We start from the raw sequence: 113,684 nt of genomic DNA on the forward strand, positions 1-113,684 counted from the left end.
TCGTCGAGGCCACGGGGGTCGACGCGCTCGCCGTCGCGGTCGGCTCATCGCACGCGATGACCAGCCAGACCGCCGAGCTCGACATCGCGCTGATCGAGCGCCTCGCCGCCGCCGTGCCGGTGCCGCTCGTGATGCACGGATCCTCCGGGGTCGGGGCCGCGGGTATTCGGGCGGCAGTCGCCGCCGGCATCCGCAAGGTCAACGTCGGCACCCAGCTGTCCGCGGCGTACACCGACGCGCTGCGGGGCGAGCTCGGCGATCGTGTCGACCCCCGCCGCGCGCTGGCCGCGGCGCGCGAGCGCATCGCGACCGAGGTCGCACAGCTGCTCGACGTGATCTCACGACCCGCATCCGCCGCATCACCCGCATCCGCCGACCCGACCGATCAGGAGAGATAGCACCATGTCCGCAACCGTCCAGGGGCCGTCGTCGCACGACGGCGAGCCGAGCGCCGCAGCCCTGCTCGACGCCGGCGACATCGTCGGCCTCATGCGCGCCTGTCACGACCGTCGCCTCGAGCGGGAGGGCATCCCCATGGTGCTCGGCCTCGCCGACGAGCGCCGTCCGATTCCCGCCGCTGGGTCGACGTCTCAGCGCGCCGAGGGCGAGGCGTTCCTCGCCGTGCTCGACCGCTACCGCGAGGCTCTCGTGCCCTTCGCGCGTGTCGACGACGAGGGAGCCGTCATCACGGCGATGCAGGTTCTCGCCTACACGCATTTCGCGCCGGGCGCAGAGCCGCTCCAGGACATGCCCGTCGTGACGGACGAGCAGTCGGCCTCCGACCCGGTCGCGCCCGCGGCATCCGATCCGATCGATCCCGTCCTCACCGGGGAAGGAACACTCGCATGACCAAGCCCTCGTTCGACGTGCAGCGGGAACAGCTGGCGAACGGACATTTCATCCGCGTCGTCAACTACCACTCCACCCCGCGAGGCGCACGCGCCGAGCTCGAGAAGGAGCTCGCCGGTTTCGCCAGGGACTATGCGCCGGTGACGCTCGACGACCTCGATCGGCTGTTCGACACGGGGACCTGGCACAAGGACAAGCCGGGGCTCATCCCGGTGTTCTACGAGGGGTATCGCAACTCGATCTCGGTCGCCGCCCCGCTCTGCGACGAGTACGGCCTGACCGGATGGTTCCCGATCGCGACCTCGTTCGTCGACTGCGACCCCGAGCACCAGGAGGCCTTCGCGCGCGCGCACTGGATCTCGCTCGTCGAGGAGGACACGAAGGGCGGCCGCATCGCGATGAGCTGGGACGAGGTCGCCGAAGTGTCGCGGCGCCACGTGGTGTTCCCGCACACCGCGCACCACGAGGGGTTCGACACGGTGCTGTCGGACGAGGACATCCGGCGCGAGGTCGTCGAGTCGAAGGCGGCGCTCGAAGCGGTCACGGGGCAGGAGGCTCCCGCCTTCGTGTGGCTGCACGGGTCGTCGTACGGGCAGAACCCGCGGCACGACCAGGCCGTGAAGGATGCCGGATACCGCTACCAGTTCGCGAACACGATGATCCACCGCGTGAACTGAGCCCGACCCACCCCTCTGCCGCCGCCCCGCAGCGCTCTCGTCCCGGCGTAGGGCGTGGGGCGGCGGCGTCGGCGTGGAGAGGGCAGGGGAGGGACTGGTCAGTCGGGGATGCCGAGGTGGCGGATGATGCCGTCGGCGCCGCGCCAGGTGAGTTCGGTCGTGCCGCCGTCGCGGGTGGATCGGGCGGAGCGAGCGGTGCGAGGCTCGGCGTGGAGGATGCCGTGGGCGGCCAGCATCGCGAGTGCGGTGTCGTCGTCGAGCGTCGGCGACCCCTCGCTCTCGTGCCAGTACCGGTCGGGGTATCCGACGGTCGGCGAAGACACCGTCGCGGACGCGCCGTCGGTGCGCTGCACCGCGACGCGCAGCTCGCCCGCGTCGTGCGCCAGGCGGAACCGAGCCACCCCCAGTGCCGCGTCGACCGGGCGCCGCCGAAATCCGGGACCGGGCGACCAGTACCAGCTCTGCAGCACGTGGTCGGCGGTGAGCGCGAGCACCTCGAGGTGATCCGGCCCCAGCGCGGACTGCGCGATCTGCGCGTCGAGATAGCGGATGCCGGGGGCGAAGCCGAGCCCGGCACTCCAGGTTCCCGGCGGTACATCGGGAGTGGTCACCGCGTCATCGGGGTCGTCGGCGTTGAACCAGAAGACCCAGAGTCCCTCCTCGGCGCCGCACGCCACGAGTTCCAGGTTTCCGCGGGCCCCGTACACGCCCTGGGCAAGTCCGACCGGCCCTGCGGTGGCCACGTCCGGCCCCACGTCGATGATGTTCCGTGAATGCATTTGCTTATTCTTGCTCATTTGTGGAGGTTTGTGACAGCATGTGTCCGAGAGTTCGTTTCGAAGGAGAACCATGAGAATCGCCAGAGTCCTCGTCGACGGTCAGCCGCGCATCGCCGCGATCGAGGCCGACGTCGCCCGCCTCGCTCCCGACACCCACGCCGATGACGCCCTGGCGGTCATCGAGTCCGCGGGATCGGGCGAGAGCTCGTCGTGGCCGCCGGTCGACCTCGCCGACCACCACCTCCTCGCGCCGGTCTCGGGCGCGGGCAAGATCATCGCCGTCGGTCTCAACTACGTCGACCACACGGCGGAGACCGGGTTCGCGCAGCCCGAGCGCCCGCTCACGTTCGCGAAGTACAGCACGTCGCTCACCGGCCCGTTCGACGACGTGATCGTTCCGGACCACCTCACGCAGGGCGTCGACTTCGAGGCGGAACTCGCGCTCGTCATCGGGCGCCGATGCGGCGGCGACACCCCCGCGACGCTCGACGACGTGGCCGCGTACACGGTCGCCAACGACGTCTCCGCGCGCGACGTGCAGTTCGGAGACGTGCAGTGGACGCGCGGCAAGTCGTTCGACACGTTCACGCCGCTCGGACCCTGGCTCGTCACGCCGGACGAGTTCGGCAGCCCGGCCGGTCACCGCATCTACGCCGACGTCGACGGCGAGCGCCTGCAGGATGACGACACCGCCGAGATGATCTTCGACGTGCCGACGATCCTCGCGTTCGTCAGCGACGGGGTCACGCTCGAACCCGGCGACCTCGTGCTGACCGGGACCCCCGCGGGCGCCGGCGGCTTCCGCACCCCGCCGCGCTACCTGCAGCACGGCGAGACCGTGGTCGCGGGCGTCGAGGGCATCGGCGAGCTCCGCAACCGCTTCGTCCACCGTTCGCGCATCACCGCCTGACCCGGGAGATTCCATGACCACCGCCGACCGTCGCGTGCTCGTCCTCATCGGAGCGGGTTCCGCCGTCTTCACCCGCGGCCTGCTCGCCGACCTCATCAGCGCCGAGGACCTCGGCGCCTGGGAGATCCGCCTCGTCGACGTCGACGAGGTCGCGCTCAGCGTCGCCGCCGACCTCGCCGAGGCGATGGTCGCCGCGCGCGGCGTGGGCGTCGGCATCCGCATCGTCCGCTCCACCGACCGCAGGGCCGTGCTGCCCGGCGCTGACTTCATCGTCACCTGCGTCGGTGTCGGCGGCCGTCCGGCCTGGCAGCTCGACCACGAGATCGTGCAGAAGCACGGCGTGTTCCAGCCGGTGGGCGACTCGATCATGCCCGGCGGCATCTCGCGGCTGCTGCGCACCACCCCGGTGCTCGTCGAGATCGCACAGGACATCGCCGACCTCGCGCCCGATGCGTTCTTCTTCAACTACTCCAACCCGATGACCGCGAACGTGCAGGCCATCCACCAGCAGACCGGCCTCGACGTCGTCGGCCTCTGCCATGGCATGCACCACATCCAGCGCGAGCTCGCGCAGCTCATCGACGCCCCGTTCGACGAGACCTCCACGCTGTATGCCGGCATCAATCACCTAACGTTCATCTACGACTTCCGGTGGAAGGGGCAGGACGCGTGGCCGCTGATCCGCGACCGCGTGCACCGCGAGCTCGCCGAGGCCCCGGACCCCGCCGACATCGGCAACATCTTCTACGAGAAGCCGACGGCGTGGCACAACCCGTTCGCCTGGGAGCTGTTCGATCGGTACGGCGCCTTCGCGGCGGCGGGAGACCGGCACGTGGTGGAGTTCTTCCCGGAGCGCTTCCAGAACGGCGACTACTACGGCAAGAAGCTCGGCATAGACGCGTTCAGCCTCCCCGAGATCCTGGAATGGGGCGAGAACCGCTACCAGGGCATGAGGCGTCAGGCGCTCGGCGAGGAGCCGCTCGACCAGTCGATCTTCGAGCGCTCCGGCGGCGAGCAGGAGCAGCTGATCGCGATCATCCGCTCGATCACCTTCGATTCGCGCGAGATGTTCAGCTGCAACGTGGTGAACAACGGCTCCGTGCCCGGCCTGCCGGAGTGGTCGGCCGTCGAGATCCCCGGGGTGGCCACGGCCCGCGGCATCCGTCCGATCTCGGTTCCCGACCTGGGCAAGCCGCTGACGGCCATCCTCGCGCGGCGACTCACCTCGGTCGACCTGGCGGTGGATGCCGCGCTCACCGGCGACCGCGACCTCGTCGTCGAGGCGATGATCGCCGACGGCGCGATCTTCGACGCCGACCGGGCGACAGCCCTCGCCGACGACCTCATCGCCGCTCAGGCGCAGCACCTGCCGAGGTTCGCATGAGCGCCGAGAACATCGGTTCGACGCACGAGCCGTTCGAGCCCGGTGACACCCGGGCGGTATCGAGCCCGCGCATCCCGCACGCGCCGTTCGACGACTTCGCCCCCGAGGGCGAGCACGAGTGGGGCACGGGCCTCCGCAGCCAGAAGTGGTTCGGCGCCGAGGGCAAGACCGGGTTCATGCACCGCTCGTGGTTGCGCAGCGAGGGTCTTCCGGACGACTCGTTCCGCGGCCGACCGATCATCGGCATCGCGAACTCGTGGAGCGAGCTGACGAGCTGCAACATCCACCTGCGCGCCCTCGCCGAGCACGTCAAGCGCGGCATCTGGCAGGCGGGAGGCGTGCCGTTCGAGTTCCCGACCACCTCCGCCGGCGAGCCGATCGTGCGCCCGACCGCGATGCTGCTCCGCAACCTCATGGCGATGGACCTCGAAGAGACCCTGCGCTCGAACCCGCTCGACGGCGTCGTGCTGCTCGCCGGCTGCGACAAGACCACGCCGGCGTACCTCATGGGTGCGGCATCCGTCGATCTCCCCGCCCTGCTGATCACGGGCGGGCCGATGCTCAACGGCAAGCACCGCGGCACCGACATCGGCTCGGGGACCTCGGTGTGGAAGTTCACCGAGGCGTACCGCGCCGGACTCATCGACGACACGGCGATCACCGAGGCCGAGGGCTGCATGGCGCGCAGTCAGGGACACTGCCAGACCATGGGCACCGCGTCGACGCTCGCCTGCATCTCGGAGTACATGGGCATGCAGCTGCCGGGCACGGCATCCCTCCCGGCGAACGACTCGCGTCGCGCGACCGCCGCGCACCTCGCCGGGCGCCGCATCGTCGAGATGGTCGCCGAAGACCTGCGCCCCTCGAAGATCCTCACCCGCGAGGCGTTCGAGAACGGCGTGCGTGCCAATGCCGCGCTCGGCGGATCGACGAACGCCGTCATCCACCTGCTGGCCCTCGCCCGCCGCGTCGGCGTCGAGCTCTCGATCGATGACATCGACACACTCGTCCGAGACGTGCCGGTGCTCGCCGACCTCATGCCGAGTGGTCGCTTCCTCATGGAGGACTTCGAGTACGCGGGCGGCACTGCCGGTTTCGCCGAGACCCTCGGCGACCTGCTGCACCGCGACGCCCTCACCGTGACCGGTGGGACGCTTGGCGAGAACTACGCCGGGGCCGAGGTGTTCGACCATGAGGTCATCCGTCCGCTCGACAACCCGCTCAAGCCGGTCGGGTCGGGCATCGCGGTCCTGAAGGGCAACCTCGCGCCGCGTGGCGCCGTCATCAAGCAGTCGGCCGCGGCGCCCGAACTCATGCAGCACACCGGACGGGCGCTCGTGTGGGACTCACTGCAGGCCTACCTCCTCGACGCCGAGGACCCGGATCTCGACGTGACCCCCGACGACATCCTGGTCGTGCGCAACGTGGGCCCGAAGGGATACCCGGGGATGCCGGAGGTCGGCAATCTCGCGCTGCCGCGGAAGATCCTCGAGGCCGGGGTCACCGACATGGTCCGCATCTCGGATGCCCGGATGAGCGGCACCTCCTATGGCACGGTCGTGCTTCACGTGGTGCCCGAAGCCGCGGCGGGAGGACCGCTCGCGCTCGTGCGGACCGGCGACACCGTGACGCTGGACGTCGCCGGCCGGTCGCTGCACATGCACGTCTCGGATGACGAGCTCGACGCGCGCCGCGCCGACTGGGTCGCACCGGCGGTACCGAACAGCGAGCGCGGCTGGACCCGCCTGTACATCGACCACGTGACCCAGGCCGATGAAGGCTGCGACCTCGACTTCCTCCAGGGCAGGTCGGGGGCGTCGGTCGGCCCGCAGGCGTTCTAGGTTGGAGCGCATGAGCTCGGTCCTCGTCGTCGGCGCCTCCGGCATCCTCGCCCCCGCGGCATCCGCTCTGATGGCACGCGGAGCAGCGGTGACCGGGCTCAGCCGACGTGGCCATGCGCCCGCGGGCGTCGACGCCCTGCATCTCGACGCCAGGGATCTCTCCGCGCTCGACGCCGGCCTCAGCGCGGAGCGGTGGTCGGAGGCGATCGTCTACGAGCCCGCGGTCAGTGCGCAGACGCTGCGGCGGATCGCGGCTGCCGTCGATGGGCGTCTCGTGCTCGTGCGCACCAGCGCGTCGGCGGATCCGGCGCACGGCGACGACCCCGCGCGTGAACCGGACGTCCTCGTGCTGGGGTGGGCCGACGACGGCGCGTCCACGAGGTGGCACACTCCGCAGGAGGTGTCGGATGCCGCGCTCGAGGTGCTCGCCGACGGCGCGCCGCGCATCCTCGGCGCCGTCCGCCCCTGGGAGCGTCGGCCATGATCTCGATGCTGGCGCTGTCGCCCGCGGTCGACGTCACGTACGAGCTGGACGCCCTCGCCGCCGGTGGCATCAATCGACCGTCGCGGACGACGAAGGTCGCCGGCGGCAAGGCTCTGAACGCAGCCAGGGTCGCACGGGCGCTGGGCGCAGACGTACGGGCGACGGTGGCGCTCGGCGGCGCGACCGGGGAGTGGATCCGTCGGAGACTCGAGGTCGACGACGTGCCGGCGACGGTGATCGCCCTCGCCGCCGAGACCCGTACCTGCCTGGCGCTGGTCGAGGCCGACGGAGGGGCATCGAGCACAGATGTCTACGAGCACGCGACAGACCTGTCGTCGGAGGAATGGGGGCTGTTCGCCGAGGCCGTCGGTGCGGCACCCGTGGCGCGCTGGACGGCGGTGTCGGGCAGCATCCCGCCAGGTGTGCCTCCCGCCGAGTTGGCCGCTCTTTTGTCCGCTCTGCGCGCGGGGGGTTCTCGCGTCGCCGTCGACACCTCTGGTGCGGCGCTCGCGCATCTCGCCGCTCACAGCGACCTCGTCAAAGTGAACCGGGCCGAGGCGTCGGAGCTGCTCGACCGCGAGATGCCCGACGCGGCGTCGGCCTGCAGGGGTCTGCACGAGCAGTTCGGGGTCGACGCAGTGGTGACCGACGGAATCCGCGGCGGCGCTGCCCTGTACGCCGGCGAGCTCCACCCGCTGGCACCGCCCCGCGCCATCGGACGCTTCCCCGCGGGCAGCGGCGACGCGTTCTTCGGTGGGCTGCTCGCCGGGCTCGACGGCGGCGCGCCCTTCACCGCCGCGCTCGCGGGCGCGCGTGACGCCGCGGAGCGCAACGCGCAGGTCCCCGGTCAGGGCGTGCTGGCGCCGTTCTCACACTTTCGAATCGCTTGAATGGTGCGAAATCGGGCCCGATGACGTCCAATCGCGCGATTCGAAACGACTAGCCGAGGAACTCCCGAGCCGCAGACGACAGAGCGGTCACGCCGACCTCGATGGTCGGGTGGATCTCCGGCGCGAAGAACGGCGAGTGGTTGGTCGGGATCTCCTCGTTCAGACGGCCGGCCTCGACGGCTGCGGCGAAACGCGCCGGGTCGACCCCGCCCCAGAACCAGAAGACGAGGGGCGCTCCGGCATCGCGGGCGAACCACGAGACGTCCTCGCTGCCGGTGAACATGCCGGGGTCGATGACGGCGGTCTCGCCGAGAGCACGCTGGATCGCCGAGGCCGCACGCGCCGTGGCATCCTCATCGTTGATCGTCGCGGGCAGCGTGTGCAGCGTGCGGATCTCGGGCTCGCGCTCGGCGCCCGACGCCTGCGCCTCGGCGCGGACGATGCGCTCCACGCTCGCCATGACCTTCTCGCGGGCGGCCTCGTTCGGGTAGCGCAGGCTCAGCTCGAGCGTCGCCTCTGCGGGGATGATGTTGTTCTTCAGTCCGGCGTGGATCGAGCCGACGGTCACGACGCCGACGCCCTGCGGGTCGATCTCGCGAGAGGCGATGGTCTGCAGGCGCATGACGGTGGCCGCGGCCATCACGATCGGGTCGATCGTCGAGTGGGGACGAGAGCCGTGGCCCCCGCGGCCGTGCAGGATCACGGTGAGGCCGTCGGATGCCGCCATCTGGGTGCCGCTCCGCACCCCGATGATGCCGGCGGGCAGCGGGGTGACATGCTGGCCGAGCACGACGTCGGGCTTCGGATAGCGATCGAGGATGCCGTCGTCGAGCATCGCGCGGGCGCCGGCGCCGTACTCCTCGGCGGGCTGGATCAGCACGATGAGCGTGCCGGACCAGTCGGCGCGCTCGGCGACGAGCTTCTCGACGGCTCCGATCATCGCGGTGACGTGCATGTCGTGCCCGCACGCGTGCATCACCGGCACGGTGTTGCCCGAGGGGTCGACTCCCTTGGCGGTGCTCGCGTAGGACAGTCCGGTCTGCTCCTCGACGGGGAGGGCGTCCATGTCGGCGCGCACCCAGACGACCGGTCCGTCGCCGTTCTCGAGGACCCCGACGACCCCGGTGACCCCGACGTTCTCCTCGACCTCGAGGCCCAGGTCGCGCAGGTGCGCGGCGGCGATGCCGGCGGTGCGGGTCTCCTGGAACGAGAGCTCGGGATGCTGGTGCAGGTCGATGTAGAGCGCTTCGAGGTCGATCGTCATGGCCCCGAGCCTACTCGCGGCGTCTCGGTGCCGAGACCCACCGCGCGCGCCCAGGGCACCCGTGTTCCTCACCGCCGAGACCCACCGCGCGCGCCCAGACCCATCTCGCGCGACGTGTGCACTGGTGGGTCTCGACGCGCGAGATGGGTCTCGGCGCAGTGGTGGCTCAGTGAGAGTACGAGGACAGCTCGGGGCCGGGCCGCAGCACCCCGTTCACGATCGAGCGGATCGCGAACTCGCTCGCCTCGCCGAGGTCGAACACCTCACGGTGCAGCAGCCACTGCAGCTGCAGGCCGTCCATGACGGCGAGGATGCTGGCCGCCGCCGTCGCGACGGTGTCGGGTTCGGTCACGCCCTCCTGGGCGCACAGCTCGTGGAACGCCTCGGTCACCTCGCGCCGCAGGGTCGTGTACCGCTCTTCGAAGTACTCGCGCCCCGGATGGTTGTCGGTGACCGACTCGGAAGAGAGCACGGTGTACGCCTGCACGATGCCCGGGCGCGACTCGTTGGCGATGGCCGTGCGGACGAGGTGCAGGAACAGCTCCGGACCGCCCGGGATGTGCTGTTCGGCGAGATCCTCGACGTCGGCCTGGTCGCGATAGGCCAGAACCTCGAGCAGCAGCTTCTGCTTGGAGCCGAAATGGTGCAGCACGCCGGCGTGGGTGATGCCGACCTGCTCGGCGACGTCGGCGAGCGTGCCGTTCGTCGAGCCCTTGTTGCCGAAGATCTCCACGGCGGCCTTGAGGATCTGCTCGCGCTTCTCCCGCGTGGCAGGGCGGACGGGCGCCTTCGCGACGGCTTGCTTCGGCATGGCTCCTCCTCTCGGTGTAGAGGCTACTTGCCAACTTTACTTACTAACGAGTAACCTCGCACCAGCTTACTTTCTCGCCAGTAAGCAGATTGGTGGGGGATGCCGAGCATCCACCGCCCCACAGCACAACGACCCGTGCCCAAGGAGAAGCAATGAAGCTCAGGAAATCCCTCATCGCCGCGCTCGCGGTCGGCGCCCTCGGCGCCACGGTCCTCGCCGGATGCTCGTCGGACGGAGGTTCCGGCAACGGCTCCGACGGCGGCACCGCCCTCACGATCGCCAAGCCCGACGGCGCGATCACGACCGAGTCGAACAACCCCTTCGTCGGCGACTCGTCGGCATCGAAGTACGGCTACGGCAAGGTCATCTTCGAGACCCTCGGCCTCGTCAACCAGACCGGCGACCGGGGCGTCACCCCGTGGCTCGCCGAGAGCATCGAGTGGAACGACGACTACACCGCCCTCACCGTCGTCCCCCGCAAGGACGTCACCTGGAGCGACGGCGAGCCGTTCACCGCCGACGACATCGTCTACACCTACGAGCTCGTCTCGACCCCGGCGCTCGACACCGCCGGGCTGAAGTTCGAGGGCGCCACCGTCGACGGCGACGCCGTGACCCTCACCTTCGGCGAGTCCAAGTTCGTGAACCAGGCCCGCGTCCTGCACGTCCCGATCGTGCCGAAGCACATCTGGGAGAACCTCGACGAGCCGGCCACCGACCCGGTGAAGGGCGACGACCTCGTGGGCACCGGACCGTACGCGCTGTCGAACTGGTCGACCGAGTCCGTCACCCTCGAGGCGCGCGACGACTACTGGGGCGGCGACCTCGCCGTGCCCGAGCTGCACTACGTCTCGTACGGCGACAACACCGCCCTGACCACGGCGCTCTCACAGGGCGAGGCCGACTGGGCGCAGGCCTTCATCCCGCAGGTCAAGGAGCAGTTCCTCGACTCCGACCCGGAGCACAACAAGTTCTGGGCCGCCCCGACGACCGGCTCGGCGACCCTGTTCATGAACCTGCAGCAGAAGCCCTTCGACGACGTCGTCTTCCGCCAGGCGCTCGCCTGGGTCATCGATCGCGACGCCTACGTCGACATCGCCCGCGAGGGCGCGAGCGAGCCCGTCTGGTCGGTGACCGGCCTGTCGTCGATCCTCGACGACGAGATCCAGCCCGAGTTCGAGGGCCAGGAGTACTCGGTCGATGCCGAGAAGGCGCGCGACCTGCTCGAATCCGCCGGCTACACGTGGAAGGACGACGCGCTCATCGACCCCGACGGCACGCCCGTCTCGTTCACGCTCTCCGTGCCGTCCGGCTGGAGCGACTGGAACACCGCCCAGGAGCTCATCGCCGAGGACGTCAAGGAGGGCATCGGCGCCGAGGTCAAGATCGACATGCCCGACTGGGGCGGCTGGGCCGACCCCCGCGACAACGGCACGTTCTCGGCCATCATCCACTGGCTGGAGGACAGCGGCACGGCCTACGGCCTCTACACCTCGACGATGGACCCGCGGTGGATCTCGCCGGAGGGCGTCGCCGGCTTCAACTTCGGCCGCTTCGACGACCCGGTGGCGACCGAGGCGCTCAACGCGTACGCCAACGCATCGTCCGACGAGGAGCGCACCACGGCTCTCGACACCCTGCAGAAGACGTTCGTCGCGCAGGTGCCAGCGATCCCGCTCGGCGCCCACCCGCTGCTCGGCGAGTTCAACACCCGCAACTACGTGGGCTGGCCGTCGGAGGAGGACCCGTACGCGTCCGCCGACCCGACGCAGCAGAACATCGTGCAGATCCTCACGAAGCTGAAGCCGGCCGAGTAGGACGCCTCATCCGGTCGTTGAGCGAGGACCGAAGGACCGAGACGAAACGCGCCGCCCCCGGTGCGACGCGTCGAACGCCGCCGCAGCGCGTTTCGTCTCGCTCCGCTCGCTCGACGACCGGATGGTCACGGCCCGACGGCATCCACCAAGGAGCACCATGTCAGAACCCCTGCTCAGCGTGCGCGACTTCTCGGTCGTGTACGACGTCGATCCGCCCGTCGAGGCGGTGAAGAACGTGACGCTCGAACTGCATCGAGGAGAGATCCTCGGCCTCGCAGGAGAGAGCGGATGCGGCAAGACCACCCTCGCCTACGGTGTGCAGCGCCTGCTGCGGGCGCCGGCGGTGATCGCCGGGGGCGGTGTGACGTTCCACGACGCGTCCGGTGTCGACGTCGACATCAATGCGCTCGACGTCGAGGCGATGCAGCGCTTCCGGTGGAACAAGATCTCGATGGTGTTCCAGGGGGCGATGAACGCACTCAACCCCGTCGCGACGATCGGCTCGCAGCTCGAGGACGTCTTCGAGATCCACCGCCCGGACATGAACCGCCGACAGCGCCGCGCCGAGGTGGAGGAGCTGCTCGAGATCGTCAAGGTCGGGCGTCAGCGCATCGCATCCTTCCCCCACGAGCTCTCCGGCGGCATGCGCCAGCGCGTCATGATCGCGATGGCGCTCGCGCTGCGCCCGCAGCTCATGGTCATGGACGAGCCGACCACCGCGCTCGACGTGCTCGTGCAGCGGGAGATCCTCAAGCAGATCTCGCAGCTGCGGCACGAGTTCGGGTTCTCGGTCATCTTCATCACCCACGACCTGCCGCTGCTGCTGGAGATCAGCGACCGCATCGCGATCATGCGCGAGGGCGAGATCGTCGAGCTGGCCACGGCCGAGCAGATCTGGACCGACCCGCAGCACGAGTACACGAAGACCCTGCTGTCGTCGTTCCCCCGACTGACCGGCGAGCGAGGAGTGCTGACGCGATGACCACCCTCGAATTCGCGAACGTCACGAAGGTCTACAACGTCCGGGGCGCCGGCCAGCTCAAGGCCCTCGACGACGTGAGCTTCACCCTCACCTCGGGTCGGACGATCGGCCTCGTCGGGCAGTCGGGCAGCGGCAAGTCCACGATCGCGAAGATCCTCACCCAGCTCGAGACCCCGACGAGCGGAGAGGTGCGCCTCGACGGCAAGCCGATCCCCCGGCGGGGCAAGGGGCTCCGCGCCTACCGCCAGCAGCTGCGCATGGTCTTCCAGGACCCGTTCGCCTCGCTCAACCCCTATCACTCGATCCGCTACCACCTCGAGCGTCCGATCCGCCTCGACGGCGTCGTGCCGAAGAACGAGACGGAGGCCGAGGTGCGGCGCCTGCTCGAACGCGTCCGCCTCGACGCTGATGCCGTGATCGACCGCCGCCCCCACGAGCTCTCCGGCGGGCAGCGCCAGCGCGTCGCGATCGCCCGCGCCCTGGCGTCCCGCCCGAGCCTGCTCGTGGCCGACGAGCCCGTGTCGATGCTCGACGTGTCGATCCGTCTCGGGGTGCTGACCCTGCTCGCCGACCTGCAGCGCGAGGAGGGCCTCGGGGTGCTGTACATCACGCACGACCTCGCGACCGCCCGGCACTTCAGCGACGAGATCATGGTGCTGAACCAGGGACGCGTCGTCGAGCACGGAGGCGCCGACGACGTCATCCTCGACCCGCAGGACCCGTACACCCGCGAGCTGCGGGCGGCATCGCCCGACCCCGAGGCGTTCTTCGCGTCTGCCGGACCCCGCGGCCTCGGCAGCATAGGAGGAGCCCAGTGACCACCGCATCCCCCGAGCTCGGCCAGACCGGGCTGAACCCTGAAGACGGCAGGCCGGACGCCCTCGAGGTCGGCACCACGGCGACCGCCGTGCAGAACGGTCGCAAGATCGTGCCGTGGCGCTTCTTCGTCGGGCGTGCCGGCTTCTACCTGTTCACGCTGTGGGCGGCCATCACGATCAACTTCTTCCTCCCTCGGTTCATGAAGGGCGACGCGGTCAGCTCCTACCTCGCCCGCAACCGCAACATCAGCCCTGAGGCGGCTGACTCCCTCCGCATCCTGCTCGGGATCGACTCCGACAAGTCGCTGTGGCAGCAGTACATCGAGTACTGGGGCACGCTGCTGCGCGGCGACCTCGGCATCTCGACGCTGCACGGTCTGCGCCCCGTCGCCGAGGTGCTGAGCGCCGCGCTGCCGTGGACGCTGGGCCTCGTCGGACTCGCGACGATCATCTCGTTCCTGCTCGGCACCGTCGGCGGTGCGATCGTCGGCTGGAAGCGGGGGAGCAGGCTCGACGCCCTCATCCCGATCACGACGTTCTTCAACACGATCCCGTACTTCTGGCTCGGACTCATCGCCATCGCGATCTTCTCGTCGACGCTCAAGTGGTTCCCCTCGTCGCACGCCTACGACAAGGGGCAGTCACCCGAGTGGAGCCTCGACTTCATCGGCCAGGTGATCGCGCACGGCACGCTGCCGGCCGTGACCATCATCATCGCCTCGCTGGGCGGATGGATGCTGGGCATGCGCAACATGATGCTGACAGTGCTCGACGAGGACTACATCACGGTCGCGCAAGCCAAGGGCATGCCGAACCGTCGGGTGCTCTGGGCCTACGCCGCCCGCAACGCGGTGCTGCCGCAGATCCAGAGCTTCGCGCTGTCGATCGGCTTCATCGTCGGCGGCACCATCGTCATGGAGATGGTGTTCAGCTACCCCGGCGTCGGAAAGCTGCTGCTCGACGCCACCAACGCGAAGGACTTCGCCCTCATGCAGGGCGTCTTCCTCGTGATCACCCTGTCGGTACTGATCGCCAACATCCTCGCCGACATCGTCTACGCATACCTCGACCCGCGCACGCGCCAGACGGAGGCCTGACATGAGCGTCCCCACCCAGTCGGACACCACCGCCCCCGACGGCAGCGCCCTCGCCACCGGGATGCCGGAGACCGCGACCTTCCGCACGACCGGCCCCGGCGTCGACCAGCCGCCGCGCAAGACGTTCTGGTCGCAGACGGCGCAGGCGTTCGCGATGTTCCGCAACCGCAAGTCGATCGCCGGTCTGATCATCCTCGGGGTGTTCGTGCTCGTGGCGATCTTCGCGCCGCTCATCGCCCCCTACGGCCCGACGCAGAAGGACCGTTCGGCGCTCCGTCAGCCGCCATCGCTCGAGCACTGGCTCGGCACGACGCACATGGGCGAGGACGTCCTGAGCCAGATCATCTTCGGCACCCGCGGTGTGGTGGTGGTCGGCTTCCTGTCGGCGATCATCGCAACGCTCATCGCCATCACGATCGGAGTCATCGCGGGCTACGTGCGGGGGTGGAAGAGCGAGTCCCTGTCGGCGCTCACCAACGTGTTCCTCGTGATCCCCGGCATCCCGCTGATCATCATCGTCGCCTCGCAGTTCGAGAACCCGCCGCTCATCGTGATCGCCGCAGTGCTCGGACTCACCGGCTGGGCGTGGGGCGCGCGCGTGCTCCGCGCGCAGACGATGTCGCTGCGCAACCGCGACTTCATCCAGGCCGCCCGCGCCAACGGCGAACCGCTGCGCCGCATCATCACGGTCGAAATGCTGCCGAACCTCATGGCGCTCATCGCGTCGAGCTTCGTCGGCACCGTGACCGCCGCGATCCTCGGGCTCACCACGCTCGCCTTCATCGGCGTGATCCCGGTGAGCAACCTCAACTGGGGCACGATCCTCTTCTGGGCGCAGCAGAACGGCGCCTTCCCGCGGCTGTGGTGGTGGTACGTGCCCGCCGGGCTCTGCATCGCGATCATCGGTGTCGCGCTCTCGCTCATCAACTTCGGCATCGACGAGTACGTCAACCCCCGGCTGCGCTCAGCGGGCGAGCGGGCCCGCGCGATGAAGAAGAAGGGGCTGAACGTGAACGACCCCGTGACGGCCGTGCGCAGCATCCCGACGACGGCCGCCTCGACGGCCGACACGAACGACGAGAACTCCGAGAACACGAAGCGATGACCTCTCCCACCCTGACCGAAGCCCTGCCCTACCTCGACCCCGAACTGCCGATCGCCGCCCGCGTCGCCGACCTGCTCGACCGCATGACCGTGGAGGAGAAGGTCGGTCAGATGCTGCAGCTCGACGCCCGCGACGACCTCGACGACCACGTCCTGCGCCACCACGTCGGATCGATCCTGCACACGTCGCCCGAGCGGCTCATCCGCGCGAACGAGCTCACCGCGCAGACGCGTCTGCGCATCCCGCTGCTCGTCGGCGAGGACTGCATCCACGGGCACTCGTTCTGGCCCGGGGCGACGATCTACCCGACGCAGCTCGGCATGGCGGCGTCGTGGGACGCCGAGCTCGTCGAGAGGGTGGCCCGGGCCACCGCGGTCGAGGTCGCCGCGACCGGCATCCACTGGACATTCTCGCCGGTGCTGTGCATCGCCCGCGACCTGCGCTGGGGGCGCGTCGATGAGACGTTCGGGGAAGACCCGTTCCTCATCGGCGAGCTCGCCTCGGCCATGGTGCGCGGCTATCAGGGCGACGGTCTCGACGACCCGACCGCGATCCTCGCCACCGCCAAGCACTTCGCCGGATACTCCGAGACCCAGGGCGGACGCGACGCGAGCGAGGCCGACATCTCGCGCCGCAAGCTGCGGTCGTGGTTCCTGCCGCCGTTCGAGCGGGTCGCGCGCGAGGGATGCCGCACCTTCATGCTCGGCTACCAGACCACCGACGGCGTGCCGATCACGGTCAACGACTGGCTGCTCAGCGACGTGCTGCGCGGCGAATGGGGCTACACCGGCACCCTCATCACCGACTGGGACAACGTCGGCCGCATGGTGTGGGAACAGCAGGTACAGCCCGATTACACGCACGCCGCCGCGGCGGCCGTGAAGGCCGGCAACGACATGGTCATGACGACCCCCGGTTTCTTCGAGGGGGCGCTGGATGCGGTCGAGCGCGGGATGCTGTCGTCCTCCGACTTCGACGCGGCGGTCACCCGCATCCTCACCCTCAAGTTCGAGCTCGGACTGTTCGAGGATCCGCGGCTCCCGCAGGACGCACTGGATGCCGTGGTCGGCAGCCCCGCGCACGCCGACCTGAACCTGGAGGTCGCGCGACGATCGCTCGTGCTGCTCGAGAACGACGGCACGCTGCCGCTCCCCGCGGCGGCATCGCTGTCGGTGGCCGTGGTCGGGCCGCTCGCCGACGACGCGCAGACGCAGCTCGGCGACTGGGCCGGCGGGTCCGGCCAGGCCGGGTGGCTCGACGGTCAGCCGCGCGACATGATCACGACCGTGCTCGACGGCCTTTCCGGGGTAGACGGCTGGACCGTGACGCACGCGCGCGGCGCCGACATCCTCACGCTCGAGGAGGACCCCCGCGGGGCGACGTTCCCCGACGGGCAGCCGCGCCCTCCGGTCGTCGTGCCGGCCGTCGCCGATGAGGCGCTGATCGCCGACGCGGTCGCTGCGGCCGCGGCATCCGATGTCGTCGTCGCCGTGGTCGGAGACCGCATCGAGCTCGTCGGAGAGGGCCGCTCGACCGCGACCCTCGAACTCATCGGCGGGCAGAACGCCCTGCTCGACGCGCTCATCGCGACGGGGAAGCCGGTCGTCGTGGTGCTGCTCGCGTCGAAGCCGCTCGTGCTTCCGGCATCCGTCTCGCAGGCCGCGGCCGTGATCTGGGCCGCCAACCCCGGCATGCAGGGCGGCCGCGCGCTCGCCGAGGTCATCACCGGCGCCGTCGAGCCCTCGGGGCGACTGCCGATCTCGTTCGCGCGTCACGTCGGACAGCAGCCGACCTACTACAACCAGATCCGCGGGCAGCACGGCGATCGGTACGCCGACCTCACGCAGTCGCCTGCCTGGGCGTTCGGCGAGGGACTGTCGTACTCGACCGTGTCGTATGCGGATCTCGCGGTGTCGTCGGGGCCGCTCGCGGTGGGCGACACCGTCGCGGCGGAGGTCACCGTGACGAACACCGGATCGCGTCCGGTGCGCGAGACCGTGCAGGTGTATGTGCGCGACGTCGTGACGAGCGTGAGCTGGACGGACCGCGAGCTCAAGGCCTACCGGCAGATCGATCTCGCTCCGGGGGAGAGCCGCGTGGTGCGGGTCGAGGTGCCGGTGGCGGAGTGCTCGATCGTCGACGCGGCCGGCGTGCGGAAGGTCGAGCCGGGCGAGTTCGCCCTTCTCGTCGGCCCGAGCTCGCGCGAGGAATCCCTGCTCTCCGCCTCGTTCACGGTCGCGTAGCGCCTTCCGCCCCCGCCTCGCCCTCACCCGCCGACGCCCCTGCTGGATGCCGAGGCCCCTGCTCGGCGACGTGATTCAGCAGGGGCCTCGGCGCTCAGCCGGGGCATCGGTGGGAGAGGGAGGGCTAGGACGCATACGGGGCGGGACGGGGCTCAGTCCTGCAGGCGCTGCGGGCCCGCGCCCTGGCTGCCGAGCGCGTCGTCGGGGTTGAGCAGGCTGCACGCCTTCATCGACAGGCATCCGCAGCCGATGCATCCGGTCAGTTCGCGCTCGAGGCGCTCGAGGCCCTCGCGGCGCTTCTCGAGTTCACGCTTCCACCGGCGCGCGGCGCGCGCCCATTCGTCGTGGCTCGGAGTCTGCGTCAGGGGCACGTCGGCGAAGGCCTCCTGCACGTCGGACAGCGGGATGCCGAGGCGCTTCGCCACCGTGATGAGCGACACCCGGCGCAGCATGTGTCTGGCGTAACGGCGCTGATTCCCCGGCGTGCGGGTCGAGGCGATGAGGCCGAGGTCTTCGTAGAAGTGCAGGGCGGACGCGGCCACGCCGGTGCGTCGACTCATCTCGCCGATCGTGAGCGGCTCGTCGGGGGCGTGGGGCGCGCGGTCGTGATCGGTGTGCACTGTCAAGGGGTCTCCATGATTTGACCTCAAGTGTACTTGAGGTCTTACGGTGGATACCGTGACCCGACGGAAGCTCATCCCATGACCTATGTGATCGCGCTGCCGTGCGTCGACGTCAAAGACCGCGCGTGCATCGACGAGTGCCCCGTCGACTGCATCTACGAGGGTGAGCGCTCGCTGTACATCCACCCCGACGAGTGCGTCGACTGCGGCGCGTGCGAACCGGTCTGCCCGGTCGAGGCGATCTACTACGAAGACGATCTGCCGTCAGAATGGCAGGACTACTACAAGGCCAACGTCGAATTCTTCGACGACATCGGGTCGCCCGGTGGGGCTGCCAAGGTCGGTGTCATCGAGCACGATCATCCGCTCATCGCCGCACTCCCGCCGCAGGAGGCACACGAATGACCACCACACCACCCCCCGCGCCGACGCCGTCTCCTGTCGGCGAGGGGTTGAAGGCCGCGTTCCGGCAGCACCCGGCCGGCGTCGCCATCATCACGGCGACGACCCCCGACGGACCGGTCGGGCTCACGGCATCCAGCGTCGCGTCCGTCGCGGTCGACCCGGCCGCGATCGTGTTCTCGGTCACCCGTGCCACCGGCAGCGCGGGGGCGATCCTCTCGTCCGATAGCTTCGTCGTGCACCTCATCGACGACGAGCACTCCGACCTCGCGCAGAGCTTCGCGATCAGCGGCGCCGAGCGCTTCACCGATGCCCAGGGCTGGAGCGCGCTGCCCACCGGAGAGCCCTACCTGCGCGAGGCGCGCGTCGCGATGCGCTGCCATCCCATGACGACCGTCGCCGTCGGATCCTCGACCGTGGTCATCGCCGAGGTCGACGAGGTGCTGCTCGGTCAGCAGGGCCGGCCCCTCGTCTACCTCGACCGCCGCTTCCACGCGCTGCCCGGCGACCAGGTCTGACGCGCGCCCTTCCCGACCAATCGAAGGAAGGAATCATCATGTCCACTCCGCACACCCTCCCCGAGCTCCAGTACGACTACTCGGCGCTCGCCCCGAACATCTCCGGCAAGATCATGGAGCTGCACCACTCGAAGCACCACCAGGCCTACGTCACCGGCGCGAACAGCGCGATCTAGCAGCTGGCGGCCGCGCGCGATGCGGGCGACCTCGCCGCCGTGAACAAGCTCGAGAAAGACCTCGCGTTCAACCTCGGCGGTCACATCAACCACTCGGTGTTCTGGCAGAACCTCTCGGCGGGGGCGGCGGCAACCCCGAAGGCGAGCTGTCCGCGGCGCTCGACGACGCGTTCGGATCGATCGACAAGTTCCGCGCGCACTTCACCGCCACCGCGCTTGGCGTCCAGGGATCCGGCTGGGCCGTGCTCGCCTGGGACTAGGTCGGCGCCCGTCCCGGTGAGCTTCTAGATGTTCGACCAGCAGGTCAGATAGTCGGCGTCGCTGTACCGCCGCACACCGGCGCCATGGCGCAGAGACCCGATGTCGAACATTTGACGCACACGGAACACGGTGTCCAGTCGCGCCCGAATGGAAGCCCTGTGTGCGGCGGCGCCTCCGAACTGTGTCGCCGTCGGGGTGTAGAGGGAGCTCAGATCACGCAACCACGACCGTGCCGCCGCGCCCATCACGCGCCCGTCGTATTATCCAGGCGCAGCACCCCTCGGGCGCTGTCGGTGAGATCGACTGGTTCACCGACTGGGATGTCGATTACTCCCGTGAACACCTCGTTGTGGTCGCGTGCTGTGAGCTGCCATGTGCCGTGGATCATTGTCATCGACGCGTCGGCGACGACAAGCACGAACTCATCGTCCTCCGATTCGTACGTCCCGCGGGGGCGGAGCTCCCCCACGTCGAGATCCAGATCCACCGATCCCCCGTTCTTGAAGCTCACCGACGGCGGAATGTAGGTGCCGGAGAACGACTGAGGGACGTAGCCGGCGTTCGCGAGGTGGGAGTACCCGAGGTCACGCTGCCGTGGCCCCCACACGCGCGGCGGGACCGGCAACTCCAAGCTCGACAGGTCCTCAGCCCACTGCGGGTCGATGTAGTCATACGCGAATACGTCACCGTCCAGGTGCACCTTCACCTCGACATCATGAAAGAACGTCGTCGTCCGATTCACTATCCTCACCACCACCGGCTGCAGACTACTTGCCGCGATACGCGGCGACGCCGCCCCCCACGCGGTCCGGAATCGGGTCTCCCACAGATCGATCGCCGCGCGATACGCTTCCTCGGTGCGCCCTTCCGGAACCGTCGACGCGTCCACCATCAACGCCGCACTCCGCGCCACCGACGACATGGCCGCGATCCTCTGCACCCCGGCGGCCAGCTCCGCGAGACTCCCCGCACCGACCGCTCCTGTGTCGACCGTGTCGGCCGTGTCGTTGACGAGCGGTTCGACGGCGGGGAGAGCGCCGAGCAGCCGACGCCGCTGCCCCGCGACATAAGCCTCGAGCGTGCGCGCGTCATCGATCGCGACATGCGCGACCCCACCGGAAACCTCCACGCCGAAATCGACCTCAACTTTCTGCGAGGCCGCCCCGCGCGCCAGCAGCAGATCGAACTCGTCCGCGTTAGCCTCGCGCGTCTCCCCATCGGCGCGAATGTAGATCCGCCCGCTTGTCAACGATTCCCCGTTGCTACGGCACGGGAACGGCCTCTGACCGGGTTCGGGCGGATCCACCACGATGATGAGGACCTGGTTGGCGGAACCCTCGATCGGCACCCACACGACGTCCCACCGGGGGCCCGCAGCTCCCACATACTGCTGGACGACCTTCGCGATCTCCATCATCTCGACCGGCGCGATCCCAACGACCTGACCGGCACCCACGCCGATCACCATCGCCGCGTATCCCTCGAACGCCGTTGCTGCCGTATCAGGCATCCGATTGGAGGCGCCGAGGATGAACTTCGCGATCTTCTCCTTGTCCTTTTTCGTGGACAAGTCCAGCGTGCTCTTCAGCTCCAGATAGTGACGTTCTGCCAGATCCCCTCGCTCCGCCACCGCCTCCACGAGACGCTGCGCGGCAAGAACGCCCCTCGGCGCCCGCGACGTATCCAGATCGCTCATTAGACCGACTCCCCTGATAATTCGGCACGCACACACTGAGTGCCCATCGACCTGCCCCACGCAAGCCCCTGCACCGAGAGTACCGACCACCGCCGACACCCGCGCCCACCCCGGCGAGCAGCCACGAAAGTGCGGGAACATCGAGGGTCGCACCGAGGTAGCTCTGCGTGCCGTCCGGGCTATTTTCCCCTGAAGGAACTGTAACGGATACGATTCGTTACATGCTCGATGTCGGTACGCTATCCATGGCGGAGCTCTTGGCGCTGCGGGTCAGCGTTCACCGAGAGATTCGGCGCCGGAGCGCCCCGCAGCGCAGGTGTGCGCGCTGCGGGACGAGGTTCGTCGGCCGATCTGATGCGCGGTACTGTTCACCGAGATGCCGCACCGCTGCACACCGTTCGTACCTCACAAAGGAGACCCGGCAGATGAGCAGCATTCTTGGCATCGGCTATGAGGGCCAGACTCTGGACGCATTCGTCTCGAAGCTGCGCCTTCGCGGTGTAGAGACGCTGGTGGACGTTCGATTGAACGCGATCTCACGCAAGCGCGGGTTCTCGAAGACGGCGCTCTCAGAGGCTCTGCGGGCGGCCGGTGTCGAGTATGTGCACATGCCGGCGCTGGGCAATCATCGCGACAATCGCGACGGCTACGCAGGGATCCACACCACCGAAGCCCTCGAGGCGCGCGACCGGTTCCGCGACGTGCTGACATCCGACCGAGCTGCGGTCGCGCTGGAGGAACTAGCATCACTCGCGAGGAACCGCACGATCGCCCTGTTCTGTTTCGAAGCTGACGAAGATCATTGCCACCGTCAGCAGGTGCGTGAAGCACTGACGGCCCGAATGGCCCGCGATCTCGTCACGGCCTAGAACAGGGTGGGAACGACGTCCGTCTGGGTGGGGGCATACACGCCAAGGACGCTGAAGCTTCCGCGCTTCGTCTTGTCCCCGAAGTTGCCGACGAAGAACGACGTCTGGCGGTTTGCGGCGAACTTCTGGGTGAGGAACTTCTTCTCAATCTCGCGTTTCGCATCGTCGTCGGTGAGCTCTTTGAGGTGACGACGCTGCAGTTCACCGAGCTCCCAATCTAAGAGTCGCCCGCCGTGGGACGGGCAACCGCTGGCAGAGCACCGGTACCGGTACCGAACGGTGAATCGGGGCGCCTGCAGCTCGGGCGGCGTGTCTATTCCGTGCCCGAACAGGTCTAGCGGAGCGAGGTTCTCGGCGTCGGCGATGCGCTTGAGCTGTGCATCGCTCCAGCCTGCGAACGGTACGATCTCCAGTCTCTCCACGGAATTGACCGGAACGAGCCCGAGAGACGCTGCCTTGCTGTCGCTGAGCGCCGCGCGGTGCAGTTCGCACGTGGACGTGGAGGTCACCTTCCCAACGATCTCGTGCCGATGCTTCCACTTGTTGAGATGGCTGATGATTTCGATCGACTGAATGTCGGGGCGGTAGCTTTCGCGACGGTCATCCCTGGCACTGCGGTGCACGTCGACTTCAATGACGTCGTACTTCTTGAATCGGACCCACTCCGGCATCCAGCGGAACGGGAAAGGATAGAGGCGGATCCATTCGGCGCGAGAACCGTCGATACGAATCCCCGCCACGCACACCGTGTCTCCATATGTGGAGGAAGGCTCGGGCGCAGCTTTCACCGTGATCAGAACTTGCGCGCGCTCTACCCCCGGTGCCATGCCCGTCAGAATAGCGTTCTCGTTGGGATAGCGCGGTTCGAACCGGCCGAGAGGAGGTCGCGGGTCTTCACATCGATGTCGTCGCCGTCGGCGCGGGCGGGGAGCTTGTCGAACAGGGTGGTGTTGCTGACCCGGTTGGGTAGTGCGCTCTGCCTGCAGATCTGCCAGAACGCGTCGGTGTCGACGATGCTGTTCGCGCTCCAGGGGCCGTCGGCCGTGGCCGCGGACAGCTTCCCGATGAGGAGCCTGCCCCCGGTGTTGATGCTGACCGTTGCGCGGGCCTGTGCGATGGTCGTCCGGGCGCGGCTCGGTCAGGGTTGCAGACATCGCCGAAGCCCCCCGTTACCGCCGAAACCCCCAGTGCGTGCGCGCGTATCGGGGGGTTTCGGCGCAAAGGGGGGCTCGGCGAAAGGAAGAGAGGGGCGTCAGGCGAGCAGCTCGGTCACGAGGGCGTCGATCCGGCGACGGATGTCGTCACGGATCGGCCGCACGGCCTCGATGCCCTGGCCCGCCGGGTCGTCGAGCTCCCAGTCCTCGTAGCGCTTCCCCGGGAAGATCGGGCAGGCGTCGCCGCATCCCATCGTGATGACGACGTCCGACGCCTGCACGGCATCCGTCGTCAGCACCTTCGGGGACTCGGCGGTGATGTCGATCCCGAGCTCGGCCATCGCCTCGACGGCGACGGGGTTGATCTGCGCGGCGGGCATCGATCCGGCCGAGCGCACCTCGATGCGATCGCCCGCCGCGGCGCGCAGGAGACCTGCGGCCATCTGCGAGCGACCTGCGTTGTGGACGCAGACGAACAGCACGGAGGGGATGCCGGGGGTCATGCCTCCAGCATCCCACGTCCGCGCGCGGCGCCGCCGGGTCAGGCCGTCGTGTACCAGACGGCCGTGTCGACCGGCAGGGCGTCGCCGTCGAACGGCTGGCTCGCGACGAGCACCGTGGCGCCGGCCGGCAGGTCGAGCGGCTCCGTGCCGAGGTTCGCGACGACGTGCACCGCTCCGCGGCGGAAGGCCACGGCGTCCGCGCCGGCGTCCTCCCAGACGAGAGAGCCCGATCCGAAGCCGCGCTCTCTGCGAACCGCGAGCAGCTGCGTGTAGAGCGCGAGGGTCGACGTCTCGTCCGCCTGCTCCACGTCGCGGGCGTAGGTCGCCCACTCCGCCGGCTGCGGCAGCCAGGATGCGCCCGACTCGTTGAAGCCGAACGCCGGGGCATCGGCCTCCCACGGGATCGGCACGCGGCATCCGTCCCGTCCGTAGCGCTCGCCGTTGGTGCGGAACCAGGTCGGGTCCTGACGGAAGGCGTCGGGGATCTCCATGGCCTCGGGCAGTCCGAGCTCCTCGCCCTGGTAGATGTACGCCGAGCCGGGCAGCGCGAGCATGAGAGTCGTGGCGGCACGTCCGCGGGCCAGCCCGATGGCGGTGTCGGGCTTGTTCGGGGTGTTCGGACCGATGCCGTCGCCCTGCGGGTTCTCCTCGGTGAGCGCGAGGCGCGAGGCATGCCGCACGACGTCGTGGTTCGACAGCACCCAGGTGCTCGGGGCGCCGACCGCGCCGAACTCCTCGAGCGATTCGCGGATGACCTCGCCCAGCTTCTCGGCATCCCATTCCGTCATGAGGTACGGGAAGTTGAACGTCTGGTGCATCTCGTCGGGGCGCACCCACAGCGCGGTCTGCTTCAGCGTCGGCATCCATGCCTCGCCGCACAGGGCACGGTCGCCGTCGTACTCGGCCAGCACGCGATGCCAGTCGCGGTAGATGTCGTGCACGCCGTCCTGTCCCCAGTAGGGGACGTCGGCTTCGCCGCCGCCCATCGAGTCGGCGTCGGCCGGCGGGGTGTAGTCGGGCAGGCCGTCGGCCTTGATCATGCCGTGCGCCACGTCGACGCGGAAGCCGTCGACCCCGCGGTCGAGCCAGAAACGCAGGATCGAGCGGAACTCCTCGCGGACCTCTTCGTTCGTCCAGTCGAAGTCGGGCTGCGTGGGGTCGAAGATGTGCAGGTACCACTGGCCGGGCGTGCCGTCGGCCTCGGTCACGCGCTCCCACATGCCGCCGCCGAACACCGATTCCCAGTTGTTCGGCGGGAGTTCGCCGTTCTCACCCTTGCCGTCGCGGAAGATGTACCGCGCGCGCTCCGGGCTGCCCGGCGCCGCCCGCAGCGCGGCCTGGAACCACGCGTGCTGCGCGGAGGAGTGGTTCGGCACGAGGTCGACGACGACGCGGATGCCGCGGCGATGCGCCTCGTTCAGCATGGTGTCGAAGTCGTCGAGGGTGCCGAACAGCGGGTCGACGTCGCGGTAGTCGGCGACGTCGTAGCCGGCGTCGCGCTGCGGGCTCGTCATGAAGGGGCTCAGCCAGATGGCGTCGACGCCGAGCTCTTTCAGCGAGTCGAGGCGGCTGGTGATGCCGGGCAGGTCGCCGATGCCGTCGCCCGATGCGTCGGCGAAGGAACGGGGGTAGATCTGGTAGATGACCGCGCTGCGCCACCACTCGGAACCGGGGGCTGCGATCTGCTCAAGCTGTGCCATGCGATCAGGCTATTGCACATGCGGAGGCCTTGACGACGCGGGGATCGAATCGTTTCGGTACCGATGCGGGGCCGTCGCGTGTCGAAGCCCTCGTCGCCGCCGAGACCCACCACCCGCGCCGAGACCCACCACGGCAGACGTTGGCGACGGTGGGTCTCGACGGGCGAGATGGGTCTCGACGGGCGAGGTGGGTCTCGGCGCCGCACGCACCATCGACGAACGGATGCAGAGGCATAGACCTTCGCCACTACTGCGCCACCGCCCGGAATGCCAAGATTCTGCCGTGACCTGCAGGTCGCCCGCGCTGTCGCATCGCGCGGTTCCGACCGAGGGGGTCATGATGTCCGGTACTGCGCGCCGTCCTGTGAGACGGATGGTCGCTGCCATGGTCGTCGCCACGACCGTGATCGCCGGTGCCGCCACCCTCGTCTCGACCGCCGTCGCCTCCGCCGACGACCCCACGCCCGACGGCTCGGCACCCGACCCGAGCCTGTCGGTCGCGCACGCCTACGAGTTCCTCGACGGGCGGGTCGACGAGTTCTGCGACGGCGACGGCATGTGCCTCCCCCGCAGCTACCAGGGTGGTTTCTTCACCGATCTCCCGACCTGGGACTTCACTCCGTCGTTCGTCTACGACGACGCCCTCGTCATCATCGCGTACACCGCACGCGGTCTGCCCGACGACCTCCGCCGAGCACAGAAGGTCGGCGACTCGCTCCTCTTCGTGCAGGAGAACGACCCCATCGGCGACGGACGTGTGCGCACCTCGTACGAGCCGCACGGCATCCGGCAGGGTCGAATGGAGATCACCGGCCCCGGCACGTTCACCGGCAACCAGGCCTGGGTCGGCATGGCGCTCGCGCGCCTGTTCCACGCGACCGGCGAGCAGAAGTACCTCGACGGCGCCCTCGACATCGCGCAGTGGATCCACGCGAACACGGCCGACATGGCTCGCGCTCCCTACGGCTACACCGGCGGCCAGCTCGAAGACGGCACCTCGCTCGTGTGGAAGTCCACGGAGCACAACAGCGACATCGCCGGCTTCTTCGGACAGCTCGCACAGCTCACGGGGGACCCGGTGTGGGCGGAGCGCTCGACCGTCGCGGCCGACTTCGTCGTGGCCATGCAGAGCGCAGACGGACACGTCGACACCGGCACGCTGCTCGACGGCAGCACGACGAACGTGTACCCCGTGCCGCTCGATGCGCAGACCTGGAGCTACCTCGGCACGGGCGACGCCCGATTCGGCGCGGCGCTCGACTGGACGCTCGGCAGCCTGATCGCCACGGACGGACCGTACAGCGGCCCCTCCATCAGCCATGTCGACGTCTCGAAGGTGTGGTTCGAGGGCAGCGGGCACCTCGCGCTGGCGTTGCGGCTGCGCGACGGGGTCGGCGATGCGGATGCCGCGGAGTCGCTGCTCAGCAGCATCCGTCTCGCGCAGCGCGATGCGCCGAACGGCGACGGCAAGGGCATCGTCGCCACATCGACCGACGGCCTCGATTCCGGATTCGGCGACCTGTACTACGCGAGCCTGCACACCGGCACCACCGCCTGGTACCTGCTGGCCGCCGCCGCCGACAACCCGTTCGCGCTGCCTACCCCCTGATCCGCGGGGTGCCGGCCCCGCCCACACCCGGCCGCGTCCCGGGCAGGGCCCGGGCCCAGCCCGAGCCACCCCATGCGCGCCGAGCCACCCCCCGACGCGCCGAGCCACCCCCGTGTGTACCGCACGGACGGGGGTGGCTCGCCTCGAAAGGGGTGGCTCGGCGCCAGCGGCGCCCAAGGCGGCAAGCGGGGAACAGCGCCGGATGCCGCGGCGCGGCGCTCAGCCGATGTTGGCGGTGATGCGGGCGAGGTGCGCCGCGGCCTCCTCGACCGAGCGGGTACGCCCGCTCACGCCCGGCCGCTCCTGCCACGGACGCGGACCGTCGGCGTGCCGGTACTCGACCCCCGCGGCATCCAGTCGTGCGAGATGCTCGGCGAGTCGCGGCGCGAACTCCTCGTACTCGCGATCGCCCGTCGTCCACAGGGCCTCGGCGACGGCCGCCAGGCGCGGGAATGCCCGGTAGTCGAGGCCGCGCATCGAGTCGATGTGCTCGGTCCACAGGTTGGCCTGCCCTCCGAGGACGTGCGTCGCCTGCTCGGCGTCGAGCTCGGCGGGCACCGGGTCGAACGAGTACGCCTTCTCGACCGTCGTGACGGTGCCGGTCGGGATCGGCTCCGACGGCAGATCCGACTCGCGGTAGTCGAGGTACACCGTGTCTTCGGGGCAGGCGACGACGTCGTTGCCCGATCGGGCAGCGGTCAGCGCGCCCACCCGCCCGCGCCACGAGAGCACGGTCGCGCCATCGGCGAGGCCGCCCTCGAGGATCTCGTCCCACCCGAGCAGCTTGCGCCCGCGCGAGGCGAGGTGCTGGCCGATGCGGCTGACGAACCAGCTCTGCAGCTCCTCCTCGTCGTGCAGGCCGAGCTCCCGCATCCGCTCCTGGGTGCGCTCGTCCTCCACCCACTGGATCTTCGGGCACTCGTCGCCGCCGATGCAGATGTACTCGGAGGGGAACAGCTCGATGATCTCGTCGAGCACGTCGCTGAGGAAGGCGATCGTCGACTCCTCCACGTTGAAGATCACCGGGTTGATGCCCCACAGGGTCCACGGGGTGGTCGGGGCGCTGTCGCCGACGCCCAGCTCGGGGTACGCGGCGACCGCGGCCTGCGCGTGCCCCGGCAGCTCGATCTCGGGCACCACGGTGATGCCGCGGTCGGCCGCGTAGGCGACGATCTCGCGGATGTCGTCCTGCGTGTAGAAGCCGCCATGCGGACGGCCGTCGGCGGCGGAGCCGTGAGCGGCGCCGAGCTGGGTCTCGGGGCGCCACCCGCCCACCTCCGTGAGGCGCGGATAGCGGGCGATCTCGACGCGCCAGCCCTGGTCGTCGCTGAGGTGCAGGTGCAGGGTGTTGAGGCGGTGCATCGCCAGCAGGTCGATGAACCGCAGCACGTCGCGGGTCGGCGCGAAGTGGCGCACGACGTCGAGCATCGCGCCGCGCCACGGGAACTTCGGCGCATCGGTGAAACGGGTCGCGGGTGCGGCCCAGCGGACGCCGGCGGCGGGTGACCGACGGTAGACGGCGGCGGGGAACAGCTGCAGCAGCGCCTGCACGGCCCACTGCGCGCCGCGGCCGGTCGACGCGGCGATGCGCACGGCCCCGGGGGCGGTCTCGAGCGCGAAGCCCTCGGCCGCGAGCGAGCGGTCGAGATCGAGCCGGATGCCGACGGAGTCGGGTGCCGTCGTCGAGACGTCGAGCGGGAGCACGAAGCCGGTCGCGGCTCGGAGGCGTTCCTGGAGTCGCTGCGCGGGCTGCACGAGGTCGGGGTGGGCGGACAGTGCGGTGTCGCGGGTGAGGTCGAACTCTCCGTCGGAGAATTCCTGAGCGGTGGGGCGGGGTAGAAGGGTGGGCATTTCTCGGCGACTCCCTGGTGATTTCGCGGTGGCATGAATTAGTTGGTTACATGCCCTAATAGTTAGTAAATAAAGTGACCTAATTCGCCGACCGACGATCCTGCCGAGAGGCGAAACATCCCCGTCATATTGCGGAAACGTCACGGTTCAACTGATACCAACATAATGATTGACAAAGGATATGCAACAGATGTGTACTAACTGTCACCGCTCGACACATCGACGTATCCGAATGCGGTATCCCACCTACCAAGGAGATTCACGTGGCAATCAAGAAAATGACGGCGGTCGGTGCACTGGGCATCGTGACCGTCCTCGCGCTCAGCGCGTGCTCGGGTTCCGCCGGCACCGGCAATGCCGGCGCCCCCAGCGACGGCAAGGTGCCCGAGGTCGACGGCGACGGCCAGACGCTGAACGTCTGGGTCATGCAGAACGACTACACCGAGGAGACGCTCGCCGCGATCAACGAGGAGTTCACGAAGCAGACCGGTGCCGAGGTCACGATCCAGTCGCAGACCTGGGACGGCATCACCACCAAGCTGACCACCGCCCTCGCCACCGATACGCCGCCCGACGTGGTCGACGTGGGTAACACGCAGATCGCCAGCTACGCCGCGACCGGTGGTCTTCTCGACCTGACCCCGTACAAGGACGACCTGGCCCAGGGGCAGACCTGGCTCGACGGACTCGTCGACCCCGCGACGGTCGACGGAGACCTCTACGGCGTTCCCGGGTTCGCCGGCGCCCGTGCCGTGATCTACAACAAGAAGATGTGGGCCGAGGCCGGGGTCACCGCGGCGCCGACGACGTTCGACGAGCTCACGGCCGCGCTCGACAAGGTCAAGGCCGCCAACGCGCAGACCGCCGACTTCTCGGCGTTCTACCTGCCCGGTCAGTACTTCTACGCCGGCATGCAGTTCGTGTGGGACGCCGGCGGCGACATCGCGAGCAACGACGGCGGCGAGTGGAAGTCGGGCTTCTCGTCCCCCGAGGCGATCGAGGGCCTCACCGCCTTCAAGGAGTTCCAGAACGAGTACTCGACCGCGGCGTCCGCGACGCTCGACACGTTCGAGCCGAACCAGGGCCAGCTCTTCGCCGACGGTAAGACCTCGGCCATCCTCAACACGAACACCGGCGCGATCCTCAAGATCAACCCGGACATGGAGGCCGATCTGGGCACCTTCCCGATGCCAGGCATCTCGGGAGACGCGCAGCCGGTCATGCTCGGCGGCTCCGACTGGGCCCTGCCGGTGAAGTCGAAGAACTCCGACCTGGCCCTGAACTGGGTGAAGATCGCGACGAGCCCCGACATCCAGAAGGACTACGTCTACGGCGTCGACGGCTGGATCCCGAACAGCGTCGAGGGCATCGAGTTCGCTCAGGAGTCGGTCGCCGAGCTGCGTTCCAGCTTCTTCACGGCGGCGCTGAACTCGAAGGCCACCCCGGCCAACGCGAACTGGACGACGATCGAGAGCAACAAGGCGATCAACAACCTGTTCTCCGCCATCGCCTCCGGTTCGAAGAGCGTCGAGGACGCGGCGAAGGACTTCGACGCCGACGCCGACAAGACGCTCAACATCGAGTGACGACAGAGGATGCCGCGCGCTCACGCCGAGCGCGCGGCATCCTCCTCCTCGATCCCCTCCGGCCGCCGCCATGCGGCCCGACCGCTCCGACGAAAGGGCGAGTCCTTGGTCACCACCTCAGTCGAGTCCCCGCCGGCTCCCGCTCCCTCCTCGCGGAGCGGCCGCCCGGCACCCGCGCGTCGCCGCGGCGGCACCACCCGATCGTCCGCACCCTTCTGGCTGCTGACCCCCGCGGGGCTCATGATCGTCTTCGTGACGCTGCTGCCGATCGGCTTCCTCGTCTTCACGTCGTTCACGAACTACAACCAGCGCACGCTGTTCACCGGCGCCTTCGACGTCGTCGGTTTCGACCAGTACGCGGCCGTGCTGGCGGACGAGGGCTTCTGGCTCTCGCTGATCCGCACCATCGTCTTCACCCTCGCGCTCGTCGTCGGCAGCATCGCGATCGGCGCAGGCATGTCGCACCTGATGACGCGGCTGCCCGCATCGCTCCGCCACGTCACCACGGTCGTGCTGATCCTCGCGTGGGCGATGCCGAACGTCGCCTCGTCGATCGTCTGGTCCTGGCTGTTCCAGCCGCAGTACGGCGTCATCAACTGGATGCTGACGCAGCTGCGCGTCTTCGGCGACATGACCAGCCGCGACTGGGCCTCCGACCCCGTGCTCGCCTGGATCTGCATCTGGCTGCTCGTCGTCTGGGGCGCCGTGCCCTTCATCGCCCTCACGCTGTACGCGGCCGAGACCCAGGTCGCGATCGAGCTGAAGGAGGCCGCCCGCCTCGACGGCGCCTCGGAGCTGACCGTCTACCGGGTGGTCGTGCTGCCGTCGATCGCCCCGACGCTGCTGCTCGTCACGATGCTCTCGATCATCTGGGACTTCAACGTCTTCAACCAGATCTGGCTCATCTCCGAGGGCGGTCCGAACGGCGCCACCTCGACCCTCGGCGTCTTCACCTACACGACGGCGTTCTCGGGCAACCTGCAGATCGGCACCGGCTCGGCGATCGCGGTCGCATCGACGATCATCCTCGCGGGCCTCAGCGCCCTGTACATCCGGAATCTCGTGCGCACGGGAGAGGACCTCTGATGACCACCCGCACCCGCCGCCTGCGTCGGCGCCCCTGGATCAGCAGCACGATCGCGATCGTCTTCTGCATCGTGTGGGCGTTCCCCGTCTACTGGATGGTGAACACGGCCTTCAAGCCGCGCTCGGAGATGCTGAGCACGACGCCGCACTTCCTCCCCGAGACCCCCACCCTCGAGAACTTCTTCACGGCGATCGGTCGGGGGCAGTTCGTCGTCTACCTGCAGAACTCGGTGATCGTCGTCGCCGGGGCGGTGATCTTCGCCATCGTCCTGGGGATCTTCGCGGCCGCGGCTCTGTCGCGATTCCGATTCCGCGGGCGTCGCCCGATCCTCGTGCTCATCCTCATCGTGCAGATGCTCCCCGGCACGGCGCTGCTCATCCCGCAGTTCCTCATCTTCAACTCGATGGGGCTGCTCGGCACCTACTGGGGTCTGATCTTCGCGTACGTCGCGAGCGTGCTGCCCTTCTCCATCTGGGTGATGCGCGGCTTCTTCCTCGCCATCCCGATCGAGATCGACGAGGCGGCGCGCATCGACGGCGCATCCACCTGGCAGGTGCTCACCCGGGTGCTCTTCCCGCTCGTCATGCCCGGCATCGTGTCGAGCAGCGTGTTCGCGTTCATCGCCGCGTGGAACGACTACATCGTGGCGTTCACGTTCATGAAGGACCAGGCGAGCTACACGCTGCCGGTGTGGCTGAACTCCTTCACCGTGTCGGTCGGCGGTGAGATGGGCACCGACTACGGAGGGCAGATGGCCGCGGCCACGCTGTTCTCGCTCCCGGTCGTGGTGTTCTTCATGATCATCCAGCGCAACCTCGTCACCGGCATGTCCGCCGGCGCGGTGAAGGGTTGATCATGCGCGCTCACAGCATCCTGACCCGGAAGGGCGCCCGGATGGCGACGGCGGCCGTCGCCGTCGCGACGGTGCTCGGTCTCGGCATCGCTCCGGCATCCGCCGCTCCGGCATCCGCCGCTCCGGCATCCGCCGCTCCGGCGGCGATGGGCTCGGAGTGGTACGTCGACCCGGCCGGCGAGGTGGACTACGAACGGTCGGCCGCCCTCGCCTACGAGTTCCTCGACGACCGCGTCGACGAATACTGCAGCGCCGACGCGATGTGTCTGCCCCGCAGCTACCAGGGCGGCTTCTTCACGACGCCCGACTGGGACTACACCTCGTCGTTCCTCTACGACGACGCGCTGATCGTCATGGCCTACGCCGCGCGGGGTCTGCCCGACGACGTCCGCCGGGCGCAGTCGATCGGCGACGCGCTGCTGTTCGTGCAGGCGAACGACCCGATGTTCTCCGATGGGCGCACGCGTGCCTCGTACCAGCCGGCCAGCCTGAGCGTGGGTGCCGTGGAGATCGGCTCCGCCGCCTCGAACACCGGTAACCAAGCCTGGGTGGGCATGGCCCTCGCCCGCCTCTTCGACCTCACCGGAGAACAGCGCTACCTCGACGGGGCCCTGCGTCTCGCCGACTGGATCGTGACGAACACCGTCGACACCGACCGGCAGCCGTTCGGCTACATCGGCGGGCAGGATGCCGAGGGCAACCCGCTCACGTTCAAATCGACCGAGCACAACATCGACGTCACGGCGTTCTTCACGCAGCTGTCGACCCTCACGGGCGACACCGTGTGGACCGAGCGTGCCGCGCTCGCCGCAGGCTTCGTCGCGGCCATGCAGACGGATGACGGGTTCCTCTGGACCGGCACGCACACCGATGGCGTCTCGACCAACTACTTCCCGATCCCGCTGGATCCGCAGACCTGGAGCTTCATCGCGACCCTCGACGAACGCTACGGGTCGGCTCTGGCCTGGACGGTCGAGAACCTGCACGCCGTCGACGCCCCGTACGAGGGACCGGCGTTCAGCAACGCCGACGTGTCGAAGGTGTGGTTCGAGGGAACCGGCCAGCTCGCTCTCGCTCTGCGGCTCCGCGATGCGCCGGAGGACGCGGGGTACACCCGCTCGATCCTCGCGGCCGCCGAGCTCGCGCAGCGTCAGGCAGAGAACGGAGACGGCCGCGGGATCGTCGCGGCATCCAGCGACGGCCTCGACACCGGGTTCGGCGATCTGTACTACTCGAGCCTGCACACCGGCGCGACCTCGTGGTACCTGCTCGCGCTCGCGGGATACAACCCGTTCCGTCTCGCGGACGAGGACGCGACACCGCCGGGCACCGAGGTCCCGCCCGTCGTCCCCGGGGAGCCGTCGGTCCCGGGGGAGCCTGTTCCGGGGGAGCCGGTTCCGGTTCCGGGCGAGCCGGTTCCCGGCGATCCGTCGGTTCCGGGGGAGGACCCGGTTGCTTCCGAGCCGCCTTCCGCTCCGCCGGTCGCTCCGGGAGCAGACGAGCCGTCCGGCGCCGGCGCCTCGCCGAGTGACTCATCCGGAGCCCTGCTGGCTCAGACCGGAGCCGACCGGCCACTGGCCGCGGTGCTGCTCGCCGGGGGCGCCATGCTCACCGGCGGCGCGCTGCTCGCCGGCGTCGCACTGCTCCGTCGGCGCCGCGCCGCCCGGCGATGACGTCGGACCCGAGACCGGGCTGGACGGATCGGCGCGTCGGGAGACAATGGGCTGTGGCCGATCTCCGCATCACGACCAAGGCGCTCCCCGAGCACAACCGCCTGCGCAACCGTGCCATGCTGCTGCAGACCCTCTTCCACGACGGGCCGCGCAGTCGGGCCGACATCGCGCGCGGATCCGGGTTGAACAAGGTCACGGTGTCGGCCATCGTCGCCGACCTCATCGAGCAGGGCATCCTCGCCGAGCTCGGGCATTCCACCGACGTGCGAGTCGGCAAGCCGGCCACCCTGGTGGCGATCGACGACGACTCGCGCTCGATCGTCAGCCTCGACCTCTCCGACACCCGGTCGTTCCGCGGCGCCATCATGAACCTCCGCGGTCGGGTCGTGCACCAGAAACGCGTCGACATCGCCGCTGAGCGAGGATCCGACGCCGTGGCCAAGGCGATCGCACTCGCCGAGGAGCTCCTCGCCCTGGCGCCCGCCCCGGTGCTCGGCATCGGAGTCGGCAGCCCCGGTGTCGTCGACCGCGAGGGCGTCGTGCGCTTCGCTCCGCACCTCGGACTCTTCGACGCCGACGTGCGCGGAGCCCTGAGCACGCGATTCGACCTTCCCGTGCACGTCGTCAACGACGCGAACGGCATCGCGTTGGCCGTGCACACGTTCCGCGAGAACGATGGGCGCAGCATCCTCATCGTCACGATCCAGCGCGGAGCGGGCGCCGGGCTGATCGTGGGCGAGAACCTCATCGACGGCATGGACTTCACCGCCGGCGAGATCGGCCATGTCGTCGTCGATCCCCGCCGTGAGACCGAGTGCCTCTGCGGACGTTCGGGCTGCCTCGACGCGATCGTCGCGGTGCCGGCCCTGCGGCGTCGGCTCGACGAGGGCGAGGAGCGGGCGGTCGTCATCGACGACGCAGCCGACGCCCTCGCCGCGGCCGTCGCACCCATCATCTCGTTGCTCGGCGCCACCCACGTCGTGATCGTCGGACCGGAAGACGTCTACGACGAGGACTTCGCCCAGCGCACCCGCGTACATCTCGCGGAGCGCACCCTGCCGTCGACGACCAGCTCGATCGGGGTCGACATCGCCGCAGAGGGCGCGCTGCTCGCGCTGCAGGGTCCGCTCGTCGCCGTGCTTTCGGCGGAACTGGGCATCTCGTGAGGGCAGGAGGCGAGAAGGCGCTCCCCGAGCACACGCGCCAGGCGAACCGCTCGCTCATCCTCCGCACCCTGTTCCGCAGCGACGCGATGAGCCGCGCCGACCTCGCGCGAGCGACCGACCTCACCCGGGTCAGCGTCTCGCGCATCGTCGACGACCTCGCCGCCGAGGGCATCGTGCGCGAGAGCGGACCCAGCCCCGAGGGGCGCGTCGGCAAACCGAGCACGCTCATCGCGCTCAACCCCGACGCGTACCACGTCGTCTCACTCGACCTCTCGGCGTATGCGGAGCTGACGGGCGCGATCATGAACCTCGTCGGCGACGTCGTGCACACCATGAGCGTGCCGACGGACGGTGCACGGGGCGACGCCCTGCTCGAGAAGGTGTGCGCGCTGGCATCCGCCCTCGTGAAGCGGTCGACCGTGCGCGTCCTCGGCGTCGGCGTCGGATCTCCCGGTGTCGTGAACGCCGACGGTGTCGTGCGCGAAGCCGTCGCCTTCGGCTGGCGCGACCTCGACGTCGGCGCTGCCGTGTCGGCGGTGGTGCCCGTTCCCGTGCACGTCGCGAACGATGCGAACGCCGCTGCGCTCGCTGCACGCACCTACGGGCACCCGGTCGTCGACAATCTCGCCCTCGTGCGCATCGGCCAGGGCATCGGCAGCGGCGTGATCGTCGCGGGGGCGCTCGTCACAGGCGACCGCTTCACCGCGGGAGAGATCGGGCACGTGCTCGTCGACGAGGACGGCGAGGTGTGCCGCTGCGGTCGGCGGGGATGCCTCGAGGTCGTGGCCGCCACCCCGTATATGCGACGCCGGTTGGCGGATGCGGGTGACGGCACCGATGCGGTGCTCGCCGCAGCGGGTCAGGCGCTCGGGCGGGTTCTCACACCGGTGGTCGCCGCGCTCGGCCTCGAGCAGGTCGTGCTCTCGGGCCCGCCGGATGTGGTCGGCGACGTCTTCCTCGAGGCGACGAGAACGGCGATCGAGCACGAGGCGCTGGCGATCGTCACCGACGACTTCGAGATCCGCGTGGCCGTGCGCGGAGACGACATCGTGCTGCTCGGCGGCACCGCTCTGGTGGTCGCCGAAGAGCTCGGCATCCGCTGACGCGTCGCCCCGCTCGCGTGAGGCGCCGCGCGCGGCGTCAGGCGGCGGCGCGGGCGACCGCGGAGACCGCGCTCGTGAAGAAGTCGAGCCCGTCGACGCCGCTGCGCATCGCCGCCGTCGTATCGGGGCCGAAGCCTGGCTCGGTGGCGTGCTCGGGGTGGGGCATGAGCCCCACGACATTGCCCGCTTCGTTCGTCAGACCCGCGATGTCGCGGAGCGACCCGTTCGGGTTCACGCCCGCGTAGCGGAAGGCCACGAGGCCCTCGCCCTCGATGCGGTCGAGCGTCTCGTCATCCGCGATGTAACCGCCGTCGGCGTTCTTGAGGGGGATGACGATCTCCTGGCCGGTGCGGAACCGGTTGGTCCAGGCGGTGTCGGAGTTCTCCACGACGAGCTTCTGGTCGCGGCGGACGAAATGCTGGTGGTCGTTGCGGATCAGGCCGCCGGGCAGCAGGTGCGCCTCGACGAGCATCTGGAAGCCGTTGCAGATGCCGAGCACAGGCATTCCCTTGGCCGCTGCATCCTTCACTTCGGCCATGATCGGCGAGAGAGCGGCGATCGCGCCGGCGCGCAGGTAGTCGCCGTAGCTGAAGCCGCCGGGGAGGACGAGCGCATCGACGCCCTCGAGGTCGTGCGATCCGTGCCACAGGGCGACGGGCTCGGCGCCGGCCATCCGGACGGCGCGCTGCGCGTCGCGGTCGTCGAGCGAACCCGGGAAGGTGATGACCCCGATGCGCGTGGTCATTCGGCGACCTCGATGCCGACGACGTCTTCGATCACGGAGTTCGACAGCACCTCGTCGGCGATGCGGCGGGCCTCGGCGAGCACCTCGTCGGTGACCTCGCCCTCAACCGTGAGCTCGAAGCGCTTGCCGATGCGGACGTCGGTGAAGCCCTCGACACCGAGGCGGGCGAACGCGCCGGAGACGGCCTTCCCCTGGGGGTCGAGCAGTTCGGGCTTGGGCATGACGTCGACGACGATGGTGGGCATGACGGCTCCAAGAGTCGCGGGCGGACGGGCGCCCCCAGTCTACCGGCTCCGGCGCGGCACCCCGCCCTGCGCGACGCCCCGCCCTGCGCGACGCCCTGCGCGCCGCCCTGCGCGCCGCCCCGCTCACCGGGCTGCGCGCCGCCCTGCTCGCCGAGACCCCGGGTTGTCGTCGAGACCCCGTCCTGTGGGCGGCCGTGGCCCGGGGTCTCGACGCGTATCCGGGGTCTCGGCGAATCACGCCAGGCTCGGCGAATCACGCCAGGCTCGGCGAATCACGCCAGGCTCGGTGAATCACGCGCGGCTCGGCGAGTCACGCGAGGCTCGGTGAATCACGCGAGGCTCGGGGAATCACGCGAGGCTCGGACAGGCGGGATGCAGGCCGCGCGGGTCAGGCGTGGAAGACCGTGTGCAGGTCGCCGATCGCGTCGCGGCCGCCGAGGCCGTCGATCTCGAACAGTACCGAGATGCCGACGACGTGGCTGCCGAGGCGCTCGACGAGCTGGCGTCCCGCGGCGAGTGTGCCTCCGGTGGCGAGCACGTCGTCGATCAACAGCACGCGGGATCCGGCGGGGAGGTCGTCGTGCATCTCGATCGTCGCCGTGCCGTACTCGAGGGCGTAGTCGACGGATGCCGCAGGGCGCGGCAGCTTGCCCGCTTTGCGGATCGGGATGAGGCCCACGCCTGCGGCGATGGCCGCGGCCCCGGCCAGGATGAAGCCTCGTGCCTCGATTCCTGCCACGACGTCGAACTGCCCGGCGAACGGCTCGACGATGGCCTCGGTCGTCACGCGGAGCGCTTCGGCGTCGGCGAGGAGCGGTGTGATGTCGCGGAAGACGATGCCCGGCTGCGGGTAATCCGGCACGTTGCGGATCAGCGTCTGGGCGCGGACGAGGGCGGGGGAGAGGGCGGCTTCGGGCACTGCCCCAGGGTACCGCCGGTGCAGGATTCCTCAGAAACAAGGGCCACAGCGCGGGTGCGGGCTGCGAGCGCGGGGCGATGGTGCGAGTCGGAGCGGATCTCTGAGGAGTGCGCACGGACCTCGCGTCGCATATGGGTGGTTGACGTTGTGGGAGCGCTCCCATAGAGTGACTGATCAACCGTGGGAGCGCTCCCACGGCATCCACATGCACCACATGCACCACCCCGCACGACCCACCACAAAGGAGTGATCAGTGAACACACGTGCCCGCACCCGGATCCTCACGGCGACAGCCGCGGCATCCGTCTCCGTCCTCGCCCTCGCCGGCTGCGCAGCCACCGGATCCGGCGACGCTGAGGGAGGCGACGGCGACATCACGCTGACCGTCACCACGTTCGGCACCTTCGGCTACGACGACCTCTACGACGAATACGAGAAGGCCCACCCGAACGTCACGATCGAGGCGACCAACATCGACACCGGCGGCAACGCCCGCACCGATGCGTTCACGAAGATCGCCGCCGGCTCCGGCCTCAGCGACATCGTCGCGATCGAAGAGGGCTGGCTCGGCGCGGTCATGGACGTCTCCGACACGTTCGTCGACCTCCGCGACTACGGCATCGAAGACCGCAAGAGCGACTGGGTCGACTGGAAGTACGGACAGGCGACGGATGCCGAGGGCCGCGTCATCGGATACGGCACCGACATCGGGCCCAGCGGCATCTGCTACAACGGCGCCGCGTTCGAAGCGGCCGGGCTGCCGAGCGACCGCGAGTCGGTCGCCCAGCTTCTCGACGGCGACTGGGAGAACTACTTCTCCGTCGGCGCCGACTACACGGCCAAGACCGGCAAGGCCTGGTACGACCACTCCGGCTTCGTCTGGAACGCCATGGTCAACCAGCTCGACGAGGGGTACTACACCGCCGACGGCGAGCTGAACGTCGAGGGCAACGCCGAACTGCAGGACCGTTTCGAGCTGTTGGGAGCCGCGACCGAGGGCGGCCAGTCCGCCGCGCAGACCGCGTGGGACTGGAACGGCGGCAAGTCGTTCGTCGACGGCACCTTCGCCACGTTCGTCTGCCCCGGCTGGATGCTGGGCGTAGTGCAGGGTCAGGTCGAGGCGGGCGGCGGCGATGCCACGACCGGCTGGGACTTCGCCGACGTCTTCCCCGGGGGCGCGGCCAACTGGGGCGGCGCCTTCCTGTCGATCCCCGAGACCTCGCAGCACAAGGAGGCGGCGGCCGAGCTCGCCGACTGGCTGACCCAGCCCGAGCAGCAGGTCAAGCAGTCGGCGGAGGCCGGCAACTTCCCGTCGACGGTCAAGGCGCAGGAGACCCTGGCATCGGATGCCACGCCGAACGCGTTCTTCAACGACGCGCCGACCGGTGCGATCCTCGCCGAGCGCGCCAAGGGGGTCGTCGCGCAGTTCAAGGGCGCCGACGATTCGGTCATCCAGGAAAACGTCTTCGGCCCCGCGCTCAGCGCGCTCGACCGCGGGGAGACCGACACCCAGGGCGCCTGGGAGCAGGCCGTCGGCCTGCTGAACGAGCTGGTCGGCTGACCGCGTCCCGGCATCGCGCCGCGTGTCGTCTCGCTCCGCTCGCTCAACGACCCGGGTGAGGGGTACCGCGTGTCGTCTCGCTCCGCTCGCTCAACGACCCGCAGGTTCCCGATACCGCGGGTCGTTGAGCGAGGACGACGGAGTCGACCGAGACGACACGCGGTGATCCGCCCAGACCTCCGCACCCGCATCCGACCACCGACAAGGAACCCTCATGACTCTCACCGACGAGCGTCCGGCGACGGCATCCGCCACATCGAAGGCGGATGCCGCGCCGCTGCGCCCCTGGCGGCACCGCCTCTCGCGGTTCGACCAGAATGCGTCGCCCTACTTCTACATCTCGCCGTTCTTCCTGCTGTTCGGACTCGTGGGACTCTTCCCGCTGCTGTACACGGTGTGGGTGGCGGTGCATGAATGGGACCTGCTCAAGGGGCAGGGCGAGTTCGTCGGCGTCGGCAACTTCGCCGAGATCCTCGCCGACGGGATGTTCTGGAACTCCGTCGGCAACACCCTGAGCATCTTCGTGCTCTCGGCCATCCCGCAGCTCGCCGTCGCCCTGCTCATCGCGTACCTTCTCGACCGCGGTCTGCGGGCGCCGACTTTCTGGCGCATGAGTGTGCTCATCCCGTTCGTGGTGACCCCGGTGGCGGTGGCGATCATCTTCTCGAGCATCTTCAACGAGGCCGACGGTCTCGCGAACAACCTGCTCAATCTGGTCGGCATCGCCGACCAGCAGTGGAAGCACGACACCCTCCTGTCGCACATCGCGATCGCGGTGATGGTGAACTTCCGCTGGACGGGGTACAACGCCCTGATCCTCCTTGCGGCGATGCAGGCCGTGCCGCGCGACCTGTACGAATCCGCGGCGCTCGACGGAGCGGGCGCCGCCCGACGCTTCTTCTCGATCACGATCCCGACGATCCGCCCCACGCTGATCTTCGTGATCATCACCGCCACGATCGGCGGCCTGCAGATCTTCGCCGAACCACGACTTTTCGACGTCTCGACGGCGGGCGGCATCGGCGGCAGCGACCGACAGTTCCAGACGACCGTGCTCTTCCTGTGGGAGATGGCGTTCTTCCGCCGCGACCTCGGCGAGGCGTCGGCCGTCGCCATCCTGCTGTTCCTGCTCATCGTCGGCATCGGGGTCATCAACTTCCTGATCTCGCGACGGATCTCGACGGGCGACGGCCCCCGCACCCGCGCGGCTCGGCGACGCGCCCGCACCACGACCTCGGAGGATGCCCGATGACCGCGACGCAGGCGCTCAGCGTGCCCGAGAAGATCCGCAGGCGCCGGGCAGTCGGGGGCAACGCCGGCATCGGCAGCCGCCCGGGCTTCCTGACGTACGGGCTGCTCGCGGCCTTCATCATCGGCAGCGTGTATCCGCTGTGGTGGTCGATCGTCGTGGCCGGCGGCACCAATGCGACGCGCGGCGAGACGCTGCCGCTGATCCCGGGCGGCAACTTCTTCACCAACGCCGCGAAGGTGCTCGACGCGATCCCGTTCTGGCTCGCGCTCGGCAACTCGTTCCTCATCTCGGGGATCATCACGCTCTCGGTCGTGACGTTCTCGACCCTCGCGGGGTACGCCTTCGCGAAGCTCCGCTTCCGCGGACGCGATGGACTCATGGTCTTCGTGATCGCGACCATGGCCATCCCCACGCAGCTCGGGATCATCCCCCTCTTCATGCTGATGCGGGAGTTCGGCTGGACCGGTTCGATCGGCGCGGTGATCGTGCCGACCCTCGTCACCGCGTTCGGGGTGTTCTTCATGCGGCAGTACCTGGTCGACGTGATCCCCGACGAGCTGATCGAGGCGGCGCGCGTCGACGGCGCCAACCAGTTCCGCACCTTCCTCACGGTGGGCGTGCCGGCGGCCCGCCCGGCCATGGCGATCCTCGGGCTGTTCACGTTCATGACCGCGTGGACCGACTACCTGTGGCCGCTGATCGTGCTGTCGCCGCAGAACCCGACCCTGCAGACGGCGCTCAGCCAGCTGCAGTCGGGCTACTACATCGACTACTCCATCGTGCTCGCCGGTGCCGTGCTGGCGACCCTTCCGCTGCTCGTGCTCTTCGTCGTGGCGGGGCGCCAGCTCGTGAGTGGCATCATGGCCGGCGCGGTGAAAGGATGACGTCCATGACCCGCGCGTTCCCCGAGGACTTCCTGTTCGGAGCCGCCACGGCGGCCTATCAGATCGAGGGGGCGGCGTTCGACGACGGACGCACGGCGTCGATCTGGGATGCGTTCAGTCGCGAGCCGGGTGCCGTGGTGCGGGGCGACAACGGCGACGTGGCCTGCGACCACTACCACCGCTACCCGCAGGACGTCGCTCTCATGAAGGACCTGGGTCTGCAGACGTACCGCTTCTCGACCTCGTGGTCGCGCGTGCGCCCCGATGGAGGCGCGGTGAACCCGCAGGGCGTCGACTTCTACGAGCGTCTCGTCGACGAGCTGCTCGGCGCCGGCATCCTGCCCTGGCTGACGCTGTACCACTGGGACATGCCCCAGGCGCTGCAGGAGTCGGGCGGCTGGACGAACCGCGACACCGTGGGGCGGTTCCTCGAGTACGCGGGCACCATGCACGACGCGCTCGGCGACCGCGTGAACGTGTGGACGACGCTGAACGAGCCGTGGTGCTCGTCGTTCCTGTCGTACACGGGCGGCGAGCACGCGCCGGGGCACACGAGCATCGCCGAGGGGCTGCTCGCCTCGCACCACCTTCTGCTCGCCCACGGTGAGACGGTGCGCGAGCTGCGCGGACGCGACGCGAGCCTCAACCTCGGGATCACGCTCAATCACACGGTCGCCGATCCGGCCGACCCCGAGAACGCGGCCGACGTCGATGCGGCCCGGCGGGTCGACGGGCAATTCAACCGCTGGTTCCTCGACCCGATCTATCGCGCGCAGTACCCGGCCGACATCATCGAGGACATCCGTGCGGTCGATGCCGAGGCGGTGGCCCGCTTCGAGGATGCCGTGCACGACGGCGACCTCGACACCATCGCGCAGCACATCGACACCCAGGGCGTGAACTACTACCACGGCGACCTCGTCGCGGGGGAGGAGCCGGAGGCCGCTCCGCAGGCGAGCGTGCCGGAGGCCGCCCGTCCGGTGCGCAGCCCGTATCCGTCGAGTGCCGGCATCCACCCGGTCGAGCGCGGTCTGCCCCGCACCGCGCAGGGCTGGGAGGTGCAGCCCGAAGGTCTCACCCGACTGCTGCAGCGGGTGTGGGCCGAGTACGCGCAGCCGGCCGGCACCGTGCTGTACATGACGGAGAACGGCGCCGCGTACGACGACGTGTCCGTGGTCGAAGACGGCGAGACGCGGGTGCACGACGACGACCGCGCCGACTTCCTCCGCCGGCATCTCGCGGCCGTGCTCGACGCGGCGGATGCCGGTGTCGACGTGCGGGGTTACTTCTACTGGTCCCTGTTCGACAACTTCGAATGGGCCTGGGGCTACGACAAGCGCTTCGGCATCGTCCGGGTCGACTATGAAACCCAGCAGCGCAGTGTGAAGGACTCGGGCCGGGAGTACGCTCGGATCATCGCCGCACGAGCTCTGTGACGCCGGGCCGGCGGAGCTGGCACGACCCGGACGACGTGGGCCGGGCGGAGGGGAGAGCCGTGGCGACTCGCGCGACCATCGAAGAGGTGGCTTCGACGGCCGGGGTGTCGCGGTCGACGGTGTCCCGTGTCGTGAACGGCTCGACCGCGGTGAGCCCCGAGGCGCTCGACGCGGTGCAGCGCGCGATCGCCGAGCTCAACTACGTGCCCAATCGCGCAGCGAGGTCGCTCGCCTCGCGTCAGACTCATGCGATCGCGCTGATCGTGCCGGAGGATACGACGACGTTCTTCGGCGATCCGTTCTTCGCGGCGATCGTCGCGGGTATCACGGGCGCTCTCCGCGGCTCCGACTACCTCCTCAACCTGCTCATCGCCACCGACGATCCCGGTGACAAGATGGCGAGCTTCGTGCGAAACGGCGGCGTCGACGGCGCCCTGATCGTCTCGCATCACACGAGCGACGCGTTCGTCGAGCGGGTGGCCGACGCGGTGCCGGTGGTGTGGGGCGGTCGCCCGATGCGCCCTCGAGACGGCGACTTCGTGGTCGACGTCGACAACGTCGCAGGTGCGCGCACCGCGACTCAGCATCTGCTGAGCACGGGCCGCCGCCGCATCGCGACGATCACCGGCCCGCTCAGCATGGTGTCCTCCGGCGACCGACTGCAGGGTTTCCGCGATGCGCTGACGGATGCCGGGCTCGCGCCCTTCGCCGAAGAGGCGGGCGACTACAGCGAGGCGAGCGGAGCGGATGCGGCGCGCCGCATCCTCGCGACGGGCGCCCCCGATGCCATCTTCGTGGCGAGCGACCTCATGGCGAGAGGGGCGCTCACCGCGCTCCGCGCCACCGGCATCCGTGTTCCGGACGACGTGGCGATCGTCGGGTACGACGACTCCTCCGTCGCCCTCACGACCGATCCGCAGCTGACGACCGTGCGGCAGCCGATGTACGCACAGGGCGAAGCGATGGCCGGCGTGCTCCTGTCGAGCCTCGCCGGTGAGGCGCCGGAGTCGACGACCATCCTGCCGACCGAGCTGGTGGTCCGCGGTTCCGCCTGATCCGAGGAAGTACACGGGTGCGGACCCGACGCCCCTCCGAGGGGGCCCGCACCCGTGTCGTTGATGACGGTCGGTGCCCGATATATGACCGTCCGCGAAACATTGAATGTTCGTTCAAAGGATAGTCTAGTGGATTGGCATCGGTTTCGGTGCCGTCCGATCCTGGGGAAGTGGACACCATGGCCCGTTCCGACGAGCAGAACAGGCAGGCCCGCGAGCGCGCACGCGAGAACATCCTCCTCGCGGCGATCGAGCTGTTCGGCGAGAAGGGCGTCGCCGGAGCGAGCATCGCAGACATCACCCGGCGCGCCGGAGTCGCCCAGGGTCTCGCGAACTACCACTTCGGCGGCAAGGATCAGCTGATCTCGGCGGTCATCGACCGGTGGTTCGAGATGCTGTTCGCGATCCCGCAGGTGCCGGGCACCCCCGACGAGAGGCTCGCTGGCATCATCGACGGCGTCTTCCTCGCCACCGGATTCGCGATGCCCGTGCAGAGGGCTGTGCTGTCGATGCAGCAGCAGCCCGTCACGCATCGGCTCTTCGCGGAGTCGGAGGAGCGCTTCGGCCCGCAGGCCACCGAGTCCGAGAATATCGTGCGTGCGCTCTTCCGCGAGCGGGGCGCCGAGGATCCGGCCCTCGAGGAGATCATGCTGCGCAGCACCCTCGAAGGCGCGATCATCAAGTACGCCGTGTACGGCGAGTCCTTCCCCCTCGAAGACGCACGTCGCTGGATGCACCGCCTCTACGGATTGCCCGAGCCCACGGCGCCCCTCGCCCTCGACCTCCCGCCGCGCGACGACGACCTGCGCATCCGCGCGATCCGCGCCGTCCGCAGCAGCTGAGAGCACGGCCGTCGAGCCGTGAAGCAGGCGCCCGTCGCGGCCCCGTCGTCGAATGCGGAACGGCCCGATCAGCGGATGCCGTTGCGCACAGCATCCGCGGACCGAGCCGCCCGTCGGATCTCGCGAGTGTCAGGCGGGGTCGCCGCCAAGCGGACCGACCGCCTCGAGCGGCTTCGGGTCGTCGGCGCCCGTCTTGCGTGCGCGGGCGATGAGGTTGCCCAGGTGATAGATCAGCAGCGCGGCGACCGTGCCGAGCACGATGCCGCCGAAGGCGAAGTCGCCGAGGTTCATCGAGAAGCCGGCGATCCCGATCACGAGCGACACCGCGGCCGTGTACTGGTTGACGGGCCGTGAGAAGTCGACCCTGCTGTCGACCCAGATCTTGATGCCGATGATGCCGATCAGGCCGTAGAGGGCCGTGGTCGCTCCGCCGAGCACCCCGGCGGGGATCGAGTTGAAGACCTCGCCGACCTTCGGAGAGAAGGCCAGCAGGATCGCGAAGAGACCGGCTACCCAGTAGACCGCCGTCGAGTAGACGCGGGTCGCGGCCATGACGCCGATGTTCTCGCCGTAGGTCGTGGTGCCCGATCCGCCGAAACCACCGGCGATGGTCGTGGCGACGCCGTCGGCGATGAGCGCGCGTCCGGTGTGCTTGTTGATCGAGGCGTCCTCGGTCATGGTGGCGACACCGCGCACGTGTCCGACGTTCTCGGCGACGAGCACGAGCACGACGGGCAGGAACATGGCGATGGTCGACCAGGTGCCCGGTTCGACGAAGTCGGGCAGCTGGAACTGCGGAAGCCCGATCCACGGGGCGTCGGCGATGAGCTCGGCGGGCGTCTTGCCGCCGCGGAGCGCGTTCGGCACGTCGAACGATCCGTTGAACGCGGCCCAGATGAAGCCGACCGCGACGCCGAGGAAGATCGAGATGCGGCCGAGGAACCCACGGAACAGCACCGCGAAGAGGATGATCGCGACGAGCGTGATCGTCGCGGTGATCGGGTCGAGCTGGAAGTTGTTCCAGGCGGTCGGGGCGAGATTGAAGCCGATCAGCGCGACGATCGCACCGGCGACGACCGGGGGCATCAGCGCATCGACCCAGCGCAGACCCGCGAACTGCACGACGAGACCGACGACGGTGAGCAGGATGCCGACGGCGACCACACCCGCGAGCGCCGAACCGGTGCCGCCGGCGGCGACCGCGGCGGTGATCGGCGCGATGAACGCGAACGATGAGCCGAGGTAGCTGGGCAGCTGGTTCTTCGTGATCAGCAGGAAGATGAGCGTGCCGAGACCGCTGAAGAGCAGCGTCGTCGAGACGGGGAAGCCGGTGAGGGTCGGCACGAGGAACGTGGCGCCGAACATGGCCACGACGTGCTGGGCGCCGATCGCGATCGTGGCCGGCCAGTTCAGGCGCTCGCCGGGGGTGACGACGGCGCCTGGTTCGACCGTGCGGCCGTTTCCGTGGGTCTTCCACAGGGGCATGCGGGCTCCTCGGTTATCGGGGGAGGGAGGGGAGTGCTGGAGCAACACTACCGATTCCTGAGTGTTCCCTGGGTGAGGAGTGTTCCCTGGGTGAGGTCTCCCGCGTGACCGCGCACACGTGTGAAGGAGATGTCCCGCAACGAAGGACAGAAACCGCGGATAGGTCCTTCCCTGCGGAAGATCTCCTTCGCAGCGGGCGGCGGTCAGGAGCGGGTCAGGCCCCGAGCCGCTCGATCAGCTCCCGGTACCGGTCGGCGGTGCGCTCCACGATGTCGTCGGGGAGGACCGGCGGCTCGCCCTGCTTGTCCCAGTTCGCGGCGAGCCAGTCGCGCACGATCTGCTTGTCGAAGCTCGCCATACGCTCGCTCGGCGTGGTGCCGGTGCGCCAGGCCTCGGCATCCCAGTACCGCGACGAGTCGCTGGTGAGCACCTCGTCGGCCAGGCGGAGCACGCCCTCGACGTCGGTGCCGAACTCGAACTTGGTGTCGGCGAGGATCAGGCCGTGCTCCTCGGCGATCGCCGCGGCGCGGGCGTAGATCGCCAGCGAGGCCTCGCGCAGCTCGGCGGCGCGCTCGGGACCCACGAGCTCCTCGACCTTCTCGAACGTGATGTTCTCATCGTGCTCGCCCATCGGCGCCTTGTAGGCCGGGGTGAAGAGGGGCTCGGGCAGCCGGTCGCCGTTCTGCAGACCCTCGGGCAGCGGGATGCCGCAGACGGTGCCGCTCTCGGTGTACTCCGCCCATCCCGAGCCGGTGATGTAGCCGCGCACGACGCACTCGATCGGCAGCATCTCCAGCGACTGGGCGAGCATGGCCCGGTCGGCGACCGATGCGGGAACGTCGCCGTCGGTGAGGTGGTTCGGCACATCGAGGCGATCGAACCACCAGCGGCTCAGCCGCGTCAGCAGTGCGCCCTTCTGTGGGATGCCGGGCGACAGGACGAAGTCGAACGCGCTGACCCGGTCGGACGCGATGACGAGGATGCGGGTGTCACCGGGATCCTCGGATGCGTACAGGTCGCGCACCTTTCCCGAGTAGAGGTGGCGCCAGCCGGGGATCGTCTGCGCGGTGCTGTCGGAGGCCGTGCTGTCGGAAGGAGTGCTCACCCGGCCATTATCGCGGGTCGGGGAAGTGGCGGTGCGCCCCGTGTCAAGGGCTGGCGTCGGCATCCGCCCTCAGCGACGCTCGAAGGGACGAGCGAAGTGACGAGTGAAGCGCAGAGTGGAGGACTCATGTCGAAGGATCTGTCCAAGGGTGATCGGGTGAGCTGGAACACCTCGCAGGGACGCACCCGCGGAACCGTGCAGCAGAAGAAGACCGCGGACTTCGAGTTCGCGGGGCAGCACTTCACGGCATCCGATGATGAACCGGCGTTCATCGTGAAGTCGGAGAAGAGCGGAGACGAGGCGGCGCACAAGGGGTCGGCGCTGCGCAAGCTGAAGAGCTGACAACGACTTGTCGTCGACGCTCCATCAGGCGTATAGTCCACGTGGACTAGTCGAGATGGAGGATGGTCGTGAAGAGCCCGGTCGACACACTCACGCCCATGGGGGTCATGGTGCTCGCGCTGCTGCGCGAGAGCGACATGCACCCCTATGAAATGGTGCGACTGCTGCGCGCCCGTCACGACGACCGCCTGCTGACCATCACCAACGGCACGCTCTATCACACGGTCTCGCGACTGCAGAAGAACGGGCTGATCGACGAGATCGGCATCGATCGCGACGGCAACCGTCCGGAGCGCACCACCTACACGCTGACGGATGCCGGACGCGACGCCGTCATCGCGTGGGTGCGCCGCGAGCTGCCGCGCGTCGACCGGGAGACCGACTTCCGCATCGCGCTCGCCGAAGCCCACAACCTCGAACGTGACGACACGCGCACACTGCTGCAGCAGCGTCGCGCCGCGCTCGTCGACGCCCACGACATGCACCGGCACGGCCTCGACAAGGCCAGAGCCAAGGGCGTCCCCGCCCAGGTGCTCGTCGAGATCGAGAGGGAAGAGGTCCTGCTCGGCGCCGAACTGCGCTGGCTCGACTCTCTTCTGACCCGACTCGACGGCGACGACCTCCCCTGGGGGCCGACCGCCTTCACCGATACAGATCGCTACCTCGCTCAGCGAAAGGCTGCACAGCAATGACCGAATCCCGCCAGGCGACCGGACCCGACACGGGCACCTTCGCCGCCGGACAGCGCCCCGCGAGCCCCTGGCCAGCCCTGTGGGCGCTCGTCATCGGCTTCTTCATGATCCTCGTCGACACGACGATCGTCTCGGTCGCGAACCCGGCGATCAAGGCCGCGCTCGACCCGAACACCAACAACCTCGACAACGTCGTATGGGTCACGAGCGCCTACCTGCTCACCTACGCGGTGCCGCTGCTCATCACCGGACGCCTCGGCGACCGCTTCGGTCCGAAGAACATCTACCTCATCGGTCTCGCGATCTTCACGCTCGCGTCGCTCTGGTGCGGTCTGTCCACCTCGCTCGAGGGACTGATCGTCGCGCGCGCCGCGCAGGGTCTCGGCGCCGCATTCATGACGCCGCAGACGATGGCCGTCATCACCCGCACGTTCCCGCCGAACCGGCGTGGTGCCGCCATGGGTCTCTGGGGTGCGACCGCCGGTGTCGCGACGCTCGTCGGCCCGCTGCTCGGCGGTGTGCTCGTCGACGGCTTCGGCTGGGAGTGGATCTTCTTCGTCAACCTCCCCGTCGGCGTGATCGCCTTCGTCGCGGCATGGATCCTCGTGCCGAAGCTGCAGACCCACCACCACCGCTTCGACATCCTCGGCGTGCTGCTCAGCGCCGTCGCGATCTTCCTCGTCGTGTTCGGCCTGCAGGAGGGCGAGAAGTACGACTGGGGCGTCATCTGGGGCCCGATCTCGGTGTGGGGCATGATCATCGCCGGCATCGTGGTGATGGGGCTGTTCATCCTGCAGCAGTGGAATACGAAGAGCGAGGCGCTCGTGCCGCTCGAGCTCTTCCGCGACCGCAACTTCTCGGGCGCGAACATCGCCATCGCGACCGTCGGCTTCGCGGTGACGAGCATGTCGCTGCCGCTTATGTTCTTCCTGCAGATCGCCCGCGGCCTCGCCCCCACGCAGGCGGCGCTGCTGATGATCCCGATGGCCGTGTTCTCGGGCGTGCTCGCCCCGCTGGCGGGGAAGATCCTCGACCGCACCGACCCGCGGTTCATCCTCATCCCCGGGCTCGTCATCTTCGCCTCGGCGCTCGCCTGGTACTCGTCGCTCGTGCGCATGGACACCGAGATCTGGATGTTCCTGTTCCCGTCGGCGCTGCTCGGCATCGGCAGCGCCGGCATGTGGGGTCCGCTCGCGACCACCGCCACCCGCCGCCTGCCGATGCGGCAGGCCGGTGCCGGCGCCGGCATCTACAACACGACCCGCACCATCGGATCGGTCATCGGATCCGCCGCGATCGCGACCTTCATGCAGGCGCGGCTCGAGGCGAACCTGCCCGGGATGGGCGACTCCGCCGGATCGATCAGCGCTGGTGGCACCCTGCCTCCGCAGGTGGCCGACGGGTTCGCTGCGGCCATGTCGCAGGCGATCCTGCTGCCGGCGAGCGTGATCGTGATCGGACTGATCGCGGCGTTCTTCCTGCGCGGAGCGCCCGCGTCGACGGATGCCGGTGCGCCCGCCGCATCCGCTCCCGCCACCGACCCCGCGCCCACCGCCTGATACCGGAGCGGCCTGCAGCGCGTCATCTCCCGTCACCTCTTGCGGAGAGCCGCCTCGCGCCACAAATCCGGGTAGGCATCCGCTACTTCGTCGGAGTCGATCGACGTGATCATCCACGGCAGTTTGTCGTAGGGTTCAGCCTCCAGCAGTCTCGCGAGCTCACTCTTCAATCTTCGTGTTATCTCGGAATCTGCGAGGAGCCCGATTCGAAACTCCACGACATGGGCTTCAGATGCGTTTGCCATGATGCGCCTCTTCTCAGAATCGACGTCCGCCAGGACGACCACTGCGTGAAGACACATCGACTTGGCAATGGCGCTTGTACTGCCCAGTCTCAATTCGAGCATCGACGTCCTTCAGTGCGGCCGAACGGGCGTTCAGTTCGCTGTTACCCTCACCGTAGCCTTCGACGTAGCCCTAGACACTATGAGGCTTGATCTGAACCACCTGACATTTCGCGGTTGCCATATACACGGCAGCTTTCGCAGCCGTGGGAAGGCTTGACCCGAGAAAGGCGATCAGCGCGAGGCTAAGAAGAGCTGTGCGCCGCTTCGTTCTTGGGGACATGTTGAACTCCTTGTCGTCTGAATTACGCGAGCCGCAGTTGCTCGCGTCAACAGTGAAATGGAGAGCAAAGGTCCCGAAAAGAGGATGAGACCGCTTTATACCGAGATAGCGACATCCTCCGCACCTTTCGACCTCGAAACAGGAGTCGCCCATCCCGTCCTACCTGCGCGCCGCGTCTGATCGGATGACAAGGCTGCTCGGCGCGTTTCGTCTCGCTTCGCTCGCTCAACGACCGGGGGATGCTGCTTAGCCGCCGCCAGCCGACGCGGCCTGCGGTTTGGCGGTCGCGACGGGGTGTGATTGCATCGGTCGATGACCGTCGTACTCGTCCGTCCCACGTCCGCTCTCTTCGACTCCTGGGCCTCGGCCGTCGCCGAGTTCGGAGCGGGCCACGTCGACGGATCCGGTCTCGAGGCGCCGGTCACTCCCGACCGGGCGACACTCGACGCTCTCATCGCGAAGTCCGAGCTGCTCGCCGACACCTCCACGCCCGCCCCCGAGGGCGCTGTGCACAACGATCTCTACTGGATCGTCGACGGTGACGAGGTCGTCGGTTTCGTGTCCTTCCGGCACGAGCTCAACGAATTCCTCCGCGAGGCCGGCGGCCACATCGGCTACGCGGTGCGCGCCTCGCGGCGCCGCCAGGGGTACGCCTCGGCCGGCCTCGCGCTCGCCCTGGACCGCGCCCGCGAACTCGGCCTCGACCGGGTGCTCGTCACCTGCGATGACGACAACGTCGGGTCGTACCGCACGATCGAGCGGGCCGGCGGTCTGCTGCAGGACGTGAGCGATCAGAGCGCTCGCGGCCACTCGATGCTGCGCCGGTACTGGATCGACGTCGCGGGGCCGCAGGCGCGCGCCAAGTAGGGTGGAATCTCGGCGGCTGTCCGGTCGCAACATCCGATCCGAGGAGCATCCGTCGTGATCCCGAATCCCTCCACCGCGACCGCGCGCTTGCGCCGTCTCGGCCGCACCGTCGGCGCGATGGCGCTGACGGTGTTCGTCGCCGCGGGCGCCCTGCTCGGCGGTGCCACCGCCGCCACCGCCGACACCAGCGGCGAGACCTACGTCATCGGCACCGACACCACGTTCGCGCCGTTCGAGTTCACCGACCCGAACGGCGACCTCGTCGGCATCGACATGGACCTGCTCCGCGCGATCGCGGAAGACCAGGGCTTCGAGGTCGAGATCCGCCAGCTCGGCTTCGATGCCGCGGTCCAGGCTCTGCAGGCCAACCAGGTCGACGCGGTCATGGCCGGCATGTCGATCACCGACGAGCGCAGGCAGACCTTCGACTTCAGCGACCCGTACTTCACCAGCGGCATCCAGCTCGGCGTGCTCGACTCCAGCGACATCCAGTCGCTCGACGACCTCGACGGCAAGGCCGTGGCGGTCAAGACCGGAACGCAGGGGCAGACCTTCGCCGAGGAGAACCAGGACGAGTACGGCTTCCGCATCACGCCGTACCAGGACACGACCGACATGGTGGATGCCGTGAAGGCCGGCCAGGCCGTCGGCTACTTCGAGGACTTCCCGGTGCTCGCCTACGGCATCCAGCAGGGATCCGGCTTCCGCCTGATCGGTGAACCCGAGCTCGGCGGCGAGTACGGCTTCGCGGTGAACAAGGGGATGAACCCCGAGCTCATTGAGATGTTCAACGCGGGCCTTGCGAACCTGCAGGACTCCGGCGAGTACGACGAGATCGTCGACCGCTATCTCGCCGACGGCGACGGCGAAGGCGGGCAGGCGCAGGCGACCGACATCATCTCGGTCGCCGTGAAGTACTGGCCTGCGCTGATGCAGGGCCTGTGGCTCACGATCCTCGCGACCCTCGTCGCGATCGTGGCGGCGTTCATCCTCGGCCTCGTCTTCGGATTCGGTCGCATCTCGCGCATCGCCCCGTTCCGCTGGGTCGCCACCGCCTACGTGTTCGTCTTCCGCGGCACACCGATCCTCGTGCAGGCGTTCTTCGTGTTCTTCGCCATCCCGCAGCTGATCCCCGGCCTCACCTTCGACCCGTTCGTCGCCGGTGCCATCACGCTCTCGCTGAACACCGGCGCGTACATGACCGAGATCATCCGCGGCGGCATCCAGGCCGTCGACCCCGGCCAGAACGAGGCGTCTCGCTCGCTGGGGCTCAGCCACTGGAAGACCATGCGCAAGGTCGTGCTGCCGCAGGCGTTCCGCATCATGATCCCGTCGTTCGTGAACCAGGGGATCATCACGCTCAAGGACACCTCGCTCATCAGCGTCATCGGCCTCGCGGAGCTCACGTTCCAGTCGCGGCAGATCATCGCCTCGACGTACCTGTCGGCCCAGGTGCTGACGATCGTCGCCATCATCTACTTCGTCGTGATCACGCTGCTGACGCTGCTCGCGAACCGCCTGGAGAGGACGTTCAACTCATGAGCAAGATCGAGGTCAAGGACCTGCACAAGTCCTTCGGCGACAACGAGGTGCTCAAGGGCATCGACCTGACCGTCGCAGACGGCGAGGTCGTCGCGGTGATCGGCCCGTCCGGGTCGGGCAAGTCGACGCTGCTGCGCTGCCTGAACAAGCTCGAGGAGCCGACGTCGGGTCACGTCGTCATCGACGGCGTCGACCTCACCGACAAGAGCGTCAAGCTCGACGAGGTGCGCCAGCGCATCGGGATGGTGTTCCAGCACTTCAACCTCTTCCCACACATGACGGTGCTCGAGAACATCACGCTCGCGCCCGTCGAGACGGGGCAGATGACGAAGGCGCAGGCGCGCGAGCGCGGCCTCGCGCTGCTCGACCGGGTCGGCCTCTCGGAGAAGGCCGGTGCCAAGCCGGCATCCCTCTCCGGTGGCCAGAAGCAGCGCGTGGCGATCGCCCGCGCGCTCGCGATGGACCCCGAGATCATGCTCTTCGACGAGGCCACCAGCGCGCTCGACCCCGAGATGGTCGGAGAGGTGCTGCAGGTCATCCGCGACCTCGCATCCGGAGGCATGACGATGGTGCTCGTGACGCACGAGATGGGCTTCGCCCGCGAGGTCTCGGGCCGCACGGTCTTCATGGACGGCGGAGTCGTCGTCGAGGAGGCGCCGCCTGCCGAGCTGTTCGGCGCCCCGAAGAACGAGCGTCTGCAGGACTTCCTCTCGAAGGTGCTCTGACCCGCCCGCTCACCCCCCTATTTCTGCCGAGCCACCCCTCTCGCGTCGAACCACTCCCGTGCGCACCGTCGTCACGGGGGTAGGCCGGCGAAAGGGGGGTGGCTCGGCGCGCGGGAGGGCGCCAGAAAGGGCGAGCGGGTGCGCGAGGGCGAGCGGGCGCGGGAGCGCGAGACGGGAGCGAATGCGCGAGCGGGCGCGGGAGCGCGCGTCAGGGGAGCGGGGCCGGGGCGGGATGCCTGCGGATCGTCGCGCTGACCAGCGCCGCGACCGCGCACAGCCCGGCGGCGGCGAACCACGCGATCGTGTACTGGCCGGTGTGATCGCGCACGATGCCCGCGAGCACCGAGGCGATGCCGGCGCCGATCTGGTGCGCCGCGAAGACCCACCCGAACACGAGCGGTCCGCGGTCGCCGAACACCTCGCGGCAGAGGGCGATCGTCGGTGGCACGGTCGCCACCCAGTCGAGGCCGTAGATGACGATGAACACGATGATGCTCGGCTGCACCTCGGCTGAGAGCAGGCTCGGCAGGAACAGCAGGCTCACCCCGCGCAGGGCGTAGTACGCCGCGAGCAGGATGCGGGGGTTCACCCGGTCGGTGAGCCAGCCCGAGAACACGGTGCCGACGATGTCGAAGATCCCCACGACGGCGAGAAGGCCCGCGGCCGTCGTCGTCGGCATCCCGTGATCGTGGGCGCTGGGGATGAAATGGGTGCCGATCAGTCCGTTGGTCGAGGCGCCGCAGATCGCGAAGCCGATCGCGAGGGCCCAGAACGTCCTCGTGCGCGCTGCGTCGCGCAGCGTCGACACTGCGAGGCGGGCCGCACCCCAGGCGTTGCCGCGCGGTCGCGGTGCCGGTGCCGCCGTCGGGGCGGGCTCGCCGTAGCGTCCGACGCCGAGGTCGCTCGGGCGGTTGCGCAGGAAGATCCAGACGAGCGGCACGACCGCGAGCGCGCCGCCGGCGATGATGAGGGATGCTCCTCGCCAGCCGATCTGTTCGGCCGACGTCGCGATGACGGGCAGGAAGATCAGCTGACCCGTCGCGCTGCCTGCCGTGAGCACACCGGAGACGAAGCCCCGCCGGGTCGCGAACCACGTGTCGGTGATGGTCGCGGCGAACACGAGGGCCATCGATCCTGTGCCGAGCCCGATCAGCACGCCCCAGGTGAGGATCAGCTGGGCGGGGGTCGCGACGAACACGCTCAGTGCCGCGCCGGCGCCGATCACGAACAGGGCGGTCACGGTCACCGCGCGAATGCCGAAGCGCTGCATCAGAGCGGCGGCGAACGGTGCGGTGAGCCCGAACAGCAGCAGGTTGACGGTCACGGCGAGCGAGAGCTCGGCGGTGGTCCAGCCAAACTCGTCCTGCAGCGGCAGCATCAGCACGCCGGGCGCGGCGCGGAAGCCCGCGGCGCCGATCAGGGCGATGAGCGCGACGAGCGCGACGATCCACGCCGGATGCACACGGCGGGCGCGCGATGTCGAGGTGCCGGCGGGCTCTTCGACGGATTCGGCGGTCACGCGGGGGCTCCCGAGGCGAGGGCGAACGGCTCGCCGCCCATGCTGCGACGCGCCCAGCGGGTCGAGTTTGCGTCGAGCGGGGCGTCGCAGCGGGTGCACCAGTCGACGGATGCTGCGGCCTGACCGCACCGGTCGCATGAGACATCCAGCCCCCAGGAGCCGTCGGGGTCGGTCACACGGGAGAATCGCGCGAACGCGTGCAGGATCGGAAGCGTCTCGCGGCCGGCATCCGTCACCGCGTAGCCGCGGTCGGCGTGGCGGGCGACGAGTCCGGCATCCGTCATCGCGCCGAGGCGCCGCGAGAGCACCGAATCCGCTGCGCCGGTGGCGTCGCGCAGCTCGTCGAAGCGGGAGCGACCCGAGAACAGCTCACGCAGGATCAGCAGGACCCAGGGGTCGGCGAGCACATCGGCGGAGCGGGCGATCGGACACGTGGCGGTCGACCAGTCGGAGCGGAGCGGCATCCTCTGACTTTCTTGAAGAAAGTAGTGGGTGTCAAGGGCGCAGGTGCAGAACGGCAGGAATCACGCACGATCCGGCGGGATCCGTGCGGCATTCCTGCCGTTCTTCGCGCGTTCTATGCCCGCGCCACTTCCCCGGATCGCCCCTCTCTGCGCGAGCCACCGCGTGAACGGGTCGCCGAGGGGTGGTTCGACCGCAGCGGGGTGGTTCGGGGGTCAGCGGGAGAGGCGGGTGCTACTCCGCGACGCGGGCGGCGATGTCGGTGCGGTGGTGCGAGCCCTCGAGGCGGATGCGTCCGATCGCCTCGTATGCGCGGTCGCGGGCCGTGCGGAAGTCGGATGCCGTCGCCACGACGTTCAGCACGCGGCCGCCCGTCGCGACGAGCGATCCGCCGGGGGCGTCGGGGCTCGCGGTGGCAGCGTGCACGAGGCGCACACCCTCGACCTGCGCGGCCTCGGCGAGACCCTCGATCGGGCGACCGGTCTGCGGTGCCTCGGGGTAGCCCTCGCTGGCGACGACGACCGTGATGGCGACGTCGTCGCGGAACTCCGGCTCGGGCTGGTCCTCGAGGGTGCCGGATGCCGCCGCGAGCAGCAGCTCCGACAGCGGCGTCACGAGGCGCGGCAGCACGACCTGCGTCTCGGGGTCGCCGAACCGCGCGTTGAACTCGATCACGCGCACGCCGGCGGGCGTGAGGATGAGTCCGGCGTACAGCAGGCCGATGAACGGGGTGCCTTCCCCGTCGAGCTGGCGGACGACGGGCAGAGCCACGTCGCGTGTGACCTCGGCGACGAATGCCTGCTCGCTGCCGAACTGCTCGGCGAGCCAGGGGAGGGGCGAGTACGCGCCCATGCCGCCCGTGTTGGGACCCTCGTCGCCGTCGAGCGCGCGCTTGAAATCCTGCGCCGGGCTGAGTGCGCGCACCGTGTCGCCGTCGCTGAGGAAGAAGAGCGAGACCTCGGGGCCTGACAGGAACTCCTCGACGAGCACCGGACCCGACGGCAGATACTGCTCGGCATGGGCGAGTGCCTCTGCGCGGTCGGAGGTCACGATGACGCCCTTGCCCGCCGCGAGGCCGTCGGCCTTCACCACGTGCGGGGCGCCGAGCTCGTCGAACGCGGCCTCGACCTCGGCGGTCGTCGCGGCGCGGACGGCGCGGCCGGTGGGGACGCCCGCGGCATCCATGATCCGCTTCGCGAACGACTTGGATCCCTCGAGCTGTGCGGCCGCCTTGCCAGGGCCGAACACCGGGATGCCGCGCTCGCGCAGCACGTCGGCGACACCCGCGACGAGCGGCGCCTCCGGCCCCACGACCACGAGGTCGACGGCGTTCTGATTGGCGAACTCGGTGATCGCCGCGCCGTCGAGCGGGTCGAGGCTGACCGGGGTGGCATCCTGCGCGATGCCCGCGTTGCCCGGGGCGACGAAGATCTCGTGCTCCGTCTGCTCCGCCCGCAGGCCGAGGATGATGGCGTGCTCACGGGCACCGGAACCGAGGACGAGGATCTTCACCCGACCAGCCTACCGACGCACACGGCGGGGTTTCCGACCTGGGCGTGGTGCCGGTGCCGGCGGCACGAATTGACGGGAACGGCGGGGTCCAGGCCGCCGACGGCACGAGGTGCGACGGGAGCGAGGGCGCGAGGTCGCGAGAACCGCGAGCGGGGTCAGAGGTCGATCGGCCGCTCGACGGAGCGGTCCCATTCCTCCGTCCACCCGGTCGCATCGAACAGCGCGTCGAGCACCATCGCGGTGAAGCCCCACACGATGGTCCCGCCGACATCGAATGCGGGTCCGCGCCACGTGCGACCCGCCCGGTGGATCGTCGAGGTGAATCGGATGCTCGGATCGAGAAGCTGCGCGACGGGCACTCGGAACACCTCGACCGTCTCGGCATGGTCGACCGCGGCGACGCGAGACGGCGACCGCCACCAGGCCAGCACGGGAGTCACGACGTGGTTGCTCGCGGCGAGGGGCAGTTCGCCGAGCGTCGCGAGCACTTCGACGCCCGCGGGGTCGAGGCCGGTCTCCTCCTGCGCCTCGCGCAGCGCGGTGGCGACGGCGTCGGCATCCTGCTCCTCCCGGCGGCCACCGGGGAACGACACCTGGCCGGGGTGCGACGACAGGGTCGCGGCGCGGCGCTGGAGCAGCACGTCGAGGTCGGCGGCGACCGTGGCCTCGTCGGTCTGCGCGGGGGTGCTGTCGAGGCGTCCGAACAGGACGAGCACCGAGGCCGGATGCGCGTCGCCGACCAGCGGCGGGAACGGCCGCGCCCACCCCTCTGCGCGCTGCGCCGCGGCGAGCAGCTCGGCCCGCGCACCGTGCAGGGTCTCGGGATTCTCGGTCATCGCTCCGAGCCTATGCCCGCGGTGAGGCCGTGCGGCGTGCGCTGTGGGCGCACTTGTGCACTCGCGTCGGACGAATTCGCCGGATTCGTCCGACGCAGGCGCGATTCTGCGACGCAAGCGCGACGGAGGCGGATGCCGAGGCGCGGCGTACCATGGATCCCATGCCTCCCCGCAAGATCGACATCATCGACGGACGCACCGCTCTCGATGCTGTGCGCGCCGCGGAATCCGCGGGGGAGAAGCCGACCAGGAACGACCTCGCGACCGCCGTGCGGTACCTGCTGCAGCTGCTCGACGAGAAGGCCCCCGGCAACAGCGTCGAGGTGCGCGTGCCGCCGTTCGGGGCGGTGCAGGTCATCCAGGGTCCGCGCCACACCCGCGGCACACCGCCGAACGTCGTCGAGATGGATGCCGCGACCTGGATCTCCGTCGCCACGGGCGTCGAGCACTGGACGGATGCCGAGGCGGCCGGCCGGATCCATGCCTCCGGCACGCGGGCGGACCTGCTCGACGTGCTGCCGCTTCGGCCCTGACCCGCTCGCAGGCCGTTGCAGAATGAACGCATGAGCTATGTCGTCGACGACTCCCCCGACCGCATCGACACCGACGCGGTGTGGGCCGCGCTCCGCGAGGTCTACTGGGGCAAGTGGCGCAGCCGTGAAGACATCGAGGCGCAGATCCGCGGTGCGTGGCGGGTCATCGGCGTCTATCACGAGCAGACTGGCGCGCAGGTGGGCTTCGCCCGTGCGGTGTCGGACGGTGCGGGTTTCGCCTACCTCGCCGACGTCATCGTGCTGGAGGCCCATCGGGGCCGCGGCCTCGGCACACGGATCGTGCAGGCCATGATCGACGACGGACCTGGCGCCCACTTCCGCTGGACCCTCTTCACCAGCGATGCGCACGGCCTCTACGAGAAGTTCGGTTTCGCAGAGCCTGACCGTACCGCCCTCGTGCGCCCTGCGGCGGCGCGCCCCGTGCACCCGACGCAGGCGCCCTAGCGCCCGCCACCCGGTCCGGCATATCCGGTGCCGCCGCACAGCCGACGGTGGGACAATGGATCCATGGCATCCCAGGAATCCCCCGAGACCGTCGAGGCGACCGTCCGTCGCGTGCCTCGCTACGGCGTCTTCATGGGGATCGGCGTCGTCGTCGGCATCGTCATCGCCGGCATCCTCACGCTCATCGGCAGCTACGAGCCGTCCGACGCGGTCAACGTCGTCTATCCGCCAGGACAGGTGTTCGGCTTCCTGCTGCTGTGGACCGCCCCGATCGGGCTGGCCCTCGGCGGAGTCGTCGGTCTGATCTTCGAGCGGGCGTCACGGCGCCACGACCGGATCGTGCGCGTCGAGCACGAGACCATCGTCACGAACGACTGACGTACGGTCGGTCTCGCCTCAGGCGAGCTCGGCGATGATCGGCCTGATCGCCGAGTCGAACGATACGACGTCGCGGCGGAGCCCATCCGTCACCGCCACGGTGAGCGCTCCGATCCACCAGATGCCGCGCTGCGAGAACGGCAGCACCTGCACGTTCAACTCGAACGAGTGCGCCCGCCGCCCGATGTCGCGTTCGAACTCCGCGATCGCGCTGGCATACGCCCGGTACGACTCGCCGTTCGTGGTGCCCGTCGCGGTGCGGGTGCCCATGGAGCTGCGGATCGACGACAGGTAGCGGTCGTGCGCCGCGCTCGCGAATCGCATCGCCGATTCCGCGTGGGGGGTGATCGCGCTCGCCAGCTTCTCGGCCCCCGTGGCCGGGAGTGCGACGAGCGTGTCGAAACCGTCGACCAGCTCGAGCGGGACGCCGGACGGGTGAGCGCGGGGTTCGACGGTCATGTCCCAGTACTCGCGCCACTGCTTCTCGAGGTCGGGATCCACGTCGCTGGCGTCCGGGGCGCGCACCGGCAGTTCGCGGAGGCTCGGCAGATCGTCGGGCGCGCGGATTCCGAGGGCCTGCCGCAGCGCGAGCGCGACCAGCACGGAGACGCTCGCGTCCTCGCGGATCAGCCACTGCGGCTTGTCGGCCATGGCCCCATCGTAGGCGGCGCTCGCCGCCCCGCGGCAGTCCCGAGTCGAGTCAGGTGTGTATGAGCTGACGCCAGTTCGCCGGCACCCGCCCGGCGGGCCCGGGGGAGGGCTGGTCCTGCGGCCGGCTGGTCGGGGCCGCGAGCTCCGGTCCGTCGAGGACCGATTCGTCGGTGTAGTCCCAGAACCAGTCCTCGCCCGGCTCGAAGCTCTGGATGAGCGGATGGCCGGTCTCCTGGAAATGCGCGGTCGCGTGCTGACCGGGAGAGGTGTCGCAGCATCCGATGTGCCCGCATGCCGCACAGCGGCGCAGATGCACCCAGAAGCCTTCCTGCCGGTCGCACTCGACGCATCCGGTGCCGGACGGTGCGACGTTCACATCGATGTCGGTACTCATCTCTCTCCTCGGTCCTCTCTTCTCTGCCGGCGGATGTGTCCCGGCCGGAGCCTCAATACGCGAGAGCCCGGTGCACGGATGCCACCGCGCTCGAACCCTCGCCGACCGCCGCGGCGACCCGCTTCATCGACCCGCGGCGCACGTCGCCCGCCGCGAAGACGCGCGGCGCCGAGGTCTCGAAGGGCAGCGGCTCGCGGCCGAGACCCTGCCACTGCGCGAGCGTCTGCACGGCCACGTCGGTGCCGGTGCGGATGAAGCCCTCCGCGTCGCGGTCGAGCGTCGGCAGCCACGAGGTCGCCGGCGTCGCGCCGATGAAGCAGAAGAGACCGCGGGCGTCGACGTCGCCGACGGAATCGATTCGCACCGACTCCAGGGTGCCGTCGCCGTCGAGTCCGACCACGTTCGACGACGTGTGCACGCGCACGCGCGGATCGTCGGCCAAGCGGTCGGCGAGGTAGCTCGACATGCGGGTGCCGAGCCGATCACCTCGCACGACGAGGTGCACGGGCGAGCCGTGCGCGGAGAGGTAGAGTGCCGCCTGCCCAGCCGAGTTCGCGCCGCCGACCACCACCACGGGCTTGCCCTGCACTTGACGCAGCTCCAGCGGCGTCGCCGCGTAGTAGACGCCGGAGCGCTCGAAGTCCTGCCAGCGGTCGAGGTCGAGGCGGCGATAGGCGGCGCCCGACGTCACGACGACGCTCCGCGCACGGATCAGACGACCGTCGGAGAGGGTGACGTCCAGCAGGTCGGGGGCGATCCGTGTGAGCCCGGTGGCCTCGCACGGCGCATACACGCGAACGCCGAACTTCAGCGCCTGCAGGATCGCCTGGCCGATGAGGTCGCCGCCGCTCACACCGAACGGGAAACCGAGAAAGTTCTCGATCCGCGAGGTCGCCGCCGCCTGGCCGCCAGGGGCGACTGCGTCGAGCAGTACGGTGCTCAGTCCCTCCGACGCGCCGTAGATGGCGGCGGCGAGTCCGGCGGGGCCACCGCCGACCACCACGAGGTCGACGATCTCGTCGGCCTGTGCCTGATAGCTCAGCCCGAGCCGTTCGGCGACGAGGCCGGGAGTTGCCCGCAGCAGGGGCTCGCCCTGGACGAACGCCACCGGGAGATCGTTGACTGTGATGTCGTGGGGGTCGAGCGTCCCGAGATCGCCGGCGGGCAGGGCGACGGCCTTGTGCACGAGGTCGAGGCGCTCGGCGAAGCGGCGCAGGGCGAGGAAGTCGTTCGACGATCCGGTGCCGACGAACTTCAGCGTCATGGCCGCGGGTCCGGTTCGCAGCGACTCGCGCCGCGCCCACAGCGCGTGCAGGATCAGATCGCACAGCTCGTCGTCCTCGTTCATGAGGGTGCGCAACCCGGTCCGCGTCACCCGATGCACACGGCCCGCCTCCGTCACCCGTGCCGAGAGGAATGCGCCCTGACCGTTGAGCAGACCGAGCTCGCCGGCGAAGCTCCGGGGACCCATGGTCGTGATGACGACCTCGCCCACCCAGTGCAGCGCGTCGCGGACCACTTCGATCTCGCCGCTCTCGATGACGATGAGGTCGTACCCCGACTCCCCGGTGCGGAACACGTAGTCCCCGACCGCCACGTCCTCCGGCGTCCCGGCGGCGACGAGCCGCGCCCACTGGTCGTCGCTCAGCGTCGGCGCCATGACGGCATCCATCTCCACGGGCCCGACCTGCTCGTCAGCTGCTCCCACCCGGGCTCCCTCCGGCCGCATCGGATGCCAGTCTCGCCCGTCGCGGGTCATCTGTCCATGGATGATCCGGCGTCGTCGCGGATGCTCGGGGAGCAGCCGCGTCGACCGGCGATCCGCCGCCCCGGCGGGCGGTAGTCTTGACGGGTGGCTGCCTCCCCCACCAACCCCTATTCCGAAGCCGGCGTCGACACCGCTGCCGGTGATCTCGCGGTCGAACTCATGAAGTCTTCGGTGCGTGCGACGCACGGGCCCGAAGTGCTCGGCGGTGTCGGCGGATTCGCCGGCCTGTTCGATGCGAGCGTGCTGCGCGACTTCCGGCGTCCGCTGCTCGCGACCAGTACCGACGGCGTCGGCACCAAGGTCGCGATCGCGCAGGCGATCGACAAGCACGACACGATCGGCCAGGACCTGGTCGGCATGGTCGTCGACGACATCGTGGTGATGGGCGCGAAGCCGCTCTTCATGACCGACTACATCGCCTGCGGCAAGGTCTTCCCCGAGCGCATCGCCGACATCGTCCGCGGCATCGCCGAGGCGTGCTCCGCGACCGGCACCGCCCTCGTCGGCGGCGAGACCGCCGAGCACCCCGGGCTCCTGGGTCCGCGTGACTACGACGTCGCGGGCGCCGCCACCGGGGTCGTCGAGGCGGATGAGATCCTCGGCGCCGAGCGTGTGCAGGACGGCGATGCCGTGCTCGCGATCGCCTCCAGCGGCCTGCACTCCAACGGCTACTCGCTCGTGCGGCACATCGTCACGAACGCCGGCATCGGCTACGGCGACAACGCGGCCGACTTCGGCTCGACCTGGGGCGAGGCCCTCCTCGAGCCGACCCGCCTCTACACCCTGCCGCTGCTTCGCCTCATCGCGGCGCTCGACGGCGGTGTCCACTCCCTGAGCCATGTCACCGGCGGCGGCATCGCGGCGAACCTCGCTCGCGTCCTCCCGCAGGGCAGCTGGGCAGAGGTCGACCGCGGCACCTGGTCTCCGAGTCCCGTCTTCCGTGTGCTCAGCGATATCGCGGGCACGACGCTGGAGTCTGCTGAGGGCACCTGGAACCTGGGTATCGGATTCCTCGCGGTGGTCGCCGCGGAGAAGAAGGATGCCGCGATCGCCGCCCTCGACGGCGAGGGCATGCCCGCATGGCAGGTCGGCACGGTCGGCTTCGGGCAGCGCCCGAACGGCGAATTCGAACAGGGCGCCAAGGGCGTCGACGGCGGAGCGGTGCGCCTCGTGGGCGCGTACGCGGACGGAGCGAAGTAACCACACATGTGCGGCATCGTCGGAATGGTCGGGACGGCCCCGGTCAATCAGGACATCTACGACGCTCTCCTCCTGCTGCAGCACCGCGGGCAGGACGCGACGGGCATCGCCACCGCCGAGGCGAACGGCGTCATGCACAACGCCAAAGCGCAGGGCATGGTCCGCGAGGCGTTCCGCACCCGCGACATGCGCGGGCTGCTCGGCAACGTCGGCCTCGGCCACGTGCGCTACGCGACCAAGGGCACCGCGTCGAGCGAGGAGGAGATGCAGCCGTTCTACGTGAACGCACCGTACGGCATCATCCTCATCCACAACGGCAATCTCACGAACACGCGTGAACTCACCGCCGACATGGCCAAGCGCGACCGACGGCACCTGAACTCGTCCAGCGACACCGAGCTGCTGCTGAACGTGCTCGCGGGCGAGCTGCAGAACACCACCTCGACCGTCGACCTCGACCCCGAGCGCGTGTTCGAGGCGGTCGCCCGCACTCACGAGCGCATCGAGGGCGCCTACGCGGTCATCGCGGTGATCGCCGGATACGGTCTGCTCGCGTTCCGCGACCCGTTCGGCATCCGCCCGCTCATCCTCGGGCGCCGCCCTTCGACGGTCGCTGGTGCAGAGGGCAAGGACGAATGGGTCGTGGCGAGCGAGTCGCTCGTGCTCGAGAACGGCGACTACGACATCGTCCGAGAGGTCGAGCCCGGCGAGGCCGTGTTCATCACGAACGACGGCGAACTGCACACGAAGCAGTGCGCGACGGACGCCACCCTCGCCCCGTGCGCCTTCGAGTACGTCTACCTCGCGCGTCCTGACTCCGTCATGAACGGCATCTCGGTGTACGAGTCGCGTCTACGCATGGGCGACCGGCTCGCCGACACCATCGCGAAGCACGTGCCGATGGACAAGATCGACGTCGTCATGCCGATCCCGGACTCCGCGCGCCCCGCTGCCATGGAGGTCGCCCGAAAGCTCGGCATCGAGTACCGCGAAGGCTTCTACAAGAACCGCTACGTCGGACGGACGTTCATCATGCCGGGCCAGGCGGTGCGCAAGAAGAGCGTGCGGCAGAAGCTCAACGCCATGTCGACCGAGTTCCAGGGCAAGAACGTGCTGCTGATCGACGACTCCATCGTGCGCGGCACGACGTCGAAGCAGATCATCCAGATGGCTCGGGATGCCGGTGCCACCTCCGTCACGTTCGCCTCCGCGGCGCCGCCGGTGCGGCATCCGCACGTCTACGGAATCAACATGCCCTCCCGGCACGAGCTCATCGCGCACGGCCGCACGATCCCCGAGATCGCCGAGGAGCTGGGCTGCGACCACCTCGTGTACCAGGAGGTCGACGACCTCAAGGCCGCGATCACCGAGGGGTCAGTGCTCACCGATCTCGACATGAGCTGCTTCGACGGTCGGTATGTGACGGGCACGGTCTCCGACGAGTACCTCGCGTGGGTGGAGGGGTCGCAGACCTCGTGACCACGGCCGCGCAGCCGCTCTGGCGGGGGCGGGCGCTTGCACTGATCGGCATCGTGCTGGTCGCGTTCTCGCTGCGGTCGGCGGTGGCCTCGTTGTCGCCGGTGATCGACCATGTCGCCGAGGACTTCGCCGTGTCGTCGGTGGTCGCCGGTCTCATCGGCGCCGCTCCGCCCGTGTGCTTCGCGGTGTTCGGTCTGCTGACCCCGCTCGTCGAGCGTCGGTTCGGCATCGAACGCGTCGCGGTCGCTGCGATCGCCCTCATCGCGGCCGGTCTGCTGCTTCGCGGATTCGCCGTCGACGCCACCACTCTGCTCGGGTCGACGGTCGTGGTGTTCGCGGGAGTCGGCTCGGGCAACGTCCTTCTGCCTCCGCTCGTGAAGAAGTACTTCCCGGATCGGCTCGGCGTCATGATGACCGTCTACTCAACGACGATGGCGGTGTCGACCTTCGTGCCGCCGCTCGTCGCCGTGCCGGTGGCGGACTCGGCCGGATGGCGCGTCTCGCTGGGCATGTGGGGTGTGTTCGCCGCTGTCGCGCTCGTGCCGTGGATCGTCATGATCGTGACGAACCGCACCGAGGGGCCGACACTGACGCCCCCGATCGTGAAGCCGTCGATCGAGCAGCTCGAGAACCCCGACCCGGCCTCCGTGTCGACCGGACCGATCGTGACTCGGCCCGCCAATCCCCGAGTGTTCGGCCGCCTGTGGCGGCTGCCGATGGCGTGGTCGGTGGCGCTGGTCTTCGGCACATCGTCGACGCTCGCCTACGTCTCCTTCGCCTGGCTGCCGGCGATCCTCATCGAGGTCGGCGGAGTCAGCGCCGCGGACGCCGGCCTGCTCCTCTCGCTGTTCGGCCTCATGGGTCTGCCCTGCTCGCTGATCGTGCCGCTGCTCATCGTGCGGTTCCATGCGACGCGGCCGGTGTTCTTCGTCGGCATCGCCGCCGGACTGGCCGGTCTCGCCGGTCTGCTGTTCGCCCCGACGGTGGCGCTGCCGCTCTGGGTGGTGCTCTTCGGTCTCGGACCGATCCTGTTCCCGCTCAGCCTCGTGCTGCTCAGCATCCGCGCCCGCTCACCCGAGAGCGCCGTGGCCCTCAGCGGCTTCGCGCAGAGCATCGGTTACGCGGTCGCCGCCGTCTTCCCCCTGCTCGTCGGCCTGCTCCACGAGATAACGGGTGGCTGGCAGGTGCCGCTCTGGGTGCTCGTCGGAGTGCTCGTCGCGGCGATCCCCGCCGGATGGGTTGCCGGCCGACGCCGCACGATCGAAGAGGACTGGGAACGCCGCTACGGCCGGTGGTGACCTGCCCTCGCGGGACGATCTGCGGACGCGGACGCGGTCACGATCAGCGGATCATCCGCGCGGATCCGTCAGCGGATCGGGACCGGATCAGCGGATCGGGATCAAATCGAGCAGGCGCCGGGCACGACGAAACCCCCGTGCAGCGCACGGGGGAGACGACGAACAGGAGGGCGGTCAGGCCTTCTCTAGTTCATCCTCGTCTTCGTCGGCGTACTCGTCAGCCCACTTGTCGACGTACTCGTTCTCCGAGTCGCTCGGGTGACCGAGTTCGCGCTCGAGCGCCGAGTAGTTGACAGACGGACTGAATGACTTCAGTTCGCGGGCGATTTTGGTGTGCTTCGCCTTTTGACGGCCACGGCCCATGCCTGAGACCCCCTCACGAGTTGAGCTGCGGGCAAGTTGGGGCCCGATGCATTCACGACACCGGCTCGCGGCCGGTAAGAGTAGCATTCAGAATAGCACGCGGGTAGACCGATCTGCCCGATAGCCAGGCTGGCGAAGGGAGCGATCTCGATGACCGACAACACCTCCATTCCCTCCGACGAGGCCGCCCAGAACGCGACACTGCAGAAAGCGGTGATCGTCGGCATCCAGCCGGGGCAGAGCCCACGCGTCATCCAGGAGGCATCCCGTTTCGCGCGGCTGCTGCGCGTGCCGCTCGTGGTCGTCCACGTCGATGTCACGCGCTTCGTCACCTACGAGGACCCCGACGGGTACGTGCATTCGGCGCCCATCGACATCAACTTCGACGCAGGGACGGCGGAGTTCGAGGCCGTGCAGTCCGAGGCCGCGCAGGCCCTGCAGGGCAGCGGGCTCACGTGGACGGCCCGGCAGCTCGTCGGTGACCCCGCGCTCGCGATCAAGGCGCTCGCAGGCAAGCTCGACGCCCAGCTGATCGTCGTCGGAACGCGCAAGCGCGGCATCGGCGAATCGATCCGTGAGTTCTTCACCGGGTCGGTGGCCGCACGCCTCGCGCACCGACAGCACCGTTCGGTGCTCGTCGTGCCGCTGGAGGAGCCGGTGCCGGATTCGCAGCCGGAGATCTGGACGGAATAGGGTCCACCCTCGCCACGGATGGCTGACGATCCCCCGACTGGCCGGCCGGATGGACCGGGTCAGCCAGCCGAGCGGGGGATCGCCCGCCGGCCGGACGACAGAAGCCCCTCCGTCGGCGGACGAGAGGGGCTTCGGTGTCGGCGGTCAGCGCGTCAGCGCGGCGAGAGCGGTCGTGATGCTGCGGGCGGCGGCATCCAGTCCGTCCTCCAGCTCGGAGACGACGGATGCCGGCAGCGCGCCGCCCCTCGCGACGTGCGTGCGCAGGTCGGTGCGGACTCGGGCGCGGAACGCGTTGATCACGGCATCCGCGCGGTGGAGCTCTTCTCGGCTGACGATGCGCTCGTCGTCTCCCGCGGTCCGCGGGCGGGACTTGGATGCCGCGCGGTCGTCCTTCTCCGCGGTGGCGAAGTCGGCCCGCAGGCTCTTCATCGCCTCTTTGACGCTCTGGCGCACCTCGTTCGCGATCAGGCGGACCGAATCGGTGAGCCCCGCCTCGATGCCGGCGAGGTCGCCCTCGCGCGAGGCCAGCTCGGCGCGTCCGGCATCCGTGATCGCGTAGATCGTGGTGCGGCCGTCGACGGTCTTCGAGACCAGGCCCTCTTCCTCGAGCTTCGCGAGTCGCGGGTAGATCGTGCCGGCGCTGGGCGTGTAGGTGCCGCCGGTGCGGTCGGTCAAGGCCTGGATGATGCCGTACCCGTGCTGCGGAGACTCGGCGAGGAGTGACAGCAGGTAGAGGCGCAGGTCTCCGTGCGAGAAGACGGCGGGACTCATGCTTCCTCCCATTCGGCGTCGTTCTCGATCGATGCGGGGGTGCGGCGCAGCACGGTCACTCCGCCCGAGACGGAGTTGGCGCGCAGATCGACGAAGCGACCGGCGAGCTCTCCCGTCGAGCCGGTGTAGTTGTTGATGCCGGACGATCCGCGCTCGACGCCGTCGATCAAGAGGCGGCCGCTGAGCGAGCGGATGACGTAGTTCGCCGCGAGGGACTCGTCGAGGCGCACGGTGGTGCCGCCCGAGACGGAGTTGACGGTGATGGTGTTGACGTCGCCGGCGGCGTCGACCAGCGTCGACCCCGAGACGATGTCGACGGTCGCCTTGCGGACCGTCCCGGTGACGGCGACATCGCCCGAGACGCTGTTCGCGGTGATCGAGCCGGTGAGCCCTCGGACCTGCACGTCGCCCGACACCGAATTGACGGTGAGGTCTCCGATGAGGGTGTCGACGATGATGTCGCCCGACACCGTGTTCAGCCGGGCGTCGTTGCGGATGCCGGAGACCAGTGCGCCGGCACTGACGACACCGAGGTTCAAGGCGATCGCGCGGGGGACGGCGATGCTCACCTCGGCCTTGGGGCCGCCGGAGCCGAAGTTGCGGAACACCTCGAGGAAGTTGTCCCAGCCCAGCTGCGGGTGGTCGATCTCAACCTCGCCGTCGCGCGATTCGATGCGGAGGTCCTTCGTCGTGACGCCGTGCACCTCGATGCGGATGCCCGGTTCGTCGTGGGCGATCACATCGACCTGTCCGCCGACCAGACCGACCTTCAGCCGGCTGACGTTCTCGATGTCGACGACGCGTTCCTCGCCCGGGGCGATGAGCCACTTCTCGGTCATGTCTGCTTCTCCTGTGTGTAGGGCCGTGGTGAGACGGATCACGATATATCGTGTTGCGACAGGGTAACACGATATATCTCGAACTTGTCAAGGGTTGTTATCTTGACCTTGACGCGACGTCAACTTCTATCGTGAGAACTCGAACGAAGAACAGCGGACGGCGAACACCGAACAGGAGAAGCATGGACGGGAGGGACTGGTCGATTCAGGAGATCGCGCGCCTCGCGGGTACCACCAGTAGGACGCTGCGCCACTACGACGACATCGGCTTGCTCACGCCCACGCGCATCGCGCACAACGGCTACCGGCACTACGACGAGGCCGCGCTCGTGCGACTGCAGCGGATTCTTCTGCTGCGAGAACTCGGACTCGGGCTGCCGCAGATCGAAAAGGTGCTGCGGTCGACCACCGACGCGACGACCGAGGCGTCGGCGCTCGAGACCCACCTCGCGCTCCTCCGCGAGGAGCAGAACCGGCTGGCGCGTCAGGTCGCGTCGGTCGAGCACACCATCGCGTCACTGAGAGGAGGTGAAGAACTGATGGCAGAGAACATGTTCGACGGCTTCGACCACACGCGGTACAAGGGCGAGGTCGAGCAGCGCTGGGGCCGCAAGGCCTACGCCGACGGAGATCGCTGGTGGCGCGGGATGACGGATGCCGAGCGCGCCGAGTGGCAACAGCGTGTGGCCGACCTGGGTCGGGACTGGATCGCCGCCGCGGAGAGCAGCGTCGACCCGGCATCCGCGAAGGCGCAGGACGTCGCCCGGCGTCACTTGGACTGGCTCGCCGGCGTGCCCGGAACTCCGGCGTCCGTGCCGGGCGGAGACATCAAGGCATACGTGATCGGCCTCGGCGAGATGTACGTGACCGATCCGCGCTTCGGTGCGAACTACGCGACGTCCTCCGGCGGCACGCACGGCGCAGAGTTCGTGCGCGACGCCCTCCGCGTGTACGCGGACGCGCACCTGTAGCGCGGCGCGTTTCGTCTCGCTGCGCTCGCTCAACGACCGGGGCCCTGGTCGTTGAGCGAGGAGCGCAGCGACGAGACGAGACGAGCCGCCTTCCGCAGGCCGCGTATCGAACACGGGCACGCGACGCAAGAGCACGAACGGATGCCGGTGGCGGGGCGTAGGGTCGAGCCATGGCCCACCGTCGGAAGCGCACGAATGCGGCTCCGCTGTTCATCGCCGCCCCCGCCGCCTACGCCGCCAACGTCGCGCTGGGCAGCGCCGTCGCCGCACGAGTCATCGACACCCGCGGGTTCCGCTGGGTCCACCACGCCATCTACATCGCGACGTGCGTTGCGACCGTGGCCGCCGTCAGCGCCGCATGGTGGGGCAGGCCGAAGGCCGAGAGCCGCCGAGCCGCGGCATCCCTCGCTCCCGCCCTCGTGCCCCTCGCGGCGATCCCGTATCTCGGGACGCACACGCGACGGCATCCGTTGGTCGCGCTCGCCGCCGCCCCCTTCCTCGTCGCGGGCCTGGTGTGCTCGCGCATCCCCTTCTACCGGAAGTGAACGCATGGAACTGCTCGATGTCATCCGCCGCCGCAAGACCACGAACGGGCCGTTCCTGCCCGATCCCGTCTCGGAGGAGCATCAGCGGCTGCTGCTCGAGGCGGCTGGTCGCGCTCCGTCGCAGCTGAACAGTCAGCCGTGGCGGTTCGTCGTGATCGAGAACCGCGAGACGATCGACAGCATCGCCCGTATCTCGGGCGAGAGCATGACCGAGGCGATGTCGAACGGCACGTTCTTCGAGCGCTACAAGCCGTACTTCCGGTTCAGCCAGGCCGAGATGGAGCAGAAGCGCAGCGGGATGCTGTTCGACAAGCTCCCCGCGGCCCTGCGACCGTTCACGAGCCAGGTGTTCACGAAGCGCGGGCAGAAGCTCATGAACACGTTCGGAGTGCCGAAGACTCTCGGCGAGGAGAACCAGAAGCTCGTCGCCGGGTCTCCGCTGCTGCTCGGCGTCATGCTCGACCGCAGCGAGTACCGACCGGGACAGCTGTCATCGTTCTACTCGGTGTTCAGCATGGGCGCAGCGATGGAGAACGTCTGGCTCACGACGGTCGAGCTCGGCATGGGCATCCAGTTCATCTCGTTCCCCATGGAGGTGCCGGGCAAGTGGGAGGAGATCATCGATCTGCTGCACGTGCCCGACGATCTCGAGCTCATGGCCGTGTACCGGTTGGGGTACCTGCCGCACGACCAGCGCCGTCCGGCGATCGACTGGTCGAGCCACCAGCGCAAGCTCGCGTCGCAGTACGTGTTCCGCGAGACCTGCGATGCGCCGCAGCAGGGATGGGACACTCCTCCCGCCGAGGCGGCGACCCGGGACTGACGGATCAGCCCCTCGGCGTCCGGGGCAGCTCCTTCAGGTCGCTGAGCGCGGGGCCCTCGATGCGGGTTCCGTCGGCGGTGAAACGCGAGGCGTGCAGGGGGCAGTCCCACGTGCAGTCCGCGTCATTCCAGTCGAGCACGCCACCGAGGTGCGGGCACACGGCGTCGACCGCCCTGGTGACGCCGTCGACGGTGGAGATGCCGACGGGAAGCCCACTCCGATTCGCGACGACGCCCTCGCCCTCGGCGGGCCGAGGTACGGGGACGGACGTCTTCTCGGCGTCGATCCACCCCTTGGCGGCCTCGGTCGCGACCTTCGCACCCTCGACGGCGCCGCGGGCGAGGTCGGCGGGCACGGTCAGTCGGGTGCCGATCTTCACCATCCAGCCCGGCCGGTCGTGCCAGCTCGCACCGAGGATCTCGGTGGTGAGCCGCAGCGCCGCGGCGGGGGCGTTGGAGAGCCCCCACTTCGCGTAGCCGGTCGCGAACCGGATGCGGCCGAGACCCCGCGGCATCGCTCCGACGAACGGGATCTGGTTGTGCGATTCGTAGTCCTGCGCCGACCAGCGATGCGTCTCCTCCGCGCCGGGGAAGAACTTCTGCGTCCATTCGACGAGCTCGTCCACCGCGGCGCGCTCGCCGTCGGACCGCCCGACCGGGTGCCCGTTGCCGCCGACGACCAGCTGCGCCGTGCCGCCTGGCCCGTCTGCCTCGGACACGGGGCGGATGGACCGGGTCGGCTGGTCGGTCGAGATGAACGTGGAATCGGGGATGCCGCCTGGCACCCGGAACGACACGCAGTACGACCGGAACGCCCGCATCTTCGAGAAGTAAAGACCGCGGTCGAGGATCGGGTACCCGGTGGCGATGACGATGTGCTGCGCGAACAGCGGGCCGACCGGGGTCTCGACGCGGGGCTCCGGCAGCGCATGCGTCGCGGTGACCCGCACCCCGGTGTGCAGGGTGCCCCCGGCCGCGAGGAACTCGGACGCGAGCGCCTCGGTCACGCGCATCGGATCGATCGTCACCTGGTCGTCGAGGGCGACGGCGCCCGCCGCCGGGAAGTCGACGTTCAGCTCGCCGGCGGTGAGCATGCGGGTGGGGAGCCCGGCCTCCTGTGCTGCCGCATGCTGGGCCCGCACCGATTCGAGTCCGTCGGGCGACTGGGCGTACGTGTGGTCGGTGCGTCGCTCGTACGGCACGCCGGCCTGGTCGGCGAACGCGATGAGCCAGTCCATGCCCGCGCGGTTGCCGTCGACGTACGCCTGCAGCAGCGGTGCATTGTGGTGGCGTCGGATCTCGGCGAGGCGCTGGGCCTGCAGCAGCGACAGCTTGCCGGTGTTGCCGCCCGAAGCGAGCTCGCCGACCGATCCGGACTCCAAGACCGCGACGTCGAGACCCGCCCGCGTGAGCATCACGGCGGTCGAGAGCCCGGTGAGACCGGCTCCGACGATGATGACGTCGTGTCGTGCGCCGGGGTCGAACGGGGTGCCTGTGGGCGGGGTGCGGTCGAGCTTCCACAGCGGCTTCATGGCACCAGTGTTCGCCTCGGGGCGGCCGGCTGCACAGCGGGTTGACTTTCCCCGGTGGGCCTGCGACGGGCCGCCGGGGAGCGCCGACGCCGGGGCTAGAGTTGCCGGGTGACTCCCCGCCGCGCGCTCCTCGTCTTCCTCGGGGGCACAGTCGGGACCGCGGCTCGACTCGCCCTGGGGCTGTGGATCCCGGATGCCGCCGGCTTCCCCGTGGCGACATTCGCCGTCAACATCGTCGGGGCGTTCCTCATCGGATTCCTCGCCGCCCGGATGCCGCGGACCACCGACCTGCGGGTGCTCCTCGGCACGGGCGTCCTCGGCGGGTTCACGACCTACAGCGCCTTCATGGTCGGCGCCGTCGAGCTCTGGGGCAGCGCGCCGGCGCTCGCCGCGGCCTACGCGGTCGGCAGCCTCGTGCTCGGACTCGCCGCGGCCGCACTGGGGCTGCGCCTCGGACGACCGCGAACCGCGGCATCCCCGCCGGAGGCGACCGCGTGACTCCGCTGCTGTTCGTCGGCGCGGCGCTCGCCGGGGGAGCGGGCGCGGTGCTCCGCTACGTGCTCGACCTCGCCGTCGGCGCGGTCGTCGGCCGGCGGTTCCCGTGGGGGATCCTCGTCGTCAACCTGTCCGGCTCGTTCGCGCTGGGGGTCGTGACGACGGCTCTGCCCGACGCCGCCTTCCTGATCGGAGCCGGTCTGCTCGGCGGATTCACGACGTTCAGCACGGCGATGCTCGACGCGGTCGCCCTGTGGCGCGACGGCGAGCGCGCGGCATCCCTCTTCGTCGCCGTCGGGATGCTCGTGCTCGGTCTCGCGGCGGCGGCGCTCGGGCTGCTGCTCGGCGCGCAGTTCTGACAGGGGTTGCCGCGCCTCCGCTCTCGCTCCAGGGCAAACGCTCAGACTCGACGGGCAAGATGTACAAACGTACATGTACAGGCGTACAGGAGGCCCGATGAGCGAGACGATCCGGCGTCGCCGCGACCCAGAGGCCCGACGCCGCGAGATCGTGACGGCCGCCGCCGAACTCATCATCGAGGTCGGCGTCGACGCGCTCACGCACCGCAAGGTCGCGACGAGGGCGGGTGTGCCGCTCGGCGCCACGACGCAGTACTTCGCCACCCTCGACGACCTGCGCGAGGCGGCTCTCGGCGCCCTCGCCGCCGAGATCCAGGAGCGCATCGACGAGACCAGGCAGGCGGTGGTCGCCGAAGGCGTGACGCCCGCCGGCATCGCCCGTCTCGTGCGGCAGGCGCTCGACGACGCGCGAGCCGTGCACGCCGACCGCGCGGTGGTCACCGCCGCCGTGCACGACCCCCGGGTACGCGCCTTCGCGCGACAGTGGTCCGACGAGATCGTCGGCTTCATGTCGCCCGTGCACGGCCTCGATCGCGCCAGGGCCGCCGCCGTCTTCATCGACGGCGTACTCTGGCACGCACAGATCCACGACGAGCCGCTCGACGAAGAGCTGATCCGAGACGCCCTCGCCGGGATCCTCTGTCCCGCACCGGCGTCCGCACCATCATCCGCCGCATCCGCCGCCGCATCCGCCTGACCGACAGAGAGAGAATCCCGTGTCGAAACTCGCCGTCCTGAGTCTGAAGAACCGCGCTCTGATCGCCCTCATCACGATCGTCGCCGCGGTGTTCGGCGGACTCGCCCTGACGAACCTGAAGCAGGAGCTCATCCCGTCGCTCGAGCTGCCGAACCTCGTCGTCACGGCGACCTACCCCGGCGCCTCGCCCGAGGTCGTCGAGAATGACGTGTCGACGCCCATCGAAGCGGCGATCCAGGGCGTGCCCGGCCTCGAGAGCACCACCGCGACGAGCACCACGAACGCGTCGGTCGTGCAGGCGACGTTCGCCTACGGCACCGACCTCGCGACCGCCGAGCAGAAGATGCAGCAGGCGATCAACCGCATCTCGGCGCAGCTGCCCGAGGGCATCAGCCCACAGGTGCTCGCGGTGTCGGTCGACGACTTCCCCGTCATCCAGGTCGCGGTGACCGGCTTCGAGAACGCGCAGGACGCGCAGACCCAGCTCGAGAACGTCGCGATCCCCGACCTCGAAGACGTCGACGGCGTCAATGCGGCGCAGATCATCGGCGGCGTCGGACAGCGCATCACCATCACGCCCGACGTCGCCGCGCTCGCCGCGCAGGGCGAGAGCACCCAGGCGATCAGCGATGCGCTCGAGCAGAACGGCACCCTCTTCCCGGGCGGCGACATCACCGAGAACGGCCAGACGCTCACCGTGCAGACGGGTGCGAAGATTACCTCGGTCGACGAGATCGCCGCACTGCCCATCGTCGGCACCGACGTCACGATCGGCGACGTCGCGACCGTCGTGCAGGAGACCGATCCTGTCTCGTCGCTCTCGCGGGTCGACGGCGAGGACGCCCTGTCGATCTCGATCACCAAGCTCCCCGCCGCAAACACCGTCGAGGTGTCGGAGGGCATCATCGCCGCGCTCGACGAGATCGGCGAGGCGCTGCCGGATGCCGAGTTCACGATCATCTTCGACCAGGCGCCGTTCATCGAGCAGTCCATCGAGACCCTCGCCACCGAGGGCCTCCTGGGTCTGGCGTTCGCCGTGATCGTCATCCTCGTGTTCCTGCTGTCGATCCGTTCGACGCTCGTGACCGCGATCTCGATCCCCACGAGCGTGCTCATCACCTTCATCGGTCTGCAGGCGTTCGGCTACTCGCTGAACGTTCTCACCCTCGGCGCTCTCACGATCGCGATCGGACGCGTCGTCGACGACTCGATCGTCGTCATCGAGAACATCAAGAGGCACTACGTCGGCGATGCCGACAAGGGCGATGCGATCCGGCTCGCGGTGCGCGAGGTGGCGATGGCGGTGACCTCGTCGACGATCACCACGGTCGCCGTCTTCCTGCCGCTCGTGTTCGTCGGAGACGCGGTGGGCGAGCTGTTCCGGCCCTTCGCCATGACCGTGTCGATCGCGATGGTCGCCTCGCTGCTGGTGTCGCTGACCATCGTGCCGGTTCTCGCCTACTGGTTCCTGCGACCGGGCAAGCCGCTGCTCGACGAGAGCGGCGTGCAGATCGATCCGGAGCATCCGGATGCTCCGCCGACGCGACTGCAGCGCGGCTACCGTCCGATCCTCGGCTGGACGCTCAAGCACTCGTTCATCACCGTGCTCCTCGCCGTCGTCGTGCTCGGCGGGACGATCGCCGCTGTCCCGCTGATGAAGATCAACTTCCTCAGCGACTCCGGCCAGAACACGATGACGGTCACGCAGGACCTCGGTCCGACGGCCAGCCTCGAGACGAAGTCGCAGGCGGCGATCGCCGTCGAGGACGCCCTGCTCGACATCGACGGCGTCGAGCACGTGCAGGCATCCATCGGGTCCAGCGGCTCCGCGCTGCGAGACGCCTTCTCGGGCGGCGCCGGGGTCACCTACTCGGTGCTCACCGACGGCGACGCCGACCAGGAGGCGCTCCGCGCCGAGGTGCAGGACGCGATCGAGAAGCTCACCGATGTCGGCGAGGTGTCGGTCGCGGCATCCACCGGCTTCGGATCCAGCGACATCGAGATCACCGTCACCGCGTCGAACAGCGACGACCTCGACGCCGCGACCTCGGCCGTGGTCGACGAGCTGAAGGGCCGAGACGGCGTCGGACAGGTCACCGACAATCTCGCCGCCGCGCTGCCGTACCTGGCCGTGGTCGTCGACCGCGACGGCGCCGCCGCGCGGGGGCTCTCCGAGGTCGCCGTCGGCGCGATCGTGTCGAACGCCATGCGTCCGCAACAGGTGGGATCGGTCGAGATCGACGACTCCTCGCTGACGGTCTACCTCGCGAACGCCACCCCGCCCACGACCGCTCAGGCGCTGCGCGAGCTCGCGATACCCACCCCCACGGGCGTCGCGCAGCTGCAGGACCTCGCGACCGTCGAGGAGCGCAACGGCCCCACCTCGATCACCACCGAGCAGGGTCGACGCACCGCGACGATCACGGTGCCCCCGGCATCCGACAACCTCGCCACCGCGACGGCGTCGGTGTCTGAGGCGCTCGCCGCGGTCGATCTGCCCGACGGGGCGTCGGCCGAGGTCGGCGGTGTCGCGTCGCAGCAGTCCGACTCGTTCTCGCAGCTCGGACTCGCGATGCTCGCGGCCATCCTCATCGTGTACGTCGTCATGGTCGCCACGTTCAAGTCGCTGCGCCAGCCGCTGCTGCTGCTGATCTCGGTGCCGTTCGCGGCGACGGGCGCGATCCTGCTGCAGGTCGTGACCGGCGTGCCCCTGGGTGTGGCGTCGCTGATCGGGGTGCTGATGCTCATCGGCATCGTGGTGACGAACGCCATCGTGCTCATCGACCTCGTGAACCAGTACCGGGAGAAGGGTCTGTCGACCGCCGAGGCGGTGATGGCCGGTGGAGAGAAGCGACTGCGGCCGATCCTCATGACCGCACTCGCCACGATCCTCGCGCTCACCCCGATGGCACTCGGCATCACCGGTCACGGCGGCTTCATCTCGCAGCCGCTCGCGATCGTGGTGATCGGCGGACTGCTGTCGTCGACGGTGCTCACGCTGATCGTGCTCCCGACGCTGTACAACCTCGTCGAGGGCGCGAAGGAACGGCGCCGGGCGCGCAACCGTCCGTCGTGGTTCCGCCGGCTCTTCTCCCGCAGGCGCATGGTGTCTGCGACGACGGATGCCGCGGGCGACGGCCCTGGCGGCTCGGGTGGCCCCGTGCCGGTCGGCGCTGCCGCCGCGTCATCCGGCGCGCCCGCCGCGGCATCCGGGGCGTCGTCGGCTCCGGCATCCGGCCTCCCGCACGCCCCGCAGCTCACGCGTCGCGAGCTGCGGGAGCGCGGCGACTAGCGCTGCTCGTCCTTCCGCCGAGACCCCGCTCTCTCGCCGAGACCCCGCCCTGCTGACGTCAGCGGGGCGGGGTCTCGGCGCGAACCCGGGGTCTCGGCGACGGGAGTGGGGGCGCGGGCGGGGCGAGGGCGAGGGTGAGGACGAGGGTGAGGGGGCGGGGGCGGGGGCGGGGGGATGCGGGGGGAGCTGCGTCGCTCAGTCGAGCGTGATGCCCCAGTGCAGGGTCCAGGTCTCGCCGGGGGCGAGGCGCCGCAGTCCGGTACCGCTGTTGAACGCGTCGGCCGGAGCGGTCATCGGCTCCATCGCGACGGCCAGCGGACGCCCGGGGTACTTGTCTGTCGTGAAGACCTGCACGACCTCGTAGCCCTCGCCCTGCCAGAGGGTCAGGCGACGGCCGTCCGGTGCGGTGAGGGAGTGGCGCGCCACGCCGTCGGCATCCCGCTCCAGTTCGGTGAATCCGGTGTCGAGAGAGACGTCGCCGAGGCGTACGCCGTCACGCACGGCGGAGTCGATCGGGCGCGTGCCGACGGGCAGCATCCGCTCGTCCGTCTCGATCGCCGTGCCGGCCGAGACGCGCAGCACGAGGTCCGCTTCGGCGACGTCGCCGATCGTCAGGAACGGATGCGATCCGACCGCTACGGGCGCCGCAGTCGCCGACTGATTGGTGACGACGTGCTCGACGTCGATGCCGTCGGCACGCAGCGTGTACGTCACGCTCGTCTCGAGCAGGTACGGGTAGCCCGTCTGCGGCACGACCGAGGTGCGCAGGGTGGCCGACGACGCGCCCTCGGTGATCTCGTACGCGGTGAATCGCAGCAGCCCGTGGCTGGCGTTCCCGAACTTCGGTTCGGTGATGGCGAGCTGCCGCTCTGTGCCCTCGTCGTGCCATCGCCCGTCGCGCACGCGGTTCGGCCACGGCACCAGCACCACGCCGGAGCAGGAGGGCGTCGGCGCGTCGAGCGGATACGGGGCGATCAGGTCGACCGCTCCGATGCGCAGAGAGCGCAGAGACGCGCCCACCTGCGCGATCTGCGCCGACACCTCGCCCAATTGGAGGTGGACCTGGGTGCCGGTGGGGGATGCGGTGCTCATGCCGCCATCGTAGGGCGGCAGGCGTCCTCTCAGGTGTGACCGGTACACTGGTGCGGTCGGCTTCGGGCACCCGCGTATGGACGCGGACGTTTTTGTGCAAGAAGTGTGAGCCCAGGGGCCGATGGTGAGCGTCGATCGACGTAAATCAACCATCACATGAATGGCCCCGGCCGCTGACAGTCCGGACCCGCAGCACGATCGCTCGATCGGATGCCGGGTGCTCGCGCGTGTGCGCAGCGCTGTTCTCGTGCGAGAACCCAGAAGGACACACTCATGCCCAAGAACAAGAAGCCCCGCGGCGGCCGCCCCGCCGCCAACTTCGAGCCGCGCTACGGCGCGAAGAAGACCTCGTTCCACGACCGTCACGCCGGCGGCCGTGACGGAGCGCGTGACACCCGCGACGGGCGTGACACCCGCGATGCCCGTGGCGGACGGACGGATGCCGGCGAGCGGCGCCCCGCTGCCGCCGGCTACGACCGTCGTCCGGGCAGCCGCAGCCCCGGTCACCGCGGCTACCGCGCGGCCGAAGAGGGCGGTGCGCCCAAGCAGCGGTGGGGTGCGCAGGAGCGTGCCGGACGAGACGAGGCTCGCAGCATCCGCAACCGCGCCGAGTCCGGCCGCCGCGAGGCACCGCTCCGCCGCGACGAGAACCCGCGTTTCGGCGAGCGTTCCGAGCGCCCCCGGTACGGCAACGACCGACCGGCCGGCACCCGCCGATTCGACGACCGTCCCCGCCGGGACGACCGGCCCGAGCGTCCGCGCTTCGACCGTGACGACCGCGGCGGACAGCGCCCGACCGGCCCTGGGACCTACCGTGACGACCGCGGCGGAGAGCGCTTCGATCGCGATGCGCGCCCGCGGCGCGAGGACCGCGGCAGCCAGCGCCAGGGCTTCCGCGACAACGATCACCGCGACGGCGGCCGCACGGAGCGTCCGCGGTTCGACCGCGACGATCGGTCGCGCCGTGACGACCGCGGCTTCGGCGACCGCTCGAACCGCGGCGGCGAGCGTCCGCGCTTCGGCGACCGTGCCGAGCGTCCGCGCTTCGGCGACCGTGCCGAGCGTCCGCGCTTCGGCGACCGGGCCGAGCGTCCGCGCTTCGACCGCGACGACCGCCCGCGCCGTGATGACCGCGACAACCGTGGAGGCGCCGACCGCCCTGCACGCTCGTACGACGCCGACCGTGCCCGCCGTGCGTTCGATCGAGATCGCACGCAGCGCGCGATCGAGGGCGGCCGTGACGAGCGTTCGCGTCCGTCGACCGGTGGCGCGTACCGCACCGACCGTCCCCGCCGCGATGACCGTGCCGGCCGTGAGGCGCGTCCCAGCCGCAACGACTGGAACGCCACACCCAAGGCCGCGTTCGAGCCGACCGAGGATGTCGTGCACGAGCGCCTCGAGGCGAAGGCCGTGCAGGCGGTCGAGGTGAACGACGTGACGTTCGCCGACCTCGGTCTGGGCTCGAACATCGTCGAGACTCTCGCGAACATGGGGGCGGCCAACCCGTTCCCGATCCAGGCCGCCAGCATTCCGGCCGTGCTCGAGGGCCGCGACGTGCTCGCCCGCGGGCGCACCGGCTCAGGCAAGACCATCGCGTTCGGCGCGCCGCTCGTCGAGCGGGTGCTGCAGTCGCAGGCGGGCAAGCGCCGTGAGTTCGGACGTTCGCCGCGCGCGATCATCCTCGCTCCGACGCGGGAGCTCGCCCTGCAGATCGACCGCACGATCCAGCCCATCGCCCGCAGCGTCGGCCTGTTCACCACCCAGATCTACGGCGGCGTGCCGCAGGGGCGCCAGGTCGGAGCCCTGAAGAAGGGCGTCGACATCGTGATCGGCACGCCTGGGCGCGTCGAAGACCTCATCAACCAGGGCAAGCTCGACCTCTCCGACTGCCGCATCGCGGTGCTCGACGAGGCCGACCACATGTGCGAGCTCGGATTCGTCGAACCCGTGCAGCGCATCCTGCGTCACACGGCCGACGGCAGCCAGAAGCTGCTGTTCTCGGCGACGCTCGACCGCGAGGTCGCCGCGCTCGTCGACGAGTTCCTCGTCGACCCGGCCGTCTACGAGGTCGCCGGCGAAGACCAGGACTCCAGCACCATCGAGCACCGCGTCCTCGTGATCGAGCACCGCGACAAGGCCGACATCCTCACGTCGCTCGTCGACCGTGACGGCAAGACCCTCGTCTTCGCCCGCACACGCGCCTACGCCGACATGCTCGCCGAGCAGTTCGACGACGCCGGCATCCCGGCCGTCTCGCTGCATGGCGACCTGAATCAGGCCAAGCGCACCCGCAACCTCGAGCGCCTCACCTCGGGACGGGTGAACGTGCTCGTCGCGACGGACGTCGCGGCCCGCGGCATCCACGTCGACGACATCGACCTGGTCGTCCAGGCCGACGCACCGGACGAGTACAAGACGTACCTGCACCGCTCCGGCCGCACCGGCCGCGCCGGTCGTTCGGGTCGCGTCGTCACGCTCATCACGCGTCAGCGACAGCGTCGCATGACGGAGCTGTTGAGCCGGGCCGAGATCGAGGCGCCGTTCGAGAACGCGCGTGCCGACGACGACCTGATCGAGGAGATCGCCGGGCGGATGCCGTCGGCCGCCGACCTCACCGACTGACCGCTGCATCAGGAAGGCCCCGTCTCGCGTTCGCGCGGGCGGGGCCTTCTCGTGCGCGTGGCGCGTGTCGTCTCGCTGCGCTCGCCCGCGGCGGATTCTCTGTCACCGGTCACCGGTCACCGGTCACCGGTCGCCGGTCGCCGGTCGCTGGTTGCTGGCCGCTGGTCACTGGTCGTTGAGCGAGGAGCGCAGCGACGAGACGAAACGGGGTGACGTCTCCGCGGGGCCGTCGAGCGAGGACCCTCAGCCGATCGCGTGCTCGTGCACCGCTGTGGTCAGGCTCGTGCCATTGAGAGTCAGGTACAGAGTCTGCTCGGTGACGGTCATCGTCACCGCGTTGCGGCGTTCGAGCAGCGGCGCGGCCGACTCGATGAACCCGGGATCGAAGCTGTACACGCGCACATCGTCGGCGCGGTGGATGCGCTTGTCGGCCCAGGGCGCCATGACCTTGGCCGGGTCGCGGTGCGTGTAGACGACGACGCGATCGGCGAGGCGGGTCGCGTGGTGGAGCCGCTCGGCATCGGGGGCTCCGACCTCGATCCAGACGGTGATGCGTCCGGTGAGGTCGCGCACGACGACCGCGGGCTCCTCGGTGTCCGACACGCTGCCGCCGAAGGCGATGCCCTCTGCGTACTCGAAGCCGAGGGCGAGCAGGCGGGTGAGCAGGTAGGCGTCGGTCTCGGACGGATGCCGCGCGGCGCGGAGGGAGTAATCCTCGTACACGCCGCGATCCGTGTCTGCCAGTTGCACGTCGAACGTGTGGATTGTCGAGCCGATCGCCATAGTCATCGAGCCTACGGGCTGCGAACCGGAGGGTGAGACGAGCGGATGCCGTCGACCGCCGTCAGAACAGCATCGGCTGCGCGGGCGCCTCTGTGCTCGGTCCGGTGGTCCGGAACCCGACGGAGGTCGTCGCCAGAGCGCCGCCCTGCGACTCGTTCTGGCTCCAGATCGAGTCGACGTGACCCTGTCCGGGGCGGGTACCCCGGCGGGGATAGTCGTTCTCGTCGCGACCGTCGAGACCATGCATGCGGATCAGCGGACGTGCACGCTTCGCGAGCCACTGACGGTAGCCCTTCGGCGCCTCGGCGGACACCCCCGGGTACAGTCCGAGGTACGACGACACGAGGTCCGGTCGCGCCTCGCCCAGCCACTGCATGAACCAGGGCTTGACGCCCGGACGCAGGTGCAGTGCGCCGTAGATCACGCGCCGCGCTCCGGCATCCTTGATCCGTCTCAGCGCGGTGTCGATCGCCTCCACCGAGTCGGTCATGTGCGGCATGATCGGCATCAGGAACACGGTGACGGGGAACCCGGCGTCTCTGAGCGCCTTCACCGTGTCGAGTCGCGCCTGGGTGGACGGCGCGCCAGGCTCGATCGCCTTCTGCAGCTCGTCGTCGTACATCGCGATCGACATCTGCACGTCGACGGGCACGCGCTGCGCCGCCTTCACGAGCAGCGGGATGTCGCGCCGGATCAACGTTCCCTTGGTGAGGATCGAGATCGGCGTGCCCGATGCCGCGAGAGCGTCGATGATGCCCGGCATGAGCTTGTAGCGCCCCTCGGCGCGCTGGTACGGGTCGGTGTTCGTGCCGAGCGCGACGGTCTCGTGCTGCCAGCTGCCCTTGCGCAGTTCCCGTTGCAGCACCTCGACGACGTTGGTCTTCACGACGATCTGCGAGTCGAAGTCCGCCCCGCCGTCGAGGTCGAGGTATTCGTGCGTCCCGCGGGCGAAACAGTTGTGGCTGATCACACCGTTCGCGATGAAGTCACCGGTCCCTGTCGTGATGTCGAGAAGATCGTGATCGCCGGGGAGTGGTTCGATGCTTACTACGCGTAGATCGGCGACGCTCTTGACGGCCGTGCCTTCGAGACGCAGCTTGCGGCTGATAGCCGGCGCGGCCACTGTGAAGAAACGCTGACGGCTCGGCAGCCCGCCGGTGATGCGCACGGTCGAAACGCCGTTCTGCTGAGGGGGCTCGGCCACGTGGGGGATGCCGAACACCGACAGCGCGTGCCGGATGCAGGCGATCAGTTCGGCATCCTTGTTGGAGATTCGCAGGATTCCGCGCGAGCAGCTGCCCTCCGCGTCGAAGATGCCGCCAAGGAATCCCGCGTGCCAGTCGTGATCTTTGTCTTCCGGTGGGACGATGAGCGACTCGATCGTCTCGACGGAACCACGGGCGGCAGTGTGGATCGCGTCGGCGGCACTGCGCGTCTCCGTCGCGACGGCGAAGGGACGTGTCCGAGTGGGAACTCCTTCCTGCTCGAGGAAGGTGCGAGTACGCGAGAGCGCCTCGTCGTCGATCAATGCGAGCCGAAACATGTGGATCTCGCGGGTGCGCTTCGCGCTGGGATACGCGCCATGGAAGATCATTCCGTCTCCACGGATCATCCCGGAGAGATAGCCGCGACGGTACGATTCCGACGACTCGTCGGTGGTCGCACGGGCGCCGCCCATGCCGAATCCCATCAGTCGGTTGTTGGTGGTGAGATGTGGGCGTTGCCCGCCTTCCGCATCGATCACGTGTTTCCATCCGCGTTCGGTGAGGAAGCGATGATCGCCGCTGGCGACGATCGTCGTTCCGTCGGCGAGCGTCACGCGGTAGGCCTTCTTTCGCGTGGTCCACTTCGCCTGAATGGTGGTGCGGACATAGCGACGGTAATCGCCCCGCCGCTCAGTGCCGATGATCGCCGTTCCGACCTCCAGGTCGCGCAGCGGGCGCTGTCTCCCGTCAGCGCACAAGATAAGCGTGTCTGGTGAGACGCAGTAGATGCATGCATGGCTGCATCCGCGATACGGATTGATCGTCCACGCGAACGGCATCCGCGACGCGCCGGGTACGTGGTTGAGGGCGGACTTCGACAGCACCTCGTGGAACGTCATCCCCGCGAACTCGGGGGTCGTCACCGAGCGCAGCATGCCGGCGCGATTCTCGAGCCCCGGCAGCGCAGCGGTATCGACATCACCGACCTTCTGCCCCTGCCACCTCATCGGCCTATTCGAACATATGAACGACGAGTCTGTCAACGGAACTGGAACTGTGTTCGAATCGACTTAAGCGACAATGGGGGAATGACCAGCACGCCGCAGCCTCGGCATGCGGCTCCGCGTTCGCCCCTCAGGGGTCCCGCGCTGCCGCTCGGACTCGCGGTGACCGCCGTCGGCATCCTGCTGTCTGTCGCCGCCGCGCCCGTCGCGACCTCTGCCCAGCGGGAGTCCCCTATGCCCGAGCCGGTCATCGTCGCCGAGGTGCCCGCGGTGCAGGTCGGGGCGACGACCGCCGCCGACCCGTGCTCCGAGCCGTCGGTGATCGAGGCGATCGCCGTCGCCGACGACGCCGCGATCATCGCGGGATTCGGCGGGGGCGAGAGGTTCCGGGCCGCGGTGGTGGCAGGCAACGCGCCCTGCATCGCGCTCGACGACCCCGCGCACGTCTGGGTGGTCGTCAACAAGGCGCGTCCCTTGAACCCGGTCGCGTTCGCCCCTGCATCGCTTTCCGACATGCCGCTCGAGATGACGACGCGCTCCCGGCAGGCCCGGACGGACGTCGCGGCGGCGATCGGCGAACTCGCCGCCGCCGCTGCCGCCGAGGGCGCAGGGCGGATCGGCGCGAACAACGGCTACCGCTCGTACGATCTGCAGGTGTCGACGCACGCGTCGCACGTCCGCAGCAGTGGTCAGGCCGGTGCGGATGCCGCGTCGGCCCGTGCCGGGCACAGCGAGCACCAGACCGGTCTCGCCCTCGATGTGGTGGCCTGCAGCCCGCAGTGCGGTGAGATCGACGCGTTCGGCGCGACGGCGCAGGGCGCGTGGGTCGCCGAGAACGCCTGGAGGTACGGCTTCATCGTGCGGTACGAGCAGGTCGGCAGCGGGATCACCGGGTACAAGCCCGAGCCGTGGCATCTGCGGTACCTCGGCACCGAGCTCGCAGCCGCCTACCACCACGGCGGCTACCACACGCTGGAGCAGTTCTTCGGGCTGCCTGCGGCGCCGGATTACGCGCACTGAGGGGCGTTCGGCGCCGTCTGGCGGCATCCGACAATCGCGGTACCCAGTGTCACTGAATGTGGGATGCATTCTCACAACGCGCTGTGCTGTCGTCGTCGCCCCGGCATATGATCGCCGGAGCAATGACGCACGACACGTTCGGGAGGACGCCATGGAACGCGACATCTACGAAGAGGATCACGAGGCATTCCGCGACCTCGCCAAGGATTTCGTCAAGCGCCACGTCACGCACGAGGCGATCGAGAAATGGGACGCCGACGGGGAGGTCGATCGCGCGACCATGCTCGCCGCAGGCGAGGCGGGAATCATCGGACTGTCCGTGCCGGAGGAGTTCGGCGGCGCGGGGATGCTGCAGGACTACCGCTTCCGCGCGATCGTCAACGAAGAGGTCATCGCCGCGGGGGCGGGCTCGCTCGCGGGCGCCTTCGGCATCCAGGACGACCTGGCCGTCCCGTACCTCGTGCACATGGGCACGCAGGAGCAGAAGCAGAAGTGGCTGCCGCGCATGGCCACCGGCGAGGTCATCGGCGCTCTCGCGATGACCGAGCCGGGTGCGGGCTCCGACCTGCGCGGCATCAAGACCACCGCGAAGAAGACCGACGGCGGGTACATCGTCAACGGCGCGAAGACGTTCATCTCGTCGGGCGCGACCGCCGACCTCGTCGTGACGTTCGTCAAGACCGGCGAGGGCAATCGCCCGGATGCCTTCAGCCTCGTGCTCATCGAGAACGGGATGGAGGGCTTCGATCACGGCAAGAAGCTGCACAAGATGGGCTTCCAGGGTCACGACACGGCCGAGCTCTCGTTCAGCGACGTGTTCGTGCCCGACGAGAACCTCATCGGCGGCGAGGAGGGCAAGGGCTTCATCCAGCTGATGATGAACCTGCCGCTCGAGCGCCTGTCCATCGCCGTTGCGGGTGCCGCCGCCGCGCAGGCCGCCCTCGACTGGACCGTCGCGTACACCAAGGACCGCGAAGGGTTCGGCCAGCGGATCATCGACTTCCAGAACACGCGCTTCAAGATCGCCGACATGGCAGCCACCGTCGATGCGCTCTGGGCGTACATCGACCGCGCGCTGCGCGCGTATTCGAAGGGCGCGCTGTCGGCGGAGGAAGCCGCGATGGTCAAGTTCTGGGCCACCGAACGCGAGTGGGAGGTGCTCGACACCGGGGTGCAGCTGCACGGCGGTTACGGGTACATCACGGAGTACCCCATCGCCCGAGCCTTCCTCGATGCGCGCGTGCACCGCATCTACGGCGGTACCAACGAGATCATGCGCGAGATCGTCGGGCGTCAGATCGCCGGCAAGCGCTGAGAACGTCGAACGGCCCCGGGTTCGCCCGGGGCCTTCGCGTGCACCTGCTGCATACCGGTGGCAGGAACTTCGGTGGGGCGATCGGTGGCAAGAGTATTGCTACCGGAGTAGCATCGACGGCATGAGTAACACCAAGATCAGCCTCAGTCTCAGCACAGCGGACGTGGCGTTCCTCGATCTGGAGGCGCTGAGCGGACGATATTCCTCGCGCTCAGCGGCGGTGCAGGATGCCGTGCGATTGCTGCGGGAGAGCCGACTGGCTGACGCTTACGCCGAGGCATATGCCGAGGACTACGACGACGCCTGGGATGCGGCCGACGAGGACGGACTGGCCAGCGCATGACTGCAGATGCGCTGCTGCTTCTGCGCCGAGGACAGATTCTGCTCGTTTCCCTCGATCCAGCGGTGGGCTCGGAGGCGAGCAAGACGCGACCTGCGGTCCTCGTGAGTAACAACACCGCCAATGGTGCGGCTGCGCGATCGGCCCGGGCGACGGTGACCATAGTGCCGCTGACGTCGAACGTCGCGCGGGTGCGCCCGTTTCAGGTGCTGCTCCCCGCAGAGGCCACCGGTCTCGACCGCGATTCGAAGGCGCAAGCGGAGCAGATACGAACGATCGCTGTTGACCGGATCGTCAGACCCGTGGGGTGGGTTCCTGCTGAACTCGTCGCGGAGATCGACGAGGCCATGCGCCTGCATCTGGCGCTCTGAATTCCAAGCGAGACGTCCCGGTCACGCGAGCGGTTCGGCCGCGGCATCCCGAGCGGTCTTGGACGCCGGTGACGCGGCACCCGCCTTCCAATAGCCGCAGAAGCTCACGGAGTCCTTGTCGACGCCCCGCTCGCCCACGAGGTGTTTGCGCACGCCCGAGGCCAGTGACTGCTCACCCGCGGCGTACGCGTGGAACGGTGCGTCGGGGAGCGCGAGGTCGTGCAGTTGCGCGAGCGCGCGCGATCCGGGCGGGAACTCGTGCGGGCGGGTGAGCCACACGACGTCGACACCCGCAGGGTGCGGGAAGTCCAGAGCGTCCGCGTCGGACGGGACCTCGACGATCGCGGTGCCCGTCGCGCTCGTCGGCAGCGAGGCGCAGATCGATGCGATCGCCGGCAGAGCCGTCTCGTCGCCGATGAGCACCACCCGGTCGACCCCGCGCTGCGGGTTGAAGGTCAGACCCTCGTCGATGATGAGCACGTTCTCGCCCGGCGTGCAGGTCTCGGCCCAGCGCGAGGCGGGGCCGGCCGTCCCGTCGGCGGCGGAGCCGTGAAGCACGAAGTCCACGTCGATCTCGGCCCCTCGATCGACGGTCGCCGCTCGGTGTGCCCGCACCGTGTAGTTGCGCATCACCGGTCGCTCGCCGTCGGGGATGCGCAGGAACCTGAGGTATCCGAACAACTTGTTCGCCTTCGCAGGGACGCGGTCGAGGCCGGCATCCCCGCCGATCGGCAGGAACAGGCGGAACCACTGATCGAACCCCATCGGCTGGAACCGCTCGACATCTCCGCTCCCGAGCGTGACCCTGACCCAGTGCGGCGCGAGCCGCTGGGTGCGCACGACTTCGAGACGGATGAGCTCCGACGAGTCGGGCTTGACGAGCTTGCTGAATGCCATGGGGACGCCTTTCAGGACAGGTGCCAGGGATGGAAGGCCACGAAGACCGCGGCGGAGATAGCGAGGCAGACGACGATGAAGACGGTGTCGCGCAGCCGGAACGGCACCAGATGCCGCTCGGTGCGGGTGGGGTGGGCGCCGAAGGCGCGGGAGTCCATCGCGAGGGCCACGCGTTCGGCATGGCGGATCGCACCGGCGAGCAACGGGACGATGTACCCCCAGCCGCGGGCGATCCGGGCGAAGGGCCCGCTGCCGCCGTGGTGCCCGCGCACACGGTGCGCTGCCCTGATGACCGACAGCTCGTGACCGAAGCGCGGCACGAAGCGGAACGCTGCGAGTGCCGTGTAGCCGATGCGGTACGGCACGCGCAGTTGCTGCACGGACGCCCGCACGAGGTCGGGGCCGGTCGTGGTGAGTCCGCCGATGAGCGAGAGCGCGATGATCGCCCCGAGACGCAGAGCAGTGGCGAAGCCGATGGCCAGCGCGCCCTCGTGCAGGCTCCACGCACCGATCCGCAGCACGGCGGGCGATTCGGCGACGAGCGCGGCATCCACCCAGAGCGAGAAGCCGAATCCGACGACCAGCATCGCCAGGGGCAGGATGCCGAAGAGCAGTGCCGCCGTGCGGGCCGTCACCCGGGCACCCACCACGAGGAGCCCGACCGACAGGGCGAGGAATGCGGCGGGCGTCGCCAGGTCGCGCACGAAGACCAGCAGCACCATCGCCGGCACGACGGCCGCGATCTTCGCGAGCGGATTGATCCCGTAGAGGAACTGGCGACGAGACGTCGGCGCGAGCGCCGCGAACGGATCGATGGTCAGGGTCATGCGATCGCCCATCCGGATGCTGCGAGCAGGCGCTGCAGCGGAGGGAGTCGCAGCCCGGCGGACGCGAACGTCTGCTCGTCGCGGAAGAGATCGGCGGTCGGACCGGCCGCGTGCACCCGGCCGTCACGCAGGACGACCGTGTGCGTGGTGTGCTCGGCGACGAGCTGCAGGTCGTGGGTCACGAGGAGGATCGTCGTGCCCTCATCGCGGAGGTCGTGCAGGAGAGCAAGGAGCTCGGACGCTCTGGCGCGGTCCTGGCCGAACGTGGGCTCGTCCAGTGCCAGCACCCGGGGGCGGGTGATGAGTGCGGTGCCCACCGACAGTCGACGCTTCTCACCGCCCGACAACAGGAAGGGATGCACCTGCGCCTTCTGCTCGAGGCCGAACCGGGCGAGCATCGCTCCGACCCGCTCGCCGATCTCTGCATCGGGAGTGCGCTGCAGGCGCAGGCCGTGCGCGAGCTCGTCGAACACGGTGTGCGAGATGAACTGGTGCTCGGGGTTCTGGAACACGAAGCCGATCCGGCTCGCAAGGTCGCGCGGGGACGCCCGCCCGGGGTCGATCCCGCTGACGGTCACCCGTCGCTTCGGCGGCGGCACGACACCGGCGAGCGATTGCAGCAGCGTCGTCTTGCCCGCGCCGTTCGTGCCGACGATCGCGGTGAGCGTGCCTGGTGCGATGTCGAGGTCGATGCCGTGCAGGATCTCGGTGCGCCCCCGTCCCACGGTGAGGTCGCGGGCGCGGACGATCGGGTCCCCGCCCTCGGTCGCTGAGCGAGCGGAGCGAGACGAAACGGGGTGAGGTGTTCCGGGACTGACGCCGCGTCTCGTCTCGTCGTTGCGCCCCTCGCTCGACGACCCGGGGGAGGTGCTGGCCGCGGCGAGGGCTGAGGCGAGCTCGTCCGGCGTCAGCGGGAGCGGATCGAGCGTGGCACCGGCATCCCGCATCCGCAGTCCGGCGATGGTCGCGGCAGGCAGCCAGACGCCCATCGCGACGAGCTCGTCGACGTGCTCGCGGATCACCGCGGTGGGCGGACCGTCGAACGCCACGCATCCCGCACCATCGAGCACGATCGTGCGCGTGACGAATCCCATCGCGGCGTCGAGGTTGTGCTCGACGAGCAGGATCGCTCGGTCTCCCGCGGCGACGACGTCGGCGAGGGCCGCGTACACGTCGTCGATGCCCTGCGGGTCGAGGTTGGCGGTCGGCTCGTCGAGCACGATGAGCGGCGACCCCATCGCGAGCGCGCACCCGATCGCGAGACGCTGCCGTCCGCCGCCCGACAGCCGGTCGGGGTTCTCGTCGCGGCGCTCCCACAGGCCGACGCGGCGCAGGGCGGCTTCGGTGCGGGCGTGCACCTCGTCGACGGGCAGCAGCAGGTTCTCGGGCCCGAATGCGACCTCGTCGTAGACCGTGCCCGTCACGATCTGCGCATCGGGATCCTGGAACACCATCGCGACGCGGGTGCTGAGCGTCGGCGTCATCGCCTCGGTCGTGTCGAGCCCGCCGGCCGTCACGGTGCCGGTCATCGCCGCCGGGACCGCGTGCGGGATGAGCCCGTTCAGTGCCAGGGTGAGCGTCGACTTGCCGGATCCCGAGGGTCCCAGCAGCAGCACCACTTCGCCGGGGTGGATGTCGAACGAGACGTCGACGGGGGAGGGGCGTAGGGAATCCGCGTGGGTGATCGAGAGGTCACGCACGCGGAGCAGGGGCTCGGTCGAGCGCACGGTGTCATCCCAGGTCGCGGATCGGTACACCTCTAACTTAGCCGAGCCTTACCTACCCCGCGATGCGTGCCTCAGCGACGCGCGACGCCGGCTCGACTGAGCGCCGAGCCGATCGCGAGCCCGACAGCGGTCCATGCGACGGGGCCGAGCACCGACACCACGAGGTACGCGACCTGGGCCCACAGCGGCAGGGCACCGAGATGCGCGGCGAAGAACACGACGACGGCGACGAGGATGCCGATCACACCCGCCGACAGGAAGAACCGCCAGGCGCCCCAGGCGCGGTACCGCGTGAGCGCGGCGATGCCCTCCTGGATCGCGCCGAACAGCAGTGCGGTGCCGATGAAGCGCAGCGCCCACGCCGGGTTGAACGCACTCGAGATGAGAGCGGCGATCACGTGCGTGACGAGCGCGACAAGGGGCCGGCGCAGCACCTCCTGCGCGATGATCCCGGGCAGCACGTGCGAGCCGAGCACGAGGCCGTAGAGGTAGGGCGCGAGCACGAGGACTCCCGGCGTGATGAGGCCGGCGATGCCGCCCAGGATGCCGGTGGCGACCCCGATCGCGGCGCAGACGAGCAGCACGCGCGTCGACAGAAGAGGGGTGCGGGCCACCCCTCCAGACTACTTGCGGAGGGATGCCGAGGACGCCCCGAGCTCCCTTGCAAAAGGCTCGACGGCATCCGTTCGTCGCATCGTCCGCACCGCTCGTCGCACGGCGCCGCCCACGGCATCCGTCCGGCCGCCGACGATCCCTAGCGTGGATGAACGCAATGACGCGCATCCCGAGGAGAACCCCATGACCGCATCCTCGCCGCACAGCCGCGGCGCCGCGACCACCGCCGACGATCCCGTGATCGTCACCGACCCGAAGCTTCCGCCGGTCGCCCTGACCGACGAGCACCACGAGAAGTCCCGCCGCTGGACCCTGCCGAAGATCCTGCTCTGGACGGCCATCGCCCTGCTCGGCGGTGTCGCCTGGGTGATGCTCGCCATCGTCCGCGGCGAGACGGTGAACGCGATCTGGTTCGTGTTCGCGGCGGTCTGCACGTACCTGATCGGCTATCGCTTCTACTCGAAGGTGATCGAGCGCTACATCACACGCCCCGACGACCGCCGTGCCACCCCGGCCGAGGTCAAGCAGGACGGCAAGGACTACGTCCCGACCGACCGCCGCGTGCTCTACGGCCATCACTTCGCCGCCATCGCCGGCGCCGGTCCGCTCGTGGGGCCCGTGCTCGCCGCGCAGATGGGGTACCTGCCCGGCACGATCTGGATCATCGTCGGCGTCGTGCTCGCCGGTGCCGTGCAGGACTACACCGTGCTGTTCTTCTCGATGCGCCGCGGTGGCCGCACGATCGGCCAGATGGCCCGCCAGGAGCTGGGGAAGATCGGCGGCACGGCGGCGATCGTGGCATCCCTCCTCATCATGCTCATCATCGTCGCGATCCTCGCGCTGGTCGTGGTGAACGCTCTCGGCGAGAGCCCCTGGGGTGTCTTCTCGGTCGCGATGACCATCCCGATCGCGCTCTTCATGGGCGTGTACCTGCGCTACCTGCGCCCGGGCAAGGTCACCGAGGTCTCGATCATCGGCTTCGTGCTGCTCATGGCCGCGATCATCGCGGGCGGCTGGGTCGCCGGCACCGAGTGGGGCCAGGCGATCTTCCACCTCGACCGCACGACGATCGCGTGGGGCATCATCGTCTACGGCTTCATCGCCGCGGTGCTGCCCGTGTGGCTGCTGCTCGCCCCGCGCGACTACCTGTCGACGTTCATGAAGATCGGCGTGATCGTGATGCTCGCGGGCGCGATCGTGCTCGTCCGCCCGGAGATCTCGGTCCCGGCGGTCAGCGTCTTCGGCGAGAACGGCATGGGTCCGGTGTTCGCCGGTCCGCTCTTCCCCTTCCTGTTCGTGACGATCGCCTGCGGTGCCCTCTCGGGCTTCCATGCGCTGATCGCCTCGGGCACGACGCCGAAGCTCGTCGAGAAGGAGCGTCAGACCCGCTTCATCGGCTACGGCGGCATGCTCATGGAGTCGTTCGTGGCGATCATGGCCCTCGTGGCCGCGATCTCGATCGATCAGGGCATCTACTTCGCGATGAACGCTCCGACCGCCGCGACCGGCGGCACCGTCGAGGGAGCCGTCGCCTTCGTGAACTCCCTGGGTTTGACGGGGGTGAACCTCACACCCGACATGCTCACGGGCACCGCGGCGGCGGTCGGCGAGGAGTCGATCGTCTCCCGCACCGGCGGCGCCCCGACGCTCGCCCTCGGCCTCGCGCACATCATGCAGCAGGCTCTCGGCGGTCAGGCGCTCATGGCGTTCTGGTACCACTTCGCGATCATGTTCGAGGCGCTGTTCATCCTCACCGCGGTGGATGCAGGAACCCGGGTCGCGCGGTTCATGCTGCAGGACTCGATCGGCGCCTGGTTCCCCAGGTTCCGTGACGTCTCGTGGCGTCCCGGCGTGTGGATCTGCACCGCGATCATGGTGGCCGGATGGGGCGCAATCCTCATCCTCGGCGTCACCGACCCGCTCGGCGGCATCAACACGTTCTTCCCGCTGTTCGGCATCGCGAACCAGCTGCTCGCCGCGATCGCGCTCGCCGTGGTGCTCGCGATCGTCGCGAAGCGCGGACGGTCGTACTTCAAGTGGCTGTGGATCATCGGCCTGCCGCTCGCGTTCACGGCTGTCGTCACGATCACGGCGTCTCTGTACAAGATCCTGTCGCCGGTCCCCGCCATCGGGTACTGGGCGAACCACTTCCGCTACCTCGAGGCGTTGAACTCGGGCGACACGTCACTCGGCGAGCCGAAGGTGCTTGAGGCCGTCATCCGTAACACCGCGGTGCAGGGCACGCTGTCGATCATCTTCGTCACGCTCGCGATCGTGGTGATGATCGCGGCGGTCGTGGCGACCATCAGGGCGATCCGCAACGGCGGCGGCGAGAACACCGAGGATCAGCCTGTCGCGTCGCGCCGCTACGCCCCCGCGGGATTCCTCCCCACGGCCGAGGAGCGCGAGCTCGAGAAGCAGTGGGAGCCGATCCTCGCCGACGAGCGCAAGGCATCGAGTCATTGAGATGACCGACACGATGAATCGGACGGATGCTGCGGCAACCCATCTGCGCGCACTCTGGTGCAGCGTGGGGCGGGTGGGCCGCGGCATCCGGTGGTACATGACGACGCTGATGGGCGACACCGCGTACGCGACCTACGTCGCCCATCACCGTCGCCACCATCCTGACGAGGAGCCGCTGACCGAGCGGCAGTTCTGGCGCCAGCGCATGGACGATCAGGACCGCAACCCCGGGGCGCGCTGCTGCTGAGCGGCCGCTGTGTCCCCGCGCCCCGCGCCTCGACGCTCGGGGACGCGGGACGCAGACGCGAGGCGTGGCGCGGGACGCAGACGCGAGAGAGCCGGATGCGGATGCCGGATGCCTAGGCTGAGGTCATGAACGACGTCGTCCTCGCCGCGATCCTCGGCGCGCTCGGCGGCATCGTGCTCACGGTGCTCCTGCTGCTCGCGCGGCGGCTCGCTCGCGGGTCGGCAGACCTCGGCAGCGACGCCGAGCGGGCGGCGCTGCAGGCGCTGCATCAGGCGAGCCTGGCCGCTCCGCACCTGCGCGCAGGGCTGGCGGGGCCGGATGTGGTCAAGGCCGCGCGGCATCTGCGCGTGCTGCTCGGCAGTGCAGCGGTCGCGATCGTCGGCGATGAGGGCACGCTGTCTTTCGACGGGCCGTCGGACGGTCTGGAGTCCGCTGCGATGCGCATCGCCCAGCAGGTGCGCGCGTCGGAACGGCGGCAGGTGTTCCGCACCCCCGACGCGCGGTCGGACGATCTGGAGGGTGTCGGTGCGCCGATCGTCGTCGACGGGCAGGTCATCGGCGCCGTCGTGGCCTTCGCCTCGCCGGTGGGGGCGGCACTCGTCCGTGCCGCGCAAGAGGTCGCCGACTGGTGTGCGGCACAGGTCGAGCTGGGCTCCCTGGACGCGTCGCGCACGCAGCTCGCCGAGGCCGAGCTGCGCTCGCTGCGCGCGCAGATCTCCCCGCACTTCATCTACAACGCGCTGACGGCCATCGCCTCCTTCATCCTCACCGACCCCATGCGCGCCCGCGACCTCGTGCTCGAGTTCGCCGACTTCACGCGCTACTCGTTCCGACGGCAGGGGGAGTTCACCACGCTCGCGGAGGAACTCGGCAGCATCCACTCCTTCCTCGAACTCGAGCGTGCACGGTTCGGCGAGCGCCTGCGAGTCACCCTCCAGATAGCGCCGGAGACGCTCACCACCGTCATCCCGTTCCTGTCGGTGCAGCCCCTCGTCGAGAACGCCGTGCGTCACGGCATCGAACCGGGCGAGGGCGGAGGCGAAATTCGCATCGTCTCGCGCGACGACGGCACGCACACCGAGGTCACGGTGGAGGACGACGGTGTCGGCATGGACCCCGTCGGGCTGCGTGCCACCCTCACGGCGGCCGACGACGGTCTGCACGTCGGACTCCGCAACGTCGACACCCGTCTGCGCCAGCTCTACGGCGCCGACGGCGGCCTCGTGGTCGAGACCAACACGGGCGCGGGTACCCTGGTGCGCATGCGGGTGCCGAAGTCGCAGCCGCAGCATGATCCCGACAACGACTGAGACTTCCATGACGACCGAGGTGGGTGCGATCGACGTCCTGGTCGCCGACGACGAGAAACCGGCGCTCGACGAGCTCGCGCATCTGCTGCGCCTGGATGCCCGTATCGGCGAGGTGCTCACGGCGTCCTCGGGCACAGAGGCGCTGCGGATCCTGTCTCGGCGCGCCGTGCGCATCGCGTTCCTCGACATCCACATGCCGGGGCTCCTCGGCACCGAGCTCGCCCGGGTCGATGCTCGCGCTCGCAACCCCGCCGGCGGTCGTGTTCGTCACCGCCGACGAGGCCCGCGCGGTCGAGGCGTTCGAGCTGAGGGCGGCCGACTACCTGCTGAAGCCCGTGCGGCTCGAGCGCCTGCGGCAGGCCGTCGATCGCGTGATCGACCTCGGTGAGGCCGCCGCCCCGACCGACGACGAGGTGCTGCCGGTGACGATCGGATCGACAGTGCGGTTCGTGCGGCGTAGCGAGGTGCGCTGGGTGCAGGCGCAGGGCGATTACTCGCGACTGCACACCGCCGACGGCGGTCACCTCGTCCGCGTCCCGATATCCGAGCTCGAGGTCCGATGGACGCATCTCGGATTCCTGCGCATCCACCGCTCCACCCTCGTCCGCGCGGCGGCGGTGACCGAGGCGCGCCTGTCGGGCGCGGAACCGGCCGTCGTGGTGGATGCCGCGGTGCTGCCGGTGAGCAGACGCCTCGTCCCGGCGGTGCGCGAGGCGCTCCTGCGGGCGGAGGGCGCGCCATGACCGAGACTCCGAAGCGGGTGCGCGTCACTGCCGACGCGCCGACCCGCCGCGCGGCGCCTCTCACCCGAGGCATCGCCCTTCCCGGCTCGCCGGTCGACGACGCGGATGCCGTGTTCACCCGCGCGCTCATGCGCAGCCAGCTGCGGCTCGCCCTCGGCACTGTCGCGGGCTTCGTGCTCGTGGTGATCGCGCTGACCCTCGCGATCGCGCTGATCCCGCAGATCGACCAGCTGGTGGTGTGGGGCCTGCCTCTGTCGTGGCTGCTGCAGGCGTACGCGTTCTATCCGATCATCCTGGTGTTCGCGGTGCTGTACGTGCGCACTGCCGCGCGCAACGAACGCCGGTTCCGTGCCCTGAGGGATCGCGAGTGAACGCCGTCCTCGACCTCGTCGGCATCGCGCTCGTCATGGTCGCGACGCTGCTGATCGGCGTCTACGGCCTGCGCATCTCACGCACGACCGGCGACTTCTTCGTCGCCTCCCGCACGGTGCGGCCGGTGTGGAACGCGTCGGCGATCAGCGGCGAGTACCTCTCGGCTGGCACGTTCCTCGGACTCTCGGGTCTGGTGCTGCTCGACGGGGCGCGCGGATTCTGGTTCCCGATCGGGTACGCGGCCGGCTACCTGCTCGTGCTTGTGTTCGTCGCGGCGCCGCTCCGCCGCAGCGGCGCGTACACGATCCCGGACTTCATCGAGGCGCGGCTCGAGTCGACGGCGGCTCGACGCGTCACGAGCATCGCAGTGCTCGCGATCGGGTGGCTGTACATCGTGCCGCAGCTGCACGGCGCCGGCATCACGCTGCTCGTCGTCGCCGGCCTGCCCGAGTGGGTGGGTGCCGTGCTCGTCGCCGTGCTCATCGCGGCGGCGGTCGCCGCGGGCGGCATGCGCGCGATCACTTTCGTGCAGGCGTTCCAGTACTGGCTCAAGCTCACTGCGCTGCTCGTGCCCGTCGTCTGCATCGCGTTCGCGGTGAGCGGCGGTCCGCACGACTTCGATCCCGCCCTCGTGTTCCCCGCCGAGGCGGGGCCGTCGGGGTTCGACGCGTACGAGACGGCATCCCTGCTCCTCGCGCTCCTGCTGGGGACCATGGGGCTGCCGCACGTGCTCGTGCGGTTCTACACGAGTCCGACCGGTGTCTCGGCTCGGCGCACGACGGTGATCGTGATCGGGATGGTGAGCGCGTTCTACGCGGTGTCGAGCACCATGGGTCTCCTGGCCCGCATCGCCGCCCCCGACCTCGCGGTGCCCGGCGTCGCCGACACGGTGGTGCTGCTGCTGCCCTCGCGGGTGTTCCCGGGTGTCGCGGGCGAACTGCTCACGGCGCTCATCGTCGCCGGCGCCTTCGCCGCGTTCCTCGCGACCACCGCCGGACTGGTCGTGTCACTCGCGGGTGTCATCAGTCAGGACGTGTTCTCGGGATCCGTGCGGTCCTTCCGCGTCTCGGCCGTGCTCAGCGCGCTCGTGCCTCTCGCACTGGCGCTGTTGACCGCCCCGGCCGGCCTGGGGTCGAGTGTCGGCGTCGTGTTCGTCGTGGCGGCGTCGACGCTGTCGCCCGTCGTGCTGCTCGGCGTCTGGTGGCGCGGCCTCACGGCCAGGGGTGCGGTCGCCGGGATGCTGTCGGGCGGTCTCGCCGCCGGTCTCGCGCTGCTCGTGCATGCCGTGATCGGCGGGGTGGGGGTCGCCGCGCCCTACCTCGCCCAGCCCGCGGCCTGGACCATCCCGCTGGCCGCGGCGGTCACGATCACCGTGTCGCTGCTCGACCCCCGGGGTCCGTCGCCGCGCACCGCGCGCTTCCTCGCGCGTGTGCACTCGCCCGAGCGGGTCTGAGCGGTCGCGCGCGCCCGCGACCAACGCACAGCGATGTATTGGCCATTCGTCTAGGTTTCCGGTGCGAGCCTGGCAACCCGGCGAGGCCCGGGTTACTTTGATCCGCGGTGCGGCAACGAGGTCGCACCGTGATCATCGGAGAAGCACATGGGTCGAACACCCCTCCGGATGGCGGCGGCCACGAGCCTGGCCGTGCTGTTCGTCGCGTCGACGGCAACCGCAGGATACGCAGGCGTCGAGGAGGTGAACGCACCCACCCCGATCGAGGGCACGCCAGGGCACTACATCGTCGTCATGAAGGCCGACCCGCTCGCCAGCTACGAAGGCGGCGTAGACGGCCTCCAGGCCACCAAGCCCGCCGAGGGCGAGCAGCTCGAGCCCGAGTCGCAGGACGCACGCCGCTATGTCCAGCACCTGGAGAGCGAGCAGAAGACCCTCGCGCAGGAGGTCGGTGTGACGCCCGAGGTCACCTACCAGGTCGTGCTCAACGGCTTCAGCGCCGAGCTGACCGGCGAGCAGGTCGACGCCCTCCGCGCGTCGAAGGACGTCTACGACGTGTACCCCGACTTCATCCGGCACCCCGACGCGCAGACGTCGACGAGCTTCCTCGGCCTCGGGGACGACAAGAAGGGCAAGGGCGGCGTCTGGCAGCAGACGGGCGGCGTCGACAAGGCGGGCGAGGGCGTCGTGGTCGGAGTCATCGACACCGGCATCGCCCCGGAGCACCCCTCGTTCGCAGGCAAGAAGCTGAAGCAGCAGAAGAAGGACTCGAAGCGCCACAAGGGCCGCGAGCCGTACACCGACGGCACGTCGGTGTTCTTCGACAAGTCCGACGGCGGCCGATTCCAGGCCACCATGGTCGAGGGTCAGGGCTGGGACAAGGGCGACTACTCCAGCAAGCTCATCGGCGCGCAGTACTTCTCGGCCGGTGCGCAGGCGGCCGGGTTCGACTTCCAGTACGACTACCTCTCGCCGCGCGACGGCGACGGGCACGGGTCGCACACCGCGAGCACCGCGGCCGGTGACTTCAAGGTGAAGGCATCGGTCGAGGGCGTGGACTTCGGCACGATCTCGGGCGTCGCACCCGGCGCCAAGATCTCGGCATACAAAGCCTGCTACGTCGGCCCGGACCCCGCGGTCACCACCGACGACATCTGTGCGGGCAGCGACCTCATCGCCGCGATCGACCAGGCCGTCGCCGACGGCGTCGACGTCATCAACTATTCGATCGGCGGTGGCGCGGCATCCACCGTCCTCGCTCCCGAAGACATCGCGTTCTTCAACGCGGCCGCCGCAGGAGTCTTCGTCGCGACGAGCGCCGGCAACGACGGTCCCGACCCGGTCACCGCCGACCACGCCTCGCCCTGGTACACGACCGTCGCGGCGTCCACCATCCCGACCTGGGAGGGCACGGTGCAGTTCGACGGGTTCGCGCAGGCCGGCGCCTCGGTCAGCGTGCCGTTCGGCAAGACCGTCACCGGCCCGTCGGTCTACGCGGGCGACATCCCCGCAGCCGGCGCCGCGGCGGCGGACGCCGCGCTCTGCCTGCCCGGCGCGCTCGATGCCGCGAAGGCCGCCGGCCACATCGTGGTGTGCGACCGCGGCAACAACGCGCGCGCTGAGAAGTCGCAGGTCGTGAAGGATGCCGGGGGCATCGGCATGGTCCTCGTGAACGTACCAGGAGGGGCCGACTCGCTCGACAACGACTTCCACGCCGTGCCGACCGTGCATCTCGCCGCCGCGTACCGGGCAGCCGTCCTCGCCTACGTGCAGGGTGGCGTCGATCGGCCCATCACGCTCGTGGGCTCGAACACCACGGGTGTCACGACCCCGGTGCCGCAGATCGCGGGCTTCTCGAGCCGTGGACCCGCGCTGGCGGACGGCAGCGACGTCATGAAGCCCGACATCGCCGCGCCGGGTGTGGCGATCCTCGCGGCGACGAACAACGACCCCGGTGAGGCGCCGACGTTCGGCATCCTCTCCGGCACCTCGATGGCCTCGCCGCACATCGCCGGCCTTGCGGCCCTCTATCTGGGCGAGCGGCCGAACGCCAAGCCCGCCGAGATCAAGTCCGCGATGATGACGACCGCGTACGACACGGTCAACGCCGACGGATCGCCGAACCGCGACCCGTTCCAGCAGGGAGCCGGCCAGGTCGACCCGAAGCGCATGTTCAACCCTGGTCTGCTCTACCTGAACGACGTCGTCGACTGGATGGCGTTCCTCGAGGGCAAGGGGCTCGCCGACTTCCCCGGCGACCCCATCGACGGCAGTGACCTGAACGCCGCATCCATCTCGATCGGCTCGCTCGCGAGCACGCAGACCGTCACCCGCACGGTGACGGCGACCGAGAAGGGCACGTTCACGGCATCCGTCGACGTCCCAGGCGTGAAGGCGACCGTGTCGCCCTCGACGCTGACGTTCAACCGACCCGGTGAGAAGGCGACCTTCACGGTGACGTTCGAGAACGACAGCGCCCCGGTCGAGCAATGGGCGACCGGCTCGCTGACCTGGACCAGCAAGAAGAACACCGTGCGCTCGCCGATCGCGGTGTTCCCGGTGACGGCGGATGCTCCGGCAGAGGTGTCCGGCACCGGTGTCGATGGGTCGACCACGGTCGAGATCACGCCCGGAGTCGACGGCGAGCTCGCGCTCGGACTGTCGGGGCTCACGCCGTTCACGCTGCTCGAAGACCCGGAGGGCCGCGTCGACGGGCACTCGGGTGACGAGGCGTCGGGCGACGAGAACAAGGACGTGTCGTGGATCGTCGACGTGCCGGAGGGCACGACGCTCGCGCGCTTCGACCTCGACTCGTCGGACGACACCGGCAGCGACCTCGACCTCACCGTGTACCGCGTCGTCAGTCCCGACGACCTGCAGTACTACGAGCGGTGGCAGTCGGCGACCGGGTCGGCGGACGAGCAGGTGACGGTCGTCGCCCCGACCGCCGGCACCTACCTGGTGGTCGCGAACGTGTACGCGACCTCGGCGCCGATGACGTGGGACATGACCTACGCCGCCGTGCAGCCCGAGGGCGACGGCTCGTTCACCGCGAACCCGAATCCGATCAGCGCCGTGCGGGGTGAGAAGACGAGCTACGACCTCAGCTGGACCGGCCTGACCGCCGGCACCCGTTACCTCGGGCTCGTGCAGTACGGCGACTCGGCGGTGCGCACCGTCGTGACGGTGGACACGGGGCAGTAGCAGCGACGAGACGAAACGGGGTGAGCGCCGGACGGGCACTCACCCCGTTTCGTCTCGCTCCGCTCGCTCGACGACCGGCGGTCCCGCCTCCTCGCGGGTCGTTGAGCGAGGAGCGCAGCGACGAGACGAAACGCGGTGAGTGCCGTACCGGCCTTTCTGTCGTCAGAGCTTGCGGCCGCGGGGCATGAGCCGCACGTCGGGCAGAGGTGGGGCGGGGATGCGCACGTCGTGCCCCTCGACCGATCCGAAGCGTTCGGATGCCGCCTCCCAGTCGTCACGCGCCGAGACGATCTCCTCGTGCGTGCGGCCGGCGAAGTTCCACCACATGACGATCTCGCTCTCGAACGGCTCCCCGCCGAGGAGGAACAGGAGGGCGCCGCTCGTGCTCGACACCTCGACGGCATCCCGCTCGTCGCCGAGATAGAGCATGTCGTTGAGTGCCATCGGGTGCTGCGACACCACGGCGTCGCCCTCGACGAGCATGATCCCGTGCTCCCAGTCGCTCCGCAGCGGCAATCGCACAGAACTCCCTGCCGGTACGACGATCTCGGCCCCGACGATCGGGGTGTGCACGGTCGCCGGCGACGTCGTTCCCGCGAACTCCCCGAGCACGACGGTGGCGCGGGCATCCGGGCCGTGGGTCGCAGTCAGCGTGAGCTCGGGCAGATCCGTGTGCCGTTCGAAGCCGCCGGCGCCGTGGCGGGCGCTCTCGGGCAGCACGACCCAGAACTGCAGGGCGTCGAGCGGCACGGGTCCGTCGCCGATCGAGTACTCCGAGTGCGAGATGCCGTTGCCGGCCGTCATGAGGTTGAGCTGCCCGCGGCGCAGGTCGGCGTCGCTGCCGAGCGAGTCGCGATGACGGATCTCGCCGACCAGCGGCCAGGTCACGGTCTGCAGGCCGATGTGCGGGTGGGGCTCCACCCGCATGCGCGTGTCGGCGGGGCCGAAGCGGTCGAGGAAGCACCAGGCGCCGATGGTCGGCAGGTTGCGGTGCGGCAGCAGACGCAGCACGTTCATGCCGCGCACACCGCCGAGCGGCACCTCGCGCGGTTCGAGGACGATCCGGCGTTCGCCGATCATCAGGAGTCGGCGGGCTCGGTGCCCGAGATCGCGCCGGGGCGCTGCGGCCAGCGGATCTCGGCGCCGTCGATCTCGTGCGTCGTCAGGTACTTCGCGATGTACGGGCACAGCGGCACGATCGCATCGCCGGTGGCTGCGGCATCCGCCAGCGCCTGCGCCGCGAGCGTGCCCGCGACTCCCTGCCCCTGGAATGCGGGGTCGACCTCGGTGTGGATGAACCGGATCGCACCGGGCCGCAGCTGGAACTCGGCGAAGCCGGCGAGCGTGTCACCCGAATGGATCTCATAGCGGGAGGCGTCGTCGTTGCGGGTCACGGTGAAGTCGGTCATCGGATGCTCCTTCGGGCGTCTGCGTCCAACCTAGCCCCGTGCGGCGGGACGATGACGAGTCGATGGACACTACTCGATTTACGTCATACATTAATCACATGGATGAGAAGGAGACCATCGGCGGGGTGCCCGTCTCGGAGGAGCAGATCGCGGCCTGGTCCACGGAAGCGGAGGCGGGCTACGACGTCACCGCCTTGCGCAAGCGAGGGCGCGGTCGCCCCGGACGAGGAGCAGAGCCGTCGCAGGTGGTCGCGCTGCGGTTGACCTCCGACGAACTGGCGCAGATCGATGAGCGCGCGGCTCGCGAAGGCAAGTCCCGTTCCGACGTGATCCGGGAAGCTCTCGCCGCGGCCGCCGCGTGAAGGTTCACTCTGCCGCGCTCAAGCACGGCATCCACGAGGTCGACGCGATCCAGGCAGCGAGCTGGCCGCTGTGGATCGAGGACCTCGACGACGACAGTCCCGCCCGCCAACTACGGCTCGGATTCGACACGCGTGGTCGACTCCTCGAGACAGTGGTGCTCGCGTTCGACAGCGGCAACGAGCTCGTCATCCACGCGATGAAAGCCCGACCGTCCATGCTCGACCTCCTTCCCTGAGCCGTGGAGTCCCGCCCGGTTGTCGGCGGGGGTCGTTACGCTGGAGGGATGCCGCAGCCTCCCCGTGACCCGTACGAGGACCTGCCGTTCGCCGACGAGCCGCCATCCGACGGGTGGGGTGACGCCGGCTGGGAACCAGCCGATCCGCCGGAGCCCATGGACTGGGAGCCGCAGGGTGCGGGCTTCGAACCGCCTCTCGACTGGGGCCCTGGCCCTGCGACGCCGGTGGTGACGGCATCCGCTCGTCCCGTCCGTCGAACGACGCCGAGCCGCTTCGCCACCGCGCGTGAAGCCCTCAGCAGCGTGTTCGGGTACGAGGAGTTCCGCGGCGACCAGGCCGCGATCGTCGACCAGGTGATCGGCGGCGGCGACGCGGTCGTGCTGATGCCCACCGGCGGCGGCAAGAGCATCACGTACCAGGTGCCCGCTCTCGTGCGCGAGGGCACCGGTCTCGTGGTCAGTCCCCTCATCGCGCTCATGCACGACCAGGTCGACGCGCTGCGTGCCAACGGCGTGAAGGCCGCGTATCTCAACTCGACGCAGTCGATCGACGAGCGCCGCGAGGTCGAAAGGGCCTACGTGTCCGGTGAGCTCGACCTCATCTACGTCGCACCCGAGCGCCTCTCGAGCCCCGCGACGACGTCTCTTCTGCAGCGCGGCACGCTCAGTGTGATCGCGATCGACGAGGCTCACTGCGTGTCGCAGTGGGGCCACGACTTCCGCCCCGACTACCTCGCCCTCGGCGACCTCGGCGAGCGGTTCCCCGGGGTGCCGCGCATGGCACTCACGGCCACCGCGACCCGGGCCACGCACCAGGAGCTCACCGAGCGCCTGCACCTCGACACCGCGAAGCATTTCGTCGCGAGCTTCGACCGACCCAACATCCAGTACCGCATCGTGCCCAAGGTCGATCCGCGCAAGCAGCTGGTCGGCTTCATCCGCGAGCAGCCAGACGGCGCGGCCGGAATCGTGTACGCGCTGAGCCGCAAGTCCGTCGAGCAGACGGCGACGTATCTCGCCGGCCAGGGGCTCGACGCACTGCCGTATCACGCGGGTCTGCCCGCCGAGGTGCGCGCGGCGAACCAGTCGCGGTTCCTCCGGGAAGACGGCGTCGTGATGGTCGCGACGATCGCCTTCGGCATGGGCATCGACAAGCCGGATGTGCGCTTCGTCGCCCACATCGATCTGCCGAAGTCGGTCGAGGGGTATTACCAGGAGACCGGTCGCGCAGGGCGCGACGGGCTGCCGTCGGTCGCCTGGATGGCATACGGCCTGGGCGACGTCGTGCAGCAGCGTCGTCTCATCGATCAGAGTCCGGGCGACCGCACCTTCAAGATGAGGATGGGTCAGCACCTCGATGCCATGCTCGCGCTGTGCGAGACGGTGCAGTGCCGGCGGCAGAACCTGCTCGGGTACTTCGGGCAGGACTCAGAGCCGTGCGGCAACTGCGACACCTGCCTCGAGAAGGCCGACACGTTCGACGGTCTCATCCCGGCGCAGAAGCTGCTCTCGACGATCGTGCGGCTCAAGCGCGAGCGCAACCAGGCGTTCGGGGCCGGACATCTCATCGACATCCTGCGTGGAGCATCGACGGAGCGCATCCGCCAGCAGGGTCACGAGAAGATCGCGACGTACGGCATCGGCTCCGATCTCAGCGAGCAGGATTGGCGCAGCGTGATCAGGCAGCTGCTCGCTCGGGGGATCCTGGCGGCGCAGGGGGAGTACGGCACGCTCGCCCCCGGAGCCGAGGCGCCCGGTGTGCTGAAGGGCGAGACCGCCGTGCCGCTGCGGAAGGACACGATCGGACGGCCGACCTCGTCGTCCCGGGCACGCAAGGCGAGCGCCGCGGATGCTCTGGATGCCGGCGACCGCGGGCTCTTCGAGGCGCTGCGCGCCTGGCGCGCCGGAGTAGCGCGCGAGCAGGGCAAGCCGGCGTATGTCGTCTTCGGCGATGCCACGCTGCGCGCGCTCGCCGAGAACCGGCCGACATCACTCGCCGATCTCGAAGGGATCACCGGCATCGGCGAGAAGAAGCGCGAGGCTTACGGCCAGGACGTACTCTCCGTGATCGCTCAGGCGTGACGTCGCGGCGAGATCCACTCGGAAGGACGGCGGGTCTCGCGTGTGCAGCGCCTCGCGTCTGCGCGGGTGAGACATCGCCCTGACGGCATGCAGCGTTTGAAGCACCCGCCTTCCCGATGATCGGGGCCGCGTCCTGCGGTGCGTCTCGCACCCCGTGACCGAATCGTGAGCATGATCTCGCGGCGGGAGGCCATGCCCTCAGCGGCATATCTTCAGTCACGAAGGTCGCACCGCACCGGTTCAGGCACCCGTCGGAGCGAGAATGCCCGAGCCGACGACGCCGACATCGGGACTCGACGGCCTGCAAGGTCACAACTGTTGACTGAAGCTTCATTCAATGTATGCTGACTCCCACACATGCGCTCGGCCGATGATGTCTTCGGCACCTGGGGAGGGCCCATGACGCGGCAAAACGCATCACGGGAGAGGCGAATGGACATTTCGGAGGGGAGGGCTCTGCGGCGACGCAGGGCCTTCGGGGGAGGAATCGCAGGCGGCACGGTCGCCGCGGTCATCCTCGCGAGTGCACTGGTACCGACGGCGGCGAACGCCCTCGACGCGGCGGATCCGACCGATCCCTCGGTCGCTCAGGGGCAGATCATCCAGTTGCCGGCCGACCTGCTCGGCGGGCTCGACATCGCGACGCTCGGCCACACGCTGACGAGCAATCCGTCGGCGGCAGGCCCCGAGCTGGGCGATCTCGACGCCACCGCGCTCGAGGCGTTGAGCATCGAGGTGGGCGCGGTCGACATCCCGCTTCTGACGGACGGCACGACGCCCGGCCTGTTGCAGCTGGGTGATCTCGGCGGTGCGCAGAGCTTCAGCTCCTCGCCGACCCAGACCCAGTCGATCGCGTCCTCCGGCACGATCACCTCCGGCGGTGCCATCGACGCGGGGGCGATCGACGGCAGCGTCGATCCCGCGAGCCTCGAACTCACTGGGCTCTTCGACCAGCTGGCCGTCACCGGTCTCACCGACGCGGTCCTCGACCAGGCGTCGGTCAGCATCGGCGCACTCGCGTCCCGCGCCGAGTCCAACGCAGGGGTCGCGGCCTCCGAGTACCGCATCGCGGATCTCGATCTCGATCTGCACAGTGATCTGGTCGCCGGCCTCGCGACCACCTTGGGTGCTGCCATCCAGGGCACCGTCACCCCGGTGAGCAACCTCGTGGGGGCGGGCGGAGCGCTGACCAACCTGGCGACGTCGCTCGTCGGAACCGTCAACGCCATTCCCGACATCCCCGCGGTCGCGAACATCACGGCGACCGGCGGCACCGCATCGATCACGGGTCTCACCACCGTCGGACAGACCGTCGCCACGGAGGTCCTGGAGGAACCGCTCGAGAACACGACCGGCTCGGTGCTCGTCGACCTGGCCGACGGCACGATCTCGGTCGATCTCGCGCAGCTGCTGGTCGAGACGGGCGCCGGCGCGAACCTCAACACGCTGCCCGAGAACACCCCCGTTCTCTCGGCCACCATGATCTCGGCCATCCAGCAGGGGATCACCTCGGCGCTCACGGGCACGCACCCCGAGAGCCTGAACGGCAAGGTCGCCTCGACTCTCACGACGACGCTCAACTCGCTCCAGACGACGGTGAACGTGGGCGTCAACCTGACCAGTCCGATCACGGGCGGCATCCTCACGTCCGGCTCCATCACGGTGGCCGGGACGCTCGCCCAGTTCGCCGGCACCGCGACGCCCGCGCCGGTCGCCACGACCAACATCGCGCTCGCAGGTGTCGACCTCGGCCTGCTTCTGAACCCGGTGACCACCGCCGTGACCACAGCGGTCGCGACGACCACCGGCCCGTTGGTGGCCACGGCGCTCACCTCCGTCATCCCTCTTGTGCAGCCGGCGCTCGCCGCGCTGACCACGCCGGTGCTCGCGACTCTCGACCCGGTTCTGCAGGGCGTTCTGTCGCAGGTCGCCGACATCACGATCAACGAGCAGCCGACACCGGGCGACATCCCGGGCGACAGCTTCACCGTTCGCGCACTCGCCGTCGATCTGCTGCCGGGAGTCGGCGGGGGCGTATCGCTCGACCTCGCATCGTCCACCGTCAAGGCGGCGGCGGCCGCCGTCGCCGCGATCGACGCGGCCGACACCGTGCAGGCCGGCACAGACCTCGCCGTCGCCGGTTCGGGCTACCCCGCCAACACGGCCGTGTCGGTGCAGCTCACTGCACCCGGTGGCGCGAACGTCGGTGGTCCCGAGACCGTGACGACCGACGCGACCGGCGGGTTCACCCTCGACTATCCCGTTCCGGCATCCGCCGCTCCTGCGGCCGGATACACGGTCACCGCCACCGCCGGCGCGGTCAGCGCCACCGACACGACCGAGGTCACGGCGGCTGTCGCCGTCGACGCCGCGCCGGCCGTGCAGGCGGGCACCGATCTCGCCGTCACGGGAACCAACTGGCCCGCGAGCTCGCAGGTGTCGGTGCAACTGACCACCCCCGGTGGTGCAGCGGTCGGCGGCCCCGTCGTCGCCGACACCGACCCCACCGGATTCTTCTCGATCGCCTACCCCGTTCCGGCCGGTACCCCCGCTGCGACCGGATACACCGTGACGGCGACGGCCGGTACGCAGACCGCGACCGACACGACAGAGGTCACCGATGCGCCGGTGCCGACGGTGGATGCCGCGGCGACCGTGCAAGCCGGTACCGACCTCGCGGTCTCGGGCACGACCTGGCCGGCGAACACGCAGGTATCGGTGCAGCTGACCGCACCCGGTGGCGCGAACGTCGGAGGTCCGGAGACGGTCACCACCGGCGCGACCGGCGACTTCACGCTCGCCTACCCCGTGCCGGCCTCCGCCGTGCCTGGTACCGGATACACCGTGACCGCCACCGCTGGAACGGCGACCGCGACCGACACCACCGAGGTGACGGCCGCAGCGTCGGTCGACGCGGCCGACGCTGCTCAGGCGGGCACCGATCTGCCCATCACCGGTGCGAACTGGCCCGCCAACACGCAGGTGTCCGTACAGCTGACCGCCCCGGGCGGTGCCGCCGTCGGCGGACCGGAGCTCGTGACCACCGACCCCAGCGGTGGATTCACGCTCGCTTACCCGGTCCCCGCGTCGGCGACGCCCGGAGCCGGTTACACCGTGACGGCCACGGCCGGCGCCCAGTCGGCGACCGACACGACCGAGATCACCGCGGCGGCAGCCGTCGACGCGGCCGATGCGGCGCAGGCAGGGAGCGAGCTTCCGGTGACCGGCACCGGCTGGCCCGCGAACTCGCAGGTCTCGGTGCAGCTCACGGCTCCCGGCGGTGCCCCCATCGGCGGACCCGTGCTCGCGGACACCGACGCCAGCGGCGGCTTCACCATCGGCTACCCCGTGCCCGCGTCGGCGACACCCGCCGCCGGGTACACCGTGACGGCCACGGCGGGCGCGCAGAGCGCGAGCGACACGACCGAGATCACGGCGGCAGCGACGGTGGATGCGGACGAGACCGTCGAGGCGGGAACCTCGCTGTCGGTCTCGGGTGCTGGCTGGCCCGCGAACACAGAGGTCTCCGTGCAGCTCACCGCCCCCGGCGGTGCGGCGGTCGGTGGCCCGGTGACGGTGACGACGGGTCCGCTCGGCGGGTTCACCGTCTCGTACCCGGTGCCCGCAGGAACCCCTGCGGCCCCCGGCTACACGGTGACGGCCACCGCCGGCACCCAGACTGCGACCGACACCACCGAGGTGACGGCGGCTCCCGTCGTGGTCGACGCGGCTCCGTCCGTGCCGGCCGGCACGAACCTCGCGGTGACGGGCACCGGCTGGCCGGTGAACGCCTCCGTGTCCCTGCAGTTGACCGCGCCGGGTGGCGGGGCCGACGTGGGCGGTCCCGTGACGGCGACCACCGACGGGTCGGGCGCGTTCACGGCGAACTATCCCGTTCCCGCTGACACGACTCCCGGTGCGGGCTACACGCTCACCGCTTCGGCCGGTGCCATCACCGCGACCGACACGACGGAGGTCACCGCCGGTGACCCGGGCGACGTGAACACCAACGCCGCAGCATCCGCATCCGCATCGGCCGACGCCACTGCTGACGGCGATCCGTCAGCGCAGGCGGCCGCCGAAGCGGCGGCCCTCGCAGACGCCACGTCATCGGCATCCGCCGCAGCGACGGCAGACGCGACGGCAGCGGCGGTGGCGGCGGCGACCACCGATGCATCGACGACGGCCTCGACGGACTCGACGACCACCGCGAACGCTGCGGCGGCGGTCGCCGCACAGGCGGCGGCTCAGGCGGACGCGTCGGACGACGTCAACGCGGCGGCCTCGACGGCGGCGGACGCGAACTCCGCGTCCTCGTCGGAGTCGGCGGCCACGAGCGACTCGTCCACCGACGCGTCGTCGGAGGCATCGACCAACGCGAACGCGGCGGTCTCGGCATCCGCATCCGCGAATGCCGACGCATCCAGCGACGCGGTGGCGGAGACGGCGGCGCAGGCAGCGGCCTTCGCCGACGCGACCGCCGAGGGGTCGGCCGCGGCCGATCCGGCAGCCGATGCGGCGTCGGAGGCGGCGGCGACCGCCACAGCCTCGACGGCGGCGACCGCCGACTCGACCTCGTCGGCCAACGCCGGCGCGGCGATCGCGGCGCAGGCGGCGGCTCTCGCTGACGCCACGTCGAACACGGCGGCCGATACCTCGGCGACCTCGGACGCGAGCACGAGTGCGGCTGCCAATGCGAGCGCCGCAGCCATCGCCACCGCGTCGACGGATGCCTCGTCGGATGCTGTTGCATCGGCGGATGCCGTGGCATCGGCGGACGCCTCGGCCGAGATCAACACCAACGCCTCGGCGTCGGCAGCGGCCTCGGCACAGGCCGACGACGACAGCAACGCGGCCGCGGAGGCTGCAGCGGTGGCGGCGGCTCTGGCTGATGCCACGAGCAGCGCCTCGGCGGCTGCGGATGCGACGGCGGCCGCGGCGGCGCAGGCGGCGGCGACCACCGACGCGTCGACCGACGCCTCGACGAGCGCGACGGCCACGGCGAACGCCTCCGTCGCGGCGGCGGCCCAGGCGGCGGCCCAGACCGACGCGACGTCGACGAGTGCGGCGGATGCCTCGGCCTCGGCCGATGCGGATCCCACCGCCTCGGCGGCCGCGGCGGCGAACGCCTCGGCATCGGCGACGGCCTCGGCCTCGGCAGCCGCAGACGTCTCGGCATCCGCGACGGCGGAGGCATCGGCCTCGGCGACGGCCTCGGCGACGGCGGACGCATCGGCGACAGCCTCAGCCTCGGCGACAGCCTCAGCCTCGGCTTCTGCGGACGCCGCAGCCGACCCCGGGTCGAAGCTCGGCATCACGATCCGGGTTCCCGTGCTCGAGCGCGGCGACCGCCAGACGGCGGTCGGCACCGGCTTCGCACCGGGTGAGAGGGTCACCGGAGTGGTGACGTCCGCCCCGCTGGCGCTGGGTACCCAGATCGCCGACGAGCAGGGCACCGTCACCTTCACGTGGACGATCCCGGCCGAGTACGACCTCGGGACTCACACGGTGACGCTCACCGGGGCGAGCTCCGGCAGTGTGGCGGCGACGTTCCAGGTGGTGGCCTCCGGGCTCGCCTCGACCGGCGGCCAGGTGCAGGGCGGGTGGATCGCCCTCGCGGGGCTGCTGCTGATGCTGGGTCTCGGTGCCGTCCGGTACGGCAGGCGCCGAGCGCAGACCGTCGCGACCGACCGCATGGTCGAGTAGCGACACCCTCGTCGGGGCAGCCGCGCACGGCGGCCCCGACACCTCTCGGCGGTCAGGAAGGTGCGCACAATGACCACGACACAGACATCACCCGAACCGGACACCGTCGACGAACGCGGTGACGCGGCGAGGCCGCGGCCCGCGTGGTGGGTCAAGCTGATCGCCTTCGCGGCGTGCCTGTTGACCCTCTGGCACGTCGGGGCGTCCTTCTTATGGATCGCCCCGTACTCCGCGCTCCGCGAGATCCCCACGCAGGAGGTCCTTTCGGGCTACATGCTGCCGATGTTCGGCCAGTCGTGGAGCGTGTTCGCGCCCGAGCCCATCAACGGCGACTACCACTTCAACGTCCGAGCCGTGATCGAGAAGGACGGCGAGCAGATCGAGACCGGTTGGGTCAGCGCGACCGACGTCGAGCTGTCGATGATCCGGTACAACCTGTTCCCGCCGCGCGCCGGCATCCAGTCCAGCGAGGTCGCCAGCGGGCAGATGAACGCCTATAACAAGCTGAGCGACGAGCAGCAGGCGGTCGTCGCACTCGACTACACCGAAGAAGGATGGGAGGAGTGGATGGTGCGCTCCTTCGACGAGCTCGAGGGCGACAACCCGCAGACCGAGGCGTACATGTCTGAGGAGCATCTCTCGACGGCGTACGCCACCCAGGTCGCCTACGCGATCTGGGGCGCGGATGCCGTGGTCGAGGTGCAGTATCGCGTGAGCCGGCAGAACGTCGTGCCCTACGCCGAGCGGAACGACCCCGGTGCGCAGCGACCGGACCCGACGTTCTCGACGACCGGGTGGCGCCTCCCGCTGGAAGAGGAAGGGCAGAGCCGCGAGAACTTCGCGAACACCTTCCGCAGCCAGTTCGAGAGGACCCAGCAGTGAGCGTCCCCGCGAAGACCCACGGACGGCGGCGCGACGGCGGAGCTGGGTCGAAGGGCGGAGCTGCGTCAAAGGGCGGAGCTGCATCGAAGGGGAACGCCGAGAACCGGACGACGAAGGATGCCGCGCGGCAGCCCTCCGCGACGACCACCGCCCCGGCGCCGGTCGAGTCGCCGGCGTCCCCGCATCCGGCGCCCGCATCCGCTCTCGCCTCCGCACCCGCTCCCGCCTCCGCACCCGCCCAGGCGCGGGACGTGAGTCCTGCGTCGTTCCCCGTGCGGCTGCTGACCTTCGCGTCGTCGATGGTCGGCGGGCTGTGGGCCATGGTCGTGTCGGCCATCGACCGTGTCTCCACGTTCATCGGCAACTGGCTCTTCCACGGCAAGAAGGCGCTCTACGGGCTGGCGGTCACCCGCATCCTCTTCGGCGTCACCGCGATCGGCCTCCTCGTCTCGAACTTCGGCACCCGTCTCTACACGTTCGGCTCGGGCTCGGCGTGGAACGGCGAGCTCGCGCAGCCGGTCAGCGACTTCCCGACCATCTGGGTGTTCAGTACGTTCCACGCGGCGATGGGCAACGACGTGCTGTACACCGCGCTGTACCTGATCCTCGGCGTGCTGGCGGTGCTGTTCGTGCTGGGGTGGCGCTTCCGGATCGTGCTCCCGGTGTTCTTCTGCCTGTGGGTCGGTTTCGTCGAGGCGAACGACATGGTGGGCGATCAGGGCGACAACATGTTCCGGATCGCCCTGCTGCTGCTGTTCTTCGCCGACCCCGCTGCTCGCTGGTCTCTCGATGCGCGCCGTCGCGCGAAGAGCGGGGAGTGGTTCGCCTCAGACAGTCAGCCCGCGCTCCTCGGCACGGTCTTCCACAACCTCGCGCTCATGGCGCTGACCGCCCAGGTGTGCTTCGTGTACGCATC

The 113,684-nt window shown here is 69.5% G+C and carries 103 protein-coding genes and 2 pseudogenes (2 of these 105 running past the window's edge); 70 read left to right on the forward strand and 35 right to left on the reverse strand.

Translation table 11 applies throughout. The annotated features are described in order from the left end of the window. The 3 genes in view from FSY98_RS10140 to FSY98_RS10150 are tightly spaced (at most 4 nt apart) and all read left to right on the forward strand, a layout consistent with a single transcriptional unit that may run on beyond the window. Positions 1-398: the end of a class II fructose-bisphosphate aldolase gene (locus FSY98_RS10140; protein ID WP_144876275.1), read on the forward strand. 475 nt of this gene lie to the left of the window's left edge; only the last 398 of its 873 coding nucleotides appear in the window; its start codon lies off the left edge, out of view; its stop codon occupies positions 396-398. Positions 399-402: 4 nt separating this feature from the next. Next, a complete protein-coding gene (locus FSY98_RS10145) occupies positions 403-849 on the forward strand; it encodes a hypothetical protein (protein WP_144876277.1) in 447 nt (148 codons plus the stop codon). Beyond that, complete coding sequence (locus tag FSY98_RS10150) at positions 846-1,526, forward strand: polysaccharide deacetylase family protein (RefSeq protein ID WP_144876279.1); 681 nt, start codon at positions 846-848, stop codon at positions 1,524-1,526. The genes FSY98_RS10145 and FSY98_RS10150 overlap by 4 nt, the downstream gene beginning before the upstream one ends. Before the next feature lie 98 nt (positions 1,527-1,624). On the opposite strand, the gene FSY98_RS10155 is transcribed toward FSY98_RS10150, so the two are convergent. Beyond that, entirely contained in the window at positions 1,625-2,305 is a 681-nt protein-coding gene (locus FSY98_RS10155) for a hypothetical protein (RefSeq protein WP_144876281.1), read from the reverse strand. A 70-nt stretch (positions 2,306-2,375) separates the two neighbouring features. Here FSY98_RS10155 and FSY98_RS10160 point away from each other — a divergent pair, with 70 nt between their 5' ends. From FSY98_RS10160 to FSY98_RS10180, 5 genes are read left to right on the forward strand one after another with little or no spacing between them, the layout of a single operon-like run. Continuing rightward, positions 2,376-3,215 (forward strand): fumarylacetoacetate hydrolase family protein, encoded by an 840-nt coding sequence (locus tag FSY98_RS10160; RefSeq protein WP_144876283.1) that lies wholly within the window; start codon positions 2,376-2,378, stop codon positions 3,213-3,215. Positions 3,216-3,228: 13 nt separating this feature from the next. Continuing rightward, positions 3,229-4,599, forward strand: coding sequence for a hypothetical protein (locus tag FSY98_RS10165; protein ID WP_144876285.1), 1,371 nt, complete (start codon positions 3,229-3,231; stop codon positions 4,597-4,599). Beyond that, positions 4,596-6,440, forward strand: a complete 1,845-nt coding sequence (locus tag FSY98_RS10170; protein ID WP_144876287.1) for an IlvD/Edd family dehydratase — start codon at positions 4,596-4,598, stop codon at positions 6,438-6,440. Before FSY98_RS10165 ends, FSY98_RS10170 begins: the two co-directional genes overlap by 4 nt. 10 nt (positions 6,441-6,450) lie before the next feature. Further along, positions 6,451-6,924, forward strand: a complete 474-nt coding sequence (locus FSY98_RS10175; protein WP_144876289.1) for a hypothetical protein — start codon at positions 6,451-6,453, stop codon at positions 6,922-6,924. Further along, positions 6,921-7,814 carry a 1-phosphofructokinase family hexose kinase gene (locus FSY98_RS10180; protein ID WP_144876291.1) on the forward strand — a complete coding sequence of 298 codons (894 nt, stop codon included), beginning with the start codon at positions 6,921-6,923 and terminating at the stop codon, positions 7,812-7,814. Before FSY98_RS10175 ends, FSY98_RS10180 begins: the two co-directional genes overlap by 4 nt. Before the next feature lie 49 nt (positions 7,815-7,863). Here FSY98_RS10180 and FSY98_RS10185 read toward each other — a convergent pair whose 3' ends face one another. Further along, positions 7,864-9,078 carry an amidohydrolase gene (locus FSY98_RS10185; protein ID WP_144876293.1) on the reverse strand — a complete coding sequence of 405 codons (1,215 nt, stop codon included), beginning with the start codon at positions 9,076-9,078 and terminating at the stop codon, positions 7,864-7,866. Between the two features lie 166 nt (positions 9,079-9,244). After that, complete coding sequence (locus FSY98_RS10190; protein ID WP_144876295.1) at positions 9,245-9,889, reverse strand: TetR/AcrR family transcriptional regulator; 645 nt, start codon at positions 9,887-9,889, stop codon at positions 9,245-9,247. Between the two features lie 152 nt (positions 9,890-10,041). On the opposite strand from FSY98_RS10190, the gene FSY98_RS10195 reads away from it, so the two are divergent. The 6 genes from FSY98_RS10195 (at position 10,042) to FSY98_RS10220 (ending at position 17,951) form a co-directional block, all read left to right on the forward strand. Continuing rightward, complete coding sequence (locus FSY98_RS10195) at positions 10,042-11,706, forward strand: ABC transporter substrate-binding protein (protein ID WP_144876297.1); 1,665 nt, start codon at positions 10,042-10,044, stop codon at positions 11,704-11,706. 157 nt (positions 11,707-11,863) lie between these two features. Continuing rightward, positions 11,864-12,688 (forward strand): ABC transporter ATP-binding protein, encoded by an 825-nt coding sequence (locus FSY98_RS10200; protein ID WP_144876299.1) that lies wholly within the window; start codon positions 11,864-11,866, stop codon positions 12,686-12,688. After that, the gene (locus tag FSY98_RS10205) at positions 12,685-13,506 is read left to right on the forward strand and encodes an ABC transporter ATP-binding protein (RefSeq protein WP_144876301.1); all 822 of its coding nucleotides are present in this window, start codon (positions 12,685-12,687) and stop codon (positions 13,504-13,506) included. The genes FSY98_RS10200 and FSY98_RS10205 overlap by 4 nt, the downstream gene beginning before the upstream one ends. After that, positions 13,503-14,603 (forward strand): ABC transporter permease, encoded by a 1,101-nt coding sequence (locus FSY98_RS10210; RefSeq protein ID WP_260857351.1) that lies wholly within the window; start codon positions 13,503-13,505, stop codon positions 14,601-14,603. The genes FSY98_RS10205 and FSY98_RS10210 overlap by 4 nt, the downstream gene beginning before the upstream one ends. 1 nt (position 14,604) lies before the next feature. Beyond that, a complete protein-coding gene (locus tag FSY98_RS10215; RefSeq protein ID WP_186307614.1) occupies positions 14,605-15,708 on the forward strand; it encodes an ABC transporter permease in 1,104 nt (367 codons plus the stop codon). Next, positions 15,705-17,951: a glycoside hydrolase family 3 N-terminal domain-containing protein gene (locus FSY98_RS10220; protein WP_144876303.1), complete on the forward strand. Its 2,247-nt coding sequence runs from the start codon at positions 15,705-15,707 to the stop codon at positions 17,949-17,951. The genes FSY98_RS10215 and FSY98_RS10220 overlap by 4 nt, the downstream gene beginning before the upstream one ends. Before the next feature lie 152 nt (positions 17,952-18,103). Here the strand turns inward: FSY98_RS10220 and soxR are convergent, their stop codons facing one another. Beyond that, complete coding sequence (soxR, locus tag FSY98_RS10225; protein ID WP_260857352.1) at positions 18,104-18,577, reverse strand: redox-sensitive transcriptional activator SoxR; 474 nt, start codon at positions 18,575-18,577, stop codon at positions 18,104-18,106. A gap of 75 nt (positions 18,578-18,652) precedes the next feature. On the opposite strand from soxR, the gene fdxA reads away from it, so the two are divergent. The 3 genes and pseudogenes from fdxA to FSY98_RS10240 all read left to right on the forward strand — a co-directional run. Further along, positions 18,653-18,979: a ferredoxin gene (gene fdxA / locus FSY98_RS10230; protein WP_144876305.1), complete on the forward strand. Its 327-nt coding sequence runs from the start codon at positions 18,653-18,655 to the stop codon at positions 18,977-18,979. After that, a complete protein-coding gene (locus FSY98_RS10235; protein WP_144876307.1) occupies positions 18,976-19,494 on the forward strand; it encodes a flavin reductase family protein in 519 nt (172 codons plus the stop codon). The genes fdxA and FSY98_RS10235 overlap by 4 nt, the downstream gene beginning before the upstream one ends. 38 nt (positions 19,495-19,532) lie before the next feature. Then, a pseudogene (locus FSY98_RS10240) lies at positions 19,533-19,927 on the forward strand (superoxide dismutase); the annotation flags it as partial. Between the two features lie 248 nt (positions 19,928-20,175). Here the strand turns inward: FSY98_RS10240 and FSY98_RS10245 are convergent. Continuing rightward, positions 20,176-21,627, reverse strand: a complete 1,452-nt coding sequence (locus tag FSY98_RS10245; RefSeq protein ID WP_144876309.1) for a hypothetical protein — start codon at positions 21,625-21,627, stop codon at positions 20,176-20,178. A gap of 425 nt (positions 21,628-22,052) precedes the next feature. Here FSY98_RS10245 and FSY98_RS10250 point away from each other — a divergent pair, with 425 nt between their 5' ends. Next, the gene (locus FSY98_RS10250; RefSeq protein ID WP_144876311.1) at positions 22,053-22,496 is read left to right on the forward strand and encodes a DUF488 family protein; all 444 of its coding nucleotides are present in this window, start codon (positions 22,053-22,055) and stop codon (positions 22,494-22,496) included. Here the strand turns inward: FSY98_RS10250 and FSY98_RS10255 are convergent. The 3 genes from FSY98_RS10255 to FSY98_RS10265 all read right to left on the reverse strand — a co-directional run bounded on the left by FSY98_RS10255 (position 22,493) and on the right by FSY98_RS10265 (position 25,853). After that, a complete protein-coding gene (locus tag FSY98_RS10255; RefSeq protein WP_144876313.1) occupies positions 22,493-23,323 on the reverse strand; it encodes a hypothetical protein in 831 nt (276 codons plus the stop codon). The genes FSY98_RS10250 and FSY98_RS10255 overlap by 4 nt on opposite strands. Positions 23,324-23,748: 425 nt before the next feature. Further along, positions 23,749-24,153: an arsenate reductase ArsC gene (locus FSY98_RS10260; RefSeq protein ID WP_144876315.1), complete on the reverse strand. Its 405-nt coding sequence runs from the start codon at positions 24,151-24,153 to the stop codon at positions 23,749-23,751. A 38-nt stretch (positions 24,154-24,191) separates the two neighbouring features. Further along, positions 24,192-25,853 (reverse strand): glycoside hydrolase family 13 protein, encoded by a 1,662-nt coding sequence (locus FSY98_RS10265; RefSeq protein ID WP_144876317.1) that lies wholly within the window; start codon positions 25,851-25,853, stop codon positions 24,192-24,194. Between the two features lie 373 nt (positions 25,854-26,226). On the opposite strand from FSY98_RS10265, the gene FSY98_RS10270 reads away from it, so the two are divergent. Next, positions 26,227-27,462 (forward strand): hypothetical protein, encoded by a 1,236-nt coding sequence (locus FSY98_RS10270; protein ID WP_260857353.1) that lies wholly within the window; start codon positions 26,227-26,229, stop codon positions 27,460-27,462. 219 nt (positions 27,463-27,681) lie between these two features. Here the strand turns inward: FSY98_RS10270 and FSY98_RS10275 are convergent, their stop codons facing one another. Beyond that, the gene (locus tag FSY98_RS10275; RefSeq protein WP_144876321.1) at positions 27,682-29,313 is read right to left on the reverse strand and encodes a beta-N-acetylhexosaminidase; all 1,632 of its coding nucleotides are present in this window, start codon (positions 29,311-29,313) and stop codon (positions 27,682-27,684) included. A 263-nt stretch (positions 29,314-29,576) separates the two neighbouring features. Here FSY98_RS10275 and FSY98_RS10280 point away from each other — a divergent pair, with 263 nt between their 5' ends. The 6 genes from FSY98_RS10280 to FSY98_RS10305 all read left to right on the forward strand — a co-directional run bounded on the left by FSY98_RS10280 (position 29,577) and on the right by FSY98_RS10305 (position 36,781). After that, complete coding sequence (locus FSY98_RS10280) at positions 29,577-30,899, forward strand: extracellular solute-binding protein (protein ID WP_222119147.1); 1,323 nt, start codon at positions 29,577-29,579, stop codon at positions 30,897-30,899. A 105-nt stretch (positions 30,900-31,004) separates the two neighbouring features. Then, the gene (locus tag FSY98_RS10285; RefSeq protein WP_222119148.1) at positions 31,005-31,985 is read left to right on the forward strand and encodes a carbohydrate ABC transporter permease; all 981 of its coding nucleotides are present in this window, start codon (positions 31,005-31,007) and stop codon (positions 31,983-31,985) included. Next, positions 31,985-32,839, forward strand: a complete 855-nt coding sequence (locus FSY98_RS10290; RefSeq protein WP_144876325.1) for a carbohydrate ABC transporter permease — start codon at positions 31,985-31,987, stop codon at positions 32,837-32,839. The genes FSY98_RS10285 and FSY98_RS10290 overlap by 1 nt, the downstream gene beginning before the upstream one ends. A 2-nt stretch (positions 32,840-32,841) precedes the next feature. Next, complete coding sequence (locus FSY98_RS16710) at positions 32,842-34,512, forward strand: hypothetical protein (RefSeq protein WP_186307615.1); 1,671 nt, start codon at positions 32,842-32,844, stop codon at positions 34,510-34,512. Between the two features lie 53 nt (positions 34,513-34,565). Further along, positions 34,566-35,678 (forward strand): ROK family protein, encoded by a 1,113-nt coding sequence (locus FSY98_RS10300; RefSeq protein WP_186307616.1) that lies wholly within the window; start codon positions 34,566-34,568, stop codon positions 35,676-35,678. Continuing rightward, positions 35,675-36,781, forward strand: a complete 1,107-nt coding sequence (locus tag FSY98_RS10305; protein WP_144876329.1) for an ROK family protein — start codon at positions 35,675-35,677, stop codon at positions 36,779-36,781. The genes FSY98_RS10300 and FSY98_RS10305 overlap by 4 nt, the downstream gene beginning before the upstream one ends. 37 nt (positions 36,782-36,818) lie before the next feature. Here FSY98_RS10305 and purQ read toward each other — a convergent pair whose 3' ends face one another. The 3 genes from purQ to FSY98_RS10320 all read right to left on the reverse strand — a co-directional run bounded on the left by purQ (position 36,819) and on the right by FSY98_RS10320 (position 38,690). Continuing rightward, positions 36,819-37,526 (reverse strand): phosphoribosylformylglycinamidine synthase subunit PurQ, encoded by a 708-nt coding sequence (gene purQ, locus FSY98_RS10310; protein WP_144876331.1) that lies wholly within the window; start codon positions 37,524-37,526, stop codon positions 36,819-36,821. Continuing rightward, positions 37,523-37,771, reverse strand: a complete 249-nt coding sequence (gene purS / locus FSY98_RS10315; protein ID WP_017204254.1) for a phosphoribosylformylglycinamidine synthase subunit PurS — start codon at positions 37,769-37,771, stop codon at positions 37,523-37,525. The genes purQ and purS overlap by 4 nt, the downstream gene beginning before the upstream one ends. 388 nt (positions 37,772-38,159) lie before the next feature. Beyond that, positions 38,160-38,690, reverse strand: a complete 531-nt coding sequence (locus FSY98_RS10320; RefSeq protein ID WP_144876333.1) for an adenine phosphoribosyltransferase — start codon at positions 38,688-38,690, stop codon at positions 38,160-38,162. Between the two features lie 253 nt (positions 38,691-38,943). On the opposite strand from FSY98_RS10320, the gene FSY98_RS10325 reads away from it, so the two are divergent. The 6 genes from FSY98_RS10325 to FSY98_RS10350 all read left to right on the forward strand — a co-directional run bounded on the left by FSY98_RS10325 (position 38,944) and on the right by FSY98_RS10350 (position 45,720). After that, a complete protein-coding gene (locus FSY98_RS10325; RefSeq protein ID WP_144876335.1) occupies positions 38,944-40,251 on the forward strand; it encodes an ABC transporter substrate-binding protein in 1,308 nt (435 codons plus the stop codon). A 214-nt stretch (positions 40,252-40,465) separates the two neighbouring features. Continuing rightward, a complete protein-coding gene (locus tag FSY98_RS10330; RefSeq protein WP_144876337.1) occupies positions 40,466-41,503 on the forward strand; it encodes a carbohydrate ABC transporter permease in 1,038 nt (345 codons plus the stop codon). Further along, on the forward strand, positions 41,500-42,387 hold the full coding sequence (locus FSY98_RS10335) for a carbohydrate ABC transporter permease (protein ID WP_144876338.1): 888 nt from the start codon (positions 41,500-41,502) through the stop codon (positions 42,385-42,387). Before FSY98_RS10330 ends, FSY98_RS10335 begins: the two co-directional genes overlap by 4 nt. Before the next feature lie 5 nt (positions 42,388-42,392). Next, on the forward strand, positions 42,393-43,823 hold the full coding sequence (locus FSY98_RS10340; protein WP_186307617.1) for a GH1 family beta-glucosidase: 1,431 nt from the start codon (positions 42,393-42,395) through the stop codon (positions 43,821-43,823). Between the two features lie 59 nt (positions 43,824-43,882). After that, positions 43,883-44,878, forward strand: coding sequence for a LacI family DNA-binding transcriptional regulator (locus tag FSY98_RS10345; protein ID WP_144876342.1), 996 nt, complete (start codon positions 43,883-43,885; stop codon positions 44,876-44,878). A 179-nt stretch (positions 44,879-45,057) separates the two neighbouring features. Further along, positions 45,058-45,720: a TetR/AcrR family transcriptional regulator gene (locus tag FSY98_RS10350; RefSeq protein WP_144876709.1), complete on the forward strand. Its 663-nt coding sequence runs from the start codon at positions 45,058-45,060 to the stop codon at positions 45,718-45,720. Positions 45,721-45,849: 129 nt separating this feature from the next. Here FSY98_RS10350 and FSY98_RS10355 read toward each other — a convergent pair whose 3' ends face one another. After that, positions 45,850-47,205, reverse strand: a complete 1,356-nt coding sequence (locus tag FSY98_RS10355) for a uracil-xanthine permease family protein (protein ID WP_144876344.1) — start codon at positions 47,203-47,205, stop codon at positions 45,850-45,852. 214 nt (positions 47,206-47,419) lie between these two features. Next, complete coding sequence (locus FSY98_RS10360; RefSeq protein ID WP_260857354.1) at positions 47,420-48,310, reverse strand: phosphoribosylaminoimidazolesuccinocarboxamide synthase; 891 nt, start codon at positions 48,308-48,310, stop codon at positions 47,420-47,422. A 126-nt stretch (positions 48,311-48,436) separates the two neighbouring features. On the opposite strand from FSY98_RS10360, the gene FSY98_RS10365 reads away from it, so the two are divergent. From FSY98_RS10365 to FSY98_RS10375, 3 genes are all read left to right on the forward strand, one after another. Continuing rightward, the gene (locus FSY98_RS10365) at positions 48,437-48,652 is read left to right on the forward strand and encodes a DUF2945 domain-containing protein (protein ID WP_144876347.1); all 216 of its coding nucleotides are present in this window, start codon (positions 48,437-48,439) and stop codon (positions 48,650-48,652) included. A gap of 62 nt (positions 48,653-48,714) precedes the next feature. Continuing rightward, positions 48,715-49,344, forward strand: coding sequence for a PadR family transcriptional regulator (locus tag FSY98_RS10370; RefSeq protein WP_186307618.1), 630 nt, complete (start codon positions 48,715-48,717; stop codon positions 49,342-49,344). Continuing rightward, positions 49,341-50,903 (forward strand): DHA2 family efflux MFS transporter permease subunit, encoded by a 1,563-nt coding sequence (locus FSY98_RS10375; protein WP_144876351.1) that lies wholly within the window; start codon positions 49,341-49,343, stop codon positions 50,901-50,903. The genes FSY98_RS10370 and FSY98_RS10375 overlap by 4 nt, the downstream gene beginning before the upstream one ends. Before the next feature lie 32 nt (positions 50,904-50,935). On the opposite strand, the gene FSY98_RS10380 is transcribed toward FSY98_RS10375, so the two are convergent. Further along, entirely contained in the window at positions 50,936-51,250 is a 315-nt protein-coding gene (locus FSY98_RS10380; RefSeq protein ID WP_144876353.1) for a hypothetical protein, read from the reverse strand. 532 nt (positions 51,251-51,782) lie between these two features. Here FSY98_RS10380 and FSY98_RS10385 point away from each other — a divergent pair. Genes FSY98_RS10385 through FSY98_RS10395 form a run of 3 tightly spaced genes read left to right on the forward strand, consistent with a single transcriptional unit; the run spans position 51,783 to position 54,604 of the window. Further along, positions 51,783-52,337 carry a GNAT family N-acetyltransferase gene (locus FSY98_RS10385; RefSeq protein ID WP_144876355.1) on the forward strand — a complete coding sequence of 185 codons (555 nt, stop codon included), beginning with the start codon at positions 51,783-51,785 and terminating at the stop codon, positions 52,335-52,337. A gap of 54 nt (positions 52,338-52,391) precedes the next feature. Then, entirely contained in the window at positions 52,392-53,879 is a 1,488-nt protein-coding gene (locus tag FSY98_RS10390) for an amino acid ABC transporter substrate-binding protein/permease (protein WP_144876357.1), read from the forward strand. Then, a complete protein-coding gene (locus tag FSY98_RS10395; RefSeq protein WP_144876359.1) occupies positions 53,876-54,604 on the forward strand; it encodes an amino acid ABC transporter ATP-binding protein in 729 nt (242 codons plus the stop codon). The genes FSY98_RS10390 and FSY98_RS10395 overlap by 4 nt, the downstream gene beginning before the upstream one ends. Before the next feature lie 208 nt (positions 54,605-54,812). Here FSY98_RS10395 and FSY98_RS10400 read toward each other — a convergent pair whose 3' ends face one another. From FSY98_RS10400 to FSY98_RS10415, 4 genes are all read right to left on the reverse strand, one after another. Further along, complete coding sequence (locus FSY98_RS10400) at positions 54,813-56,123, reverse strand: MFS transporter (protein ID WP_186307651.1); 1,311 nt, start codon at positions 56,121-56,123, stop codon at positions 54,813-54,815. Continuing rightward, positions 56,120-56,587 carry a helix-turn-helix domain-containing protein gene (locus FSY98_RS16945; protein WP_144876362.1) on the reverse strand — a complete coding sequence of 156 codons (468 nt, stop codon included), beginning with the start codon at positions 56,585-56,587 and terminating at the stop codon, positions 56,120-56,122. The genes FSY98_RS10400 and FSY98_RS16945 overlap by 4 nt, the downstream gene beginning before the upstream one ends. Positions 56,588-56,819: 232 nt before the next feature. Then, on the reverse strand, positions 56,820-58,097 hold the full coding sequence (gene purD / locus FSY98_RS10410; RefSeq protein ID WP_144876364.1) for a phosphoribosylamine--glycine ligase: 1,278 nt from the start codon (positions 58,095-58,097) through the stop codon (positions 56,820-56,822). 155 nt (positions 58,098-58,252) lie between these two features. Further along, positions 58,253-58,933, reverse strand: coding sequence for a CoA pyrophosphatase (locus FSY98_RS10415; RefSeq protein ID WP_144876366.1), 681 nt, complete (start codon positions 58,931-58,933; stop codon positions 58,253-58,255). 161 nt (positions 58,934-59,094) lie between these two features. Between FSY98_RS10415 and FSY98_RS10420 the strand changes: the two genes are divergently transcribed. The 3 genes from FSY98_RS10420 (at position 59,095) to FSY98_RS10430 (ending at position 60,309) form a co-directional block, all read left to right on the forward strand. Further along, positions 59,095-59,466: a sterol carrier family protein gene (locus FSY98_RS10420; RefSeq protein ID WP_186307619.1), complete on the forward strand. Its 372-nt coding sequence runs from the start codon at positions 59,095-59,097 to the stop codon at positions 59,464-59,466. A gap of 30 nt (positions 59,467-59,496) precedes the next feature. Then, positions 59,497-59,931 (forward strand): GNAT family N-acetyltransferase, encoded by a 435-nt coding sequence (locus FSY98_RS10425; RefSeq protein WP_144876371.1) that lies wholly within the window; start codon positions 59,497-59,499, stop codon positions 59,929-59,931. 63 nt (positions 59,932-59,994) lie between these two features. Next, on the forward strand, positions 59,995-60,309 hold the full coding sequence (locus FSY98_RS10430) for a potassium transporter Trk (RefSeq protein WP_144876373.1): 315 nt from the start codon (positions 59,995-59,997) through the stop codon (positions 60,307-60,309). 18 nt (positions 60,310-60,327) lie between these two features. On the opposite strand, the gene FSY98_RS10435 is transcribed toward FSY98_RS10430, so the two are convergent. The 3 genes from FSY98_RS10435 to FSY98_RS10445 are packed head-to-tail and all read right to left on the reverse strand — an operon-like array spanning position 60,328 to position 63,062. Beyond that, entirely contained in the window at positions 60,328-60,960 is a 633-nt protein-coding gene (locus FSY98_RS10435; protein ID WP_144876375.1) for a zinc-binding alcohol dehydrogenase, read from the reverse strand. Positions 60,961-61,009: 49 nt separating this feature from the next. Then, complete coding sequence (locus tag FSY98_RS10440) at positions 61,010-61,354, reverse strand: UBP-type zinc finger domain-containing protein (protein ID WP_144876377.1); 345 nt, start codon at positions 61,352-61,354, stop codon at positions 61,010-61,012. Positions 61,355-61,406: 52 nt separating this feature from the next. Further along, complete coding sequence (locus tag FSY98_RS10445) at positions 61,407-63,062, reverse strand: cyclic nucleotide-binding domain-containing thioredoxin-disulfide reductase (RefSeq protein WP_260857355.1); 1,656 nt, start codon at positions 63,060-63,062, stop codon at positions 61,407-61,409. Between the two features lie 144 nt (positions 63,063-63,206). Here FSY98_RS10445 and purM point away from each other — a divergent pair, with 144 nt between their 5' ends. Genes purM through FSY98_RS10460 form a run of 3 tightly spaced genes read left to right on the forward strand, consistent with a single transcriptional unit; the run spans position 63,207 to position 67,099 of the window. Beyond that, positions 63,207-64,322, forward strand: a complete 1,116-nt coding sequence (gene purM, locus FSY98_RS10450; protein WP_144876379.1) for a phosphoribosylformylglycinamidine cyclo-ligase — start codon at positions 63,207-63,209, stop codon at positions 64,320-64,322. A 6-nt stretch (positions 64,323-64,328) separates the two neighbouring features. After that, positions 64,329-65,801 (forward strand): amidophosphoribosyltransferase, encoded by a 1,473-nt coding sequence (gene purF / locus FSY98_RS10455; protein ID WP_144876381.1) that lies wholly within the window; start codon positions 64,329-64,331, stop codon positions 65,799-65,801. Next, positions 65,798-67,099: a CynX/NimT family MFS transporter gene (locus tag FSY98_RS10460; RefSeq protein ID WP_144876383.1), complete on the forward strand. Its 1,302-nt coding sequence runs from the start codon at positions 65,798-65,800 to the stop codon at positions 67,097-67,099. The genes purF and FSY98_RS10460 overlap by 4 nt, the downstream gene beginning before the upstream one ends. A 174-nt stretch (positions 67,100-67,273) precedes the next feature. Here FSY98_RS10460 and FSY98_RS10465 read toward each other — a convergent pair whose 3' ends face one another. Continuing rightward, on the reverse strand, positions 67,274-67,462 hold the full coding sequence (locus tag FSY98_RS10465; RefSeq protein ID WP_050723254.1) for a DUF3073 domain-containing protein: 189 nt from the start codon (positions 67,460-67,462) through the stop codon (positions 67,274-67,276). 150 nt (positions 67,463-67,612) lie between these two features. Between FSY98_RS10465 and FSY98_RS10470 the strand changes: the two genes are divergently transcribed. Further along, entirely contained in the window at positions 67,613-68,155 is a 543-nt protein-coding gene (locus tag FSY98_RS10470) for a universal stress protein (protein WP_144876385.1), read from the forward strand. Positions 68,156-68,299: 144 nt separating this feature from the next. Here FSY98_RS10470 and FSY98_RS10475 read toward each other — a convergent pair whose 3' ends face one another. Both FSY98_RS10475 and FSY98_RS10480 read right to left on the reverse strand, forming a co-directional pair. Continuing rightward, positions 68,300-68,926 (reverse strand): PadR family transcriptional regulator, encoded by a 627-nt coding sequence (locus FSY98_RS10475; protein ID WP_144876387.1) that lies wholly within the window; start codon positions 68,924-68,926, stop codon positions 68,300-68,302. Beyond that, the gene (locus tag FSY98_RS10480) at positions 68,923-69,765 is read right to left on the reverse strand and encodes a DUF4097 family beta strand repeat-containing protein (protein WP_144876389.1); all 843 of its coding nucleotides are present in this window, start codon (positions 69,763-69,765) and stop codon (positions 68,923-68,925) included. Before FSY98_RS10480 ends, FSY98_RS10475 begins: the two co-directional genes overlap by 4 nt. A 182-nt stretch (positions 69,766-69,947) precedes the next feature. Here FSY98_RS10480 and FSY98_RS10485 point away from each other — a divergent pair, with 182 nt between their 5' ends. From FSY98_RS10485 to FSY98_RS10495, 3 genes are all read left to right on the forward strand, one after another. Beyond that, a complete protein-coding gene (locus FSY98_RS10485; RefSeq protein WP_144876391.1) occupies positions 69,948-70,736 on the forward strand; it encodes a MerR family transcriptional regulator in 789 nt (262 codons plus the stop codon). Between the two features lie 170 nt (positions 70,737-70,906). Continuing rightward, positions 70,907-71,281 (forward strand): hypothetical protein, encoded by a 375-nt coding sequence (locus FSY98_RS10490; protein ID WP_144876393.1) that lies wholly within the window; start codon positions 70,907-70,909, stop codon positions 71,279-71,281. A gap of 4 nt (positions 71,282-71,285) precedes the next feature. Continuing rightward, a complete protein-coding gene (locus FSY98_RS10495; RefSeq protein WP_144876395.1) occupies positions 71,286-72,104 on the forward strand; it encodes a nitroreductase family protein in 819 nt (272 codons plus the stop codon). Between the two features lie 4 nt (positions 72,105-72,108). Here the strand turns inward: FSY98_RS10495 and FSY98_RS10500 are convergent, their stop codons facing one another. After that, on the reverse strand, positions 72,109-73,635 hold the full coding sequence (locus tag FSY98_RS10500) for an FAD-dependent oxidoreductase (protein WP_144876397.1): 1,527 nt from the start codon (positions 73,633-73,635) through the stop codon (positions 72,109-72,111). 108 nt (positions 73,636-73,743) lie between these two features. On the opposite strand from FSY98_RS10500, the gene FSY98_RS10505 reads away from it, so the two are divergent. From FSY98_RS10505 to FSY98_RS10520, 4 genes are all read left to right on the forward strand, one after another. After that, positions 73,744-74,133, forward strand: coding sequence for a CrcB family protein (locus FSY98_RS10505; RefSeq protein ID WP_144876399.1), 390 nt, complete (start codon positions 73,744-73,746; stop codon positions 74,131-74,133). Next, a complete protein-coding gene (locus FSY98_RS10510; RefSeq protein ID WP_144876401.1) occupies positions 74,130-74,489 on the forward strand; it encodes a CrcB family protein in 360 nt (119 codons plus the stop codon). Before FSY98_RS10505 ends, FSY98_RS10510 begins: the two co-directional genes overlap by 4 nt. Before the next feature lie 97 nt (positions 74,490-74,586). Further along, positions 74,587-75,186: a TetR/AcrR family transcriptional regulator gene (locus FSY98_RS10515; RefSeq protein ID WP_144876403.1), complete on the forward strand. Its 600-nt coding sequence runs from the start codon at positions 74,587-74,589 to the stop codon at positions 75,184-75,186. A gap of 19 nt (positions 75,187-75,205) precedes the next feature. Next, a complete protein-coding gene (locus tag FSY98_RS10520; protein ID WP_144876405.1) occupies positions 75,206-78,478 on the forward strand; it encodes an efflux RND transporter permease subunit in 3,273 nt (1,090 codons plus the stop codon). Between the two features lie 195 nt (positions 78,479-78,673). Here FSY98_RS10520 and FSY98_RS10525 read toward each other — a convergent pair whose 3' ends face one another. Further along, positions 78,674-79,570 (reverse strand): aldose 1-epimerase family protein, encoded by an 897-nt coding sequence (locus tag FSY98_RS10525; RefSeq protein WP_144876407.1) that lies wholly within the window; start codon positions 79,568-79,570, stop codon positions 78,674-78,676. A gap of 273 nt (positions 79,571-79,843) precedes the next feature. Here FSY98_RS10525 and FSY98_RS10530 point away from each other — a divergent pair, with 273 nt between their 5' ends. Then, entirely contained in the window at positions 79,844-82,192 is a 2,349-nt protein-coding gene (locus FSY98_RS10530) for a DEAD/DEAH box helicase (protein WP_144876409.1), read from the forward strand. Between the two features lie 243 nt (positions 82,193-82,435). Here FSY98_RS10530 and FSY98_RS10540 read toward each other — a convergent pair whose 3' ends face one another. Together FSY98_RS10540 and FSY98_RS16835 are read right to left on the reverse strand one after the other, a co-directional pair. After that, positions 82,436-82,975 carry a YaeQ family protein gene (locus FSY98_RS10540; protein ID WP_144876711.1) on the reverse strand — a complete coding sequence of 180 codons (540 nt, stop codon included), beginning with the start codon at positions 82,973-82,975 and terminating at the stop codon, positions 82,436-82,438. 61 nt (positions 82,976-83,036) lie between these two features. Next, positions 83,037-85,187 (reverse strand): intein-containing Rv2578c family radical SAM protein, encoded by a 2,151-nt coding sequence (locus tag FSY98_RS16835; RefSeq protein WP_144876411.1) that lies wholly within the window; start codon positions 85,185-85,187, stop codon positions 83,037-83,039. Between the two features lie 81 nt (positions 85,188-85,268). Between FSY98_RS16835 and FSY98_RS10550 the strand changes: the two genes are divergently transcribed. From FSY98_RS10550 to FSY98_RS10565, 4 genes are all read left to right on the forward strand, one after another. Next, entirely contained in the window at positions 85,269-86,204 is a 936-nt protein-coding gene (locus FSY98_RS10550; RefSeq protein ID WP_144876413.1) for a M15 family metallopeptidase, read from the forward strand. Positions 86,205-86,355: 151 nt separating this feature from the next. After that, a complete protein-coding gene (locus FSY98_RS10555) occupies positions 86,356-87,519 on the forward strand; it encodes an acyl-CoA dehydrogenase family protein (protein WP_144876415.1) in 1,164 nt (387 codons plus the stop codon). Between the two features lie 121 nt (positions 87,520-87,640). Continuing rightward, positions 87,641-87,862, forward strand: a complete 222-nt coding sequence (locus FSY98_RS10560; protein ID WP_144876417.1) for a ribbon-helix-helix domain-containing protein — start codon at positions 87,641-87,643, stop codon at positions 87,860-87,862. Next, positions 87,859-88,230: a type II toxin-antitoxin system PemK/MazF family toxin gene (locus FSY98_RS10565; RefSeq protein WP_144876419.1), complete on the forward strand. Its 372-nt coding sequence runs from the start codon at positions 87,859-87,861 to the stop codon at positions 88,228-88,230. The genes FSY98_RS10560 and FSY98_RS10565 overlap by 4 nt, the downstream gene beginning before the upstream one ends. 21 nt (positions 88,231-88,251) lie before the next feature. Here FSY98_RS10565 and FSY98_RS10570 read toward each other — a convergent pair whose 3' ends face one another. The 4 genes from FSY98_RS10570 to FSY98_RS10585 form a co-directional block, all read right to left on the reverse strand. Then, entirely contained in the window at positions 88,252-89,127 is an 876-nt protein-coding gene (locus FSY98_RS10570) for a siderophore-interacting protein (RefSeq protein WP_144876421.1), read from the reverse strand. Positions 89,128-89,138: 11 nt separating this feature from the next. Then, on the reverse strand, positions 89,139-89,954 hold the full coding sequence (locus FSY98_RS10575) for an energy-coupling factor transporter transmembrane component T (protein WP_144876423.1): 816 nt from the start codon (positions 89,952-89,954) through the stop codon (positions 89,139-89,141). Further along, the gene (locus tag FSY98_RS10580; protein WP_144876425.1) at positions 89,951-91,681 is read right to left on the reverse strand and encodes an ABC transporter ATP-binding protein; all 1,731 of its coding nucleotides are present in this window, start codon (positions 91,679-91,681) and stop codon (positions 89,951-89,953) included. Before FSY98_RS10580 ends, FSY98_RS10575 begins: the two co-directional genes overlap by 4 nt. 71 nt (positions 91,682-91,752) lie before the next feature. Further along, positions 91,753-92,295 (reverse strand): ECF transporter S component, encoded by a 543-nt coding sequence (locus FSY98_RS10585; RefSeq protein WP_144876427.1) that lies wholly within the window; start codon positions 92,293-92,295, stop codon positions 91,753-91,755. Between the two features lie 184 nt (positions 92,296-92,479). On the opposite strand from FSY98_RS10585, the gene FSY98_RS10590 reads away from it, so the two are divergent. From FSY98_RS10590 to FSY98_RS10620, 8 genes and pseudogenes are all read left to right on the forward strand, one after another. Continuing rightward, positions 92,480-94,762, forward strand: coding sequence for a carbon starvation CstA family protein (locus tag FSY98_RS10590; RefSeq protein WP_260857356.1), 2,283 nt, complete (start codon positions 92,480-92,482; stop codon positions 94,760-94,762). Between the two features lies 1 nt (position 94,763). Further along, positions 94,764-95,009 carry a YbdD/YjiX family protein gene (locus tag FSY98_RS10595; RefSeq protein ID WP_222119149.1) on the forward strand — a complete coding sequence of 82 codons (246 nt, stop codon included), beginning with the start codon at positions 94,764-94,766 and terminating at the stop codon, positions 95,007-95,009. Between the two features lie 125 nt (positions 95,010-95,134). Beyond that, positions 95,135-96,319, forward strand: coding sequence for a sensor histidine kinase (locus FSY98_RS10600; RefSeq protein ID WP_144876429.1), 1,185 nt, complete (start codon positions 95,135-95,137; stop codon positions 96,317-96,319). Positions 96,320-96,326: 7 nt separating this feature from the next. Then, a pseudogene (locus FSY98_RS17025) lies at positions 96,327-96,485 on the forward strand (hypothetical protein); the annotation flags it as partial. Positions 96,486-96,549: 64 nt separating this feature from the next. Next, positions 96,550-97,062, forward strand: coding sequence for a LytR/AlgR family response regulator transcription factor (locus FSY98_RS10605; protein ID WP_396652339.1), 513 nt, complete (start codon positions 96,550-96,552; stop codon positions 97,060-97,062). Further along, positions 97,059-97,433 (forward strand): heavy metal transporter, encoded by a 375-nt coding sequence (locus FSY98_RS10610; protein ID WP_144876431.1) that lies wholly within the window; start codon positions 97,059-97,061, stop codon positions 97,431-97,433. The genes FSY98_RS10605 and FSY98_RS10610 overlap by 4 nt, the downstream gene beginning before the upstream one ends. Continuing rightward, positions 97,430-98,887 (forward strand): cation acetate symporter, encoded by a 1,458-nt coding sequence (locus FSY98_RS10615; protein WP_144876433.1) that lies wholly within the window; start codon positions 97,430-97,432, stop codon positions 98,885-98,887. Before FSY98_RS10610 ends, FSY98_RS10615 begins: the two co-directional genes overlap by 4 nt. A gap of 147 nt (positions 98,888-99,034) precedes the next feature. Further along, positions 99,035-102,091: a S8 family serine peptidase gene (locus FSY98_RS10620; RefSeq protein WP_144876435.1), complete on the forward strand. Its 3,057-nt coding sequence runs from the start codon at positions 99,035-99,037 to the stop codon at positions 102,089-102,091. Between the two features lie 162 nt (positions 102,092-102,253). On the opposite strand, the gene FSY98_RS10625 is transcribed toward FSY98_RS10620, so the two are convergent. After that, positions 102,254-103,171, reverse strand: a complete 918-nt coding sequence (locus tag FSY98_RS10625; protein WP_144876437.1) for a pirin family protein — start codon at positions 103,169-103,171, stop codon at positions 102,254-102,256. Beyond that, positions 103,171-103,500 carry a GNAT family N-acetyltransferase gene (locus FSY98_RS10630; protein ID WP_144876439.1) on the reverse strand — a complete coding sequence of 110 codons (330 nt, stop codon included), beginning with the start codon at positions 103,498-103,500 and terminating at the stop codon, positions 103,171-103,173. The genes FSY98_RS10625 and FSY98_RS10630 overlap by 1 nt, the downstream gene beginning before the upstream one ends. A 98-nt stretch (positions 103,501-103,598) precedes the next feature. Here FSY98_RS10630 and FSY98_RS10635 point away from each other — a divergent pair, with 98 nt between their 5' ends. From FSY98_RS10635 to FSY98_RS10660, 6 genes are all read left to right on the forward strand, one after another. Beyond that, positions 103,599-103,862, forward strand: a complete 264-nt coding sequence (locus FSY98_RS10635; RefSeq protein ID WP_144876441.1) for a ribbon-helix-helix domain-containing protein — start codon at positions 103,599-103,601, stop codon at positions 103,860-103,862. Continuing rightward, positions 103,859-104,098: a toxin gene (locus FSY98_RS10640; RefSeq protein ID WP_144876443.1), complete on the forward strand. Its 240-nt coding sequence runs from the start codon at positions 103,859-103,861 to the stop codon at positions 104,096-104,098. The genes FSY98_RS10635 and FSY98_RS10640 overlap by 4 nt, the downstream gene beginning before the upstream one ends. Positions 104,099-104,146: 48 nt before the next feature. After that, positions 104,147-106,180, forward strand: a complete 2,034-nt coding sequence (recQ, locus tag FSY98_RS10645) for a DNA helicase RecQ (RefSeq protein WP_144876445.1) — start codon at positions 104,147-104,149, stop codon at positions 106,178-106,180. A 432-nt stretch (positions 106,181-106,612) separates the two neighbouring features. Beyond that, the gene (locus tag FSY98_RS10650) at positions 106,613-111,886 is read left to right on the forward strand and encodes a choice-of-anchor G family protein (protein ID WP_186307620.1); all 5,274 of its coding nucleotides are present in this window, start codon (positions 106,613-106,615) and stop codon (positions 111,884-111,886) included. 69 nt (positions 111,887-111,955) lie between these two features. Then, complete coding sequence (locus FSY98_RS10655; protein ID WP_144876449.1) at positions 111,956-112,768, forward strand: DUF5819 family protein; 813 nt, start codon at positions 111,956-111,958, stop codon at positions 112,766-112,768. Beyond that, a protein-coding gene (locus FSY98_RS10660; RefSeq protein WP_396652340.1) for an HTTM domain-containing protein crosses the window boundary here: on the forward strand, positions 112,765-113,684 show its 5' portion. 403 nt of this gene lie beyond the right edge of the window; 920 of the gene's 1,323 nt are visible here — the first part of the coding sequence; the start codon lies at positions 112,765-112,767; its stop codon lies off the right edge, out of view. The genes FSY98_RS10655 and FSY98_RS10660 overlap by 4 nt, the downstream gene beginning before the upstream one ends.

It is taken from the genome of Microbacterium sp. 1.5R, from assembly GCF_007667425.1.
Taxonomy (GTDB): domain Bacteria; phylum Actinomycetota; class Actinomycetes; order Actinomycetales; family Microbacteriaceae; genus Microbacterium.

What these genes read in the sequence shown, in the direction of transcription:
- FSY98_RS10145 (WP_144876277.1), top strand. Translation starts at nt 403, where the DNA reads ATGTCCGCAACCGTCCAGGGGCCGTCGTCGCACGACGGCGAGCCGAGC.
- FSY98_RS10150 (WP_144876279.1), top strand. Translation starts at nt 846, where the DNA reads ATGACCAAGCCCTCGTTCGACGTGCAGCGGGAACAGCTGGCGAACGGA.
- FSY98_RS10155 (WP_144876281.1), bottom strand. Translation starts at nt 2,305, where the DNA reads ATGCATTCACGGAACATCATCGACGTGGGGCCGGACGTGGCCACCGCA.
- FSY98_RS10160 (WP_144876283.1), top strand. Translation starts at nt 2,376, where the DNA reads ATGAGAATCGCCAGAGTCCTCGTCGACGGTCAGCCGCGCATCGCCGCG.
- FSY98_RS10165 (WP_144876285.1), top strand. Translation starts at nt 3,229, where the DNA reads ATGACCACCGCCGACCGTCGCGTGCTCGTCCTCATCGGAGCGGGTTCC.
- FSY98_RS10170 (WP_144876287.1), top strand. Translation starts at nt 4,596, where the DNA reads ATGAGCGCCGAGAACATCGGTTCGACGCACGAGCCGTTCGAGCCCGGT.
- FSY98_RS10175 (WP_144876289.1), top strand. Translation starts at nt 6,451, where the DNA reads ATGAGCTCGGTCCTCGTCGTCGGCGCCTCCGGCATCCTCGCCCCCGCG.
- FSY98_RS10180 (WP_144876291.1), top strand. Translation starts at nt 6,921, where the DNA reads ATGATCTCGATGCTGGCGCTGTCGCCCGCGGTCGACGTCACGTACGAG.
- FSY98_RS10185 (WP_144876293.1), bottom strand. Translation starts at nt 9,078, where the DNA reads ATGACGATCGACCTCGAAGCGCTCTACATCGACCTGCACCAGCATCCC.
- FSY98_RS10190 (WP_144876295.1), bottom strand. Translation starts at nt 9,889, where the DNA reads ATGCCGAAGCAAGCCGTCGCGAAGGCGCCCGTCCGCCCTGCCACGCGG.
- FSY98_RS10195 (WP_144876297.1), top strand. Translation starts at nt 10,042, where the DNA reads ATGAAGCTCAGGAAATCCCTCATCGCCGCGCTCGCGGTCGGCGCCCTC.
- FSY98_RS10200 (WP_144876299.1), top strand. Translation starts at nt 11,864, where the DNA reads ATGTCAGAACCCCTGCTCAGCGTGCGCGACTTCTCGGTCGTGTACGAC.
- FSY98_RS10205 (WP_144876301.1), top strand. Translation starts at nt 12,685, where the DNA reads ATGACCACCCTCGAATTCGCGAACGTCACGAAGGTCTACAACGTCCGG.
- FSY98_RS10215 (WP_186307614.1), top strand. Translation starts at nt 14,605, where the DNA reads ATGAGCGTCCCCACCCAGTCGGACACCACCGCCCCCGACGGCAGCGCC.
- FSY98_RS10220 (WP_144876303.1), top strand. Translation starts at nt 15,705, where the DNA reads ATGACCTCTCCCACCCTGACCGAAGCCCTGCCCTACCTCGACCCCGAA.
- fdxA (WP_144876305.1), top strand. Translation starts at nt 18,653, where the DNA reads ATGACCTATGTGATCGCGCTGCCGTGCGTCGACGTCAAAGACCGCGCG.
- FSY98_RS10235 (WP_144876307.1), top strand. Translation starts at nt 18,976, where the DNA reads ATGACCACCACACCACCCCCCGCGCCGACGCCGTCTCCTGTCGGCGAG.
- FSY98_RS10245 (WP_144876309.1), bottom strand. Translation starts at nt 21,627, where the DNA reads ATGAGCGATCTGGATACGTCGCGGGCGCCGAGGGGCGTTCTTGCCGCG.
- FSY98_RS10250 (WP_144876311.1), top strand. Translation starts at nt 22,053, where the DNA reads ATGAGCAGCATTCTTGGCATCGGCTATGAGGGCCAGACTCTGGACGCA.
- FSY98_RS10255 (WP_144876313.1), bottom strand. Translation starts at nt 23,323, where the DNA reads ATGGCACCGGGGGTAGAGCGCGCGCAAGTTCTGATCACGGTGAAAGCT.
- FSY98_RS10260 (WP_144876315.1), bottom strand. Translation starts at nt 24,153, where the DNA reads ATGACCCCCGGCATCCCCTCCGTGCTGTTCGTCTGCGTCCACAACGCA.
- FSY98_RS10265 (WP_144876317.1), bottom strand. Translation starts at nt 25,853, where the DNA reads ATGGCACAGCTTGAGCAGATCGCAGCCCCCGGTTCCGAGTGGTGGCGC.
- FSY98_RS10270 (WP_260857353.1), top strand. Translation starts at nt 26,227, where the DNA reads ATGGTCGCTGCCATGGTCGTCGCCACGACCGTGATCGCCGGTGCCGCC.
- FSY98_RS10275 (WP_144876321.1), bottom strand. Translation starts at nt 29,313, where the DNA reads ATGCCCACCCTTCTACCCCGCCCCACCGCTCAGGAATTCTCCGACGGA.
- FSY98_RS10290 (WP_144876325.1), top strand. Translation starts at nt 31,985, where the DNA reads ATGACCACCCGCACCCGCCGCCTGCGTCGGCGCCCCTGGATCAGCAGC.
- FSY98_RS16710 (WP_186307615.1), top strand. Translation starts at nt 32,842, where the DNA reads ATGCGCGCTCACAGCATCCTGACCCGGAAGGGCGCCCGGATGGCGACG.
- purQ (WP_144876331.1), bottom strand. Translation starts at nt 37,526, where the DNA reads ATGACCACGCGCATCGGGGTCATCACCTTCCCGGGTTCGCTCGACGAC.
- purS (WP_017204254.1), bottom strand. Translation starts at nt 37,771, where the DNA reads ATGCCCACCATCGTCGTCGACGTCATGCCCAAGCCCGAACTGCTCGAC.
- FSY98_RS10330 (WP_144876337.1), top strand. Translation starts at nt 40,466, where the DNA reads ATGACTCTCACCGACGAGCGTCCGGCGACGGCATCCGCCACATCGAAG.
- FSY98_RS10335 (WP_144876338.1), top strand. Translation starts at nt 41,500, where the DNA reads ATGACCGCGACGCAGGCGCTCAGCGTGCCCGAGAAGATCCGCAGGCGC.
- FSY98_RS10340 (WP_186307617.1), top strand. Translation starts at nt 42,393, where the DNA reads ATGACCCGCGCGTTCCCCGAGGACTTCCTGTTCGGAGCCGCCACGGCG.
- FSY98_RS10350 (WP_144876709.1), top strand. Translation starts at nt 45,058, where the DNA reads ATGGCCCGTTCCGACGAGCAGAACAGGCAGGCCCGCGAGCGCGCACGC.
- FSY98_RS10355 (WP_144876344.1), bottom strand. Translation starts at nt 47,205, where the DNA reads ATGCCCCTGTGGAAGACCCACGGAAACGGCCGCACGGTCGAACCAGGC.
- FSY98_RS10365 (WP_144876347.1), top strand. Translation starts at nt 48,437, where the DNA reads ATGTCGAAGGATCTGTCCAAGGGTGATCGGGTGAGCTGGAACACCTCG.
- FSY98_RS10370 (WP_186307618.1), top strand. Translation starts at nt 48,715, where the DNA reads ATGGTCGTGAAGAGCCCGGTCGACACACTCACGCCCATGGGGGTCATG.
- FSY98_RS10375 (WP_144876351.1), top strand. Translation starts at nt 49,341, where the DNA reads ATGACCGAATCCCGCCAGGCGACCGGACCCGACACGGGCACCTTCGCC.
- FSY98_RS10380 (WP_144876353.1), bottom strand. Translation starts at nt 51,250, where the DNA reads ATGCTCGAATTGAGACTGGGCAGTACAAGCGCCATTGCCAAGTCGATG.
- FSY98_RS10385 (WP_144876355.1), top strand. Translation starts at nt 51,783, where the DNA reads ATGACCGTCGTACTCGTCCGTCCCACGTCCGCTCTCTTCGACTCCTGG.
- FSY98_RS10395 (WP_144876359.1), top strand. Translation starts at nt 53,876, where the DNA reads ATGAGCAAGATCGAGGTCAAGGACCTGCACAAGTCCTTCGGCGACAAC.
- FSY98_RS16945 (WP_144876362.1), bottom strand. Translation starts at nt 56,587, where the DNA reads ATGCCGCTCCGCTCCGACTGGTCGACCGCCACGTGTCCGATCGCCCGC.
- FSY98_RS10415 (WP_144876366.1), bottom strand. Translation starts at nt 58,933, where the DNA reads ATGACCGAGAATCCCGAGACCCTGCACGGTGCGCGGGCCGAGCTGCTC.
- FSY98_RS10420 (WP_186307619.1), top strand. Translation starts at nt 59,095, where the DNA reads ATGCCTCCCCGCAAGATCGACATCATCGACGGACGCACCGCTCTCGAT.
- FSY98_RS10425 (WP_144876371.1), top strand. Translation starts at nt 59,497, where the DNA reads ATGAGCTATGTCGTCGACGACTCCCCCGACCGCATCGACACCGACGCG.
- FSY98_RS10430 (WP_144876373.1), top strand. Translation starts at nt 59,995, where the DNA reads ATGGCATCCCAGGAATCCCCCGAGACCGTCGAGGCGACCGTCCGTCGC.
- FSY98_RS10435 (WP_144876375.1), bottom strand. Translation starts at nt 60,960, where the DNA reads ATGGCCGACAAGCCGCAGTGGCTGATCCGCGAGGACGCGAGCGTCTCC.
- FSY98_RS10440 (WP_144876377.1), bottom strand. Translation starts at nt 61,354, where the DNA reads ATGAGTACCGACATCGATGTGAACGTCGCACCGTCCGGCACCGGATGC.
- purF (WP_144876381.1), top strand. Translation starts at nt 64,329, where the DNA reads ATGTGCGGCATCGTCGGAATGGTCGGGACGGCCCCGGTCAATCAGGAC.
- FSY98_RS10465 (WP_050723254.1), bottom strand. Translation starts at nt 67,462, where the DNA reads ATGGGCCGTGGCCGTCAAAAGGCGAAGCACACCAAAATCGCCCGCGAA.
- FSY98_RS10470 (WP_144876385.1), top strand. Translation starts at nt 67,613, where the DNA reads ATGACCGACAACACCTCCATTCCCTCCGACGAGGCCGCCCAGAACGCG.
- FSY98_RS10475 (WP_144876387.1), bottom strand. Translation starts at nt 68,926, where the DNA reads ATGAGTCCCGCCGTCTTCTCGCACGGAGACCTGCGCCTCTACCTGCTG.
- FSY98_RS10480 (WP_144876389.1), bottom strand. Translation starts at nt 69,765, where the DNA reads ATGACCGAGAAGTGGCTCATCGCCCCGGGCGAGGAACGCGTCGTCGAC.
- FSY98_RS10485 (WP_144876391.1), top strand. Translation starts at nt 69,948, where the DNA reads ATGGACGGGAGGGACTGGTCGATTCAGGAGATCGCGCGCCTCGCGGGT.
- FSY98_RS10490 (WP_144876393.1), top strand. Translation starts at nt 70,907, where the DNA reads ATGGCCCACCGTCGGAAGCGCACGAATGCGGCTCCGCTGTTCATCGCC.
- FSY98_RS10495 (WP_144876395.1), top strand. Translation starts at nt 71,286, where the DNA reads ATGGAACTGCTCGATGTCATCCGCCGCCGCAAGACCACGAACGGGCCG.
- FSY98_RS10500 (WP_144876397.1), bottom strand. Translation starts at nt 73,635, where the DNA reads ATGAAGCCGCTGTGGAAGCTCGACCGCACCCCGCCCACAGGCACCCCG.
- FSY98_RS10515 (WP_144876403.1), top strand. Translation starts at nt 74,587, where the DNA reads ATGAGCGAGACGATCCGGCGTCGCCGCGACCCAGAGGCCCGACGCCGC.
- FSY98_RS10525 (WP_144876407.1), bottom strand. Translation starts at nt 79,570, where the DNA reads ATGAGCACCGCATCCCCCACCGGCACCCAGGTCCACCTCCAATTGGGC.
- FSY98_RS10530 (WP_144876409.1), top strand. Translation starts at nt 79,844, where the DNA reads ATGCCCAAGAACAAGAAGCCCCGCGGCGGCCGCCCCGCCGCCAACTTC.
- FSY98_RS10540 (WP_144876711.1), bottom strand. Translation starts at nt 82,975, where the DNA reads ATGGCGATCGGCTCGACAATCCACACGTTCGACGTGCAACTGGCAGAC.
- FSY98_RS16835 (WP_144876411.1), bottom strand. Translation starts at nt 85,187, where the DNA reads ATGAGGTGGCAGGGGCAGAAGGTCGGTGATGTCGATACCGCTGCGCTG.
- FSY98_RS10550 (WP_144876413.1), top strand. Translation starts at nt 85,269, where the DNA reads ATGACCAGCACGCCGCAGCCTCGGCATGCGGCTCCGCGTTCGCCCCTC.
- FSY98_RS10555 (WP_144876415.1), top strand. Translation starts at nt 86,356, where the DNA reads ATGGAACGCGACATCTACGAAGAGGATCACGAGGCATTCCGCGACCTC.
- FSY98_RS10560 (WP_144876417.1), top strand. Translation starts at nt 87,641, where the DNA reads ATGAGTAACACCAAGATCAGCCTCAGTCTCAGCACAGCGGACGTGGCG.
- FSY98_RS10565 (WP_144876419.1), top strand. Translation starts at nt 87,859, where the DNA reads ATGACTGCAGATGCGCTGCTGCTTCTGCGCCGAGGACAGATTCTGCTC.
- FSY98_RS10570 (WP_144876421.1), bottom strand. Translation starts at nt 89,127, where the DNA reads ATGGCATTCAGCAAGCTCGTCAAGCCCGACTCGTCGGAGCTCATCCGT.
- FSY98_RS10575 (WP_144876423.1), bottom strand. Translation starts at nt 89,954, where the DNA reads ATGACCCTGACCATCGATCCGTTCGCGGCGCTCGCGCCGACGTCTCGT.
- FSY98_RS10590 (WP_260857356.1), top strand. Translation starts at nt 92,480, where the DNA reads ATGACCGCATCCTCGCCGCACAGCCGCGGCGCCGCGACCACCGCCGAC.
- FSY98_RS10595 (WP_222119149.1), top strand. Translation starts at nt 94,764, where the DNA reads ATGACCGACACGATGAATCGGACGGATGCTGCGGCAACCCATCTGCGC.
- FSY98_RS10600 (WP_144876429.1), top strand. Translation starts at nt 95,135, where the DNA reads ATGAACGACGTCGTCCTCGCCGCGATCCTCGGCGCGCTCGGCGGCATC.
- FSY98_RS10605 (WP_396652339.1), top strand. Translation starts at nt 96,550, where the DNA reads ATGCTCGCGCTCGCAACCCCGCCGGCGGTCGTGTTCGTCACCGCCGAC.
- FSY98_RS10610 (WP_144876431.1), top strand. Translation starts at nt 97,059, where the DNA reads ATGACCGAGACTCCGAAGCGGGTGCGCGTCACTGCCGACGCGCCGACC.
- FSY98_RS10620 (WP_144876435.1), top strand. Translation starts at nt 99,035, where the DNA reads ATGGGTCGAACACCCCTCCGGATGGCGGCGGCCACGAGCCTGGCCGTG.
- FSY98_RS10625 (WP_144876437.1), bottom strand. Translation starts at nt 103,171, where the DNA reads ATGATCGGCGAACGCCGGATCGTCCTCGAACCGCGCGAGGTGCCGCTC.
- FSY98_RS10630 (WP_144876439.1), bottom strand. Translation starts at nt 103,500, where the DNA reads ATGACCGACTTCACCGTGACCCGCAACGACGACGCCTCCCGCTATGAG.
- FSY98_RS10635 (WP_144876441.1), top strand. Translation starts at nt 103,599, where the DNA reads ATGGATGAGAAGGAGACCATCGGCGGGGTGCCCGTCTCGGAGGAGCAG.
- recQ (WP_144876445.1), top strand. Translation starts at nt 104,147, where the DNA reads ATGCCGCAGCCTCCCCGTGACCCGTACGAGGACCTGCCGTTCGCCGAC.
- FSY98_RS10650 (WP_186307620.1), top strand. Translation starts at nt 106,613, where the DNA reads ATGGACATTTCGGAGGGGAGGGCTCTGCGGCGACGCAGGGCCTTCGGG.
- FSY98_RS10655 (WP_144876449.1), top strand. Translation starts at nt 111,956, where the DNA reads ATGACCACGACACAGACATCACCCGAACCGGACACCGTCGACGAACGC.